The organism is Bilifractor sp. LCP21S3_F8, from assembly GCF_052117805.1.
In the GTDB taxonomy this organism is placed as follows: Bacteria; Bacillota; Clostridia; order Lachnospirales; family Lachnospiraceae; genus Bilifractor.
Genome location: NZ_JBQKIK010000002.1, coordinates 57,672 through 173,014, shown reverse-complemented (window position 1 = coordinate 173,014; position 115,343 = coordinate 57,672). Strand labels below are relative to the sequence as shown.

The window sequence follows — 115,343 nt, the reverse complement described above, 5'->3', positions numbered from 1 at the left end:
GTGCGATAGCTTTCCGGTTCTCTGTAAAGATTAAAGCCGGGACCTCCAAGCCTTGCCTCGGGGAGGATATTCTTCAGAAGCGCTGCGGTCTGCTGAAAACGGCGCGAGTATTTTGACGGTGGTTCCATGGAAGCAAGGCTCGCACTGTATCGCGCCCAGAGCTCAAACTGCCACAAGGAAACTTCTTCTATTCCATAGCGGTTCACACATGCCCGGATCAGAGCCGAAAAGAGCTCCGGGAATTCTCTGTCATAGGAAGTATAGTCTGCAAGATTCCGGTAATCGCTGTTCGGATCTTCCGGTTCCTGATAGATATGAAATGGTTTGCCGCTCAGCTCGATGAACGGTTTCAGATGAAGCTTCAGCATAAAATCTACGGCGTCAAAAAAACGGCTGAAATCATAGTAAGTTCGGATTGGTGGATCAGGATGCCGGATCAGCTTTGAGAATTCCAGAAAACGTGCGTATTGAAAATGAAGCGCGTCCTGAATGATTTTCAGAGAATAACGGTATCTGGGATTTTCAAAATCAGAGGCAGCGCCTGTATTGAAGAGCACATTCCAGGGGCATCTCAGGACTTCTGAAGGAGAAGGGGAGATGTCGGCTGTGACTGTTGTGCTCGCGGGAGCTTTTTCAGGTGCGTCAAAGCTTCCGGGAAGATAATTGTAGAGATAATCCATGATCAGTGGATAGTCTGTGATTCGCATAAACTCCGGCGGCATGGGAGGAATTGCCATAAGCCGATGCAGGTTCACATACTTTCCGGGAGTGGTATGAAACGATTCTTCGAATGCCTTCAGGAAAGACGCCTGGTTAGGAAATCCGGACAGGGAAGCGACGCGCGACAGAGGCTCGTCTGTCTTCTGGAGAAGAAGGAGTGCCAGTGCCAGACGGGGCTTCGTGACAAGTTCTATGAAACCGGTATGCATTTTTTTGCGGATGAAGGAAGAAAGATACTGCGGGGTGCATCCGAGCTCTTTCGAGGCATGCTCCAGAAGACAGCGGGAGCGGTAGTTCTCATTGATATAGTTCATTAAACGGTCTTCATAGCTGTCCGTGCAATTGCTTCTTTCCGCGGAAAAATGACGCAGGAAGTCGAAGGCCAGCAGAAGAATCTGCGTTCGTGGGCCAGAGGAACGGTGGGTGTGACAGGAAGCAACGAGAGAGGCGAGATCTGCGGCGTATTCTCTCTTTTCAGAGGAGGGGTGCTGTCCGGAAAAATAGGAGAGTTCTGAATATTCCGGGCCTAACACATCTGCCAGAAGCCAGGGGTGGAATTCAAGCAGGATGACGGTGGAGCTTTTCAGAGGGATTATGGAGCAGGTTTCATCCGGTTTTATATAAAGAATGTCGGAAGGAGCAAGCAGATAGGAATCCTTATTGGTCTGGATTTTCAGACTCCCCGACAGAAGACAAAAAAAGTCAGACGAAGGCCGCTGCATTGAAAAAGACTTGGAAATCTGTCCGAAAAAGGAGCAGACAGGCGGAATAACAGATGAAATTTCGTACACTGGGCACCTCCACGGTTTTGTGCAATGAGCTATGAACCTGAAATAGTGTGTGATTTTTAAAATGATTCAGATGCAATCACATCATATACTTCGGATTATACCAGGAATTATATAAAATCACGAAGAAAAATAAAAGAAAAGATTAAAAAAACATATTAAAAAATTAATGCGCGACTCGCATGAGTGAATTTTTATATCAAAGATCATAAAAATGAGCAAGTGCAGGGAGAAAAAAGCTTACCTGTGAAAGAGAAGATGAACCGTTATTTTGGGTATACTGTCATCACAAGCAAATCATACAGCGCATATGGTGCCAGTGCCATATGGAGAGTGCTGTAAAATTGAGTATTACGTATTTGGGAGGAGAAAAGCATGAAAAAGAAGCTGGTATCCATTATTCTTTCCGGAATCATGGCGGCATCGGTTCTTGCCGGTTGCGGAGGAACAGCAACAGAGGAGGGAGCAGAGACCTCGGAATCTGCAGCTTCTGCAGAATCAACGGAGGCTGTAGGTTCAGGCAGCAGTGTATCATCAACGTCAGGATCGGCAGCGGCAAAGAAGGTTTCCGATGGAGATGTTGTAGATATCGAGATGTACGGTCTGGGATTTTTTGGTGAAAACGGGCTGGATGAGGTCATGGATGAGATCAACAAGATCTCTGAGGCGAAGATCGGCGTCCATGTAAACTATCACATTCTTGATATTGCGACATATATGCAGCAGATGCCGCTGATGCTGACCGGAGGAAGTGATCAGGTAGACCTGATCATGGATACGGCAATGCCGACCACCAGCTTCTCCACCTTTACGGCACAGAATCAGCTGATGGACATTTCTGAGTATCTGGATGATTATGCGCCGGATGCCAAGAAACTGCTGAGCGAATATCTCCCGGCGACTACCATTGACGGAGCGGTTTACGCGCTTCCTGCATACAGAACTTACAATTCCAGTTATTACATTATCATGCGCAAGGATATCCTGGATGAACTGGGACTTACGGAAAAGGCACAGAACCTGTCCTCGTGGAGTGAGTTCAAGGAACTTCTCCAGACGGTTCATGATTCTCAGGATAAGCTTCCGGACAATATGAAGACGACTGCCATGCTGTGCAATGCAGATACGCAGGGAAATGTCATGATGGGAACTTATACAGATACCGCTGCGGACAGCTTTGCGGATGACTATGGATTTGACGTTCTCGGGGACGCAAACCGGATTATCCGGGCGAATGATGACGGTACCGTGGACAATTATTTTGCAAGCGATGATTACAAGGCGAGTGTTGAGAGAACCATCGACTTTTATAACAGCGATCTGATCTATAAGGATTCTGCCACCGCGCAGGACGGAGCAGATCAGCAGATGGCCAACGGCGTGACCTTCGCATATACTGTTCAGTCTGAAATCGGCGTAGAACAGGCGAAGAAATCTGCTACCGGATACGATGTGGTATGCGTGCCATACCTGGATGTTCCGGTACAGTCCTCGAATGTAAACACCTGGGGATGGTCTGTTCCCTCAACCTCTGAAGAGCCGGAAGCGGCTGTGGCTTTCATGAATTTGATGTACACCGATCCGGATATCGAGAACCTCTTTGTATACGGCATTGAGGGCAGGGATTATGAACTGAATGACCAGGGAGAAGCTAAGCTTCTGGATACCAAGGAGTACCAGAACAGTGACTTCTTCTTTGGAAACCAGTTTAATGCATATCCTGCGGAGGGCACAGGATCGGATTTCCGCACAAAAGCAAAGGAAGCTCTGGATAATGCCGAGATTTCTCCGTATTTTGGTTTAGTGGTCAACACCGAACCCATCGCAAACGAGCAGACGGCGCTTTCAGCGGTTCTGAAGAAATACGAAAATGCATTGGAATCCGGATCCGCCGATATCAGTACATTAGATGCGATGAACAGTGAGCTGGAGGGCGCGGGACTGCAAAAGTACCTCGACTATTATCAGGAACAGCTGGATAACTGGAAAGCAGAGCAAAAATAATACAGCTGAAAAGAATATCCGGCATTGCCCGGATATTCTTCTTATGAGGAAAAGAACGGATTATGAAGACACAGAGCACAAAAAATCGAAACACAACAATACAGCGTGCCAATAAAGCGGAGCCGGGAATTCCGGAAGCCCTTTTGCGGCTGGCGCCTGCGGTACTTGCCGTTGCGGCGGTGGCGCTGTTATACATCCTCCCCTATGCCACCTATCAGTATAAGCGGCGAACCTATGGCATTCTGGGCAGATCCCTGCTGTTTGGCACGAAAATTGCAGGAGGGAGACATGAAGTGGGACAGAGCACGGTTCTTTGGATTTTTGTGGCATCCATGGCTGTTGTTCTGATTTCATCCCTTATTAAGCTCAGAAAGCGGGTGGTTTCAGAAGAAATCATGACGATAGCGGGAATTGCCGGTCTTGTCTCCTCCGCCTTTATGGCATCCAATGTGGCCGGAATGCTGGAGGGAGTGAAGAAGACCGCGGCATCCACAGGGGCGGTGGCGTCGGTGGTTCTCAGTATCCTGGTGATCGCCTGCGGCCTGTATGCGCTGCGGGAGCATAAAGTTCTCTGTTCCCTGGACTTCATGATCCTCCCGGGTCTACTGTATTTTATCATCAATAACTATATTCCGATGTTTGGCATCTACATCGCGTTTAAGAAAATTGACTATTCCAGGGGACTCTGGGGAAGTGACTGGGTCGGGTTTGATAATTTCAAGTATCTTTTCTCTACAACAGATGCATGGGTAATTACAAGAAACACGCTGCTGTACAACGCGGCGTTCATCGTTCTGGGGATCGTGTCCGGACTGGTGGTCGGCATCTGTCTGTCAGAAGTCGCCCGGAAGGCGATGCAGAAGTTTTATCAGACTTCAATTCTTCTTCCGCAGCTGATTTCATTTGTCATTGTTTCTTATATTGTATATGCGTTTCTGAGCAATGAGACGGGACTGATTACCAAGGCGTTAGGATCTGCGGCACCGAACTTTTATGCGGACAAGACATGGTGGCCGTTTATACTGATCTTCATCAATGTCTGGAAGCAGCTGGGATACAACGGAATTATCTTCCTTTCGTCGATTGTTGGTATTGATTATGGTATATATGAGGCGGCAAGAGTAGACGGCGCCACCAGATGGCAGATGATCTGGAAAATTACAATTCCGCAGCTGAAGCCGACGATCATGACACTGTTCTTGCTGCAGGTGGGACGTATCTTCTATTCGGATTTTGGTCTGTTCTATCAGGTACCGCTGAATGCAGGAGCGCTGTATGATGTGACCAATACCATCGACACCTATGTGTACCGTGCGTTGATGGTCAACAATAATATTTCTCTTGCTTCCGCGGCAAGTACCTATCAGGCGATCGTAGGTTTTGCAATTGTACTTGTGGTGAATCTGATCGTCCGCAAGGTTGATAAAGAAAATGCGATGTTCTGATGAAAGGAGGAAAGTCTGAATGAACGATACAAGTGTAAAAGGAAAGGGAGAGAAGAGATTTCAGATCATCATTCACATCATTCTGATGATTTTTGCGCTATGTGCGATTCTTCCTTTTATTCTGCTTCTTTCTTCTTCGCTGACGGACGATTCTGTTCTGATGCAGTTCGGTTATAATTTCTGGCCGAGGAAATTTTCAGCTTATGCGTATCAGTATCTGTTTACCTCCAATGGAGGAGGAATTCTCCGTTCCTATGGGATTACGATACTGGTCACAGCCATTGGTACAGTGATACACCTTCTGGTGGGACCGCTGCTTGCATACCCGTTGTCAAGAAGGGATTATAAAAGGGCGGGACTGGTTACTTTCTTGATCTTTTTCACCATGCTGTTCAATGGCGGCATTGTGCCGTCCTACCTGATGTGGACGGGTGTCTTTCATGTGAAGAATACGATATGGGCACTGATCTTTCCCACGCTTCTCATGAATGGATTTTTTATCATTCTGTATAAAAATAATTTTGCCACCAACATTCATCCCGCGCTGATTGAAGCGGCAAAGATTGACGGTGCAGGAGAGTGGTACATCTACTTTAAGATCATTCTTCCGCTGTCGCTTCCGATTCTCGCGACCATCGGACTTATGGTGGGGCTTGGATACTGGAACGACTGGGCAAACGGACTGTATTATATCACGGACACAAATCTGTATTCCCTTCAGCTCCTGCTGAAGAGCATTATCGACAACATCCGGAATCTGGCAAATATGAGTGTCAATACGGGCAGCGCTGCGGCATCTCTCCCGTCCAACTCAATCCGGATGGCAATGGCAGTGGTTGGAATTATTCCTGTCATGGTTTTATATCCCTTCTTCCAGAAGGCATTCGTGGCGGGTATCTCGCTCGGCGGCGTTAAAGAATGATTTCTGCAGGATTGCGCGCTTACGCAGGCGGCGCAATTCGCAGCCGGGACAGTTTTGGGGCAAATATTTGCGCGTATTTACAGAAGTCTATTAAGAGAGACAGGCGGTAAAGTCGTATGGCAAGAATCTTTGATCTGGACAATCCTTTTTTTTCAGCGGTCAGCAAGATCTTATCGGTAATCGGACTGAATTTTCTGTGGCTTGCTCTTTGTGTTCCGGTGGTCACTGCAGGGGCATCCTGCACAGCATTCTATTATACGATCCAGAAGAACATCAAGAACAGCCGGGGCTATATGCTCTCGGACTTTATGAAAAGCTTTAAGGAAAATTTCAAACAGGCCACCGGGATCTGGATGATTCTTCTGGCGGTGCTGACAGTCATATCCTTGGATCTGGCAGCAGTGAAGACGCTGATTCACCAGGAGAGAATTCCGGAAGGCACTCAGTATTTCTTTTATATTCTGATGATCCTTATCGGGGTATATGCAATCTGGACCTTTGCGTGTCTTGCGCGGTTTGAGAATACGGTGCGGCAGACAATGAAAAATGCGGCTTTGCTGATGATTTCCAGTCTTCCGGTTTCTCTGGCGGTCTTTTTACTTGCGGCGGGAGCGGCTCTGATTATCTGGCTGATGCCGGTCGCCGTTCTGGTTATGCCGGCGACGGCTCTATGGCTTGCTTCTGTCTTGCTGGAAAAAGTATTCCGAAAAGGGATGTCGGATGAAGACAGGCGGGAGGAGGATGCGCGGAATCTGGTATACCATGACGATTATACAGAAGGGAAGAAGTCCGGATCGAGACAGCTCCAATATAGTGAAAAGGAACAGATTAATACTGGTGAAAGCGGAAAGCCTGTTCCAACCCGCCCGGTCTGGAGAAATGGAAAATATGAATAAGAACGCTGCAGTCATGGATCGGATTCTTGCTGCCGCGAGGCACACGTTTAAAAAGCGGACGGTGCTGATTCTGATTCTATGTATGCTTTCGGCAGGAGTTCTGGAAGGGTGCGGTCAGGAAGAAGGGAAGGCAGACTCTGTTCTGCAGGTGACGCTCGTCGGAGCGGATTCCCTGGAGGCAGAGAAAAGCAGTCTTGTGGAGGACTACCGGAAAGCAGCCGGATATGCAGATGACGAAACGCTGACGATGGATACAAGTCTCTATTACGATTCCGGGGCGCAGGATCAGAGATCCGCTTCCTCCCTGCAGATTCTTGCTGCACAGTTTCTCTCCGGAGAAATCGACGTCTTTGCCGGAGAAGAGGAGCTGTTTGAAAAGGAAGCTGAGAATCATGCGTTTCTCAACCTGGAGGAAGTGTTACCGGAATCGGTGCTAGAGGACTACAGGAATGATCTGATTTACAGTGAAGATGAATCGGATGGAGAATCCCGTCCTTCGGGGATTCTATTGAAAGATACACGGCTCACGAAGGATCGCTTCTACGGGAGGGGGCAGGCCATTGCCATCGGAGTAGGAAGCCGGTCTGATTCACCGGAGGAGGCAGGCAATTTTATCACTTATCTGCTGACCGGCCAGACAGACTGCCGGCCGGACAGAGCGGCTGTTGAGCAGGATAGTTCTCGATGAGGGCCTGCAAGTGGCCTTCTCCGCTTGAGATAGTAATATGCTGAATAGTCACAAATAGAACCTAAAAGAAAGGGAGGTAACAGGATGTTTGATGATTTTCTGATCCGAAAGGACAGCTTGAAGAATGTCGTCCGCGACGGCAAGACCGTCGGATTTTGTTTCGGTGTTCGAATTGCAGATTATCGGGGATGTTTTTTGTCTCTGCATAACGGATATTATATTTCGGTAGACGGTGTGGAATATCCGAGAGAGAAGCAGCGCTTTGCGATTAACGGAAAAGCACCGCGAACTTTCGAAGAAATCAAGAAATGCTGCTGGGAACACTGGGATTTTGACGATGAAGGAATGGTTTATGTAGATAAGGAAGGCGGACTTGCGCCGGGCGTCCACAGAGTAGGATTGCAGCAGTCAATTTTGTCACAGTATGGGTATATGCCCTGGGACGAGGAATGGGTGAAAAATCCTCCGGTGCCGGGAAGCGGTGCAGGAGCGGGAAAAACTGCAAACATCTGCTATTATGATCTGAAATTACAGGAAGGAGGGGACGAGAAATGATAAAACGAGGAGTATCCTTATACAGCTATCAGCAGGCGCAGTTCTTCAAAAAACTGGACCTGAAGGCACAGATCCGCGAGGTTCGTGAGGGATTGGGAACAGATGGAATTGAAATCATTGATGAAGCGGCAATTCCGCATTATCCCTTCCCTTCCGAGGAGTTCATATATGACTGGCACAGCTATATGGCGAGATACCGTATGAAAGCGGTCACAATGGATGTTTACATGGATGTGCATCAGTTCCGGGATCATGTCATGACCCATGAAGAAGCGGCGGAACATCTGAAACAGGATATCATGCTCGCTCACAAACTGGGATTCCGGAATGTAAGAACACTGGTGCTTGTTCCTACAGATGTTATTGAAATGTGTATTCCGACTGCGGAAAAATACGATATCCGCATCGGAAAAGAAATCCATGCTCCCTGGCCAATTAAGCCGGGCGGGCAGATCAAGGCCGAAAAAGGGATGGCGGCTGCTGTAAATTTCCGCATGGTGGATGAGCTTCTGGAATTAAAGGAACGCACGCATACAGAGCATATCGGACTGGTTCCGGACTTTGGTATTTTCCAGTATCGGCCTTCGGAGGTCGCGGTTGCCTATGTGAAGCGCCACGCAAAGAACCCTGAGGCGGTGGACTGGATTCTCGAAAATGCCGCAAATTATTCACACGATGAGATCCTCACACTAGTGGACGAGAAGTTTCCGGGACACGGGATTCCGGGAAGTGATGTAGAGCGAATGGCTACACATGAGTCCAGTGCAAAGCCGGAGGATATCATTGATATTATCCCGCATATTGTAAGCATTCACGGAAAATTCTACAATATGACTGAGATCCCCGGGCAGCCCGGCCATTATGAAGACAAATGCATCGACTATGAGACACCGATGAAATATCTGCGGGAATATGGATATGACGGCTATATTGATTCTGAATTTGAGGGACAGAGAGACCAGCAGGATCGGGGTATAGAATACCTGGTAGACGAGGTGGAACAGGTGAGAAGGCATCATGAGATGCTGAAAAGACTGTCAGGAGAGCGGGAAAAGACATCTTGAGGTGCAGAAGATACTGCCCGGAGAGCGGGAAGACTAAGAAAAATGAATATGTGTTTCTTATCGGATTATTTGTTGTAACCGATATTGGTCCGGAGTCATGTGATTATATTCTCTGAATTTTTTGCCGAAATAGCTTGGACTGGCAAAGCCGCAGTCTGAAGCAATTTCGGCTATTTTTTTGTTCGAGTTAGTGAGGAGTTCTGTTCTCGCATGAGCAATCCGAATTTCTGTAAGATGTGTGATAATCGTTTTCTTCATATCACGCCGGTATATACCGCAGATGTATTCCTTCGAATAGCCCAGAGAGTCTGACAGCTGTTCGAGGGAAATGTCTTCATTGTAGTGATCCTCCAGGTAGACAGAGATTTGCCGGGAAATCGGGTGGCTTCCGTCTGGAGCAGAAGCCTGCAGGAGAGAAAGATTTTCTGATAAATCTATCAGAAATGCATAAAGCAGCTTGGATGCAGTGCGTTTTTTATTCAGTTCTGCGTGGTGAGTACCGGAAGCGTCTGCGTCGAGGAGCTTTTCTAATTCTATTACCTGCTGCAAAAAGAAAGAGGGTTTTGCATAGTGGTAAGCACCCGGGGATGAAATACCAAGGTCCTGTGCGAGCGTGGCGAGGCAGTTTCCACCAAATCCGACAAAATTCAGTCGGAGCAGATCTCCCTGTGCATGATATTCATGGGGAATATGGGAGGGGATGATGAAACCGTCTCCCTTTTTAATGCGGTATTGTTTGTCGGAGATATTTAGTATAGCAGTACCTTCTGACACCTGAAAGCATTGCCAGATTGGCATACCGTAGGGGCGGCTTACGGGATCCTGCAGGTAGTCAATGCCGAGAATCAGAAGACGCAGAGGGATATGATCTGTTTCGTAACGGGTATAACCAATTGAAAAAAACATATTGTCTCCTTTATAGAATGGCAAGTACTTACAGAACATTAATATAATGATAGAAATATTATAATATTAATATTGAGTGAAGAAAAGGCAATTATTATAATTTTTTATAACGTATCTCAATAAGGTCGTATTTCATAATAAACAGCTGATCATTAGAGAGGCTGTATAAGGGCTGACCGTGCTGGCGGCGTCCGGAAGAGAAAGGAGAAGAGGTCATGAGCACACCGATAATCAGAAAAGATGAGAAGGGAATTCTCACACTGTACGTGAAGAACCAGCCGTTCTTTATTTATGGAGGAGAGATTCACAATTCTTCCGCAAGTGACAGTGAGTACATGGAACGGGAGGTATGGCCTGCTGTAGAAGGCATGCACATGAATACAATTCTGGCACCCGTTTACTGGGAGCTTATTGAGGAGAAGGAGGGCGTTTATGATTTTTCCTCGGTAGGCGCACTGATCAATCAGGCAAGATCTCATCACATGCATCTTGTGCTGCTCTGGTTCGGGCTCTGGAAAAATGCGGAGTCCATGTACGTACCCGGCTGGATGAAGAGCGACACGCAGAAGTATTTTCGCGTAGAAAAGAAATCCGGCGAGAAAATTCCCGTGGTGTCTCCTTTTTGCAGGGAAGCGATAGAAAAAGACCGCACTTGTTTTCGGTCTCTGATGGAGTATATCCGCAGCATAGATGAGGAAGAAAATACAGTTCTCATGATGCAGGTGGAAAATGAAGTGGGAATGCTTGGGGATGCCCGGGACTATTCTGCGGCAGCAAACGAGGCTTTTGAACAGCGGATACCTTCGGAGCTTACTGACCTAACAGGGAAAAAAGGAACGTGGAGAGATGTGTTCAAGGAAGAGGCGGAGGAGGCTTTTATGGCATGGAGCTTTGGAAGTGCCGTAGGTAAGATCACCGCTTCCGGAAAAGAAGTCTATCCGCTTCCCTGCTATGTGAATGCCTGGCTGAAACAGTATCCCTGGTATCCGGGATCTTATCCATCGGGAGGTCCGGTAGTTTCTATGCAGCAGATCTGGAGAACTGCTGCTCCAGGGTTGGATCTGTTCGCACCGGATATCTATGTTCCCTACTGCGCGAAGGTAATGGACGAGTATCAGACAGAGGAGAACCCGCTGTTTGTCCCGGAGATTCGAAAAGATGCTGTGACAGCTTCATACTGTATGTATGCTTTTGGATCCAAGTATGCCATTGGGTATTCTCCATTTGGGATCGAGGAACTGACGAAGGATCCGGATGCGGTGGATCGTCCGCCGATGGAAGTGATGCGTGCCTTAAATATTGATCCGACTGCCTTCGAAATTGAAGGAAGTGCAGAAATTCTCTCAGAAACGTACAGGATACTGAAGGAAATGGAACCGTTGCTTCTGCAGCTGCGCGGAACCGTTCATCTGAACAGCTTTGTAAGACACGGAGAAAATGATTTTGGAACCTTTGCGCGATTTTCACGCTACGATATGCAGGTGGCTTATGAACCAAGGTCCGGCGGAAACCCTCTCGGGGCAGGGATTATAATGGAGCTTTCTGAAAATGAATTTCTATTGACAGGTATCATGTGCAGAATCAACTTCTTATCGAAGCCTGAAGATGCAGATAAGACAGAAATACTCAGGCTGGAAGAGGGCAGCATAGTCGACGGTCAGTTCGTACGAGGAAGAGTACTTAATGGAGATGAAAAAATGTCTGTCCGGTTTGGCAGGATACCCCAGACGTATCGTGTGGTGCTTTACCGGTACTGATTTTTAAAAGGTTATTCAGAGAGAGTAAGACTTTACAAGGAGAGAACGATCGGCCCGAAAACAGCCTGAAGATAAAAACAGAGATTTATTTTTGACCTTTTCCGGTTGGACTGGATACCAGAAGTCAAAACATGTATAAAAGGAAGGTCAAAATCAAATAGTCGGTCAGGCCGGAAAGAAGTACAGTATAAGAAAACGTGCGAATGGAACGCCAATTATTTGGGTATTCAGGTATTTATGCATTTAACCGCAGACGTTCCGGTACTTCGGCATAAAGAAAACAAGGGAGGAAAACAAAATGAGCAACAGATTACCGGTTGGCATTCAGGTATATGGTTTACGCGATCTTCTTGAGAACACACCGGAAAGATTTCCGGAGGTGATGCAGTCTGTCAAGGATATGGGCTATGATGGCGTGGAGCTTGCAGGTCTATATGGATTGGAACCGGAATATATCAAGGAAACACTTGACAAAATCGGCTTGAATCCGATCAGTGCCCATGTGCCGCTGGTGGATATGATGGCGGATCCGCAGGGAATCGCTGACACCTATAAGAAGATCGGTGTGAAATATATCGCGGTTCCGTATCTGCCGGAGGAGTACAGACCGAATGTGAGCCCGGAAGGTTACAAGAAAGTCATCGAGGAGATGACCCGCATCGGCAGGATTTTCAAGGAGAACGGCATCAAGCTGGAATATCACAATCATGATTTCGAGTTCGTCAAGATGCCGGACGGAAGCTTCTGCTTTGATGATATCTATACGCAGATTCCCGAGGATCTTTTGAAAGTAGAGCCGGATCTGTGCTGGATCAAAGTCGCTGGTCAGAAACCGGTGGAATATCTGAAGAAATACGGCGCCCGCTGCGAAGTGGTTCATCTGAAGGACTTCATCAAAGAGGGAAATCCGAAGAACATGTATAAGCTGATCGGAACGACCGTGAAAGAAGAGGAAGGCGATGATGGCATCTTCGAATTCCGTCCGGTCGGATTTGGTATGCAGATCTGGGAGCCGATTCTGGATACATGCACGGAGATCGGCGCTAAATGGGTAGTGGTCGAGCAGGACGAGCATTACAGCCTGGATCCACTGGAGGCGGCGAGAAGAAGCCGTGAATATCTGAAGATCCTCGGATGGTAAACGGCTGCATTTCTGCACGACAAAGAGGCACAGTGTATTGTGAATACAGTGAAGATTCTTCTGCACGGCACTGGTTTCATAGAACATAACCGGAATTGCGCAGAACCTGTATCCGGAGATGGACTCAGAACCTGATCCGGATATAGCAGAAGGTTATGGTATTGATCAAAAGAAGATAAATCAGAGAGGAGTTCATGAAATGAGAGAACTGAGAATTGCCATTATCGGATGTGGAATGATTTCACACAGACATATGACGGTAATCCAGAACCTGAAAAACCGCGGATATGACCTTAAAGTTGTTGCCGCAGCTGAAATCGTACCGGAACGCCTGAAAGCATTCGGTGAAAAATATGGCATTGAGGAAAAAAATCTGTACGCGGATTTTCGTGAGATGCTGAAAAGAGATGATATTGATGAGGTAGAGGTTTGCGTACACAACAACCTGCATACTTCTGTAGCAACCGCGGTTATGGCAGCCGGATATCCCTGTTATTCGGAAAAACCGATGGCAGCCAGCTACGCGGATGCGAAGATCCTTTACGATGCGCAGAAGAAGTATGGTCAGAAGCTGGCAGTCCAGATTAGCTCCATCTATAATCCGCAGACAAGAATCGCAAAGAAGATGATTGCGGAAGGAAAGCTTGGAAAAGTTTACCACGCGAGAAGCGTCGGACACAGACGTCAGGGCCGCCCCGGATACGATATGCCGTTCTTCAGCCATGATTTCATTACCCCGGATGTGGGCGTTCACGGTCCTCTGTTTGATCTTGGAATCTATCATCTGGCACAGATGCTTTATGTGCTTGGCATGCCGGAGCTGGAGAGCGTATATGGAGTAACAACAAGTGATTACTGGACAGATCCCGCAATCGATAAGGCGGTTGGCCGCACGGCTCCGGTGGAGGATCTCAGTGTCGCCATCGCGCGCTTCAAGGGCGGACTTTCCATGGATATTTATGAAGACTGGGCAATCCATATGGATGAAATCGGAACATCCTTTATCGCCGGATCTAACGGCGGTCTGAAATTCACCGACGTAGATCAGACAGGCGGCCCGATGGCTGTACCGGAGGGCGGACAGATCGTTGGAGGCGGAAATCTGCAGAAACCCAGACTGGAGTGGTTCGGAGTCAACGACGAAGGACAGCTCTTTGACAATAAGCTGGACTGCGCAATCGGAGATATTACCGGCCAGCAGGAGCTTCTGATGCATCCGGAGATGGCGATGTACAATGACAATCAGCTGCAGTGGTATTCCTATCTGTGGGGAGACCTGACCGATGAGACACGCGTAGATTCTCCGTATATTGCCATGAAGACAGCGTTCCTTTCCGAGGGATGTGTTCTTTCCGGCAATCTCGGACGCAGTGTGACGGCAGATGAGATCAAGGCACTTTCGAAGTCTATCGCTCTTCGTGAGCAGGAGACTCCGTTCGGAACCATCAAGTACGATTTTGATGATTACAAGGCAGACTAATGTAACGTTTATCGGGTAGAAATGTGAGAAGTAAATATTGAGCAAGACAGTTCGGCGTTGCACACCTTTCGGGCGTGCAGCGCCGAATTTTGTATAGTTCCCAGATACAGCGTGCCACATACTGTATTAGTCCCGGCATGGCACTGGCTTCTATCTGCTATCGGATATGATGTGGTCATTTTCTTTGATAATCATTGACCTTTATACAGACTATCTTCCACGCGTGGTCAAAATAGAGTCGAAATATAGACGACGACATTATATTTCATCGGGAAGGAAATGGATATGATGGAAAAAATGGCCGAGGTTGCGTATTGAAGGAACGGATCATCAGACAATGACCGGGAAAGCAATCGTGAATATCAAGAATGCGAGGACAAAAAATGGATGTTGTTATGAACAAAACGACGATTCATCCGTACAGCAGAGGAGTATCCATCATTGGCGTTGGATGTACTCCGTTTATGTATACGGTGGACAATCCGGAAACGGATGGACTGACAGAAGGAGAAATGTATGGCTATGCGGCTTTGAAAGCGATGGAGGATGCCGGTGTAAATCCGCAGGACGTGGATTTCTATTTCCATGGTGAGGCAAGTCCTCTTGCATCTTCCAACTATCTGACACCGAACGTGCAGATCGCGAACTGGTTCGGCATGAAGGGCAAGGCATCCATTCATCATTCTGAGGCCTGCTGCACCGGATACTACGCGATTGAAGAGGCAGTTAATGCCGTGGCGTCCGGAAAATATAACTGTGTGCTTTCCGGGTGTGTAGAGTTTGGCGACAGCGCTGCGATTCCGGAGCATCCCTACAAGCGTGAAAAAATCACGATGGAGCGTTTCCTGAAGACGACGGCATGGCTGTATGACCGGAATTACACCAGAAGCCTGATGGGTGGTCTGAACCTGATTTATGACGACGCGGCGGAGTGGTACAAGAGAACACGCGGACTGACGGATCAGCAGATGGATGACACCTTGAACTGGATGTGCATCAACAATCGCAGAAATGCGTCGAAGAACCCGCTGGCGATTGCAAGAACTCCTTACGAGGAGATTGCTAAGGAGAAAGGATTCGACAATGTCCTGGATTATATGCGTTCTCCATATAATCCGAGAATGGGCGATTTTCTTCGCGCTTCCGGGCTGGAGCTGAAGTGTGACGGCGCGGCGGCGGTCATTGTCTGTGCGACGGATATGGTTGACAAGTACATGGGAAATAAGTCCCATAAACCGATTGAGGTGTTGGGTGTCGGCTGTGCTGCCTGTGAGGCGACAACTCCGCACTTCGAAGTCAATGCAACGATCGAAGCGGTCCGCCAGGTATATGAGCTTACCGGTGTGAAGCCGGAGGAGCTGGATCTCTTCTATGCGAATGACTTCATTATCACCTCACATCTGGTGGCAGCGGAGATCGCAGGGTATCTGCCCTATGGAGAGGGTTGGAAATATATCTGCGAAGGACGTACTGCCTATGACGGAGACAAGCCGATCAATACAAATGGCGGCCGGACATCCTTTGGCCATGCCCATGCGGCTTCCGGTCTTGCGGATCTCTATGAGGCGGTTCATCAGATGCGTGGCGAGGCTGGTGAAGGCCAGGTAAAGAAACTGCCGAAAACAGCCATGCTTCGCGGATATGGCGGCGCACAGAATATCTGTACATATATCATCCGCACAGCGGACTAAGGAGGAAACGAAATCATGAGTGAAAGTCCGATTAAACTGGAAAAGGTGGTTGCTACTTTCTACGAGAATCTGGAGAAGGGCAAAATCACCGCAAAGAGATGCAAAAAATGCGGAGCAGTAGAGTTTCCTCCGGTCTACGCCTGCAATACCTGTGGAAACTGGGATATGGAGTGGATTGAGATCAGCGGAAAAGCAAAGCTTCATTCCATGGTAATGCCGGCTCCGCTTTCGATGAAACCGGAATACAAGGCTCTCGGCAAGTTCTGTTACGGGGATGTGGAGATTGAAGAAGGCGCGCATCTGAATGCAGTAGTGCGCGGCGTCAGCAAGAAAAAAAGACGGGAGATTCTCGAAGGAAAGGGACTTCCGGTTAATGTACATGCGTCCATCTATCAGAGAGACGGCTATAAAACGGTAGTTTTTGATTTGGATGAAGATCAATAAACGATGACGCATGCTATAACACGGAATAACTATATGGATTGCCCTCGAAACTACAGCAGATCTCTCGTTCGAGTCTTGTATGCGTCGATGCTGCCTGCGTTTTCGAGGAGTTGATCGGGAAACAGAGATCATAGTTTTTAATACATACATAAGTTCAAGGAGAAAAAACATGGACAGAAAAGAACTGGAAAACAAGGTAATTGAGCTGGTAGCGGTTTCCTACAACAGAGATGCTTCCGAGCTTTCCACCGAGACGAATTTCAAGGAGGAGCTGAAGGGCGCCTCCGTGCAGATGGTTGCCCTGGTTGCTGAGATCGAGAACGAGTTGGACGCTACGATCACTCTTCAGGATGCGGCTGCATGCACGACAATCGGCGATCTGGTCAATCTGGTTGAGGAAGAAATGTAATCCTATTCATTTCATAACGGAGAGTTGAAAATGAGCGTATTAGATGAAATTTATGCCAAGGCAAAGGCAAACCCGCAGAAGGTTGCTTTTCCGGAGGCGACCAATGAGAAGATGATGCAGGCCGCATATGAGACCGGCAGAGACGGTTATATCATTCCGGTTCTGCTGGGCGATGACCAGCTTCCGAAGCTGGCAGTGGAGCGCGGCTACGATTCCTCTGTATTTACCTTTGTAGATATCAATAATGAAGCATATCGCAAGGAGATTATTGATAAGTATGTTGCAATGCCGGATACAAGACTGAAGGAAAAGGCGTTGAATCGGCGTATGGCGGACCCGCTTTATTACGCGATGGCAATGCAAAAGGCCGGAGAGGTCGGAGTTACCTTCGCGGGAATCGACAACACAACCGGAGACGTGCTTCTGGCGGCGCAGATGATGATCGGAATGAAGCCGGGCATCAGCACGATTTCCAGTATCGGCCTCTGTGATATTCCGGGATTCAAGGGAAGTGAAGGATCCCTGTTGGCTATCGGAGACAGCGCGGTCTGCACGAATCCGGATTCCGAACAGCTGGCGGACATCGCGATCTCTGCCTGTGAGACAGTCAGGGATCTTCTGGACTGGGAGCCCAGATGTGCCATGGTCTGCTATTCCACACTGGGAAGCGGGCAGGGCGAGCTGATCGACAAGGTGACAGCGGCTTTGAAGATCGCACAGGAAAAGAGACCGGATCTCGCCATCGACGGAGAGTTCCAGTTCGACGCGGCGATTTCTCCGGAGGTCGCGGCAAAGAAGGTCAAGAGAGAAAGTAAGGTTGCCGGTAAAGCCAACGTTATTATCTGGCCGGATCTGAATGTCGGTAACGTCGGCGTTAAGCTGATCCAGCAGTTTGGTCATGCGGATGCTTACGGTCCCATGCTGCAGGGCTTTAACAGCGTGGTCTGTGACTGCTCAAGGGGAGCGCCGGTTTCCGAGATCAAAGGAAATATCATCATTTCTGCGGTCCGCGCGGCAAAAATGAATCAGAACTGATCGGAGGAGACAAGGTGGGGTACAAAATATTTGCAATCAATCCGGGCTCTACATCCACGAAGATCGCGATGTTTGACGGGGAGACCTGTTTATTTTCAAAAAATGTAGCACATGACGCGGCGGAGCTTGGAAAATTCAAAACCATGTCAGACCAGCTGCCTTATCGCAGGGATATGATTCTGGACATTGTGCGCGAGAACGGACAGACGCTGGAAGACGTCGATGTATTTGTAGGCCGCGGAGGCGGCCTTCTGTCTGTGGAGGGCGGAACCTATAACCTGAGCGATCTGGTTCTGGAGCATGCCAGAACCTGCGCAAACGGTGTGGTACATCCGGCAACTCTTGGACCGCAGCTCGCACATGAGTTTGCCGTAAAGTACGGCGCAAAAGCCATGATTGTCAATCCGCCGGATACCGATGAGCTTCAGGATCTGGCAAGGATGACCGGAATCAAAGGGGTGTACCGAACCGTTCATCTGCATGCGCTGAATCTGAAGGAAACGGCGATTCGTCATAGCAAGAATGTGCTCGGGAAGAAATATGAAGAATGCAACTATGTAGTCTGTCATATTGGCGGCGGCATCTCCGTATCCGCACACCGTCAGGGGCGGATGGTGGATGGCTTTGATATTGTGGGCGGCGAGGGCCCGATGGCACCGACGCGCTGCGGCGGTATATCTGTCTATGATCTCCTGGACTATATGGAAAGAGAGAAGATGGATATCAAGTCAGTCCGTAAACTCTGCACAAGGCAGGGCGGTTTCGTGAGTCATCTGGGAATTTCCGACGCGCTCGAAGTCAGCAAAAGAGCTGCTGACGGGGACCGCTATGCGGCGATGCTCTGGAACACCATGATCTATCAGATTGAGAAGGCGATCGGTTCTATGGCGGCCGTGCTTAAGGGAAAGGTTGACGGAATTCTCCTGGGCGGCGGAATGGTCTACAATAAGGATCTGGTCAATCAGATTACGGAGTCGTGCAGCTTTATCGCACCGGTCTACGCATATCCGGGTGAATTTGAGATGGAGGCAATGGCCGCCGGCGCGATCCGTGTATTGAACGGAGAGGAAGAACTGAAGGAGTATACGGGCAAAAAGGTGTTTGAAAAATTCGATTTTGCCTGAGCGGCGTGAGCGTTTCACGCCTGTCGGAATGTATTCTTATATATATAAAAGGTAGGGGAAGCGATGAAAATATTAGGAATTTCCTTCGGCAGAAGGAACGAACGATGCGATATTTTGTGTAAGGAGGCGCTGTTCGCGGCGCATAAGGCAGGTGCGGATGTGAAATTTATCAATACCATGCGCATGGAAATCACGCATTGCCATGCCTGTGATTACTGCAGTCGCTGCAGAGATCGCGGCGACGTGGATATTCACTGTGCGTTCAAGGATGGCTATCAGGAGCTGGAAGCTGCTTTTGACGAGTGCGATGGCGTTATTATCGCTGCACCGGTGTATGCGGTTGGAATCGTCGGACAGTTCAAGAATTTCCTGGACCGCTACATGCCTTCCCATGACCGCGCCAATATCCTTGAGGAGAACAAGAAGCGCGCGGCAGAGGGAAAACCGCTTCTGAATCCGAATTATACAAAGGATCGTTACTGCGGTTACATCTCTGTGGGTGGCGCGCAGTCGCACCACTGGGTTTCCATGGGTCTTCCCATGCTTCATCTGTTTTCCTTCTCCCAGTGCATGAAGGCAGTCGGACACATTGACGCCTATGACCAGGGAAGGACCGGAAGCCCGCTGCTCGATGACAAGCTGATGCAGACCAGTGCGGACCTTGGTCGTGCGGTTGCTGAAGCAATCGGTAAACCATACGATGAGGTCAATACCTGGGTGGGACCGAAGGGAGTCTGCCCGGTTTGCCACAATGATCTTCTCATGATCGAAAATGACGGGAAGGATGTACTCTGTCCGGTCTGCGGAATCTACGGCAAGGCTTCTGTAGGAGCTGACGGTAAAATGAATGTCACGTTCTCTGAGGAAGAGCAGAAGCGTGCAAGAAATACGCTTCCGGGAATCTATGAGCATCATTATGAGATCAAAAATATGATCAAGGTGTGCGTTCCGAAGCTGATGGCGAATAAGGACATGCTGGATGAAAAGATGAAGAAGTATCGGAATGACTTCGACGCGGAAATCGCGAAGATGGATGCGGAAGCGAAGGCAGAGCAGTAAGCGGACATGCCGCTTTGTGTTTGACGTTACTGTAGAATTGCAGGAGTGCGCAGCACGGAGCAATCCGTAGCTTATACAGTTTGCGGTACAAAGTATCGTATGAGTGTTTGCTGTGTAATACGAAGTGTCATTACTGAGATTTTAAAAGGGACCGGAAGGAGAATTTTCCGCAAAGGCGGGGATCTCTTCCGGTCCCTTCTATAGAGGTCATTTGTCATGCTTCCTTATGATCGCGGGGATGTGTGTGCATGACTTCATCAAAACGCTCCGGGTCTTCTCTGTGTTTCAGGCTCATATAGAGAGCACCGACCCGCATGACATTGAGCAGATTGACGATATCATCAATGTCCATGATTTCCATGGAATCGTCGGAGTCAAGCCAGGTCTGCGCCGAAAGAAAATGAAGCTCGATAAAGATGTCGACAAAATGAGAGCGAAGCTCATCTCTGGGAACTCCATCGCGGTCCATCATATCCTGAATATAGCTGCTGATCAGCGGTTTCAGGCGCTTTACAAAATAGGTATCACCGTTCTTGCGATCCAGAAGGGCCATCATTGCCTGTTTATGATTCCGGCAGAATTCGAACCAGGTCAGAAATATTTCCGGAGGAGCAGGGTTGAAATTGGTGAAAAAGGTTTCCGTGCTGACAGGTAGCTGCGACTGTCGGCGGGAGCTGGCAAAGCGGTTTGACAGCTCCGTGAGGAGGGAGGTTTCAATCTGCTCCATCATGTCGTATATATCGCTGAAATACTGATAAAAGGTTCCCCTGGTGATATCAGACTGGCGGCAGATCTCAATGACAGAGATTTTATCCCATTTTTTTTCCCGGATCAGGGTCAGGTAGGATTCTATAATACGTTCTCTGGTCTGCTCGGATTTATTAGTTCGATGCGGTGCGGCGGATGCTTTTGCCATTATAATTCTTTCCTCTCCCATTCAATGCCTGCATAAGAGGCGGATTCTACCAATACTGCACAAGAGTCTTGCGGCTGCGTCAACTGCCGGTTGCCCTATGCCGTGCTCATGTATGACTATAGATATTGTACATGCAGAAGAAAAAATCTTCAAGCAACGGGAGGCGCAAGTATCTGTCAGTAATGTGAAAAAGGTTACTGTTCGCGTGCGGCTAAAATCCTTGCCGTACATAGTTGTGAGTGAACAATAGATGAAAGATAACCCAATTCGCTGAGAGAAGCAGATCTGTAAAATTTTTGCTTAATAAAACTTGAACAGGGTAACTGCGAGAGCAGTCGAAGACTACGTATACTGTACAGTTTGCGGAAAAGTGTGCAATTAACACAGAACGGCCGGATGTGTTCTGTTTTTTACAGGATCCTTTCGATAGACTGAAAATAACAGCTGAACTGATGAAGGGAGAGAAACTATGAGCTACAATTTTTTTATAAAGAGTAATATTGTGTTTGGCAGAGATTCCGCGGATAAGATTCCGGAGCTTCTGGCGTCACACGGATTGCATAAGGTAATGATTGTCTATGACGGCGGGGTGAAGGCGGCCGGAATAGCAGAGAAGATCATCGCGCAGGTGGAAAAGGCCGGCGTCGGGTATGTGATCTTTGACGGAGTCATTCCGAATCCGACCAATGAAGTCGTTGAGGAAGCGTCAAAAATTGCAAAGGACGAGAAGGTTGAGGGATTTGTAGCTGTCGGCGGAGGCAGCAGTATTGATCTGGCGAAGGCAGTGAACGTGCTGATGACAAATCCGGGAAACATCAGCGATTATGCGGGAATCGGCATGGTAAAAAATGATCTGCTTCCGCTGATCGCCGTACCGACAACCGCGGGTACCTCGAGCGAGATCACAAACGTCAGCGCCCTGATTGACACGAAGAAGGTTGTGAAATATGTCGTAATCGACAACAAGCTAACAGCGTCGGATGTGGTCTGCGATCCTGAGTTCACACGGACGATGCCCGTGTCTGTAACGGCGGCTACCGGTATGGACGCGATTACGCACGCGGTGGAGAGTTATATTTCCAATTGCGCAACGCCGCTGACGGAGTACAACTCGCTCAAGGGACTGTCGATTCTCTATGAGAATCTGCCGAAGGTGGTAGCGGACGGGAACAACATGGAGGCGAGAGAGCAGATGATGCTCGGCTGTATCATCACAGGCTTCGGATTCTCCAATGCAAACCTCGGTCTGAACCATGCGATCGCACATACCCTGAGCGCTCATTTCGGGCTGGCGCACGGAATGGCAAATGCCTGTGTGCTTCCTTATGTAATGGCCTTCAACGCGGAGAGCTGCCCGGAGAAAATGGTGGACATGGCCCGGACGATCGATTTGGAACCGACGGGTGATCCCGAGAAGGATCCGTATCTGCTGTCGGATGCTCTTCTGAAGATGATCCGGGATCTGAAGATCCGTACCCTTTCCGAGCAGAAGATCCGGAAAGAGGATTTCGATATGCTGGCCGGGGAAGTGCTGAAAGAGGCGCCTCTGATGTTTAATCCCCGTCAGGGTGTAACAAAAGAAGACGTCATCGGTATTCTGGAAAAGGCATACTGAGACAGAAAAATAGAAAGAGAGAGAACAATTGGAACAAGAAAAAATGAATCCCGCAAAAAAACTACGAATTATTTTTTCCATTGTCGGAATTTCATTTATACAGGGACTGCAGTTCAGCGTTTCGCCGGTGCTTGATAAAATCAGCGCGCATTTCCCTGAGGTTGACGTGAGTCTTGTGCAGATGCTCATCACGGCGCCTTCCTTTGTGGCAATGATTTTTGCCCTGTTATCCGGTGTACTGGTGCTCAAATTCAGCAAGAAGTCGCTTTTGATCGTGGCGGGTCTTCTGGCTGGGATCAGCGGATTTGTTCCGTTTCTAGCGGATTCCTTCTGGCTGCTGTTTGTGTGCAGAGCAGTGTATGGCATCTCCCTTGGAATTGCAACTGCATTGAATACAGCGGTTGTCGCCGAGTGGTTTACCGGTCCCGAGCGGACGCAGGTCATGGGAATTCAGGCGGCTTCGGTGGGAGCCGGGATGGTGGTAGTCACGACCGTAGGCGGCCTTTTGGGAGCGCATCATTTTACCACCTCGTATCTGATCAACATCATCGGATTTCTTTCCTTTGCTGTGATTGCGGCGATGCTTCCGGCATCGGAGCACGCGAAGGAGGAGAAGAAAACGGAGAAGATCCGGCTCAATGGAAGAGTTTTTGAGGTATCTCTGCTGGGATTCTTCGAATATCTGTTTTTGATCACATTCACGACGAATGTTTCCATGCATCTCGCGGGTGCGCTGAAAGGAAGCAGCAGCGCTTCCGGAACTCTGGCAGGTATTTTTTCCGGGGCGCAGATTGTAATCGGACTTCTTCTGGGAGTTGTCTCAAGAGTGGCAAAGAAATACACCCTGCCTGTGGCGATGTTCAGCTTTGCCGTAGGGGCGGGAATTCTGGTGGCTTTCCCCGGCAATTTTGCGATGCTGGCCGTCGGAGCGGTCTTCTGCGGCTTTTCACAGGGAATCTTCATCCCGACCGGAATGGTAGAGGTATCCAACGCGGTGCCGCCCATTGCCGCTGCTCTTGCCTCCGGATGTTTCACCTGCTTTACCAACTTCGGGCAGACGGTTTCTCCGTTTGTCCTGAACACGGCTTCAAGAGGAATTTTCGGAGAAGTGACAACTTCTCATGTCTACATGCTTTCTGCTGTCGGCGTTGCAATTGCCGGTCTGGCAGCGGTCATCCGCATCCGCTTTCGTAAATCAAAGAAGAAAAGCTGATCTGTACCCTGCGGCCCCAGCAACATATGTATCTATAAAATCAGGAGGATTTTTACTATGAAAAAAACAATGGCATTATGTACAAGACTTCCGGAGGAGGAGCTTGAAAAGCTGAAGGAAACCTGTGACATCACAGTCTGCGGCGAGCTGAAGCACGGAAAGGGAAACGCGCCGGAGGAGCAAACCCGTGAGGAGTGCATGGGAAAGGAAATGGTGGTTCTGGGCGACGAGTATGCCGGCACGGAAACTATCAAGGCATGGCTGGATTCCGGAATGAAGTTTATCGGCGTAGCTAAGGGTACTCCGGCAACGGTTGATTTTGACGCCATTCAGGCAGGAGGTCTGGATCTGCATTATACACCGGGCAGAAACCGCGTAGCCGTTGCGGAATTCGCGATGGGCATGATGATTGCAATGGCAAGACATCTTGCAATTTCCGCAGAAGGACTTCATAAGGGAGAGCACTGCGGACCGGCGAAAGAAAATATCTACGATGTACCGGACGTTAAAAATGTAACCTTCGGACCGCTGGATGAAAATCATCCGTTTATGGATTATGGAATTGGTTTTGAGCTTTATGGAAAGACGCTCGGCATCGCCGGATATGGGGCAATCGGACGTGAGGTGGCCGTACGCGCAAAAGCATTCGGCATGAAGATCCTGGCTTATGATCCCTATCTGGATCCCGCGAAAATCGAAGCGGACGGATGCGTTCCGGCGGATCTTGATACCATGCTTGCGAATTCAGACATCGTGAGCATCCACCTTCCGGTGCTTCCGTCCACAAGAGCATCCGTCAATAAGGACTGGTTCAAAAAAATGAAGAAATCCGCGTATCTGCTGAATACCGCAAGAGCAGCTGTCATCGATCAGAAGGATTTTGTGGAGGCGCTGCAGAACGGAGAGATTGCAGGCGCAGCTACAGATGTATATTGGGAGGAGCCGGTTCCGGTCAATCATCCTCTACTCAAGATGAGAAACGTTCTGTGTACGCCGCATATGGCCGGTCTGACGACAGATGTAGACGGATGGTCCGGGCGGATGATGGCAGAGGAAATTGATGCCTACCTTGCCGGTGAAAAAGGAAAATATCTGTGGAAGGTAAGAAAGTGAGGGACAAAAGATGAGTGCGCAGAGTTTTGAGGGAAAATGCAGATATCCGAATCTGCTTTCTCCGATCCGTATCGGAAATATCAAGCTGAAAAACAGAATCATTGCAGCACCGACCAGTCCCGGAATGATTGATACTCAGGGGCATATGACGTATGCGATGCAGGCGTATCTGGAGCGGAAGGCAAAGGGCGGTGCGGCAGTGGTTACGTATGGCGAATCCATCGTCCATTCTCTGACCGGCAAACAGCACAATATGCAGCTGCAGCTGGATTCCTACGGAAACCGTCAGGGGCTGAAGGAATGCGCGGAGGCAATTCACCGCGCAGGGGCTTATGCGAACATCCAGCTGTCTCACGGAGGGAAATATGCCGGCCTTGCCTCTGTCGGCGGGGATGAGGACAAGGAAGGAAAGATTGCATACGGACCGAGCCATGAAATAACGCCGGCCGGTGAGGTGCAGGAGATGCCGCGCGAGCTGATCTATGAGATCATCGAATCCTATGGAAAGGGCGCTGCTCTGGTTAAGGACTGCGGTTTTGATATGGTGCAGGTTCACGCAGCACACGGATGGCTATTCTCACAGTTCCTGTCGCCGGTTATGAACCGCAGAACAGATGAATTCGGCGGCTCTCTGGAGAATCGGGCCAGATTTCTCCTCATGAGCCTGGATGCGATTCGTAAAGCAGTCGGTCCTCATTTCCCGATTGAGATCCGTCTGTCCGGAGACGATATGATGGCAGACGGCCTGGATCAAAAGACATGTATCGAAGTGGCGAAGATGGTGGATGATAAGGTAGATCTGATCAACGTCTCCTGCGGAAATCACGAAGATCCGGAGATGTTCTGCCGCACGCATCCATCCGCTTTCTGGCCGCGCGGTGTAAATGTCTATCTGGCAGCAGGAATTAAAAAGTTTGTAAAAACACCGGTTGCGTGTGTGGGTTCTTTGAATGATCCGGCTCAGATGGAACACATCATTGCTTCCGGACAGGCGGATATCGTAGAAATCGGACGTGCGCTGCTCGCTGATCCATACATTCCCTATAAAGCGATGCATGATCAGGCGGATGATATCACACCCTGCCTTCGCTGCTATGAATGCTTTGGTGAAATTGTAAAGAGTGAAACCACAAAATGTACCGTAAATCCGATTACCGGACATGAGCTGGAGGAAAAATATGGCCATCCGGCGCCGGAGAAACAGAAAAAGGTGCTGATCGTCGGTGGAGGTCCCGGCGGAATGGAGGCTGCGATCGTTGCGGCAGAACGCGGTCACGAGGTAACACTTGCCGAGAAAAGCGGCATGCTCGGCGGTAACCTGCACCCGGCAGGAGCGGCGTATTTCAAAGAAGATATTGTGAAATTCTGTCACGTTCTTGAAAAACGGGTGGAGAGAGCAGGAGTTCAGGTTCTGTTAAATACGGAGGTTACACCTGATTTTGTAAAGAACTTTGATCCGGACGCGCTGATCGTTGCGGTGGGTGCAAAGGAGTGGAAGCCGGGGTTTATTAAAGGAATTGACCTGCCGAATGTGGTGATGGCAATTCAGGCGGAGCTCCATCCGGAACAGCTTGGACACCACATCGTGATCATGGGCGGAGGACTGGTAGGTGGGGAAGCCGCGATCTCCTTCCATCATGAAGGTCATGACGTAACTATCGTAGAAATGAAGGATAAAATTGCAGGCGAAGTAAACAGCTTCTACCGCGGCGGACTGATGCCGCAGATCGAGAAGGCGGCATCATGCTATGTAAATACAACGGTCAGGGAAATCCTTCCGGAAGGCGTGCGGGTTGAGCGTGACGGAAAAGAATTCATTATCAACGCGGATAGTGTGGTGTGTGCACTGGGATTCCGCGCGGACTATGAATTTGTAGATTCGCTTACCGCGCTTGTAGATGAAAATTATGTAATTGGTGACTGCAGGAATGTCGGCATGATCTATCATGCGGTGAGTGAGGCTTACAACGCCGCTATGCTGCTGTAACGCAGATCGGACAAGTAAAGAATCATTGCAGAGAAAGAGGCTGGCGCATCAGATGGTGCGGCAGCCTAAAAGTGAATTGTACTGGTTAACTTTGTCTCGAAAATAAATTTTGATGATATTCAAAAGTGGGACTGACACATCGCTCTTTAACGTGTCAGTCCCACACTTTGTTCAGAAAAAAGTCAATTCATCATAAATTTCTTGTTCGGGTGAACAATCCAGGTAAACAGAAACTATTTCAAAGTTCAGCGATGTAAGTTGAGTGCATTCACCGTGTCTTTGTAGTAGCGAAGATCCTCGTCCAGATCCTTATAGAGGCTGATGTAGTATGGATAAACCTGGTCGTAGATATCGGCCCACTGTTCATTGGGCTCAATGACTTCCTTTACCTTCAGAATCTCATCGACTGCGGCCGGGATATCCGGAAAGAGGCCGACTGCATGCCCGGCAATCAGAATATCGCCGAAGGGAACATCGCCGGATTTATCATCCAGCACATAGACGGGCATGCGCAGCATGGACGCCTTGATGCGGGACCATTCCCGGCTTTTTGCGCCTCCTCCGGTGATCCGGAGTGTCTTTGCGTGTCCGCCCGCGTGGCTGATTTCAGTCATGACATGCCGGAGCGCAAATGCGGTTCCTTCAAACATTGCCCGGGTGAAATCCGCATGCTCTGTGCTCAGGGACATTCCGATAAACATGCCCTTTGCATGGGAGTTCCAGAGAGGAGCCCGTTCCCCCATGAGGTAGGGAAAAAACAGCACACCGTTGGATCCGGCGGGAATTGCTTCGGCGACCTCATTCAATGCGGTATAAGGATCGATCCCCACTTGTTTTGCATAATCTTTTTCTTCCTGTCCCATGGCATCCAGGTACCATTTGACTGCAGCCCCGGATGTGCTGATCGGAGCGTCAAATACGTATGGAACGCCCGGAATGGCACAGGGCCTCGTTGTGACCGGAAGGGACAGGTCTCCGCGCACCGGACTGGCAACAAAAACCAGAGAGGAAGTGCCGGACGATTCCGCAGCGTCACCCTGTCTGCACAGACCGGTGGCAAAGACTGAAGCGGCGGCATCGCTGCAGCCTGCGACAACCGGAATCCCTTCCGTAAGGCCGGTTTCTTCAGCTGCGCAGCGCGTGACCTGTCCGATGATTTCGGTCGTAAGGGAAGGCTTTGGCAGAAGTTCATTAAAGTCCACACCCACGGCGTCTCCGATTTCTTTTGACCAGTTCAGGGTATGAACTTCCATGCACTGACTTCGATTTGCCTGGTCGATGTCCATGGAGTACACTCCGGTCAGCTTTAGATTAATATAAGAGCTGCACTGCAGAATTTTATAGGTTCGTGCAAAGAGCTGGGGCTCATTTCTGCGGAACCAGAGGATCTTGTTCGGCAGAAATCCGGCATCCGGCTGTCCTCCGGTAATCTCCGTGAAACGCGTATGCGTTACTTTGTCGGATATTTCATGCATTTCCTCAGAGGAGCGGACATCCATCCAGATCAGGGCGTTCCGCAGCGGACGTCCGCTCTGATCTACCGGGAGCATGGTCACAGTCTGGGAACTGATTGAGATGGCACGGACATGATCGATCACGTCCCGGCCTGCCTTTGCGGATATCTCACGAAAGACATCACGAGCATTCAGCCACCATTCGTCCGCGTTTTCCTCTGCCATATTGGGCCCCGGGACAATCAGGTGGTTTTTTCTGGATGCGGAAGCGATGATGTCGCCGTGCTGGCTCATAAGGATCGCCTTTGTATTCGTCGTTCCGATATCCATTCCGATGATATAGTTATCTGCTTTATTCATAAAAATCTCCCTTCACATATAGATTTGCCTGTTTTTATCATAGAAAAAGAAAAATGCCGGAAACAGAACACTTTTTTTGAAAGTGAGCGAATTTAACACTTTAACCAAATGTGTCATGTTCTTTCAGGAACGCAGTTGGTATTCTGAAGACACAGAAAAAAACAAACCTGAAAATTATTTCTTGGCATATTGGAGGAACGAAATGAAATACGAGAGAATCCGTAAAATTGTACTTGAGGCAATTCAGCAGGCAGTTGCACAGGGACTGGTGCATGGAACATCCGGGAACATTGCTCTTCGCGATGACGATGACGATGTTGTCGCAATTACGCCGAGCGGTATTTCCTACACGCATATGACAGCGGAAGATATTGCCATCGTTGACCTCAACGGTAAATGGCTGGATGGTCCGTACAAGCCATCTTCAGAGACACCGATGCACACCGCCGTTCTTCGCGCAAGACCGGATATCAAGGCGACTGTTCATACGCATGCAATGTTTGCTACCATTATGGCGATGGGAGAGGACAATGAGCTTCGTCCGATCACCCCTCCGCAGTGTGAGTTCACCCCGGTCCGCATCGTGCCGTTCACCATGCCCGGCTCCAATGATGTTGCTGCAAAGGTTGCAGAGGCAATCGGCAGTGACGGAAGATCGGTTCTCATCAAGAATCATGGAATGTTTTCCTGCGGCAGGGATATGAAGGCGGCACTGGCAGCTGCAACCTACACAGAAGAGATGGCAGTTACTACCTTCTATGCGAAGCTGCTTGGCAAGTATGAGCCGATGCCGAAGGAAGCAGAGGCAGCGATGAAGGCTCTGATTGCAGCGGATCAGGCAGTCTGACGGCACAGACACGACGGCTGGCATGTGGAAAAGTGAAGTAATAATGATAAATTGTGAATAGGGAAGAAATAAGAAGGAGAGAATACGATGACAAGAGAAGAAGTTCTGGCAAAAATGATTGAGTTTGCGGCAATGGCTTTTGGAAAGGATGCCTCGAAAATTAAAGAGGACACCGATATCGCCGCTGAGCTTGGCGTTAAATCTTCTCAGAGAGTAGCAATGGCAGCATCGATTGAGAATGATTTCGACGTAATGATTCCGGTGGCAAGATTCGGAAACTTCAAGACCATTGGGGATCTGGTTGATTACGTTATGGACGAAATGTAAGGAGAAGATCTATGCTGACTAACGTAAAGCTGAACAAAAATATGAGAAGCGTCTCTATCGTCGGTATCGGAGCAACTCCTTTCTTCAACGGCGTGGAGAATCCGACTTACAAGGGGCTGACCAATGGAGAACTGTTTGGCCACGCAGCGCTGGATGCCATGGCGGACGCCGGAGTAGAACCGAGGGATGTGCAGTACTTTTTCCACGGCTCTGCCAATCCGCATGTTTTGAATCACTGCATCACCCCGAATCTGCAGGTTGCGGACTGGTTCGGTATGAGAGGAAAGGGTTCTATCTCCCATTCAGAAGGATGCTGTACAGGCTATATTGCTCTGGAGGAAGCGGTCTTTGCGGTCGCATCCGGCGCTTACGATATCGTTCTGTCCGGCTGCAGTGAGCAGGGTACCGGTATGCCGGACGGGAATACGCCCGCATTCATGCGTGTGCCTCTGACATCTGAGGTGCTTTTTCCGGATCTGGACTCTATTTTTGATCGTGCCTACGGAAGATACCTTGGCGGCGGCCCGGGAATGAATCATGATGACTGGATCAACTATTATGCAAAGGAAAATCATCTGAGCAAAGAAACGATCGACGATGTTCTGGCGCATCAGGCCTATGATTTCCGTCGTGCGGCGGCGCTCTGCCCGCGCGCGATACGACGCAAGACGTTCGATGAGATGGCGAAGGAAGCTGGCTACGATGATGTCTGGGAGTACATGAGATCCTCAAACAATCCGAAGATGACACAGTATCTGCGGACCTCCAGTGATTCCTGTGTGGCAGACGGAGCAGCGGCATGCATTGTTGTTCCGACAGAAATGGCAAAGGAGTTCACGGACAAACCGGTAAAAGTTCTGGGAGTCGGTGCTTCCGTACTGGACGCGATTGTTCCACATCTGGAGAAAAAAGCGACCGCGGAGGCTGCCAGACAGGTATTCGAGCTGACCGGGCTGACGGCGGATGATATCGATCTGCTCTACGTCAACGACTTTATCGGATCTTCTGCCTTCCTCGCGGCAGAGGAGATCGGATATCTTCCGAAGGGCGAGGGCTGGAAATATGTTCTGGACGGAAGAATTGCCTATGATGGAGACAAGCCGATGAATACGAACGGTGGCAGAACCTCTTACGGACATGCTTTTGGGGCTTCCGGCATGGCGGATATCTTTGAGGCAGTGACGCAGATGCGCGGAGAGGCTGGAGAACGGCAGGTAAAGAAACTTCCGAAACGTACCTTCTTACGTGGATTCGGCGGAGCACAGAATGTGCGCGCAATCATCCTGGAATCTGATTTTTAAGTGAGAAAGGACAAGGAGAGTTAAGATGAGCAACGAAAGAATGAAGACAGAGGAATTCTGGAATCCGGAGCATATCGTAGAAAAATTCTGGAATGGTTTGAAGGATGGTGTGATCTATGCCAGAAAATGCAAGGAGTGCGGAGCCATCGAGTTCCCACCGCATCTTGCCTGCAACACATGTGGATATCATGAGACGGAGTGGACTACACTGACCGGTAAAGGCGTTCTGAAAAGCTTTGTATTTACCGGTGTTCTGAACGCAAGACTGGAGTTGGAAGACCGTGGACTGAAATATGTGTGCGGAGAAGTGCAGCTAGATGAGGGACCGTCCATCAATGCGGTAGTTCTCGGTATCAATAAAAAGAAAGCGCGCGAGATTGAAAACAAGCTCCCGGTGCGTGTGCGACCGGTCTTCTATGATATGGGCAGATATACGACATTATTCTTTGAACTGGATGAGTGAGAAATAATAGTCGGTGTGAAAAGGATACAGCCGCCATGCATGATGAATGCACGGCGGCTGTATCCTTTGTACGCATTGTACGCACGGCGGACGGCTGCCTGTTCCGGGAGGGAAAATCATGGAAGCTTTTACCGTACAGCACCGCGGAATGAGCTGTCTCATGTCTGTACAGATTGCAGAATGAATCCTTCGGAAGTCCTGTCGGCACAGCAGGATAGGATCTGCCCCTGTGGAAGGCAGGTCTGATAGCAGAGCACAGACGGATCTGAGCAGGGAATACGGAAGATAGTTTCTGGTGTCTTTCGGGAGAGTGTGGAAACTTTTGCGATAGCTTCCGGAGAGAAGGAGAAGGCTGTAAGGTCGGTATCGACACCAATGCCGGACTTTTTGACATAAGCCTCCTTCAGGGTCCAGAAACGGTAAAAGTATTCCTGTCGAAGACATTCTTCTGAATTGGCCGTTCTCAGGCAATGCTTTTCTCTGTCCGTAAGAGCGCGGTCAATCAGTATTTCTGGAAAATACCCGGGAGGTTCCGCGTCCAGGCCGATTTCATGATCGTCAAAGGCGCATGCGACGAGTCCGTCACAATGTGTTATATTAAAATGCACATTCGGAAAATCAGGCAGATATGGTTTGCCGGTGGAAGCCAGAGCAATTGTTGGAAACGCTGCAGGGGCAGATGGATAGACCTGCGAATCGGATGAAAGAGAGGAAAGAAGATCGTTCAGCCCCCGGAGGAGCAACTGCCGTCCGAGCAGATGCTCCTGCTGACTGATGTCGGCAATAGAGGCGGAAACGGGTGTATAACAGGTATAATAAATGTGTGGCATGGGCTGTCCTCCTTTACAGGCGGATCACCGTACATGGTTTGGATTTACGCGCCGACCGCCTGTCCGGATACCACTTTAACATGACGACGGGAGGAGAACAAGCGGCGGAAGAGAGAACGGCTCTTTCTGTCTTCCTCTTCCATAGCTTTATTTTCCTGCATCATGCGTTCAAATCCTTCATAATGAAGAACGTATCTATTCTCATAATCATTTTCAAACTTTTTAAAATTAGCTGTATAGTTGTCTTTCATAACTGTATTTTCCTTTCTTGAATAATAGTCTTGCTTTTGTTGATAGGAACATAAGATGATTGAGATATTTGAAATCGCATCCGGTCTCTTTCGGGACTTGTGTACGATAATTCTGTCTTCGCTTTCGAATGACTTATCGATCTTATGAGCATAGCTTAACATGGATTAAAGGCAAATTCGTTTCAAAAGAGGAAAGAAACCAATCAAATCTTGCGGAGGTATTAGAGTGAAGCTTTATATCATGAGACATGGGGAGACGGATGGCAACCGGGGAAACCGTCTTCAGGGAAGGGCGGACATCCCCCTCAATGAAAATGGGATACGGCAGGCAAAAGTGGCTGGAGAGAAGCTTTTGAAGAAAAATCTTATATTTGACGCGGTATACAGCAGCCCGCTTCAGCGGGCCATGGATACCGCGGTTCTGGTGTCCGGGAGAAGGAGAGAGGAGCTGCGGACAGATGAACGGCTGTTGGAGATTGATCTGGGGCCTTACGATGGAGCTGATCTGAAGCAATCATTTCCTGTTATCCGGCAGCTGATGGAAAACCGTCCCCCGGAGGGCGTCGAGAAGATCAGCAGTCTGGAGGCGCGGATTTCAGACTTTGTGCGGGACCTGACATCCTCCCCATGCGAGCAGAATGTGCTGATCGTGACGCATGGCGTAGCCATGCGCGGCATCATCCGGGAGCTGACCGGACGGGAGAATGTCTGGGGAATAAATATCGGAAATTGCGAAATCTATGAGGCAGATATCGGATCTCACGGGTGTCGGAGCTGTCGGTCCTTCCAGAGACTGGAGGACGTAGAATTCTGACTTCTTCCGACTATACCTGCTTTCGGATATCCCAGAAGCAGACGTCGTGCGACGCAAGATTCGTTTCCAACTGTATCCTGCCATCAGATTTTAGAAATACGCGGCGTACCTCCGGGCTGCTGGTCTGCATCCGATACTGCAGCTCCTCCGGGGACGGCGATTTTGTCTTCTTCAGAAAATCAATGCGGTCCAGGTTGCTGTGTTCAAATTCGCCGATCATGATATCCAGGTCGCTGCCGTGCTGTTCATTGATCAGAATGCGGTTGACCAGATATATTCCGGGATCCAGCCCTTGGATGGTGACCGATATCTGGAGAACCTCTTCTTTTGCGAAAAAGGTATAGACACGGTCAAAAGCGAATGCGTTGTTTTCCGGAAATTCGCCGGAGGGGGTAAAGTGAGTGTAATGGAAGGCAAGTATCTGGTAATGTGTTGGATTGCACCGGGTGATACAGTAATTATCTCCGCGGCCGAGGATGGTTCCGTTCAGGCGCTGGACCAGACGGTAGGCAAAATAAGCGGATGTCGGGAGCCCCTCGCGGTTGATCAGACCCTGTCCGAAGTAATAGAGCTCCGGGGGATTAAGGGCGGCGGATGCATGGGCGGTGTCGCTCAGGAGCCAGTAAGCAGCCAGATCTGTCTGACTGGGAAGCTTGAGCAGAGTTCTGGCTATGAAGGAAGCCTGAAAGCGAGAGTCCGCGACCGGCAGACCTGCGATCCAGGCAGAAGACCATTCACTGACAGCCAGAGGGGTATCGGGGAAATACTTTTTTAATCTGTGCCGGAGGGAAGCAGCCTCCTGTTCCGGGAAGGACGGGTCCGAGGCGATGGTGAGATCAGGGAGTATCTGTCGTTCAGAACCTTCCGTTGTATGTGCGGGTACATGGCAGCTCAGATGAATAGAAAAAAAGTCAGGCTTTAGTTTTTCCCGGACGAAAGATTCCAGGAGCTCTTCCGGCGAAACAGAGGCTGTGCAGACGTTATACCCCGGCCCGCCCAGACGCGCTCCCGGAAGCCAGGTCCGAAGCAGGCGTGATACTTCCTTAAAATCGTGTATATATTCGGAAACAGATTCCGCAGGTGACATCCACAGTTCAAAGCGCCAGCTTCCGGTCCATCCCTCCGGCCAGTGCCCTGCAATATGTTGAAGGAAATGCTCCAGGAGGTTCATGAAGCGGCGGTTTCTGTGAACGGTATAGAAACTGCTGTCTTCCCCGGTGAGGGGGCGGCGTTCGAGAGGAAGTCTCGAGAGTTCGATCCAGGGAGACAGGTGATTTTCAAACAGAAAATTTATTATCGTATCCACATTTTGAAAATAATAGCTGTAGTCCGGAAGAAGCATCGGAATAAAACTACTGCTCACGAGCTCCAGGATCCGCAGATGGGTAAAGTGCATTTCGCTGTTGAGCTGTGTTACCTGGCCGCGAAAACGGGATGACAGAAGATTGGCCGCGGATCCGATATTAATGACGGAGCTGATATGCCGGAAGGAACCCTGATCATCATCTGCCTGCGCAAGGACAGATTGGCGCATCAATCCCTGCAGGAGCCTCTGCCGGTCGTCTGCGCCAGAACCGGAGAATAACCGGGGAAGAGAAACCGTGTCCTGCACGGCAGCGGCATGTGTCGGCCTGCTGCGCATTTTTTTTCGATATTGAAGCGGGGACATGTGGTAGCGCAGGGAAAAATTCCGGCGGAAAACAGAGAGGCTGCCAAATCCGTTCCGCAGTGCGATTTCCATTATTGTCAGGTCTGTGTTAACGAGATCCCGACATGCGTAGTAGATTCTCCGATCCGTCAGATAGGATTTGAAGTTCTGGTGAAAGGCAGACTTCATAAAAGAGGAGAAATACTGGGGCGTAAGGTAAAAATCATGCGCAATTTTTGTGAGTGTCAGAGGCTCTGCCAGGTGGTGATCAATGTAGGTTTCAATGGTGCGGACTCTGTCCCGGTATTTATCTGGCGTTTCTGCATCATATGCGCCGGAGGGCTGCATTTTGCGGAGCTCTGAAAGTAGCAGATAGAGATTGCCCATGATCTGAAGCGGATCGTTGTGCATTGTATCAAGACAGGATTCTGCGATTTGGAGAATTAATTGTTTCATGGGAAGATAATCACATTCGGGACGGGCGACGGAATCACACAGAAAAACCCGGCGGCCATTCATATGTTCATAAATGAAATCAGAGTCAACGGATAGCATAAGAAGAACTGCGGGTTCTTCTGCGGAAAAACGGATACTTTCCTGCGAAGCGACCAGGAAGAGAGATCCTGCCGGATATTCGCAGGAAAAGGACTGTCGCCCGGCATGAACGGTTCCGTTCATGACACAGAAGAAGGTATGTGCGTTCAGATGCAGTGTTGTTTCGCCCTGCACGGTCAGATAGTTTGTTTTTTGTACCGGAAGATCTCCGGGTGCGGCAATGATTTTAGAACTCATGTTGAGGTTCTCCTTGTTTTTCAGAATCGGAAATGGGCAGATCCGTGCGGGAGGAATAGAGTTCCACCGAATAGAGACAGACCTGTATGTGGTCAAGACAGATGTGCAGCTCGAAGGGCTGTCCCGGCAGGATCGTGATCCGGCTTATTTCAGGAACCGGTTGCGAAAGGCTGCGAAAATCCTCCAGGAGACCCGGCTGGAGCTGAGGCAGAAAGCCGGACTTCTGCCACTCGTGAAAGAGATTGGCATGGCTGGAATCAATAGTGTATTTTCGCAGCAGGTAAGTCCCGGAAGGAACCGGTGGGAGCAAAAAGGTATACTTCTGGGGCGTCGCCGGCAGAAAGATCTGCTCAGGATCCAGGAGTGCGTGCGCCGGGACATTTTGACGGAGGTAGGCTGGTTTCATGTGGCGATAGTGTGTCAGAAGGATCTGAAAACTGCTCTCGGAATTTGCAGTGATCAGATAACCTGGGCCGTTCTGAACGAGATATCTTCCTGTCATACGGAGGAGCTGGTAGGTATTGCTGGACGCTTTGGGCAGACCGGTGTCCGTATAGAGCCCCCATCCTCCGAACAGAAATTCCAGGGAATCGGAGTAGCGGAGCGGGGCGTCCGAGAGAAGATAATAACCCATGGCGGAAACCGGAAGTGCTGCAACGGCAGTCAGGGTTCTGGACAGATAAACAGCCTGATACAGGGAATCGTTCAGATAATTCCTGGAAGACAAATTGGAATTGAATTCCGTGACCCAGATCTGCTTCTCCGGGAAGGCGAAGCGGGAGGCTTCCACAAAGCTTTGCAGCCGCCGGATCAGAACGTCAGGGTCATCCAGAATCGAAAGGATACCGTCGGATTCTTTTTTCATAGGATAGAGATAGAGGGTCATGAAGTCGGGGATGGACTGCTCGGCCTTCATCTGATCCAATGTCCGCTGAATCTGTCCTGGCTTATCCCAGCGATTAAAGCCGGGCCCTCCGATCCTTGCCTTTGCGGAATAACGGCGGATGATTTTCTGGATTCTGCGGAACACGCGAAGATATTGTATGAAGCTGAACGGATTTTTTTCATTTGCAGTATAGCTGTAGCTGACTTCAAATCGCCAGGTATCGAAATATTCCTGTCCGTAGCGGTTGATACAGGTACCGATAAAATCCGGAAGGACTTCAAGAAGTCCTTTATAATACGTTCTTGAATCAATGTTTCCCTCCGGGTAAAAGGAAGCAGAGCTGTTTTTCTGGATGGCAAACGCTTTGTTGCCTAATTCCAGAAAGGGCGTCATATGGTTTTTCATCAGGATATCCAGAATGGAAAAGACCTGCGAAAAGTCGAGAATCGAGCGGTCCGCAATCTGAAAGCGCTGCGCAACATCAAGAATCCTGCAGATTCGTCCATAACGAAAACCGATGGTGTTCTGCATAGCGGATAAGGTGTCTTCGATCCGTAAATTCCGAAGGTCGGAGGCATAGCCGAGATTGATCAGGCACTTCCAACTCTCGGTCATGGGACGGATGGATCGTGCCGGAACGCGGATCAAGGCTGATGCATGGGTGTCTCCCGGATCACAGGAAGGGGAAACAGCCGGAGAAATGAAAGGCTCCGAGACTGCTCTCCCAGGAAGCGGCAGGGATTCGGATTCGGACTGTAAATAGTCTGCGGAGGACCGGAAGCTGTCAGAACCGGTCAGCTGCAGGATCTGGCCGTCCGTCAGATTGGTATGTTTCCGGTAAAGGCGGAAGGCCTCTTCCTGAATCTGTTTCAGATAACCGCGGAAGGTCAGACCGGTGTGCTGACGGATCATACGGGCCAGATATTGCGGAGAAATATGAAAGCGGGCGGCAGTGTCTGCCTGGCCAGGCCCGGCATTATAGTATTTTTTCATGTAAGAAGAGATTTCATCGAACAGCCCGGTGGAGGAGAACACTGCAGGCGTCAGATCAGATGTTTCGCGCCTCCCGGGATCGGTCTGATCCGTTGGACCGGAGAGTAACCCGAGAAGCCGGAATAGATCTGAAGAGAGGAAAAATCTCCGGGAATGATCTTCCGGAGCGGCATCAGCAGAAATATCTGTCCGCAGCTGCCGGAGAGTCAGACAAAGTTCATCCCGCCGGTTATGCGGCAGGTTCCGTGATTTCATATGGAAGATACTTTCTGTCCCGGTACAGACAAGCATCATTTCCGGGCGGAGAACAAGAAAAAAAACAGAGGCACTGTTCTGCGGTTTCAGTATGACTCTTTGTCGGTCAGGAATAATGTAAAGATTGTCGGTTCCGCAGAGATCCGGATCTGCTGACTGCAGAGCAAGGACTCCATCCAGTACAAGCAGAAATACATAGCCGTCGGGTTTCCAGGAAATTGCGGTGTCCAGAAAACGGGTGCCGCAGACGCGGATCATGGTTTGGTTCAGTTCACTAGGGTGCATCATATATCTCCTTTCTGTACAGAATCATACCACAGATTCATTATAAATACATAAAATGAAACAAGATTCTTGGAAAATATAGCAATATTTGAAAAAAGATAATAATAAAGGAAAATAACCGTAATCACACAGTGCTTTATCATGCGTGTCATTGCTAGAATGAACACATCAGAAAGATACAGAACGGCACAGGGCTTCTGATCCGGCGCGGAGAACGCCGGGACAGGCTGCATAAGCCGGATTGTGCAAAGTGAGAAAAAATTCAGGAGGATATTATGGCAGGCAGACCAATTTATGATTCGGAAGGCTTCCGCAATATTGAGGAAGAAGGAAAGACAACCGGTTTTCAGTTCAGATTCAAGCTTCAGTACTATCGCGGAATTACCTTGTCTATTATTCGTGATATCAAGGTCAATATTGACGGTGAAGATGTTCCGCGCGAGGATGTGCTTCTCACAGTAAATGGAGAAACCTTTACGCTGGAAGAGTGCCGCACTGTCATCAGTCCGCTTTATCGCTGGGAGTTTGGCGAGTATGCGACGGTGACTGTTCGTAAGGAAGGCGGACTCTCCAAGGGTACACATCATCTGAATGTGCTTCAGCATATTGCACCTTCTTACATGCCTTTCCCGATTAAGGCAGTGTGTGAAACAGACTTTGAGATTGCATAAGGAGGAGAAAACAATGAGTGCAGATATCAAGAGAAGTGTATCTCTTTATAGTTATCAGGATTCATATTACGAGGGAAAATTAGATCTGGAAGGATGCCTGGCTGAGACATCAAAAACCGGAGCAACAGGTGTGGAACTTCTGGCTGAGGAAATGATTAAACAGTTCCCGAACCCGATTCTGACGGAGGAGTTTCAGGAGCAGTGGAAGGGCTGGCTTGCAAAGTACAACCTGACACCGACCTGCTATGACGCATTTCTGGAGAACCGTATTTTTGACAATCGTACACTGAGCCTTGGAGAGCAGATCGAAATGATGTGCCGTGATCTGAGGATGGCTTCCATTCTTGGATTCTCCTGTATCCGTACACTGGTATCCACTCCGATCGAGGTAATTGAAGGCTCGCTGGAATACGCAGAGCAGGTAGGGGTAAAGATCGGTCTTGAGGTGCACGCACCGTTCTCTCTGAATTCCAGCTGGGCACAGGGATACATGGATAAGCTGGACAAGCCGGGCTCAAAATACAAATATTTCGGCTGGATTCCGGATCTTGGTATCTTCTGTAAGAGAGTTCCGGATGTTCTCCGCGAGAAATGCAGACAGGCTGGAGCGAAGGAGGAGTGCATCAGGGTTGTTGATGATGCTTTCGAGGAGAGGGTCGCAAAGGGTTTCGTAAAGATTGAGTATTCTCACGATCTGGGACAGGCAAACATGAACTACCGCAATGCGAACGGACAGGCAGTTCTGCTGGACAAGCTCAAGGATATGGGAGCCGGCCCCGCGGATATTGAATATCTGATGAGCAGCTATACCTATTCCTGGAGTGATCCGCAGGATCTGATCGACAATATCGACCGGATCGTACATACACATGCAAAATTCTATAATATGCACGAGGACTTCACCGAGACGGCAGTTGCCATTCCGGAAGTTGTTGAGGCGTACAAGAAGGCCGGATACACCGGTTATCTGTCTTCTGAATACGAAGGCGGTGAGCATCTCCGCGCATTTCAGGAGGTGCCGGATGTACATCAGGTAGCTCTTCATCAGGAAGCACTCAGAAGAGCGATTGAAGGATAAAACTTAATAGCCCTAGTGAATGATTAAAGAGCACTTTCATGCTGTGAACCGGCATGGAAGTGCTCTGTTCTATTTTACGCGAACGGTGAGCCGCAGCCGAATGCGAAGTATTCGTGTGCGGCGAGCGTCGCGATAGCGAGATAAAACTCGCGCAGCGTGTTTTATCTCGCTTTTACCTTGCAGTGAGGCGGATGGAACGCAGCTCATTGACTTTTAAGGTCAGCTCGAGAAGAAGTTTTCCGTTTCGGACGGTTACTCTGTGAGACCTCATGTCCGGGATCGCGGTTTGCCGGATGTAATCGATGTCAACCCGGGAAAGATCGGTTTCAAATCCATAGTTCTTCCATTTGGACAGTACACTTCCAGCCTCGCTGTTCAGCGTGACATGATGCACCTGCCAGTTTGTGATTTCGGGATCCACCCGGATAGAGATACTGACCTGAAGTTCCTCCCGGTCGCGGAACAGAGTATCGACATCTGCCGGCCGCAGAGAGTTTTCCTCAGAAAAATAGTACTGGGAAGCCGGCATCTGCAGGTTATGACATAGAATGCGGAGGTCACGGCTGCCGTCGGAAGTGATCAGTACGTGACTGTCCTGATAGATACGGGAACGACCGAGATGCATCATCATTTCAAACGCGTAATATACCGGCTTGTGAATTCCGTTTCTGGAGAGGATGCCTCCGCTTCCGGAGAGAATAGCGGCATTGTCCGAGAAGATATTCAGCAGATCGGAGGCATAGAAGATGCCCATGGCAGAAACCTGTTCGTATTCGGCCAGAATGGTATGTATGGAATATGCCGCCCGAAAGCAGCTGTCCTGCAGGTAGTTCCGGTTCGCAACACTGTATCCCCAGTCAGTGATATAAATCTTTCCGCTGAAAGAATGATTTTTCAATACCTGAAGCATGATGTCAATCTGCCGTGTTATGGAGTCCGGGTCTGAGATCCGCTGAAACGTCTGTTGTGCAGAGACACGATGATCTCCATTGCTCAGGGGGGAATTATACGGGAAGGCCATTGCAGTAAAAATATCGGGATACCTGTCAGGAAGCAAATAGCTGTCCAACAGCATGTTGAGAAACTCAGTGTCTTCGGTTCCGATCATGCCCGGTCCGGCGATCCTGGCTCCGGGAACGATCCGGCGAATAGCGGAATATCCAAGCTCCCAGACTCTGGAACTGCTGTAGTGGGGGTCTATGTAATAAGGACTTTCATTCAGGAAGAAAGAGAATTCGAAAACCCACCGGCTGACTGTCTTCGGCCCGTAACGATCCCGAAGATGCTGAAGAAGGTCATTCAATGCTTCCAGCCAGAGTCTCTCGCTTTCAAAAATGATATTTTCCTCACGGTCATAGATGACAGATTGTTCGCTTGCCCTTGCCAGATTCCGTCTCGGACTGAGATCCAGAAAAAGACGCAGCTGATGATCCGTGCAGAAATCGAGGACTTCATCCAATCGGGCGAAGTTCAGTTCCGGGCGGCCTTCGGCCTGCATCAGAAGGCGCAGATCAAAGATATTCCACAGACGGATGTAAATCGGAGAAAGTTCTTCGGCGAGCTGTAGAACCTGAGCCTGCATGATCGCAGACGTAAGTGCGTAGACGGATCCGACGTTCAGCACGTGGTTCTGCCATTTCTTCATGGGCGAACCGGCGTGGATGTCCGCGTCTATGGTTAAAGTTTCCTGAGAAAGCTTACTCTTGCGCATATCCTGGCGGAGCGCCCTGCGAATCGACTCCTGATTGCTTTCCGGGCTTGGGATTTGTCGGTTCGGCAGCTCTCTTTTTTCTTTTCGGTATTGGGACGGAGTAACCCCGAAATAGTTCCGGAATTCCCGGTTCAGGGTGGATGGACTCGAAAATCCGTTATCGGTGGCAATGCGGAGAATGCTCTTGTCATTTTCAGTGAGTTCATCGGCAACAGCCTCGAGCCGGTGTCTGCGAATGAAGTCCTTAAGGTGAATGCCGGCCTCTTTATAAAAGATCCGGGAAACCGTGGAAGGCGACATAAAGAGACTGTCGGCAATGGCCTGCAGACTGACATCTCCGCTGAGATTCTGGTAGATATTTTCCAGAATAGAGGAAAATGTGTCTTTTCCTGGCAGGGAGACAGAAACCTGATAATGATCGATCAGATCGGACAGAATCTGACAGATGGACTGAATGTCCGGATAATAATTCCGGGGCGAATGCTCGATGGCATGAAGAAACAGATTCTGCAGACTTTTAATCAGTACCTGATCAGCGTCGCTGTCATTTACGGGGGCGTCAAGGTGAAAGAGAAGGCGCGACACACCGGCGGAAGCGCAGAGAGCATAGTAATCGATGGAAAGACAGCCCAGGATAGCGCGTGCCGGTATTACAATGTGAGCTGATTCTGCATGGTTTACAAGGAAAACAGCGGTCTGGGCGGCATCAACCTCTTCGGCATCATTACCCCGGCAATAGTGGCAGGTGCCTTTGATAACATAAAACAGGTGCAGATCGGGGCCATCTGTTGTCATCTCTCCGGACGGTAAAAATGAAATCTTGTAGCCGGGAAGCTGTTTTTGCATGAGATGTACCACTTCCTTTTTCATGGAATGATTCAATAAAATGGTTTTTCTTAGTACTTTCGATTACAAATATAGTATTTCAAAAGTGAGAAAAATGCAAATGAATTATTGCGTTATGAAGCAAAATGCATGGAATGCGCAAAAAATGCGCAATGATTTGATCCGTTTCTCCTCGCAGAGGGAGGGGGTTCTGCTCTATACTTCAATTACAATTTATGAGGGCCCTGAAGGATACAGGGCGAGGAGGAATACATGAGTAATTCAATATCTGCCGCGCCTGCGGCAAAGGAAAAAACGAACTGGCGGACCGGTGCGTTTTATGGCATGGGTGAAGTCGGGTGTCAGATGTCCTGGTACATGATCAGTACCTATCTGACGGTCTTTTACACAGACATCTTGGGACTGTCCGCTGCCGCAATCTCGATGATCTTTATCATTGCACGTGTCTGGGACGCTGTCAACGACCCGATGATGGGAGTCATTGCCGACAAGACGAAATCACGCTGGGGTAAATTCAGACCGTATTTGCTCTTTGCACCGATTGCCCTGTCTATTTTCAATCTGCTGACCTTTTCGACCTTTAATGTGTCGGGTACCATGAAGGTTGTACTTGCTCTCCTGACGTATATTGGTGCGGGGATGTCTTACACAGCAGTCTGCATTCCTTATCAGGGTCTGGTAAATCTGATCGCGAAAGATTCTCAGGTTCGTATGAACTATGCCTCCTGCCGCGCAGTCGGATCCGGCGCCATCGGTATTGTACTTTCTGCGGTATCCATGCCGCTCATCCTGTTCTTCGGAAAATCAGAGACACCGAACGCGCATGGCTATTTCATGACCGCCCTGATTGCATCCATCGCCCTGCTTCCCTGTTTCTGGACCTGCTTTGCCGGATGCAAGGAGAGACCGGACGAAGTCGCTATGACCGAAGCAAAACATACGCCGCTCAAGGAAGCGCTCCCGGCGGTATTCAAGAACAAGAATATTGTGATTACCATTCTGTCTACGTTCTCCGGAGCGATCGGAGCAATGGCCCGGATGTCCATGCTGACCTTTTATATCCTGTACGTGGTAGGCAATCCGATGATGATCGCACCGATCTTTACAACCATGACGGTCTGCCAGCTGATCGGCAATGCATCCCTTCCATGGGGTACAAAGACTTTCACAAAGAAGGGCTATATGCTGATCACGACGTTCATTCAGATTGCCGCTCTGATTGGAATCTTTTTCTTTGGAACAGATATTCGTCTGCTGTTTGTATTCTCCGCAATTATCGGACTGTGCATGTGCAACGGAGCAATTGCACCCGGCATGATGGCAGATTCCATCGAGTACGGCGACTGGAAATATGGGGTGCGTGAGGTCGGCCTGACATTCTCCTTTGTCGGATTTGCCGTAAAACTGGCTACCGCTGTCAGTGGTGTAGTAACCGTACAGCTTCTGAATGCCATCGGATATGTTCCGAATGTAGAGCAGACGGCTTCCGTCAAGTTGGGAATCAATGCGATTGTCAATCTGTTCCCTGCAGCAGTTATTCTTGTCTCGGCAATTGTTATTTTCTTCTATGATCTGTCTCCGAAGAAAATGGATCAGATTTATGCAGAACTTGAAGCCCGCAGAGGAGCAAAGGCGGAGAAAAATGCCAAAGCAGAGGCTGAGACAGATGCGGCTATTGAGGCAGATAATGAACATCTGTAAGTCACTGCTGTCAGAGAATTAGCGTTTGACACGCTGAAAAACGTAACGCAAAAGATATAAAAACAGTTGAAACAGAGATAAGTTGATCGTATCGATATTAATAGTATAATGAAAAAGGAGCTGCGGCGACGATTGGACTTTGTCACCGCAGCTTTTTGAAAATATCCGGTATAAAACGGGGAGGATTTATATGAGCAAAGTAGTAGCGATTTCCTTCGGACGAAAAATGTCCAACACCGATGTAATGCTGAAGGAAGTATTGATTAAATGTCAGGAGGCGGGACATGAGATTCAGTTTATCCGGCCGGACGATCTGAACATTGAGCCGTGCACGGGATGCTGTGCGTGTGTCGGAGGGATCATGAGCGGCAGATCCAACGGCACCTGCATTCACAAAGATGATTTCCACATTGTAGAGGATGCGTTCTACTCCGCGGATGCGGTGCTGATCGGATCTCCGGTTTACGAGACATCTCCCTCCGGTACCTTCAAAACCTTCTGCGACCGCATGGGACCGAGCCATGATCTTGCCTTCCTGACAGAGGCGAAAAAAGAGCGTATCGCAAGCGGAAACCCTCTGCTTCCTGATGAGAGAGTGTTCAAGCCGCGCGTCGGCTGTCTGCTTGCGGTCGGGGGCGCGAGAACCGAGAACTGGACCATCATGACGATTCCGGTGATGTATGAAGCAATGATGTCCACCGGCGTAGATGTGATTGACACACATGTGTATTACGGCGCCATGAATGTTGAACATGTGCTGGGTGTTCCGGAACAGATGGAGCGGATGGATGAGATGGCGCAGCATGTGATCGAAGCGCTCGCTGCATCAAATGATGAAGAACGGACAAAATGGAGAGGATCCGGCGATTATGTATGTCCGGTCTGCCATCAGAGCATGGTGCGCGTACATCAGGGCTCTGACCTTGTGGAGTGTGCAATCTGCGGTACCAACGGAAAAGTTCTCGTAAAAGACGGAAAAATTCGCTACGAGTGGCCGACTGCGGAACAGGCAAGATCCCGCATGACATACGCGGGGAAGCTGGAGCACAGAAATGAAATCGCAAACGGCGCTGTTACCCAGAAGAAGGTAACAGGGCTGAAGGAACTGAAGATAAAATATATGCATGTGGGGGAGTAACATGCACTGGCGCGGTAAGTCATATCCTCTTATATGATAATGACCTTTTGTCAGGCATGCAGAGAATGAACAGGTCAAAATAATCCCTTCAATCAGGTGATTTGAGAAGATGATAAGCCAGCTGCCGCATGATATCCTCTTGTATGAAAATGTTGATTTGTTTTTGAGACGGACGCCGTCCTATTCGGGAATACGGAAAAGCGTATGGCAGAAAGTAAAGAAACAAAAGATATCATACAGGAGGAAAAGATGAAAAAAATACTTGGGCTTAACTTTGGACGTGCACATGGAAACTGCAGAAAATTTCTGGATGCGGCCATGGAGGCAGCAAAAAAGGAAGCGGAAGGCAAGGATGTCGAATTTGAAATTATCGATTGCATGAAGCTGAAGATTACGCATTGTATCGGATGCGGAGCCTGCTCCAGAAAGCTCCAGAGCGGCGTTGAGCAGATCAGCTGTATTCAGAAGGATGATTTTGAAGCACTCTCGGACGCAGTTCTGGCAGCTGACGGAATCATTCTGGCGGCACCGGTGTATGTGCTTGCACAGACCGGTCAGCTCAAGAATTTCATCGATCGTTTCGGACCGGCACACGACAAGGCTTATATGCTTTTCGAAAACGCCCTTCGAGAGGATACGGAAGGCTTTGTTCCGCTTCCGGAAAACTGCCTGAAGAGACACCTGGTTTCTTATATCTCGGTCGGTGGTGCTACGACGCAGAACTGGGTATCTTATGGCCTTCCCAGCATGAACCTGTTCGGTATGAGTCTGAACATGAAGGTGGTAGACCAGCTGGATGCTTATGGCTCTTATGTTCCAGACCGCGCAAGGATGCTGACGGAGCAGTCAGAGCGTATGGGACGCCGGATGGTGGATGCCCTGGATATGAAGACCAGTGAAATCACATGGGAATCCGATCCGGGTACCTGTCCGGTATGCCATTGCAATGAGGTGACCATGATGGGACATAATAAGATCTCCTGCCCGATCTGCGGCATTTATGGTGAGCTGAAGATGGTAGACGGTGAGATCAAGGCTGTTTACTCTAAGGAGCAGCAGGACAGAAGCCGCCTGAAATTTACAGGCGTAATGGAGCATCAGGTAGAACTGAACCGCCGCGACCGTTATCCGAAGTTTGATGAATATGTAGCAAAATTCCGCGTAATGCAGGATGAGATGTAAGGATTATCACCCGGTCATATAGCGGTATTTGGGTCTAATTATTTTCCAGCTCCCCAAGTCACAGTAATCGGAAGAACTGTGGTCTGGGGAGCTGGTGCTGTATATACTGCAAGGAGGAAAAACAATGCATACAGAAACGATTGTACTGAATGAAGAAAGAAATGTAACTCTGACAGCAATGGTGCAGGATGTGGGCGGAGAATACCGTTCGGTTCTGAACCGGCCGGCAGTTTTGATTCTGCCGGGCGGAGGCTATCAGTTCTGCTCAGACCGTGAAGCGGATCCGGTCGCCTTTCCATATCTGGAAGCCGGATTTGATGCTTTTATCCTGCGGTACTCTGTGAAAGAGAACGCGGTATGGCCGAATCCGCTGAATGACTATGATCAGGCGATGGGACTTATTCGTGAAAGAGCGGAGGAGTGGCATGTCCTTCCGGATAAGATAGCGGTCATCGGTTTTTCTGCAGGCGGACATCTTGCGGGAGCGGCTGCGACGATGGCAAAAAACAGGCCGAATGCCGCGATTCTCGGATATGCGGTTCTTCGCGGGGATACTACGCACGAGATCATGCCGGATGGCCCCTCGATCGTAGAGGCCGTGGATGAGAAGACCTGCCCGTGCTTCCTCTTTGCGACCCGTACAGACAATGTCGTCCCGATTCAGAACACGCTGGATATGATGAACGCGCTGAATCAATACCAGACATCTTTTGAATGTCATATCTATGATTTCGGACCGCATGGTTTTTCTACTGCGGATCACAGCATCCAGTCGATTTCAACGCTGATTTCGGATCGGGCGAAGAACTGGGTCGGCGACAGCATCGGATGGCTGCGGGATGTGTTTGGGGAATTTACGGAGCAGGGACTTACGAAACCCAGATGTAAGAGCCATATCAGCGACGATCACGAGGCGTGGCTTTCTCTTGACTGCACGATCGGCCGCATTTTCGGCAATCCGGAGGCAAAAAAAGTGCTGACGGACACGATAGAGAAAATGCGGAAGGAGATTGTCCCGTTCAGTCCGGAACTCACCTTTGAAGATATGATGGGAATTTTGAGTTCAATGAAGCTCAGAGATCTGCTGGCGGAGCGTGGAATTGAAACGGATCGTTTTGACGAGCTCGATGAAAAGCTTGGAAAGGTGCCAAATATCTGAGTGAAACACGCAGATATGGCAGGAAACAGGACCAGCAATACAGATCATCAAAGAAATAAAACTAATCGTACAGATCTCAAAAGACAGGAGAAATTAGGAGGAGGATAGACATGGCTGCCAGACTCACAGAAGAACAGCGAGACCGGGTGGAAGAGCTGCTGGCCAGCATGACGCTGGAAGAAAAAATAGGCCAGATGAATCAGGAGTCAGTCTCGATTGTCGGAGGATTTGACGTGCCCTTCGAGCAGTTAATAGAGATGATGACAGACGGAAGACTGTCAAAGGAAGAATTCCAGAAAATCATGAGCACCGCAGAGACCGATTACCACGAGGATGCAATCCGGAAGGGACTGGTCGGGTCTCTGATGGTACAGGATCCTGAGAAATGCAACGAACTGCAGCGGATCGCGGTGGAGGAAACCCGTCTGGGAATCCCGCTGCTTTTTGGACTTGACGTCATTCATGGGTTCCGTTCCGTCTATCCGATCGCCATTGCCGAGGCGGGAAGTTTTGATCCGGAGCTGATGGAGGAGACCGCTTCCATGGCGGCGCGGGAATCCAGAGCCTGCGGCGTGGCCTGGCACTTTGCGCCGATGCTGGATATCGCGAGAGATGCGCGCTGGGGGCGCGTTTCCGAGGGACCGGGCGAAGATCCCTGCCTTGCTTCTGTCTTTGCCAGAGCAAAGGTCAGGGGACTGCAGAACGATCATTCCTCCCCGGGACAGTATGTAGCTGCCTGTCTGAAGCATTTTGTGGGTTACGGCGCGGTGGAATCCGGAAAAGATTACAACACCGTGAGCATGGCAAATCATGTTCTGTTCAACAATTACCTGGAGCCCTTCCGGGCTGCAGTTGAAGAAGGCGCGCAGACGGTCATGGCTTCTTTCAATGATCTGAATGGCGTTCCAAGCACCGTTAATCCGTGGCTGCTTCGTTCCATCATGAAAAAACATTACGGATTTCCCGGGTTCATCGTAAGCGATGCCAATGCCATCAGGGAATGCGTTGTCCACGGGATTGCGGAAGACGAAGCAGATGCCGGACGTCAAGCGGCGGATGCCGGGCTTGACATGGACATGGGAACGGAAATATATCTGAACAACCTGAAGAAGCTGATAGAAGAGGGAAAGCTTTCGATGTCCGTCATCGACGATGCCTGCCGGAGAATTCTGGAGGTCAAGATGTGGCTTGGGCTCTTCGAACATCCGTATACACCGGAGGAGGAAATCGGAAGGTTTGATACACTTCCCGAGAAACACGTGGAGCTGGCGCTCAGAGCTGCTGAGGAATCAGCAGTTCTGCTGAAAAATGAAGGTGATATTCTTCCTCTCGCCAGAGATACAAAGATCAGTCTGGTCGGAAATCTGGCGAATGATAAAGAACAGATCATCGGTGCATGGGCGATGAGCTGGAAAGAAAAGGACTGTGTTACGATTCTTGACGGGATGAAGAGAGAGTTTTCGAACGTCAGATATTTCCCATGCGGAGGTCCGGAGGGCGGGATCAACGAGTCGGAAGCAGAAGAGGCATGTTCCTATGGCGACGTAATCGTCGCAGTGCTCGGCGAGACAGTCGCTATGTCTGGTGAAGCCTCCTCTCGTGCGGATATTACGCTTCCGGGAGCCCAGAGACAGCTTGTGGAGAAGCTTCTGGCATCGGGAAAGCCGGTAGTGCTTGTACTGATGAACGGAAGGCCGCTGGCGCTCGGCTGGGAGGCGGAGCATGTTCCCGCAATATTGGAAGGATGGCATCTGGGAATTCAGATGGGAAATGCCATTGCGCATATTCTGTCGGGAAAAAAGAATCCGGAAGGGCGTTTATCGTCCTCTTTCCCTGCAGTCACCGGGCAGTGTCCGATCTATTACAATCATCCGAATACAGGCCGCCCCGCATCGAACTTCAAGTTCACCTCCCGTTACCTGGACGCACCCTTCCAGGCGTTGTATCCGTTCGGTTTCGGATTAAGTTACACAACCTTCGCTTTGCGTGATCTGAAGGTAGAAGATAATGGCAACGTTCTTGGGATTTCTGTAAAGGTGAAGAATACAGGGAAATGTTCCGGTCGGGCGACAGTCCAGTTCTATATGCAGGACGTCACAGCATCATTGGTGCGTCCCATCCGTGAACTCAAGGGGTTTGCGAAGGCGGAGCTTGCATCTGGAGAGGAGAAGACAGTGACATGCGTTCTGGAGAAAAAAAATATGGGGTTCTGGAATAACGAGGGAAAATACCGGCTGGAGGACGGTCTCTTCCGTATCTACGCAGGTCAGGATTCGACAACGGAGATGATGCAGGAGATCCGGCTTTCCTTTGAAGGAGTAGAAAGAGAGCAGGATTATCCGGTGATTTGATTTTAAAATTATGATGTGTTCTGGAGCCGAAGACTCCCGGACTCTCTGCATCTCGGGAACCGCTGGCTCCCGAGATCGGGCTGCTGAATGGTTATCATCATTTAGTGGCTTATCAGAATTTTAACAGAAAGAAAACACAGGAGGAATCCGTGATGGAAGAAAGAAAAATTAAGAATCCAATTATTCCGGGTTTTTATCCGGATCCGTCTATCTGCCGTGTGGGAGATGACTACTACCTGGTGAATTCCAGCTTTGAACTTTATCCGGGAATCCCGGTCTTCCACAGCAGAGATCTGGCGCACTGGGAACAGATCGGTTACGCAATGACGCGTGATAACGGCTTTCATGTGGGAGCGAATATCTTTGCCGGAGGAGTCATGGCACCGACAATTCGCTATCATGAAGGAACTTTTTATATTATCAACGCAAATTTCGGAGACAAGGGGAATTTTATTGTAACCGCCAAAGATCCGGCCGGTCCCTGGTCTGCACCGCACTGGATCACCGATGTGCCTGATATTGACTGTTCTCTGTTTTTTGATCATGATGGAAAATGTTATCTTGTAAGCCCCGGTGACGACCAGGAGCAGGATAACGGACGGGCAATTTATCTGACTCCTTATGATATTGCCGGATTTCATGTGGCCGGTCCAAGAACAAAAATCTGGAACAGCGCACTGCGGAATGCCTGGGCGCCGGAATCTCCGCACCTGTATCACGCAGGAGATTTTTACTATCTGATGATCGCGGAGGGAGGAACCGAGCACAATCATTCTGTGACGGTGGCCCGATGTAAGAGCGTTGACGGGTGGTATGAGGGAGATCCTGCCAATCCGGTTCTGACACATCGGAATCTGGGATGGAATTATCCGATTGAAAATATCGGCCACGCAGATCTTGTGGATACGCCGGATGGAAAATGGTATGCGGTTGAGTTGGGTGTCCGGTTGATCGAGGGGCAGCATATGAATCTGGGAAGAGAGACCTTTATCTGCCCGGTTGAATGGCAGAGAGGCTGGCCTGTCTTCAGTCCTGCGACAGGAAGAGTTGAGTCTGAGTATCTGGCAGATTCTTCTCTTCCGTGGACGGAGTACCCGGAGGAAAAAAAGAGGGATGACTTTGAAGAAGACAGGTTGGATCTGTGCTGGAATTTCTGGGGCACACCGTATATGGATTTTTGGAAACTGGAGAACAGTGCGCTGCACCTGAAATGTCTGGAGCGGCCGATGGCGTGTGCCTTAAAGCCACTAGATCCGCAGCATGTGGATATGAGCCGGGATGACAATGTGAGCTTTCTCGGAAGAAGACAGCGGAAACGTGATTTTCGCTTTACGATTTCAATGGATTTTACCGCACACGGGCAAGAGTCTGCAGGAATGGTCATCATGCAGGCCTCCAATCACCAGTACCGGCTGGAAAAACGCTGCAGGGACGGAAGGCAGATGCTCACGCTTGTACTGGTTACGACCTGGCAGAAAGGGCTCCCTTTTATGCCGGGATACGAGAGCAGGACGACGGAACAGATTCTGAAACAGGCGGAGATAAAGGAAACACCGTTGATTATGAGGCTGGAAGCGAAAGGACAGGATTACACATTTCTCACGGGTCCGGACGAAGACCACCTCGAAGTCTTCTTCGAGCATGCGGACGGGAGAAAAATCAATCCGGAAGAGGTTGGAGGAATGGTTGGTACCATGCTTGGAATGTTTGCTTCCGGAAATGGAACTGAGACCGATAACTGGGCAGTCTTTGACTGGGCTGAGCTGTTGTGAATAAAGGTTCCGCGGATGTCGCCGGTGCAAACCGTATCGCATGTTATCTCTATCAAGTTTCAAAAAACATGTGAAAAAAGAAACTAGACATAATAATAATGGCGTGGGATATCAAATGTTGATCTGTTTCCACTGATTTATCAAAATATTTATCAGATTTTTAGAAGAGAAGCAGTGTAAAATCAATACAGGTTGAAACAGAATACAGCCATTCAGTTTTATGAGAGGCTGCCGCACATATAGCACAGAGTGAATCATTTATCCGATTTCCAGGCATGACAGCTGCAGAAATGCGGTTACAGACGCCTTTGATTCACGGAATTGCCTGGTGCGGCGGCCTTTTCGCTTTTCCCTTTTGTTGTCAACTTGCGTTAATAGGATGTATGGTAGAATGAAGGTTAATGATTTTTTTGATAGTAACAAAAACCTGAACATGACAGAAGGAAAGCCCTTCGGACTGATCATGCGCTTTGCGCTGCCGCTGTTTATCGGGTCTGTCTTTCAGCAGGTCTACAATATGGTGGATTCGATTGTGGTGGGTCAGTTCGTAGGGAAAAATGCTCTGGCAGCGGTAGGGGGCTGCGGTGCCGCCTACAATCTGACCATAGCTTTGGTCACAGGATTTTCCGCAGCGGCATCGGTTCTGCTCGCGCAGGCATACGGAAGCGGAGACAATGAGCAGGTGCGGAAATCATTTGCCACTTCAATTGCAATGATTATGGTCACAGGGGGCGCTTTAATGGCGGTCGGGCTGGTTTCTTGTGGAGAACTTCTATATCTGCTCGGGACGCCTTCGGATGTGCTTCCGGATGCAACAATATATCTGCGGACAATCTGCGCAGGGGGTTTGGCGACCAGTCTGTATAATGCAATGTCATCGTGCCTTCGTGCGGTCGGAGACTCTGTAACTCCGCTGGTTGCTTTGATTGTGGCATCCCTGCTGAATGTGACACTGGATGTTCTCTTTGTCGTTTCTTTTGGTATGGGCGTATTCGGAGTTGCCATTGCCACGGTGATCTCCCAGTTAGTTTCCGGACTCTATTGTCTGGTTTATGCGCTTTGCAGAACAGAAGCCTTTCACTTTCGAAGGGAGGAACTGGGTGGAAACGTGTTTATTGACAGAGCAATTATCCGGGAGATTTTCCGAATCGGGATCCCATCGGCTTTGTCGTCGGCGATCGTTGTCATCTCCGCTATGTTCATGCAGAGAGCGGTCAATCAGTTCGGATCGGATGCGGCTGCGGCTTACGCGGCGGGAAACCGCACCGAACAGATCTTCATGTGTTTGAGCTTTTCTATCGGGATGGCAATCGGAACCTTCTGCGGCCAGAATATTGGTGCCAGAGAATATGAACGAGTGAAAGCGGGAATGCGCTGCGGCTATCTGATCAACCTGATTTACACCGTCGTTATGGGTGTGATTATGTTTTTCTTTGCTCCTCAGGTGATCGGAATTTTTACCGACAGCAGGCAGGTGGTCGAAATCGGTGTTCCGATGGTCAGGATTACGGCAATCTTTGCACCTGTCCTGGGATTTGTATTTATCTTTCAGAACTTTCTGAGAAGCGCTTCGGATATTGCGCCGACAATCTGGATGAGCGGGTGTGAAATCGGAGCCAGAAGTGTTCTTTCCTTTGTATTTGCGGCTATTGCCGGATATTTTGGTGTGTGGTGGGCAACACCGATCGGATGGACAGGATCGGCCCTGATTGGTTTGCTTCGTTATCGCGGCGGAAAATGGAAAATTAAATGTGAGGCAGCGCAGAATCGTTTGAAAGAGCAGAAAAGAAGCAGTGAGTAGGAGAAAACACGGTTAAGGGGGAGAATGAACATGAATAACTATATTTTACCATTTCTCTGGATGCGTGGAGAGAAGGAAGAGATCATCCGGGAGGAAATAAGTAAAATCGATTTCTGCGGGATCAAGGCAGTTTGCGTGGAAGCGCGCCCGCACAAAGATTTTTGCGGCCCCGGATGGTGGCATGACATGGATATTGTCATTGATGAAGCAAAGAAAAGAAACATGAGAATCTGGATTCTGGACGATAAGCATTTTCCGACCGGCTACGCCAACGGATTGATTGAATCCAGATATCCCGAAAGAAAAAAACAGTATCTTGCCTGCACGGTCTGTGATGTATTCGGATCGAGGCGGCCGCATGAATTGCAGGTCAGCCGCATGATGAAGCCGACGATCGGCTTCTGGCAGATCGGACAGCCGGTCAACGAGAAAGAACGGGCAAACAATCGTGTCGTTTCAATCGTTGCTGTGCCATTTGCAGAGGGCGGGAGCTTTCATGAGAAGGGGATCGATCTGACGGGACTCTATGACGGCGGTGACAGGATCCGATTTGAGCTTCCGGAGGGGCAGTGGAGAATCCATGTGATTTATACGACCCGGACGGATGGAGGAAATGAGAGCTACATCAATATGATCGATGCTGTGTCCGCACACACGCAGATTGAAGGCGTCTATGAGGCGCACTACCAGCATTACGGAGATCTGTTCGGAACGGTGATCGCCGGCTTTTTCTCGGACGAACCGCAGCTGGGTAACATTACGGACCAGAGCAATGATACCAGGCTCGGAAGACCGGGGATGCCGCTTCCGTGGAGCGTGGAGCTGGCAGATATGCTGAAGGAACGCTGGAGGGACAATTATCTTGTTTATCTGGCATTGCTCTTTGCGGACAGCGCGGATCACAGGCTGCAGCCGCAGATCCGGTATGACTATATGGACTGCGTCTCCAGACTTTATGAGAGGGATTTTTCCCGTCCGATCGGAGAATGGTGTCATGCGCACGGAGTCGAATACATCGGGCATGTGGTAGAAGACAACGGGCTGCACAGCAGGCTCGGACTTGGCGCGGGCCACTGGTTCCGCGCCATGAGCGGACAGGACATGGCGGGAATCGACAGCATCGGCGGCCAGATCGTGTACGGTGCGCCGGTACAGCAGCGGATGAGCATGGGACCGCTTACGGCGGACGGAGAATTCTTTCACTATACTCTCGGTAAACTGGGAGCCTCCGGCGGTCATCTGGACCCGAAAAAGAAAGGACGCACCATGTGTGAGCTTTTCGGTGCCTATGGATGGAACTTCGGAGTGCGGGATATGAAGCATCTTCTGGATCATCTTCTTGTAAGAGGTGTTAATTACCTGGTACCGCACGCATTTTCGATGGCGGAGTACCCGGATTTTGACTGCCCTCCTCATTTTTACGCGCGCGGCAACAACCCGGAATTTCCCTTCTTTGCGGAATTGATGAAATACGCAAACCGCATGTGCGGGGTACTTAATGGAGGGAAGCATCCGGCGCGGATCGCTCTTCTCTATGACGCAGAAGCGGACTGGACAGGAAAATCGATGCCGATGCAGAAGGTGTGCAGGGTACTTATGACGCACCAGATTGATTTTGATATCGTCAGCCTGGACATGCTGGCCGATCTTCCGGCATGGAATGGCAGCGTCGGGGGCGGAAAGCTGAACATTAACGGAGAAGAGTTTGATACCCTTCTTATCCCTTATGCACAGTACCTGCCGGAGCGTCTGCTTGCATTTTGCAGAAAGGATCCCGGATTTCCGGTGTTTTTCATCGGAGGGTATCCGGAAGCTATTTTGATGGACGAGGAAAGAATCGCTCCGGAGGATGAAACCTGGAAGCAGAGATTCGGACTTCTTGCACCAGAGGATCTTGCCGGGGAGCTTCAGGCAAGGGGATGGGCGGAACCGCTTCTTGATCAGGATTTTCCGGATCTGTCTGCATACTTCTATGAGAAGGATGGAAAACAGATCCTGATGCTCTTTAACGAATCGGCGGACCGGAACTTCAGGGGCCGTGTAAAGCTCCCGTTTTCGGGTGATGCCTTCTATGAGGATCTTTTTGAGGAGATCCGCCGGACAGTGAAAACCGACGAAGAGGGACGGGCGGTGGTAGAGCTGCCTGCAGGAGGCAGCTGTCTGCTTGTAGAGAAGAATGAGGAAGAAGAGGAACCGGAAATCTACCGGCCGCTGTCAGATATTCTGGCGGGGGTAAAAGAGGTTTTTGATCTGTCCGGTGAATGGATGGTTTCAGCAGTGAAAGCCATCGACTATCCGGCATTTGGAACAGAAAAGGAAGAGAAGAGCTTAAGACCTTACAGTGAAGATCATCCGGATTTTTCCGGCGTAATCCGTTACCGGAAATCCTTTCATCTGAAGGAAAATTGGCATCAGGGATATCTGTCAGCGGAGCAGGTATTTGATGTTTTCCGCGTGACGGTCAACGGAAAGACGGCCGGCATTTGCCTGACGCCGCCCTATACAGTGGATCTTCGGGGACTGCTGCAGGAGGGAGAGAACGAGATCGTCTGTGAGGTTGCGACTACCCCGGCGAGGGAGCAGAGAAAGTATCCCTCGGCACCATTTGATTTTTGCCATGAGGTTACAGATCCGACCGGCATGTCCGGTAAAATTCGTCTCTACCTCATGTAAAGGAGTAGTATTTCATTTGATTCAGGAGAACAGAGAACAATGATCGGAAAAGAAAAGTTCAGAACAGAAGTATATGATCAGGCCAACGGAGTGGAGAATTTCCGACAGGAGATGGTGCTGGTCTTTGTACTGGAGGGAAGTCTGGAGGTCAGTGTTGAAAATAAGATCTCACATATGAAAAAGGAAGATATTCTGATTGTGAACACCAATAAACGGCATGTGCTCCGTTCGGCAGGAGAGGTTCTCTTTATGATTCAGATGTTCGACACCTCGCTGATCTCCGAAACCATGCAAACCCGCGACGTGATTTTTTGGTGCGATTCCTCCGTGTCTGAGAATGGGCGCTATGAAGATCTCAGGATTCTTCTTCGCAGAATGCTGAATCACTACATTGAGACGGGAGAGAATTCTGCAAGTTTCAGTTATCTGAGCGATTGCTATGCGATTCTGAACAACCTGACTGCAAATTTTATGATAAAGCCCGGAAATGACATCGAGGCAGATGCAGAAGAAGGTGACCGCTACGAGGAGAGGCTGCAGCAGATTAACAACTATATTTATGCAAATTATGATCAGGCGATCAGCATGAAGGATCTTTCCGAGAAGCTCTTTCTGTCGAACGGGTACCTCTCCCGGTTTTTCAAGAAGAATTATGGGATGAGTTTCGCAAGTTATCTGACCAATGTCAGGGTGTACCATGCGGCGGATGATTTGCTTTATACTGACGCGCCGATCACGCGGATCGCATATAACAACGGTTTTACCTCGGCGGCACTTTTCAATAAAGACTTTAAGAAGGCGTATGGAGTGACACCTTCGGAGTTCCGGAAGAAGTCCACGTCTTCCGATAAGAAGAAGGAGAATGAGGTTCGCTGGAAGACACTGGAGAAGAAACTGGAAAAGGTACTGGTCGAAAAAACGGAGAAAGACACAGGGGATGCGCATGCGGCGATTTGTTCCGGCAATTTTTCAGCACAGCAAAGTGAGCCGCTGCAGATGTTCTGGGACAAAATCATCAATTTCGGATCTGCAGCTGCGATACTGAATTCCGCGGTTCGGGAACAGCTCCTGATTCTGCATCAGGCACTGGGATTTGAATATGTGCGGTTCTGGAATATTTTTTCCAGAGAGCTGTATATCGATCCTACGCAGGAGGCGGACTACCACTTCAGCCAGATTGATTCGATCCTCGATTTCATTCTGGAGCAGGGGATGAAGCCGTTTATCGAACTGGGGATGAAGCCGGATGTTCTCCACTATGAAATCGGAAGAATCAGTCCCGGAGCGGAGGAAAGCGGGTGGCCGAAGCAGGAAACCATGGAGATGTGGGAGAGACTGATGAGAGCCTTTCTCCGCCATTTGTCAAACCGTTATGGGCAGGACGCACTTGACGACTGGAAGATGGAGCTCTGGTATGACGAGGATCTGAGAAGAGAACCCGACAAGTACAACGAGCTGTATCTGGAGAAGTTCCGGGTCACAAAAAGACTGATTAAGGAATGCAATGAGAAGATCCAGTTCGGCGGATACAGCATTCGCATGGATGCCGGCGCGGAAAGAAGAGCAGATTTTCTGAAACGGTGGAACCTGGAGGGAAACAGGCCTGATTTTATATCGATCATGTATTATGGATATGAGAGAGGCGGGGATGGACTCGATGAATTCGCAAAGAGGACAACGGACAATGAGGCTCTGCTGCATATGCTGACCCGGGAGAAAAAACTGATCCGTGAAGCCGGTTTTTCTGATGTTCCGGTGTATGTGAATGAGTGGAATCTGACACCAAGTGTACGAAATTACATCAATGATACAACCTTCAAGGGCGCATATATTATAAAAAATATTATCGACGTTTATGGTCTGGTGGACGAGATGGGCTATGGGGCAGGCAGTGATCGTGTGTTCAGCTATTTCGATACTTCGGATATCCTGTTCGGAGGGACAGGGCTTCTGACTAATGACGGAATTCTGAAGCCGGCTGCCTTTGCCTTTGATTTTATGAATCACAGGCTTTTTCCGTATTATCTTGGGAAAACCAGGAATTATCTATTGACGACTGACCGGCATGACAACTATGCGGTAGTCTGTCACAATCAGCAGCGGTTGAATTACAACTACTACCTGACAAATGAAACCGAGCTGGACCGTTCAAACATGTGGAAATACTATGAGGAGCGTAAAAAAATCAATATCCGGATCCGGATATCAGATGCTGTCGACGGGGAGTACACCGTCAAGATGTATCGGATCAACGATGACTATGGGAGTGTGCTGAAGATCTGGGAGGATCTGGATTTTGAGAAGGAACCGTCGCGAAATGACATCAAGTATTTCCGCAGAGCCTGCGAGCCGAATATGACAATTTGCAGAACAGAGGCGATCGGTGGAGTGCTCATGATTGAAGAACAACTGCAGCCGAACGAGATCGCCGTTATCCGGATTCACAAAGTCAGATAGACAGAAGAAGGCACCAGTCAGATTTATTAAACTGGATGGCCGGTTGAAAACTCGGATCGCAGAGACCAGTCTGAGAAGCAGACAAAAACCACCACCTGACCTGTCATATTTTGACCTCCTTTCAGACAAATCTTCGCATGAAGTCATTTTCTGATGGAAAAGGAACAAATTGCGGAGAATATAAAAAACAGCACACCTGATACAATGATCACAGTTGGAGAAGGAACAACTGTCTTTCACGAATCATTAAAGGAGGAGAAGAATGAAACTCGGGAAAATGGCAATGATGGGACTCGCCGGGGTGATGGCGTTTTCCATGGCGGGGTGCGGGAGCAAAGCTTCCGATGCATCTTCAAACGGAGCTGCCTCAACCTCTAATGCGGTTGTAGCAACATCCGGTCAGGCTCAGGCGGACGCAAATGCACAGGCTGCGGGAGTCCTGACTGCAAACACTGACCCGGCCAATACAGAGGTGACAGACAAAAACATCACGATTGGCCTGGCTTCGGAGCCCTCCGCAATCTGGGGAGCCGGTAACGGCACAACGGAAAATGAGGAACAGATCGTCAGCGGTGCGATCCTGGATACTCTGGTTGCCAAGGATCAGAAGACAGGTGAGATTATTCCGGAGCTTGCAACGGAGTGGAACTGGACGGACGGAACGCATCTGCAGTTTACGCTTCGTGACGGAGTGACAATGACTGACGGATCTCCGCTGACGGCGGACGACGTTGTATATTCCGTAAACGTATGGAAGACTGCTTCGGCCACCTCGGATACCGGACGTTTCCTGGTCGGAGCCACGAAGGACGCGGACAACAAGGTTACGATTGAGTATAACATTGCCGCTCCAGCCATGCTGGAGATGATGACGATGACCAACTTCGGAATCGTCAGCGAGGATGAGGTAAACGCAGCCGGCGGACTGGACGCGGCATGCAAGAACCCGGTGATGGGATGCGGAAAGTACAAATTCAAATCCTGGAATCAGGGACAGAACATTGTCCTTGAAAGAAATGATAATTACTGGAACAAGGATTACAAGGGATACTATAAGACGATTACCTTTACATTCACCAATGATGCGGCAGCACGTGAGATGGCTGTTGAGTCCGGCGACGCGCAGGTGGCATATGACATGCCGGTATCACAGGCGGCGACCTTCAAGGATAACGACGCCGTACAGACTTGCGTATACACCTTCGGACAGGTGGCACACCTCTGGTACAACATGACAGATTCTCATCCGACAAAGGAGCTTGCGCTTCGCCAGGCGATCGACAAGGCACTTGATTTTGACGCGATTGCACAGGTCGGAACCGCAGGTTTCGGTAAACCGGCGCTGGGCTATTTTGAGGATGACAGTCCATATTACAACCAGACCTACACGACAGAAGAAAGGGCTGTCGATATCGATGGAGCAAAGAAGATTCTGGAGGATGCCGGCATCGCAACTGACGGATCGGTTGAGCTGACCGCCATCGGCCTTCAGGATGTAAACCCAATCTATACTGTTATGCAGGAGAACCTTTCCAAGATCGGCATCACCCTGAAGATCGATATTACCGATACCCCGACCTTTGTACAGAATGCATTCGGCGGAAATTATGATCTCATCATGGTTGGAGAGTACACCGCCGAGAGATATCCTACACTGATGTGTTTCATGCAGCAGGCGACCATTGATTCCGGATTTGTCATCGGCGGACCTAAGGTCACCACACCGGAGATCGACGCGGCAATCACACAGCTGATCGAGGAGACAGATAGTGCAAAGGCAAAGGAGGAAGCAGGAGCGCTCGAGAAGACAATGAAGGAGCAGTGCATTGTTTCCAATCTCTATCCGGAGATGAAAGCATCAATTCTGGCAAAGAATCTGAAGGGATACACGACCAGAGAGCGCGGATTCCTGGATGCCACCAACTTCTACGAGGCGGAGTAAGCGTCTGGCCCCGGACATCGATCAGATTCACTGAATAACAGAAAAATTCAGATCTGAATCTTCCATTGGAATCAATGTCAGAGCACCGTGGAGGAATCCTCTTCGCGGTGCCATTCTTTGAGAAAAACAGGATTCATCTTTATCAAACAGGGAGAAAAATTATGTTCAAATATATTATCAAACGTATTCTTCTTCTCATCCCGATCCTGATTGGCGTTTCGGCAATCATCTTTGCCCTGAAAACGGTCACCCCCGGTGATCCGGCCAGACAGATTCTGGGCAACAATGCCACGCAGGAGCAGATCGATGAGAAAAGAGAAGAGTTGGGACTGAATGATCCCGTGCTGGTACAATATGTGAGATATATCGGTGGTGTATGTCATGGGGATTTCGGCAACTCCTACAGAACGGGCGAACCGGTTCTCTCAGAGATTCTTCCGAGACTGAAAACCTCCGGAATTATAACGCTCGGAGCAGTTGCAATCGGCGCGTTTCTGGGAATCATTCTGGGCATCATATCTGCTCTGAAGAAATACACGTGGATAGACTCGCTTGTTCTGGTCATCTCGATGTTCTTTCAGTCAGTGCCGGAGTTCGTTGTCGGTCTCGTTCTGATCCTGGTATTCGCAGTAAAGCTGCATGTCCTTCCGACATCCGGCATAGAAAATCCGCTCGGCTATATCATGCCGATGCTCTGTATCGGACTTCCGTCCATTGCGGGTTATACCCGTATCACGCGGTCTTCCATGCTGGAGGTTCTCGGCGAGGACTATATTCGGACGGCAAGGGCCAAGGGCCAGACCGAACATAACATCACATATCATCATGCACTTCGCAACGCGATGATTCCGGTGGCGCAGTCAGTCGGAACTTCTCTGGGCAACTCGATCGGTGGCGGCATGGTTGTTGAGACCGTCTTCGGAGTTCCGGGAGTCGGTAAATATATTGTTGACTCTATCACACAGAGAAACTACCCATCCATTCTTGGAGGAGCGCTGATCATCGCTATTGTTCTGGTTGTGATCAATCTTCTGGTAGATATCGCGTTCGTACTGATTGATCCGAGACTGAAAACGACAATTATTGCCGGTGAGAAGAAACAGAAGAAAGCCAAACCGGCAGTTGCTTAAGGGAGGCAGATAAAAATGGCAAAAATGCATACTCCCGCGATGGAGAAAATTGAAAGAAAGAATGCAAGACGGAAAAGACCAAGGAGGATTACCCCATCCTATGAAGCATGGAAGCGTTTCCGGAGAAATCCGACCGCGCTTGTCGGACTGATCATTGTTGCGGCACTGATTGTGATCGCGATTCTTGCGCCGGTGATTGCTCCTTATGACTATCAGTCGCAGGACTATACGGCTATGATGCAGAAGCCGAGCTCCGTCCATCTGTTCGGTACCGACCAGTTCGGGCGCGATATCTTCAGCCGGTGTATTTATGGCACCAGATATTCCCTGCTGATCGCAGTCTTCTGTACGCTGGCGGCACTGTTCAGCGGCGGATTGCTTGGTATCATTGCCGGATATTTCGGCGGCAAAGTGGATACAGTCATCATGCGTATTATGGATATCTTCCAGGCTATACCGATGATCATGATGGCTATGTGCATTGTGGCTGTCCTTGGAAATGGCATTCCCCAGCTGGTCGCTGCAATTATGTTTGCTTCGATGCCCACCATGGCGCGTAACAACCGCGCTGCGATTCTCCGGGTGCGTGGAAACGACTACATCGAATCTTCTGAGGCGATCGGATGCAGCAAGTTCCAGCTGATCATGAAACATATGATTCCGAATGCTGCCGGTATTATGGTCATTTTCTTTGTCGGATTCCTTGCAGTTTCGATCATGATGATGTCTTCCATGAGCTACATTGGCGTCGGTCTTGCTGCTCCTACACCGGAATGGGGACTGATTCTGAACGACGGAAAATCTTATCTGACATCAGCACCCTATATGATGGTATTCCCGGCGTTGATGATCATGGTTACCTGCTTTGCATTTAATCTGATGGGCGATGGTCTCCGTGATGCATTTGACCCGAAGATGAATTAAGGAGACGGCGAAAATGGGTGAGAGAATATTAGATATCAGAGATCTTGTAATACATTATGAAACCGATGAAGAGGTTGTCGAAGCCGTAAATAAAATTAATCTCTCTCTGGAAAAAGGAGAAATCCTTGGTCTGGTCGGCGAGACCGGAGCCGGCAAGACGACGACGGCTCTTGGAATCATGCGGCTGTTGCCGCCTAAAGTAGGGCATGTTATTCAGGGCAGCATTAATTTTGAAGGAGAGGATCTGATGAAGTGCTCTGAAAAAGAGATGCGTGCTATCCGGGGCAAGAAGATCTCCATGATCTTCCAGGATCCTATGACGGCTCTGAACCCTGTGAAAACTGTCGGCGATCAGATCGCCGAGGTAGTGGAGCTTCATGACAACTGCTCGAAGGTAGAGGCGTTGAAGCGTGCGCAGGAAATGCTTGCCATGGTAGGAATCGTCCCGGAACGATATAAGGAGTATCCGCATCAGTTTTCCGGCGGCATGAAGCAGAGGATTGTGATTGCGATTGCCCTTGCCTGCGAGCCGGATCTTTTGATTGCTGATGAGCCGACCACAGCACTGGATGTAACGATTCAGGCACAGATCCTTGACATGATGCGAAAACTTCAGAAGGAGAAGGGAACTTCGATGATTCTGATTACCCACGATCTGGGTGTGGTGGCAGAGATGTGCGATCACTGCGCAGTAATGTATGCGGGGGAGATCGTGGAATACGGTACAACCGAGCAGGTGTTTGATAATCCGAAACACCCATATACCAGGGCATTGTATCAGTCTATTCCAAGTCTGGACAAGGAAGTGAAGCGTCTTCACGTGATTCCGGGAATGGTCTGCGATCCATCCGATCTGCCGACCGGATGCAGCTTCTGCGACAGATGCACGGAAAAGAAGGCGGCGTGCGCCGAACATGATCCGTGGATCGTCAATGTAGAGGCGGGACATTATGCGAAGTGTTTCCAGTACACACCGGAATGGGAGGCGGACAAGAATGAGTGAGAATCTTCTGGAAGTCAGAAATTTAAAAAAATATTTTTCCACTCCGCGCGGGGCACTCCATGCGGTTGATAACGTCACTTTTAATATTGAGAAGGGAAAGACGATCGGAATCGTCGGGGAATCCGGATGCGGAAAATCAACACTGGGGAAAACTCTGATGCGTCTGCATGAGCCGACCAGCGGTGAGGTTCTGTATAATGGCGTGGATATTGCGGGTATGCCTCTGAAAAAATTCAAAAAGGAGTATCGTTCTCATATCCAGATGATTTTTCAGGATCCGTATGCTTCTCTGGATCCGCGTATGGACGTATTGCAGCTGATCGAGGAACCGATCAGGGTAAATAATAAGAATCTGAGCAAGAAGGAGGTAGAGGACAAGGCGAAGGAGATGATGGAGCTGGTTGGTCTGGCAAAGCGTCTCGAAACAGCTTATCCGCATGAGCTGGACGGCGGTCGTCGTCAGCGAATCGGAATTGCCCGCGCGCTCTCACTGAACCCGAGTTTTATCGTCTGTGATGAGCCGGTTTCCGCGTTGGATGTGTCCATTCAGGCGCAGATTCTGAATCTGCTGATGGATTTGCAGGAGCAGAGAGGTCTGACTTATATGTTCATCACGCATGATATGTCGGTGGTAAAGCATATCTCAGACGATATTGCCGTGATGTATCTGGGGCAGATGATTGAAAAATGCCCGGCAGATGAAATTTTCCGTGACACGATTCATCCCTATTCGCAGGCGCTCCTGTCCGCGATTCCGATTCCGGATGTGCACGCGAAGCATGAACGGATGGTACTGAAGGGAGAACTTACCTCTCCAATCAACCCTAAGCCGTGCTGCCGGTTTGCCAAGAGATGCCCATATGCGACAGAAAAGTGTCGTCAGGAGGAGCCTAAGCTTCGCGAGATGCGCCCGAATCATCTGGTTGCGTGTCATTATGCGGAAAAGTTTGTGAAATAACAGAACAGGAGGCTTGCATGACCAATAAAGAAATTATTACAGCAATGTATAAAGAGTTCTTCAATGAGCATAATTTAGATGCAGCACGGAAATATGTCCGGGAGGATTATAAACAGCACAATCCCGGCGTTGCACAGGGAAGAAAGGGACTGATGGACGGCTTTCGTCAGAAATTCATTGATGAACCGACCTTCCGGTTGGAGATTCAGATGATTATCTCGGAAGGAGATATGGTGGCTGTTTATCTGAAAAATGTGGATCCGGAAGGCAATACCAAATGCAGAGTGGTCGATATCTACCGGATTCAGGGAGGACAGCTTGCGGAGCACTGGGACGTGCTTCAGCCCTGCTGAGGTCAAAATATGACATCTTTTCTGACCTGGCGAAAAAAACAGGCAGGAGGATGTCATTTTTTTTCGCGGGATGGGTTTGTAAAGGAAATGCATCCGGCATCAGACTGCAATACAATAATGCCAGAAATCAGGAAAGAAACCAGGCTGAGGGAAAGTGCATCGGCAAAATCAGAAGCACTGAAGCTGAAAATCAAAAAGTTCAGCAGGAAAAATAAGAAGTACAGTAATAAAGATGTGACAATTGAAAAGCTTTGACAGAACACATGGACGAACGGTCCGGAAATGAGGAGAGATATGGCAGATTTTGAAACCCAGATTGTAGTAATTGCGGGTGGCCCCGCAGGATTATGCGCAGCTGTTCAGGCTGCCGAGGATGGCGCGGATGTCATCCTGATCGAGAAAAATGCAGCAGTCGGCGGCGCGGCCAACATGGGAATGGGCCCGTTGGCAATCGGTTCCAAATACCAGAAGAGACAGATGTATGACATCACTGTTGAGAAGGCACTCAACATGTTTATGGAGTACACCCATTACAATGTAGACGCCCGTCTGATGAAGAGATATTTTGAACAGTCCGCGGAGACGATCGAGTGGCTTGAGGACATGGGCGTTGAATTCGAAGGCGCTTATAAGTACTTCACAAAGAGCGAGCCGACCTGGCACATCGTAAAGACAGATCAGGGAATCGGACCGCGCGCGGCTTCCTTTATGAACAAGGCCCTGTTTGCAAGGGCACAGGAGCTGGGTGTAAAGGTTATGCTTGAGACCCCGGGAAAGAAAATTCTGAAAGACGAGAATGGTCATGTATGTGGTGTCCTTGCCACAGATAAAGAGGGCAAAGAGATCACGATCGCCTGCAAGGCGGCAATCATTGCTACCGGAGGTGCCGGCGCAAACCCGAAGCTGATCAAGGAAGAGACCGGATATGAGTTCGGAAAAGACATGTTCAACTTCGCAATCCCGGGAAATGTCGGAGACGGAATTCGTATGGCATGGGAAGCCGGCGTAGACCATGTGCCGGTACGCATTGAGCAGGCGGCAAACTTTGAAGGAATCGATGAACTTCCGCAGAGCGTGCCCAATGTTCTGATGCAGCCGAATCTTCTTGTAAACCTGTTCGGCAAGCGTGTCATGGATGAGGAACAGATGCAGAACACGACATTCCTGAGCAACGCGGCATCTCATCAGAAGGAGCGCAAGCTGTTCAGTATTGTAGACAGTTCCATTGTGAAATACTATATGCGCAACGGCGTGGATGAGATTTCCATGGTTCGTACAAATCCTGATGTATCCGACTTTATCGAGGGAGTGAAACAGGCAGAGGAGAGCGGCAATAAGGGACTCTACGTGGCTGACAGTATTGAGGAGCTGGCGGAGAAGACAGGAATCGACGCTGACAATCTGGTAGAAACCGTCGAGGAATATAACGATTACTGCGACAGCACAGATGAAGAGTTCTTCAAGCGCAAAAAATATCTTCGCCCACTTGTAAAAGCACCGTACTATGCGGCAGCCATTCGTCCGGGCGGATATGGTACGGTCGGAGGCATCCGGATCAATGAAAACTGTGAGGCATGCGATAAGGACTTTGAGCCGATTCCGGGTCTGTATGCTGCCGGCGCAGATGCCTGCAACATTTACGATGATTCTTACATGTTCCTGCTTCCGGGCAACTCCATGGGATTTGCTGTCAACAGCGGCAGGATTGCAGGTATGGAAGCTGCGGAATTTGTAGAGGATGAAGACTGATTATAGAGGAGTCGGTCTGCGTCGTGCGGGGCATATAAATATATAGGTTTCCCGCGCGGCTTCCATGCTTCGGAAGAAGAACTTATACAGGTATAGGACAGCCATGGCTTTGAAGAACATAATATTCTCAGACCATGGCTTTTTTGAAGAGGAGAATGTAACGATGGCTGTCATCACAATTGATGGAGTAAAAATTGAAGTTCCGGAGGGGAAGAACGTCCTGGAATGTGCATTGGACGCGGGAATTTACATCCCGCACCTTTGCCATCACAAGGATCTGAATCCGCTCGGTTCCTGCCGGATGTGTATCGTGCAGGTAGAGGGACATGATCAGGTAGAGCCTTCCTGTATGCTGAAGGCAGAAGACGGGATGGTGATCGAGACACAGAATGAAGAGATCAAGAGACTTCGCATGCTTGCACTCGAACTGCTTCTGGCAGGACATCCGGAGGATTGTTCAACCTGTCCGAAATATGGGCACTGTGAGTTGCAGGTATTGATCCAGTATATCGGACCGAAGACCGGACGCATGAAAATGCGTTCCAAGGGATTCGCTGTCAATGATAAAAATCCCCTGCTCCTTCACGATATGAATCGCTGCATTCTCTGCGGACGATGTGTCCGCGCCTGCGATGACCTTCGCGGCGTCAACGTCCTGCATTATCAGAAGAGAGAGGATCTGGAGGTTTATACAGGAACCCTGAAGAACCGGCTTCTCAAGGACGCCGACTGCCGTTTCTGCCAGGCATGCGCAGAGGTATGCCCGACCGGAACGATCCGGGATATACTGGCATCGACGGAAAAGAGCAAGGAAGATTACGTAGTTCCCTGCAAGGCAGGATGTCCGGCCCATACCAACATTCCGGAATACCTTCGTTATATCAAGGAAGGTGACTATGATGCGGCAACGGCCGTAATTCGTGAGAAGCTCACCATGCCGAAAACTCTTGGATATATCTGTACCCATGCCTGCGAGCTGGAGTGCAAGCGCAGACTGGTCAATGAGCCGATGTCCATCCGGAATCTTAAGAGATACGCGACGGAGCACGAGACAGGCAGGTACTGGAGAGGAAAAGGCAAACAGCTTCCGGACACCGGCAAGAAGGTCTGTGTTGTCGGCGGAGGTCCTGCCGGACTTACCGCTGCGTATTATCTGAGAAAACAGGGCCATGACGTAACGGTGAAGGAAGCGCTTCCTACTGCAGGCGGCATGCTTTCGTATGGAATCCCCTCCTATCGTCTGCCACGAGAGATGGTACAGGAGGAGATTCAGGTCTTCACGGATCAGGGAGTAAAGATCGAGACCGGTGTGCGGGTAGACAAGCCGACAGAGCTGCTTAAAGAGTATGATGCGGTTCTGATGGCGATCGGCGGACACAATGGCGTACGCCTTCCGATGCCGGGAAAGGACCTGCCGGGAGTTCTGGTGAATATCGATTTTCTCCGCAAGGCGTCGATGGGCCTGGAAACAGGAATGGGACGCAAGGTCATCGTTCTCGGCGGCGGAAATGTTGCCTTTGACTGTGCAAGAACGGCAAAGAGACTTGGAGCGGAAGAGATCCATGTCGCCTGCCTTGAGGCAAGAGACAAGATGACCTCTGACGATGAAGAGATCGAGCAGGCACAGGAGGAAGGGATCTTTGTTCATCCGGCTCAGACCTTCGAGGCGATTACGGGTGAAGATCATGTGACCGGTGTCGACTTCATGAATGTAGAATCCTTTACGTTCGATGAGAACCATCGCGCAATTATTAAGAAGGAAGCAGGCTCCGAGCACCATATTGACGCGGATACTGTTATTTTTGCGACAGGACAGAGACCGGATATCACTGAGGATGCAGGCCTTACCCTTGGACGTGGGAACAGTATCACGGTTACAGATATTGTAAAGGATAAGAGAACTTCAGTGGAAGGAATCTTTGCTGCCGGTGACTGCATTTATGGTACAAAGTCAGTGGTTATGGCGATTGAGTCTGGCCGCGAGGCTGCCAGCCAGATTGACCGTTATCTGGGTGGCGATGGTGATATAGAGGAAGAACTCGCTCCGAAACAGGCAAAGAATCCATACATCGGAAAGATTGAAGGATTTGCATATCAGCAGAGACGTCAGCCGAAGATTGACCCGGCAGAGATGCGTCAGAACAACTTCAGCCTGTTCGATCATGGTCTGTGTGAAGAGGATGCTTGCGCTGAAGCCGGCAGATGTCTGCAGTGTGATCTGCGGCTGCAGATTTCAACACCGAAGACATGGGCAGACTTTGCAAAGGAGGCAAAATGATGGGAGCTCTTGCAAATGCGAAACAGGCAGGCCGCGAAGCGGTTCTTGCAAAGATCAAAGAAGCCGGACTGTGGGAGTACGGGGTAAAAAAGGAAGCACTTTCCGATAAATTCGAACGCGCAGCAGAGGGCGCGGCTGTGGAAGCCGGACTCAACAACGCCGACACAGACAAGGTTCTGCTTGGCCTTCTGAAGGACACACCGGAAAAAGTGCTGGAAGGAATTGCTGTAGCAGGATTCCTTACCGGGACAGAGTCTCTATCTCTTTATCTCCCGGAGAGTGAAACAGAGCTGACGGAAGCGTTGAAGGATAAGGCTGAGGCTTACGGCATTCAGCTCTTTAATGAGATCATCAATGTAAGAGCAGCTGGAGATGCGGTACTTCTTCATATTGTGACGGCTGCAGATCTTGCGGATCTTATGGACGGCTGTTATCAGAAAGGAGTCTATGTATCTGTTGACGGCGCACCGCTTCAGAAGAAGGCCGCCGATACCGGAATCGGTGAACTGGTATCCTTGGGATCGGCAAAGGCCGTAAAACTCGGATATCGCTATTATACTCCCACCGAGGCAGAAAGTCTGACGGCGGCGGATGCTACTACAGGCCTGATCCATGTTCTGACGGACAAGGACTGCATCGTAGCGGAGACGAGAGATCAGATGACCGAGTACCGCAAGGTCAGCTGCGGCAAATGCGTTTTCTGCCGCGAGGGACTGATTCAGCTGGAGTATGAGCAGAAAGAAATCACACAGGCACGCGGTAAGATGGAGTTCCTTGATCTCACGAAAGAAATCGGCGATGCCATGAAATTCTCGTGTCTGTGTTCCGTCGGACAGGAGGCGGCAAAAGCTGCTCTAGACGCGACAGAGAAATTTACGGGAGAGTACGAGGCACACATCAGGAAGAATAAGTGCCCGGCTGGTGTATGTACTGCTTTTGTACATATTTATATCGACCCACATACTTGTACGGGATGTGGAGAGTGCCTGGATGTGTGCCCGGCAGATTGTATCGAGGGCAAGGATAAATATATTCACATGATTGATGAATTTGACTGCACCAGATGCGGTAAGTGCATTGAGGCCTGCGAGGAAGGCGCTGTCATTCAGACGGCCGGAAAGCTTCCGAAACTTCCCAACCGTCTTACAAAGGTCGGAAAATTCCGCAGACATTAATTCGATGTGGACCGTTGTGTCCGTCTTTCTATATCAGGGGACAGAAACTGCGAAGAGGCGAAATGACAAGGGAACCTATACATTTTGTGGTGCTCCGGTTGCAGGAGATGAGTTGTTCGTGTATGAAAATCCTTTGTGTATATGGAGCGGAGGTGAACAGCAAGTGAAAAGTTTTCAGGAACGGCTTCTGAAGGACTTTGACATAAAACAGAAGATGGTCAATGGCAGGATGAAGAATGTTTATGTATATAAAGGAAAGTACGTCGCCTGGGATGTGAAACCGGATATACTGCAACGCTTTCGCAGAATCCATCTGGGAGGCGGGATTCTTGCACTGCTGCTTCTCCTGTGGGGAGCTTTCCAGAGCGTACCGGTTAATGCCTCCCACCTGACAGGATTTTTTACCCTGGTTTCCTGTGTGCTGATGGCGGTTCTGTTTTATGGAATTGTCTGGTTCTGCCGGTCGGGGGAACGAATGTACCTGAGAGACTGCAGGATGATCAGAGATATTATTCTGTGGAGTGGGATCACTTATGCTCTGGCTGCCGCGGCGAATGGAATTTGCGGCTTTATTTACCTGGTGTTGAATGGTGCGGGGGTCCGGTCAGTGCTTACAATTCTGGCTTATCTGGCTTCCGGTGTCATTGTACTTCTGGTCTACCTGGCTCAGCTGAAGCTGGCCTACCGGGAAGTATGATAAATAGGTTTGCAGTAATTGGAGTAAAAATGGAGGGAATCTCGAAGCGGGGCTTTGGGGTTCCTTTTTTACGCGAGCGTCGCGATAGCGAGATTAAAACTCGCGTAGCTTGTTTTATCTCGTTGAGTGAATGGAGAAGGGCTTTATCGGGTGAATCAGTGCTATGTGGATGGAAGATCATCTGATAAAATATAAGGTGAACTTAGAAACCACACTTCATAGCAGAAAGAAGAATTGTTGTGGAAAATTTCACGTTGAGCGCAAGGCAGAAGGTCATCCTTGAGCTTTTGAATCATTCGGGCGGAATCATGGCAGGTCCGCAGCTGGCCCGCAAGGTCGGTATTACGACGAGGACGCTTCGGACAGAAATCCGTCAGATGCAGGAGATACTTGACCGCAGAGGAATACGGATTCTGTCTCATTACGGAAAAGGGTATGAGCTGGAGATCATCAACAAGAAGACCTTTCAGCAGATTTTCTCAAACATGAATGAGGGACTGTCTAAAACCGACCGCATTCACTATATGATGATGAGACTGATGAATACCAGAGACCGGGTGGATATGTATGATATGGAGGATGAGATGTTCGTAAGCCGGTCTACGCTGGAAAGCGATCTGAAGGAGTTGCAGCGCATGATCAGCTGGAATGAACCTTTCATCGGCCTTATGGTGGGGAAAAATCAGATTCTTCTGGAAGATGATGAATTAAAAAAGCGGGACATTATGATCCGTATCCTGATGGAGTCATGGGATTTCAATTCCGAACAGGGGATTCAGGAAAACCGCTGGCTGGAAGGACTTGAGTATATTTCGCACGTTCAGAAAACCTTATACGCTGTATTTCAAAAGAGAAATATTCATCTGGACGAGTTTCAGTTCGTCTATCTGACCATCATGGTGCTTGTCATTTATACGCGAAATCTGAATGGATATCTCCTATACAGCGGAAATATCACGAACAACACCGCAAGATTTCTTTCTGTTGCGCATGAGATCCTCGATAATCTTGGTGTTCTGCAGGACACAGATATGGAAGAAGGCGACTATGAATGGCTGGCTGAGAGTCTTTCGGCATATTGCATCTGCAACGGAGAGGTTGAGGATGTGACTGTCGAAGATGATCATGAGCTTGTCGCGGAGCTGATCGACGGGCTGCGGGATGAATACGGAACGGATTTTTCGGGAGATACGGTGTTTCGTGCGGCATTGCAGGAAAACATCCGGAGGTACCGGTACCGCAGAGTGGCACTCACAAGCCGGATGCAGTATCTGTATCAGGACATTGAAAGAAACAATCCCATACTCGGGGACATGGATCGTTATCTGGAATGGAAGCTGGAGACAAAGTTTTCCTATCACGCGCACAGAGAGGAGCGCGGGCATCTGCTTCCGGTTCTTGCTGCCGCGTGGATCCGATACCAGAGGAGCCATCAGATGGAACTGACGGCTGTGATTGTCAGTGGTTTTGATTCTCAGATGCGAATGTATACGAAGGAAACCATCTGCAGAATGTTTGGGGGACGAATGCATGTGATCGCCTGTATTGCTCCGTTCGAGACGGAAGAGCTGAAAAAACTGCGTCCATCTCTGATCATATCGACGCAGAAACCTTCGGCGGAGAGGGAAAGCGGCGTGCCCATTGTCTCGGTCTCACCGGTTCTACAAGATGAAGATGTCCGGAAAATTCACTTTATCCTGGAAGAGCTTGAAAACGACATGCTTTTCCCTCGGATGAAGTATCCGATTGAAAGCTGTTTTCCGAACGATCTGCGTAACGTATGTCCGTCCGGCAGAGATCTGCGGGAGGTCCTCTCCGGATTTTCCGGTGCAATGAAGGAGATGGGCTATATTAAAGAGCTTCCGGATTTGTCCGAACTACGGTTCGGATTTCCCATGGAGCGGACGTTATTCTGTTACTGCAGTCGGGAAAGCATCTCGCAGACGGTTTTTGCAGAGCTGACCCTGAATCGCGAAATGATGTGGAACAAACAATATCCGGTCAACCATATCATCTTCGGAGCAGTCAGTAAAGGAGATCTTATCTACATCGGGCGTTTTTACCGGCATTTCGGGAACAGGATTTCCGATAAAATTTAAAAAAGCCTGAAAGAACATAAAAAACTATGGCGACGATTCAAGGGAACGGATGGTGCGGCAGTGCACGGTCCGTTTTTTATATGTGTGAATAGATGTCGTCAGCTCTGTGACATTTCTGCATGGAAGAGAAGCAGACATTCCGATATTTCCGCCATATAGGGGAAATAATCCGTTTGCCGCTGACGATACAAAACCGTATTCTGTAATTATCAGTTCTACATGATTTGGTGATGTAAAACGTATGAATTCCGCATGGTGCTCCGCGAGAAGCGCGAATGCATGAAGCGGCTGCGAGAGTTGGGAGGTAAGATATGAAACTGAGCTTCAGTACAGAGGTCGTAGACCTGGACCATCAGGCTCCGAACCGAAATAAACGGGAGAGCAAGTATTTCTGGGATGAAATGTATCAACTGATTTCCGCGGGTGGATTCCGTAAAATTGATATTCCTTATGAGCCGAAGTGGGATTTCGGCGGCAGATCAGGAATTCCGAGAACCAGGAGATCGATCGACATCAAATTCGGGAACACAGAAGGATATCTGAAATTTCTATCGGAAAATGGAATAGAAGGAATCAGCTCGGTGCATCTGGACCCGACGCTTTTCTGCCAGGGGGCGCTTCCAATATTTTTTGGAGCGGCAGAGCATTTTGGAAGGGATGCGATTCAGTTTGCTTCCGAGGCAGGTGCCGATTCTTTTATCCTTACCGCGACACCGACCTGTTATGCCGTGCGTCGGACTCTCGGGGAAGCATCTGAAGAGGATTTTTTGAAGCAGATGAAGGAACTGACAGAGAGACTGGCGGATTTTGCGGAGGAAAAGGGCGTCAGGCTTTGTCTGAAAAACGAATACTGGGGACTGCTTCGGGGAGACGGGATCACAAATTTTGTGAGAGATATGAAAGAGAATGTGTATCTTGATGTGGATACCGCGCACCTCTCCATTGCCGGAGCAGATGTTCGGGAATTTATCAGGGAGAATAAGCGGCGGATCGGGTCCGTTACCCTTACAGATACTTCTTTTAAGGATCAGAAAGAAGCCTACAGGCAGGTTATGCCGGAATTTCCGGCGAAAGCGGCAACATGGGTATTCCGGGATCCGGGATTTGGAACGGTTGATCTGAAGGCATGTGTCGAGGCTGCGGGCGAGGCCGGGTATGATGGAACATTCCATTTGAACTGCAGAAATTCTGCTGCTATCTGCCGGTCTATTCTGCGGGCACGCTATTATGCGGACCATGTCCTGCATGCATGAGAAGGGGGTCAGACGATCATGGAGAACAATATCAGATTATCACATATGAGTCATTGGAAGACGGTTCCTTACAAACAGATCGACAATTTCCGGGACTACTATTATGAAGACAAGTCAAATGTCTGCTACTACCAGGACTGGGACAGAATTCTCCGGTATCACAAGCAGACCGGTTACGAGGGGATCGAGCTGGCACCGTGGGATCTGAATGAAATCCTCGGTCTTTTCGGAACACCTCAGAATTTTACAGACTTTGCCGCGGATCATGGAATCAAGGTGAGTGGAATGTTCCACGGATGTGACGACTCTCACCTTGCGCAGAAGCATGACGAGGTGGTACAGGCGGGAAAGGACGCGGTGGATATCTGTGCGTCCTTTGGCGGAAAGCATCTGAACACCTGTCCGGGAAATAACTATTACGGCAATGGGCCTCTGGATGAGCAGGGCCTGAAAAATATTGCCTCCTGTCTGAACGAAATCGGCGCCTACGCGGAATCGAAGGGGGTTCAGATCGGCATTCACAATGAATTTTTCTGCGTTTCCAATAAATATAATCATCGGCAGCTGATTGAGCTGACGGATCCTAGATATGTGCATTACTGTCTGGACACCGCGCAGATCGCACTGATGGGGGATGATCTGATCGACTTTTATGACACGTACAAGGAGAGAATCTGTACCTTCCATCTGAAGGACACCGCGGATATCGGCGTTCCGGATGAAATCCGTTTTGCGCAGGATGTCGAGATTCAGGATGACGGTCACCGCTGGTTCTGGGAGCCCGGAGAGGGCGTGCTTCCTCTGCGTGAGCTGTGGAAGCATGTGGCTGACTATGGATTCAAGGGATGGGTTACCGTCGAGGATGACGGCGCCCCCGATTATCTGGCGGCGATGACGCTATCGGCGTACTATGTACAGCAGGTGCTCGGCAGCATCTACAGATAAGAAGGGCTGTAAGAATCGGTGATGGCAGGAAATCTGTGAAAAACAGGAGAAAAGAAATGCAAGGGGACAAATATATGGAGAAGAAAGACAGGGTGAAAGTGGGAATCATCGGTTGCGGTACGATTTCCGACGTCTACATGACAAATATCACCAAACATTATCATAATCTGGAGCTCGTCCGAGTCGCGGATTTATACGTGGAAAAGGCGAAGAAGGCGCAGGAAAAGTATGGGATTTTGCACGCGGGCAGCGTAGAAGAACTTCTGTCGGATCCGGAGATTGAACTTGTGCTGGACCTGACGATTCCGGCGGCTCATTACAGCGTCAATCGGCAATGCCTGGAAGCGGGAAAGCATGTATATTGCGAGAAGCCTCTGGCGCTGAAATTCTCAGAGGCAAAAGAGCTGAATGATCTCGCGGCCGCAAAGGGACTTTTCTGTGTGGCCGCACCGGACACTTTTCTGGGAGCCGGCATACAGACGGCACGGTCCGTGCTCGACGGCGGAAAAATCGGAAAGCCGGTCGGATTTACCGCGAACATGACCTGCGCCGGACATGAGCTCTGGCATCCGAACCCCGGATTTTACTATCAGAATGGCGGAGGACCGATGTTTGACATGGGGCCCTATTATCTCACTGCTCTGGTATATCTTCTGGGATCGATTCATTCGATTTCCTGTTTCGCCGTGAAGGGGCGGCCTGTCAGAAATATACTGGGAAATCAGGTGGAATCAGAGGTTCCAACGACATATACCGCGATTTTATCCTTTGTCTGCGGCGCTGTGGGAACCATGACCATGAGCTTCGACACCTGGAAAACAAGGCTGCCGCTGCTGGAGATCTATGGAACAGAGGGCAGCATGGAGGTGCCGGACCCGAACGGATTCGGCGGGAAGGTGGAAATTTTTGACGGGAATAAGCTTCGGAGTATTGTGGATTCGGTTAAGGATCCGTTCCCGGCAAAGCTGATCGCCATGATGCAGAATCAGGCCAACTGCACGGACGAGATACGCTCGGAATTTGCAGAGGATCCGGATCCGCAGGGCAATATGCGGGGCCTCGGCGTCAGCGATCTGGCGCAGGCAATCCGCTTCCACAGGCAGCCAAGGGTATCCGAGGCAGTCTCTCTGCATGTCGTTGAGGCGCTGAATGCCTTTGAGATTTCTGCGAGAAGCGGCGTGGTTTATGAGATGACGACTAAGGCTGAGAGAACGGAGCCGATGGGAAAAGACTGGAAACTTTGGGAAGTAAGATAAGTATCAAGAAGAAAAGAGGTACAGATATGGGAAGACTTGTGACCATTATGACTTCGCAGTGGGCGGATCTTGATTTGGATACCATGTGTAAAATTGCGAAAGAAATGGGATATGACGGAATTGAGCTTGCCTGCCAGGGACAGCATCTGGATGTAAAGCGCGCGGCGACAGAGCCGGACTATGCGAAAGAGGTCAGGGACACCCTGAAGAAATATGATCTCAAGTGTGAAGCGATTGCGGCGCACGTCATCGGACAGTGTGTCGGAGATTATAATGATCCGCGGCTGGACAATTTTGCGCCGCCGGAGCTGGCCGGCCAGCCGGATAAGATCCGGGCATGGGGAATCGAGTATATGAAATACTCTGCGATTGCCGCGAAAAACATTGGCGCACATATTGTGACAGGTTTCACGGGATCTCCTATCTGGAAATGGTTTTACTCGTTCCCGCAGACGACAGAGGAGATGATTCGAGACGGCTATCAGCAGATTTATGACCTTTGGTGTCCGATTCTCGATGTGTTTCGTGAGAATGGAATCCGGTTTGCACTTGAGGTTCATCCTGGAGAAATCGCATTTGACTACTATTCGACACAGAGAATTCTTCAGGTATTTGCTGACCGCCCAGAGTTCGGTATTAATTTTGACCCAAGCCATCTGATCTGGCAGGGGGTGACGCCGCATGTATTTTTGAATGATTTTATTGACAGGGTTTATCACGTACATATGAAGGATGCCGCTGTGACGCTAGACGGAAGAGCGGGACTTCTCTGCTCGCATATTGACTTCGGCGATCTCAGAAGAGGCTGGAATTTCCGCTCTTTGGGACATGGAAATGTGAATTTTGAGGAGATAATCCGTGTCCTGAACGCACATGACTATGAGGGACCGCTTTCCGTAGAATGGGAGGATTCCGGCATGGATCGTATCGCGGGAGCGACTGAAGCTTGTGCGTTTGTCAGAAAAGCAGATTTCAAAAAATCGGCAATTAAATTCGATTCGGCGATCGCAAACTAAACAGGAAGGGGATGCATAGGATGAAAAAATATGTTTCTTACGGAATGGTTGGCGCGGGTCTGGACTCGTTCATCGGGAATGTGCATCGTGTCGCAGCCGGTTTTGACGGCCTGGCATTTCTGACGGCCGGCTGTTTCAGCAGGCATAAGGAGAAAAACCAGGCGGCCGGAGAATTCTACCGCCTGGATGCGGACAGGGTGTATGAGGATTACAGGGAAATGGCGGAAAAAGAAGGGGCGCGCCCTGACGGCATCGACTTCGTGGTGATTTCTGCGCCTAACAACGCCCATTACGCGACGGCAAAGGCGTTCCTGGAAAACGGCATCCATGTACTCTGTGAGAAACCGCTCTGCTTTGAGGTGAGTGAAGCGGAAGAACTGAAGCAGCTGGCGCAGGAGCGGAATCTGATGTTCTGCGTCAATTACTCCTATTCCGGCAATAACATGGTCAAAGAGGCCCGGGAATTGATCCGGAGCGGATATATCGGGCAGATCATAGACGTGAATGCGGAATATCTGCAGGAATATCTGGTGGATGATATTGGAAAAGGAGACCAGACGATGAATAAGCTCTCTTCCTGGAGAAAAGATCCGAAAATCGCCGGGATCTCCAACTGCGTCGGAGACATCGGAACACACATCGAAAACACGGTGGCCTATATGACCGGGCTTCGGGTGAAACGAGTGGCTGCAAAGCTGGACTATTTCGGACAGCCGTTGGATTTGAACGCGAACATGCTCGTGGAGTTCGAGAACGGCGCGCACGGTGTATTCTGTTCCTCACAGGTTTGCGTCGGGCATATGAATGGTCTTGTCACGCGAATATTCGGTACAGAAGGGGCGATTGAATGGCACGAGGAGGAACCGAATATTCTGTATGTTACAAAGAAGGGACAGCCTACAGAAATCCGGCACAGAGGGATGGCTTATGTCAGTCAGAGGTCTGCAGAGATGAACAGACTTCCGGCTGGTCATCCGGAGGGACTTTATGAGGCGTTTGCGAACATCTATAAGGTCTGGATCGGAGCAATTCTGAAGCTGAGCAGCGGGGAGACGCTGACGGAAAAAGATTGTGATTTTCCGACTGTAGATGACGGGATCGAGGGCGTAAAATTCTTGCACGCCGCGGTGGAAAGCAGCCGGAGAGATGCTGCCTGGGTAGAAGTCTGAAGCAGTTGTCCGGAGACGGACATGGTATGATTTACGCGAACAGTGAGCCGCAGCCGAATGCGCAGTATTCGTGTGCGGCGAGCGTCGCGATAGCGAGATAAAACTCGCGCAGTATGTTTTATCTCGTTTGAGAATTGTTGTTACGTGATGTGGGTCGGGCCGATAGAACCGCTGGAGTGCTTTGCACTCTCGAGCGGTGCTGTCGGCCTGACTTTTCTATTCAATAAAATATTTCCTCTACATAGCGGAAATCGTCGCTTTGCGTATACATTTTCCGGGTGATAGGATGGAACCATCGAAAGAGCCCGGGATCAAAGCGCTGGATCAAATAGCGCAGAAGATATTTTTACATAAAGTGAAAATACAAAAATCTTATACAAATGAATTTGAAAACGATGAAAGCGTCAGGAGGATAAAGAAAATGACACCTAAATTTCCTATGTTGTTTCAGATCGGAATTATTGTTCGGAATGTAGAGGAAGCAGTTAAGAACTGGGAAGCAATCGGCATGGGCCCGTGGGCGATCAATGAGATGAGCGGCGAGAATCCGCCAACCACAGATCTCACGATCGACGGAGTCGCAAGACACGGAAAGGTCGCCAGACAGGCGTTTCTCTCTGCGTATGGAATGGAAATTGAATTGATCGAGCCTGTAGAGGATTCTCCTTACAAGCAGTGGCTGGATGAGCATGGACCGGGAATCCATCATATCGCGGCAGCGATTGATCAGCCATATGAAGAGGTTCTCAAGGAGTACAAGGAAGAGACCGGAAAGGATCCGTGGATCCGCGGCCAGGGAATCGGCGGGCTCATGGATTTCTCTTATCTGGATCTGAGAGAAAAGCTTGGAATCATCGTTGAGATCTATAAGAATATAGATCCGGCCAAGGTGGGACACAGCTACGATGCAAAGGGAGAACCAGCACTTAAATAATAAACACGCATACTATATGTTGTGCCACAAACTGTATAAGTTGCGGATTGCTCCGTGCTGCGCACTTCCGCAATCTACAGGTATCATCAGAAACAGAATGTAATATTGTCGATTGTTAGAGAAGGAAAAGGAGAGTACAGATATGGAATACAGTACATTTGAAGAAGGCGGAAAAAAAGTCAGCCGTTTTATCGTCGGAACCATGAATATCATCAACAAGGATGATAATGAAGAGGATTTCAAGCGCCTGGATGACGCGCTGGAACTGGGAATCAATGTAATTGATACCGCAATGGGATATGGAAGAGGAACAACCGAGATTGCGCTCGGAAAATATTTTGAGAGCCGGAAGAACAGAGACGAAGTTTTTCTGATCAGTAAATGCTGTCATCCTTCACCATGGCGTACCAGAGTCACAACCTTCGATATGGAGGCAGATCTGAATGATGCTCTCGTCAAGATGAAAACGGATCATATTGATCTGTACATGCTCCACAGAGACGATCCAACAAAGCCGGTCGGACCACTGGTAGAGACATTGGATAAATATTACCGTGCCGGCAAAATCGGCGCATACGGGGCTTCCAACTGGAGTATTGAAAGAATTCAGGAGGCGAATGATTATTGCCGTGAGCATGGTCTGAAAGGATTCTCCGTATCCAGTCCGAACTACTCGCTGGCACAGCAGTACAGCAATCCTTTCGCACCCGGATGTGTATCAATTTCCGGACCGGAAAACGTAGAGGCGCGACAGTGGTATGAGAAGACACAGATGCCGGTGCTGGCATGGTCTTCCATGGCCGGAGGAATGATGAGCGGAAGATTCACCAGGGAAATGTGGAAGAACCATCCGGAGGAGCTTCCGGGAAGCGTTCAGGCATACCTGGGAGAGGAGAATTTTACAAGGCTCGAAAGATGTGCGCAGCTCGCAGAGAAACATGACTGCGAAATCCCGCAGATTGCTCTGGCATTCGAGATTGACGGACCGATGAATGTATTTCCGATTTTGGGAGCGGCAAATAAGGAAGAGCTGGAGTCCTCCCTGCGTGCTCTCGATGTGAAGCTGACGAAAGAAGAGTGCGAGTACCTGGATTTAAAGAAAGAGGAACTTTAATCCATATCTAGGCTCGTCTGATAAATAGTATGGTAATTTTCAAGGCAGGAGCTGTACCGATTGGTACAGTCCCTGCCTTCTGCATTATTAAGAATATGAAACCATACTTAGGTACGTCATCGCCTTTGATATTGACATGCGGAGGGTGATCTGCTGCGTCAGTTTACCCAGTTATGTTTTTCCTCTAGAAAGCGGAAAAATAAAAATTGAATAAAAATTAGACAAAATGTATCTTGGTTTTATGAAAAGTTCGCGGACGGTACCGAGAATTAAATACAATTTAGAACGTAAATGCTAATAAAGGGAGGAAAACAGGATGAAGTACAGAAGAATGATTAGTTTTGGACTGGCAGTTCTGATGGCTGTTTCTATGTCCGCATGCGGAAGTACAGGGAAGACGGATAAGGCATCCTCTAGTACCGGAGCCGCTGTCTCGGCATCAAAAGCTGCGTCCGGGGAATCTGCAGAGGCATCATCTGTGGCATCCGGAAGCAGTGATGCACTTTCAGATATTTCAGCAATCGCCATGGATCCGGCAAATACAAAAAAGACAGATGAGACGCTTGTTGTATCGTGTCAGTCAGAACCATCCGGTCTTTGGGCAGGAACGGGAAAAATGGAAAATGAGATTCAGATTATTGATAACACCATCATGGATCGCCTGGTAAAACTGAGCGACGATAAGAAAGAAGTACTTCCAAGCCTGGCAACGGACTGGGATTGGACAGACAGTAATCATATCCGCTTCACTCTACGGGATGATGTAACGATGACGGACGGTTCTCCTCTCACACCAGAGGATTGTGTATATACTTTCCAGACACTTGCCGCAAACAGTGCCAATACAGATACCGGGCGCTATATTGATCCAGATACGACTTCCGTCAATGACGAGCATTCCTTCACCCTAGGGCTCAAGGAAGCCGATCCTGATATACTGTATATGCTGGCGTGGTCGAACTTCGGGATTATCAGTGAAGATGAGGTTAATGCAGCCGGCGGTATTGATGCCGTGGTGAATACACCGGTTATGGGATGCGGCCGATATAAATTTTCCGATTGGGTTCGTGGAGAATCTGTTACTGTAGAGAGAAACGAAAACTACTGGGATCCGGATTATGTGGGATACTACAAGACGATTAAATTCGTCTTCACACAGGATCCTGCGGCGCGTGAAATGGCAGTAGAAGCAGGAAATGCCCAGGTTGCCATGCAGATGCCGGTATCTCAGGCTGCTACCTATGCGGGCAATCCGGCTGTTCAGGTTAAGATCTATGGATTTGGACAGGTGCACCATCTGTACTATAATCTGCGCGATGGCGCATGCAAGGACCAGAAGGTTCGTGAGGCAATTCAGGCCGCACTTGACTTCAATGCGATCGCACAGATCGGAACTGCCGGCCATTCCGGTGTAGCGACCGGGTGGTTTGCAAACAGCAGTAAATACCATACCGATACCTATAAAGAAGGGGAACGCACAAGAGATATCGAAAAAGCAAAGCAGCTCCTCGCAGAAGCCGGTTATCCTGACGGACTTGAGATTTCAACCGTTACGACTGCAGATGGCACAACACTTGCAACGGCTGTTCAGGATCAGCTCAGAGAGGCTGGTATCACGCTGACGGTTAATACGGCAGATACACCGCAGTTTGTACAGGATGCTTTTAACGGTAATTATAATATTATCTTTGTTGGATCGGATGAATTCGTTCGTACACCGACTGCTTTTACAGCATTCCGCAAGGCGAATCTTGATTATAGTATCGGTGGACCGAAATGGACTACAGATGAGATTGATGAGTCAATCGCGAAAGCTTTATCCGAGACGAATGAGGACAAAGCAAAAGAAGAACTTGCACAGATTGAACAGACCTTTAAAGAGAATCATTACGTGGAAGATCTATTCGAAGAACAGTATAGCGTTATCCTGGCCCCGAATCTGAAAGGAATTACAACGATGGAGAGAGGGTGGCCGGATATGACAACCTTCTACGCAGAATAATCGGTTCCTTAGCGATCCTTTAGCATCCGGTCAGTTCCATTGCAGAACATCCGGATGCCGGATAAAATATTATATTCGGTATAAAAAAAGAGACTGTCGCGATAGCCCATGGTACGAGAACGGCTTACGCGAAGGTCTCTTTATGTTTGCAATTACGTATAGCAGAGGGATAATAGAGTAATGGAGTATTTTATCCTTGGATTCGTCAGTTCTCGGAACCTGTCTCGACAGAGCGGGAGGTAGAATAGAACCACTTCTCCATGATCGGGTTAAGAAGTCTGCAGAACTGACGGGCAATATAACCGACAATGATGGCAGAAATCACAGTACCTTCACGAACGCCGTTGACACGGTGGAAGAGGACAAGGGAAAGAACAACTGCGGAAGCCATCATGCTTACATCGACAATAATTTTTACACTGCCAGCTTCTTTCCCGGTAATCTGATGCAGAGCGGTCGCAACGCCTTCGCCAGGCAGCATGATCACATTGGCTGTGAATTCCATGGATACGCCGAAGGCGAGGATCAGACAGCCGACCAGGAGACTGATAATTTTCATCAGATACTGCTGCGGATTCAGCCAGTAGATCAGGTATTTCATGGAAAAATCAATAAAATATCCGAAAAGGATGGAGACCGGAATTTGAAGGAGCTGGATCGGCTGATAGTTCTTCCGGAGCAGGATGAGCTGAAGCGCAACCAGAAGAAGGCTGAACAGAATGGTAAATCCGCCGAGCGTCACGGGGTACTTCAGACTCAGAACATAAGGGATGCTGGAGATGGGAGAAGTACCGAGGCGGGCATTGGTGATGAAAGCCACTCCAAGAGAATTGACGAAGAGACCGATGATGAAGTACAGATATTTTTTGAGAAGCGGCATATGACGCATAGAAACCTCCTCTAAAATGAAAACAATTTCTTTCATGACAGACTTCCTTATCATAAAAAGATCAGAGCAGAATATCAAACAGAAAAATCCATGAGAATCATAAGAAAAAGTTATGAGGAGTGATGGATGTTGTGTTATTCTGTTTATATAGCGCCGTTAAAGATCATTCATGGGTTCCGGCTGTCGGACAGTCTGCTGCCGGAGAAGGAAATCAGAGGAGGTATGTGACTTGACAATTCGTCAATTGGAATATTTTCTGACAGCAGCGCAGACGTTGAGTTTTACGAAGACAGCGCGACAGTTCTTTATTTCACAGTCGGCGGTGACGCAGCAGATCCATGCGTTAGAAGAGGAGTTCGATGCGGAATTGTTTCTGCGCAGAAATAATAGAATCCGCCTGACCCCGGCAGGAGAAACGCTGGTGCAGGATGCGGAAATGATGGTAGCCAGATACTATGACGCGCTCGAAAAGGTGCATGCCACACGGGACGGCATGAGCGGAGAATTGCGGATCGGTTATCTGCAGGGAATGGAGATGTCCCGCTTCCCCAGGACAGTACAGGAATTCCGCGCGGATTATCCGGGAATTCAGATTTCCTTGAACCGTGACAATGCCGTAAATCTGCACGATGATTATCTGAATGGCAGATACGATATTATTTTTAATGTAAAAAATCCCCTTCTTCGGTATTCAAACAGCATTTCATGGACGATTGGAGAATATCCGTATTACGTGGTGGTTCCGACGGATCATTATCTGTCTGGCATGCGAAAGGTGGAATTGTCTCAACTCCAGTATGAGAAGCTGATTCTTCATGATTTTAAGATTGAAGTACCGGCAAATTCGGAGATCCATCCGCATCCGTTTCTGAATAAGGAGATCATGAAGAATGTCGCACAGGTCACGGATGATATCGAGAATATTCTCATCTTTGTAGCGGCGGGGATCGGCATTGCGATTGTGCCGGAATTCGATGTCTTTAAGCCGCAGATCAATATCAATCTTTCGTATATACCGCTCGATACGGGAGACTTTCGGGAGAAGCTGGAGATCGTATACCCGGAAAAAGATGCAAATCCTCTGCTGCGTTATTTTATGGATAAGATCTAACAATTCTGCCGTATATAAAATCAGGATTATTGAGCTGGAATGATAGGCCAAGCCTGAAAAAACCTTATTTTATACGGGTTTCAGGCAAATTCATGTTGCTGCATCTCCGTGGTTTTGAATGTATCCAGCCTCCCAGAATAGATCGTCAAGCGTTTTATCCAGCGCTTTGCAGATGGCGATGCAGAGGCGGATTGTGGGATTATAGTCCCCTTTTTCAATCGCGTTGATTGTTTGCCGTGACACGCCGACCAAATCGGCAAGCTGCTGTTGGGAGAGGTCTTTGGCGGCTCTTGCGGACTTCATCTTCAGATTCTTCATCAGTCCTCACTCCGTTTCTCTCTCGCTTTTTGGATCAAGACAGCAGCCACGATGACCATAAACATAACGCCCATTATGACCGTGATGTTGGTAGCAGTTAGCTTCCCTTCCGGCAGCCCATCCTCGGCGATACGAAGTATGCCAGTGATGAGATTGCAGAGACCGATGATAAAGATCAGGAGAGTCCATTTCTTCCATTTTCCCGAAACGCCAAAGTAAACGCCCTTCATGACCATATAGACAACGTAGACTGTAATCATCAGAAAGCTGACAGCCATTATTGCAAGGCTTCCGTCCATAGGGAATGCATCCCAGTCCAGAAGGAACGAAGTTATGATCCCGGAAAGAACACCGGTGACAGTCGCATACTGATACGCACGTCCCCTGACTGCTGCCTGCATCTCATCATACATAACCTGCTTGGTCTTTTTCTTCTCATTGAGTACGAGCACAAGAAGCACAAAAACTGCAAATGCCAATCCAATACCGATACCTATTTCGTAATACATGATTCGTCCTCCTTACTTTGTGTCAAGTTTATTTGACATCAAGAGCATAGCATAATGAATAGCAAAATGTCAACTATATATTACATGTTTTTGGGAATAATAAAACAATAGAAATATCAACGATTTCGTGATGTGATAAACAAGACTTTTGAAGCAGAATCTATCGGAGGAAAACATAATGGCTGTGCAGTATAACAGGCTTTTTAACTTTAAGCTTGACAGGATCGAGTTCGAATAATCAGATCAGTGAATTAGATCAGTCAAGTAAAAACACTTGACACGGATTGCGATATCGTGTAGGATAAGCGGGTACGTTAGAAAAGCGTACCCGTTTTGTGCGCAAACAGGGACACACATGTGACTGAGAAGCAGTCATTCGCGGCGGGTATCGCAATAGCGGGATATCATCAGCGAGGAGCAATCCGTAGCTTATACAGTTTGTGGCACGACTTATCGTATGGACGTTTGCTGTCGCTGCAGGATGGGAGATCGGGAATTGCTATGGAAGAGTTTGTGGAGAAATCTTACCTGTTTGATTTTTACGGCGAACTCTTGACAGAGCATCAGAGACGGATCTACTCCGAGATTAACTTTGAGGATTATACTGCTGCGGAGGTGGCCAGAGATGAAGGAATCAGCCGCCAGGGCGTGCACGACCTGATGAAGCGCTGTGACAGGATACTGGAGGATTATGAGAAGAGACTTCACCTTGTCGAGAAGTTTCTGAAGATCAGGAACAGCGTCAGGGAGATTCAGAAACTGACGGATTTCGGAGATCCGGCAACCCGGGCAGATGCTGCGGAGGCAGATCATCGTATGGAGAAGATTTACGGTATTTCTTCTTCAATTCTGAAGGAACTGTAAACCCGGGCAGAACGCCGCATGATATGAGGAACAGAGAGTATGGCATTTGAAAGCTTAACCGATAAACTTCAGAATGTGTTCAGGAATCTTCGAAGCAAGGGTAAGCTGACGGAGGATGATGTTCACGCCGCGCTGAAGGAAGTCAAGATGGCGCTTCTTGAGGCAGATGTCAATTTCAAGGTTGTCCGCAAATTCACGAAAACCGTGGAAGAGAAGGCAATCGGACAGGATGTCATGAACGGACTGAATCCGGGTCAGATGGTGGTCAAGATCGTAAATGACGAGCTGATCAATCTGATGGGCTCCGAGACGACCGAGCTTCCGCTGAAGCCGGCCTCGCAGATTACGGTTCTCATGATGATTGGTCTTCAGGGATCTGGTAAGACAACGACCGCCGCAAAGCTTGCAGGCAAGCTGAAACAAAAGGGCAGGAAACCGCTTCTGGTTGCCTGCGATGTATATCGTCCGGGCGCGATTGAACAGCTGCAGACCAACGGCGGAAAGGTCGGAGTCGATGTCTTTTCCATGGGAAACAAGGCAAAGCCGGTGAACATATCGAAGGCCGCATATGAGCATGCCAGAAGCAACGGCTACAATGTGGTCATCCTTGATACGGCAGGCCGTCTGCAGATCGATGAATCGATGATGGAAGAGCTTGTGGCCATCCGGGAAGCGGTGACCGTTGACTGTTCGATCCTTGTGGTAGACGCTATGACAGGACAGGAAGCTGTCAATGTGGCGAAGACCTTTGAGGATAAGGTCGGCATCGACGGCGTGGTACTGACGAAGCTCGATGGAGATACAAGAGGCGGTGCGGCACTCTCGATCCGTTCCATCTGCGGCAAGCCGATCCTGTACGTGGGTATGGGAGAGAAGATGGAGGATCTTCAGCAGTTTTATCCTGACCGTATGGCGTCCAGAATCCTCGGCATGGGTGATGTGCTCAGCCTGATCGAAAAGGCACAGGCAAATGTCGATGAAGAGAAAGCCAGGGAGATGGAACAGCGTGTCCGGAAGGCGCAGTTCACCTACGATGACTACATGACCAGCATGGAGCAGATGAAGAATATGGGCGGCATTTCAAGTGTCCTTTCCATGATGCCGGGAATGACCGGAAGCAAGATGAAGGAAGTGGAGGGGATGATCGATGAGAAGGATCTCGCCAGAAAAGAGGCCATTGTCCGCTCGATGACGCCGAAGGAACGCGCAAATCCTGATCTGATGAACATTTCCCGAAAACGGAGGATTGCCGCAGGAGCAGGAGTGGACATTTCCGAGGTCAACCGCTTTATCAAACAGTTTGACCAGACCCGTAAGATGATGAAGCAGATGCCCGGCATGATGAAGCAGCGCGGCAGGAAAGGCATGTTCGGTAAGGGAGGTTTCAATTTTCCTTTTTAACCGGATGGAGATATCCGGAACGAAAGAGGGAAGATTGTTCTCATAGAAGTAATCAGAGGAGAGATACCTTACAGATTACAAATCACATTATATACAATTATTTTTATTATGGAGGAAAAGAACAATGGCAGTTAAAATTCGTCTGAAGAGAATGGGACAGAAGAAGGCACCTTTCTATAGAATCGTGGTAGCAGATGCGAAGTCTCCGAGAGATGGCAGATTCATTGAGGAAATCGGCACCTACGATCCGACCAAGGATCCGAGCGTTTACAAGGTGGATGAGGAAGCTGCTCAGAAGTGGCTGAAGAACGGCGCTCAGCCGACTGCAGTTGTCGAGAAGATCTTTAAGCTCGCCGGTATCCAGAAGTAATCATATTCAAGCCGGAGGTGGATTTTTGTGAAAGAGCTGGTTGAAGTAATCGCCAAAGCTCTTGTAGATAATCCCGATGAAGTGGTTGTCACGGAGATTGAAGACGGCAGCGACCTTCGAATTGAACTCAAGGTCGCAGCGGCGGACATGGGCAAGGTCATCGGACGGCAGGGAAGAATTGCGAAGGCAATCCGATCCGTTGTGAAGACCGCCTCTACCCGGATTGACAAAAAGGTGACAGTCGAGATCATCGAGTAAATCGCATGAGCAGCTTGCGGTGACGGATAAATGATTCATAAGAGCAGTCGTTTAAGGAGCATCTCTCTAGGGCTGATGCTGCTTGATCGGCGGCTCTTTTTATATAAAGATAGTAGAACGTTCAAAAATAAACAAACCAATTATTGGTACAAGATGGCACTCTGTAAAGCCGTACTCAATATATCGATTGGTCTGGACGAATAAAGAACGCTCTGATAGTTCACAAAATATCAAGGTGGAAATGCTGACAGATGGTCTGCGTGCGGCGCTGACCGGAACAGATGTACAGGAGATAAGGGGCAAACAATATGGAAAAATTTCTGAAAATCGGTGCGGTGACGACGACGCACGGTGTCCGCGGGGAGATGAAGGTATTTCCGACGACGGACGACCCTGAGCGGTTCCTTGATCTGGATGAGGTGATTCTGACAAACGGAAGACAGTCGGAGACCCATCAGATCCTTGGCGTCAGATTTTTCAAGAATCTTGTCATACTGAAACTGGAAGGGATCGGATCCATGGATGACGCGGTGAAATACCGCTCGTGGGATGTGATGATTCCCCGGGAAAAGGGAGTGCCGCTGAAGGAAAATGAGTACTACGTTGCGGATGTGATTGGAATGACAGTCCGGACGGAGGACGGGCAGATCTTTGGAACGCTCAAGGACGTTATAGAGACCGGGGCCAACGATGTCTATGCGGTTGAGACGCAGGAGCACGGCGAAGTGTTGATTCCCGCAATTAAAGCGTGTATTATGAATGTTAACGTCGAAAAGGGCGAGATGACGGTCCATCTGCTTCCCGGTCTGATCGACGGGTAAGAGTGGTAATCGAGATGCAACCCGCGCAGAGCGTGTTATCTCGATTGAGAAGAGAGGTATACACGAATTGAAAAAATGCATACATTGTGGCGCGGAACTGCCGGATGACGCAAAGGCGTGCAATAACTGCGGCTGGCCGGTCGGTAAACCGGATACGATTTCCGGGAGTTCACCTGAAATACCACGGGGATCATCGGAGACGCCTTCCGAAGAGCGCAGCGCCGGAACGGACGCGGAAGTAAATAAATCCGGGGACACAAAGACACCCGCGGCTCTGGATACACCGGAAGAGCAGGAGAAAACGGCAGAGCAGGAGAAAACAGCAGGAGCTTTGGGAGCCGCGGATTTTCCGGAAGCGGAAGATATTGACCATAAAGAACAGAATGCGGCATCGACCGCGACTGACGCGGAGACAGCGAAAACAGAATCCGAAGTGCGGGAAGAACAGAATGCGGCATCGGCTGCGACTGATTCGGAGACGGCGAAAACAGAATCCGACGTGCGGGAAGAACAGAATGCGGCATCGGCTGCGACTGACGCGGAGACGGCGAAAACGGAAGCCGGCGTGCGGGAAGAACAGAATGCGACACCGGCTGCGACTGACGCGGAGACGGCGAAAGCGGAAGCCGGCACACAGGAAGAGCAGAAGATCGCCATGGCTGCGGCGGGTCACGGCGTTATATGGGATAAGGCTGATTCCGAGGACAAGATCGACATTCCTTGGGATCCGGAAGAGGCTGACCGGAAGAAGGCAGAGGCCAGAAACGGCGGCGGAGACGGCGGATTTGGGAATGCGGAAAGTTCCGGGAATCACACGGATGTGTTCCGGAACAGAAGCGGTGAAGAACATTCTGAGCAGCCCGGAGGCTACTGGTTCCAGGGAAAATGGCATCCCATCTCGGATCTGAATTCCGGTGAGAGCAGTAATCGGGAAAGGACGGGATCCGGTAACGGCAGGTACTGGGAAAATGGTGCCTGGCATGATGGTCCGTCTGCCGGAAATTGGAAAAATAACCGTGACAGTTCTGAGAACAGCGAAAATGCGGGCGGCTGGAACGGAAGTGGTTCAAACGGAGGAAATTCCGGAAACGGCTGGAACAGTGGGAAAGCAGATAGTGGCTGGAACAACGGCAGTTCGAACGGCGGGTGGAATAGCAGCAGTTCGAACAGCGGCTGGAATAATGAACAGAATACCAGCTGGAACAGCAGCAATTCAAATGGAGGCTGGTCCGGAAACCAGGGAAATGGTTCTTACGGACAGGGTTATGGTCCCGGATATCCGATCAGGAACAACAGCTTTGCGGTTGCGGCAATGGTACTCGCGGTCATTTCGATCTTTCTGAACAGCCTGTACTGTATCCCATCGGTGCTCGGCATTTTCTTTGCAATTGTCGCACTGAACCAGATCCGGAAAAATCCGAGGGCATACAGGGGAAGGGGGATGGCAATAGCGGCGCTGATTATGTGTATCGTGCTGTTTATCGTCTATCTGATTGCCTTTATCGAGGTCTTCAGGCTGATGCGGGATCCTGCGTTCATGAAACAGATTGAGGATTATCTGAAGCAGCTGCAGGGAGCTGCTTCCTCATCCGCCGGTCAGGCGGCAGCGATGTTCCGTATGTGAGACTGGAGAAGACACTGAGAAGAATCCCTTCACGAGGTATGCAGCTTGAATTTTTATGTATTGACTTTGTTTCCGGAAATGATACAGAATGCCGTGGGAACGAGCATCACCGGACGCGCCATCAAGAACGGCAGCATCCGTGTAGACACTGTGAATATCCGTGATTTTTCTACGAGAAAGACCATGCGCGTGGACGATTATCCCTATGGGGGAGGCGCGGGGATGGTGATGGAGCCGGAACCGGTATTCCGCGCGGTGAAATCCGTTGAGGCAAGGATCGGACGGAAGCCGAGGGTGGTCTATATGACCCCGCAGGCGCGGGTGCTGGACCAGACAAAAGTGGAATCGCTTGCGCAGGAAAAAGATCTGGTCATCCTTTGCGGTCATTATGAGGGGATCGATGAGCGTGTTCTCCAGGAAACGGTGACCGATTATATTTCGATCGGCGACTATGTGCTGACAGGAGGAGAACTGGGAGCCCTGGTTCTGATTGACGCGGTGTCCCGATTTGTGCCCGGTGTACTTTCAAATGAGGAATCCTCGCAGTTCGAATCTCTGCAGGACAATCTGCTTGAATATCCTCAGTACACGAGACCGGAGGTGTGGCATCAGCAGAGTGTTCCTCCGATTCTGCTGTCCGGCGATCATCTGAAGATCGAGGAGTGGAGACATGAGGAATCTCTGAAACGTACAAAGGAGCGCCGTCCGGATCTTTTGAAGAACAGCTATCGCGTGATCTGCGTGAGCTATGGAGAACCGGGGGCGGCGGAAAATGGACGTCTTCTGACGGAATCTGTATCCCGTTACGGGGAATACATGGATTATAACCGACGGAAGCTGCAGAAAACGCTTCTTCGCATGAAACCGTGGAACCTGCTGCTTCTGGTAATGCCGGGGGCTGCGGGAGAGGACAGCGCATTTCCTGCGGAGATGCCCGGAGCGGCAGGGGTGGAGAAGGCGAAGCCTGCGGCGATTCCGGGAGCTGCGGGAGAGGAGAAGACAGCCTCTGCGGAGGGGAAGACCGCCGTCCGTTATGACCCGTCCGTTCCGTTTGCGGAGCGGTTCCGCGGCCTGTACGGTTCAGAGACACCGGCGGTTCTCGTTGGCAGCGATGACGAGATCGAGAAGGCTTCGGCCTTCCTCGAAAACCGCAAATTCCGTGTAATTGCCCGGGTCAGCCCTGCGGTGTTCGGCGGGGATTCGCTTCTTCGTAATGCCGCGCTGGATATCAGGGAAAAAGTCTTGCATTTCCACTGAGCATAAGGTATAATGTCAAAGTCTGTGGACAGGTGAGCAAGTCCCGGATGATGGTCCGCTGTCACGTTTATCGGTGGTATGAACATCCATTTTATATAGTATCAAGGAGAGATAGAAATGAACGAGATTATCAAGAAGATCGAAGAAGAGCAGCTGAAGAAGGACGTTCCGCAGTTCCGCGTTGGCGATACCGTTAAGGTTTACGGCAAGATCAAAGAGGGAAACCGTGAGAGAATTCAGGTATTCGAGGGTGTCGTACTGAAGAAGCAGGGTGGAAGCAACCGCGCTACATTCACGGTTCGCAAGACTTCCAACGGCATTGGCGTTGAGAAGACATGGCCGCTTCATTCTCCGCTTGTAGAGAAGGTGGAGGTTGTTCGCCAGGGTAAGGTTAGACGTGCAAAGCTGAACTACCTCAGAGGTCGTTCCGGTAAAGCCGCAAAGGTTAAAGCGCTGGTTAAATAATTCATTTCAGACGGACAAGGAGGCCCCGAAAGGGAGCCTTCTTTTTGTTTTATCGGATGTGAATAATTCCGGGAAAGGTGGCAAAATGTACAATTTCAGATTCAGTATTCCCACAACAATTTATTTTGGAAAGGGACAGATCTCTCATCTGTCAGAGCTTTCCGATTATGGATCAAAGGTTCTGCTCGTCTATGGCGGCGGGAGTATCAAGCGGAACGGAATCTATGACACGGCGATGAAGATCATGAACGATGCGGGGCTTACGGTGATGGAGCTTTCGGGGGTTGAGCCAAATCCCAGAATTGAGACGGTGCGTAAGGGCGTTGATCTCTGCAAAAAAGAGCAGATCGACATGGTTCTTGCGATCGGCGGCGGAAGTACGATTGATTGTGCGAAGGCTGTGGCCGCTGGAGCTGCGTACGACGGCGATGCCTGGGATCTGGTACTTGATCCGTCGAAGATTACCGGGGCTCTTCCGATTTTCTCCGTTCTGACGATCGCCGCGACCGGTTCTGAGATGGATAAGTTTGCGGTTATCTCGGATATGACAAAGAATGAGAAGTGGGGAACATGCGCTGAAGCGATGAAACCGACGATGCCCATTCTTGATCCGGAATATACCTATTCCGTCTCCCGCAGGCAGACCGCGGCAGGAACCGCTGACATGATGAGCCACACTTTCGAGAACTATTTTACAAAGGAACCCGGATGCGACGTCCAGCAGAGATTCGCGGAGGGCCTTCTGAAGACCATGATCAAATATGGCCCGGTTGCTTTGAAGGAGCCGGATAACTACGATGCGCGTGCAAATCTGATGTGGGCGGCAAGTCACGCGATCAACGGACTGATCTCAGACGGCAGCAAGCCGACATGGTGTGTTCATCCGATGGAGCATGAGCTGTCAGCTTTTTATGACATCACACATGGAGAGGGACTTGCCATTCTCACTCCGGTCTGGATGGAATTCGTTCTCGGAAAGGATCCGTCTGTTGTCCGGAATTTTGCGGAATATGGCAGAAATGTATGGGGGCTTTCCGGTGAGGATGAGGCGAAAATCGCAAAGGACGCGATCGCGAAGACGCGGACATTTCTTTTCGAGACCATGGGACTTCCCTCCAATCTCCGCGCGGTCGGAATCGACAGCACGGAGAATTTCGAGACGATGGCGGCGAAGGCGGCCAGGAAGAGCGTGGGAAGCTTCGTACCGCTTACCAGAAGGGATATTGTAGAGATTTACCAGGCTGCCTTTTGATGGAACTGCCTTCAGATCGGTCAGCTTTCGGACAGGTTAGCTTTCGGATAGCCGTTGTACAGTGAAACAGGTGCGAATTCCCCTTGCCGACTCCTGTTTTCTTGCCAGATCAAGGGGTTTGCGGAGAATACGGCAAACACCCATACGATACATCATGCCACACACTGTATAAGCTACGGATTGCTCCGTGCTTCGCACTTGCGCAATCCTACAGGCATTTGCACTTTCGTGCCGCTTGCGCGTCACTTCGTGCTCATACCTGTTGCCTTCGAAATCGCATCCAGTCTCTTACACACGCTTCGCGCGTGACGATCCTGTCTGCGTTTTCGAAGAGCTTATACAGTAAAGAGATTTTTCTTCTGCGGGACCATCGGTCTTTGCTGTGGACAGTTCCCACGGCGGCGGAAGGAGGATCTCTTTTTTGCGTGAATCGGTCGTGGCGATTTTACGGCTTATGTGGTATGATTTAGCAATACAGTTTACAATGGACGGGGAGCGGAAGTTATGGGGAGAATGAAAAGAAAACGGCAGGAGACGCCGGCCGGTGTGAAAACGGTGGAACAGCAGGCACTGGAACGCCGACAGGCAGAGGCGGCGCTCCGGCGCGATGCGGAACGGGAGACCGATAAACCGGAGGATCCGGGTGTTCAGGAGAGCCGGAAAGGGGTGAAGAAGGCGTACCAGCATTCCCGTGGATTCCGGATCGGAGGATGGTGCGCTGCGGCAGGCTGTGCGCTGATTCTGGCGTTTCTGTTTGCACAGGCATTCTGCCATGCGATTGTGATCAACGAGGGATCGATGGAACCGACGTTGTCAGCGGGACAGACCTGTCTGATTAATGAGGCGGCATACCGGCTGAGCCGGCCGAAGCGCGGAGATATTATTGTTTTTCGTTCGGGGAACGGAAGGTATGGGGAGGGGCTGCGGATCAAGAGGATCGTGGGACTGCCCGGAGAGACGGTTCAGATCAGCGATGGAAGGATACTGATTAACGGGACGGCGATGAAAGATGACTTTGCCTCAATCGTTGATCCGGGTGTGGCATCAGAACCAGTCACTCTTGATGCGGATGAGTATTTCGTGCTCGGAGACAACCGCAACGGGAGCGAAGACAGCCGTTATGACGCGGTCGGGAATATTGCGGAATCGGAGATCGTGGGGAAGCTGTGGCTCCGTGTGCTGCCGTTTCGAAAGCTTTCGGTTCTGAAGTGAGAGAGCCTCACACATCTGCCGCCTCGTGAAGGCGGCAGGAAGAATCATTTGCAGGAGGAGTTGAATGGAAATACAGTGGTATCCGGGACATATGACGAAGGCAAAACGTCAGATGCAGGAGGATCTGAAACTGATTGATATCATCATTGAGCTGATCGATGCGAGAATTCCTTATTCCGGCCGGAACCCGGATATTCGCAGCATGGGCGCACAGAAATCGAGGCTGATTGTACTCAACAAGGCGGACCTTGCGGATGAGAAAAGGAACAGGCTGTGGATGGAATATTATCAGCAGCAGGGAGCCCAGGTCCTGCTGGCGGATTCGAGAAACAGAGGAACCTTGAAGCAGATCCAGCCGCTGATCCGTGAGGCGTGCAGAGAGAAAATAGAAAGAGACCGGCGCCGGGGGATCCGGAACCGCACGATCAAAGCGATGGTTGTGGGCATACCGAATGTCGGGAAATCGACCTTTATCAATTCCATGGCCGGAAGAGCTTCGGCAAAGACAGGCAATAAACCCGGTGTCACCAAGGGAAAGCAGTGGATTCATCTGAGTAAGGAGCTTGATCTGCTTGATACCCCGGGCATTCTGTGGCCGCGGTTTGACGATCCGAAGGCCGGGGTGCGCCTGGCATTTATCGGCTCCGTCAGTGATGATGTGGTGCAGACCGAGGAACTTTCACTGGAACTGATCCGCTATCTGACAGCGGAATATCCGGGCATGCTGGAGGCAAGGTATGGCGTCTCCGAATCGGAAGAACCGGTAAAGATTCTGGAGAATATCGCGGTAAACAGGAAATGCCTGTCGGTCGGAAATCAGGTATCATACGAAAAGGCGGCGGCTATCCTGCTGGATGAATTCCGCAGAGGCGCTCTCGGGAGAGTAACGCTGGAGATCCCCGAAGCTTGATGCTTTTATTAAATTTCTCTTTAAAGCCTTTGCTGTGGCGATGGGGAGGTCAGGCGGCAATAATGCAATCAGGTATGCTGAGGCCGTAAGAAGAAAGGACCGTATATCAGATATGACGAAGAAAGAGGAAGCGGAATTAAAGCGGGAGGCAAAGCTTCGGAAGGAAATGGAGCGGGTAGAGGCTCTCTGTGAGTTTGAAAAAAAATATCCGGACTGTGAACTGATCTGCGGGATCGACGAGGTGGGAAGAGGACCTCTTGCCGGGCCGGTGATGGCAGGAGCCGTGATTCTTCCGAAGGAGATCCGGATCCGCTATATCAATGATTCCAAGAAGCTCTCCGAGAAAAGGCGTGAGGAGCTGTTTGAGGTGATTTCGCGGGAAGCCATTGCGATCGGGATCGGAACGGCTTCTCCGGAGAGGATCGATGAGATCAACATCCTTCAGGCAACATATGAGGCGATGCGGATGGCAGTCGGAAAGCTCGGGGTAAGTCCGGATCTGCTCCTGGTGGATGCGGTTCATATTCCGGATCTGGCGTTCAGACAGGTCTCCATTGTAAAGGGAGACGCGAAGAGCCAGAGCATTGCTGCGGCCAGCATCATGGCGAAAGTTACCAGAGACCATCTCATGGAGGAGTATGACCGGAGATTTCCGGAATACCGGTTCGCAAAGAACAAGGGGTACGGAACGGCGGAGCATATTGCGGCGCTGAAGGAATACGGGCCCTGTCCGATTCACCGGAGAACATTTATCGGCCATTTTGTTGACGTCTGATAAGGCGCGTTTTCGCATTTCCCGTTTTTTACATGTGAATTCAGTTTTTCTTTCTGGCGACGTGTGAAAAATCCATCCGTCTTTTACATGCTGCATTGCATTCCCAAAATCGTCGCCCTTCACAAAACTGTCGGGCGGAGAAAAACAAGAATTATCTAAAATCGCCGCTCTTCACAAAATGGCCGGTTGGAGAAAAGCAAGAATCTAATACGTTTGTCTGTCGGTTCTTGTACCGTCAGTTTTGCACATCTGGGGCAGGAAAAGCCCTGATTATTCTGATCCCCGATTCCGGGGGCAATTTCCCTTGTTTCTGATAATAAAACGAAAATACATGTAACGACCCAGCGCACCATTAATAAAACGAAAATACATGTAACGACCCAGCGCTATATATATAAAACGAAAATACATGTAACGACCCGGCGCACCATATAATAAAACGAAAATATAAGTAACGACCCGACGCACCATATTATCAAACGAAAATATTAACGACCGGGCACATTGTAATTTCAAGCGGAAAAGACTGCTTGTTTGGTTTCGAGCGGATGGATTGGAGGAAAAAAGTGAATAAGAGGAAAACAGGATCCAGGTATGAAACGCTGGCGGCGAGGTATCTGGAGGATAAGGGCTATCTGATTCTCCGCCAGAATTTCCGGTGCCGCACGGGGGAGATTGACCTGATCGCGAGGGATGAAACGAAGGAACAGAGAACTCTTGTTTTCGTAGAGGTGAAATACAGAAGAAACGGCGCCGTCGGACTGCCCGAGGAGGCAGTCAATGAAAATAAAAGAAGAAGAATCAGCCGGGCGGCAGATTACTTCCGGATGCAGTACCGGATTTCTCCGGATATGCCGTGCCGGTTTGATGTGATAGCGATCGAGGGTGACAGGCTGAGGCACCATGTCAGTGCATTTGAGTATGAGGCGCAGAGGCGTTATTGAAAGGGGCATGAAGATGGCTCGGAGATGCAATGATGAAAGCCTGGATTGCTGCCGGCAAAGGTTCTTAAAATAGCCGCATGAAGATGGCCTGGAGATGCAATAATGAGAGCCGGCATAGATAGGTGGTATTGAGATGCGGCTCAACGAGATAAAACACGCTGCGCGAGTTTTATCTCGCTATCGCGACGCTCGCCGCACACGAATACTTCACATTCGGCTGCGGCTCACTGTTCGCGTAAAAAAATACTGCCGTACAAAATGAATTGTACGGCAGTATCAGACGAAATCTGAATCAGCATCCATGCTGCTTGAGAAGCTTATTGATCTTCAGGGTGTTGTCACGCACCTTATTGATGGATACGTCGTGGTTCAGCGTATCAATGATGCTGGCCATGTACTTGCCCATCTTCGCGGTGGAATACCACGGGCGGGAGAGCAGTTCCGGTGTCTGGTAGATCAGGTTAGTGGTGATGACCTTCTTGATCATTCCCTTTTCGTAGTATTCATCAAATTTGGCCAGTCCGTCTGTGAACAGGCCGAAGGTGCAGCAGACATATACGTTGCGGGCACCGCGGTTTTTCAGCTGTGTCGCGACATCGAGCATGCTGCCGCCGGAGGAAATCATATCGTCGATGACGATGCAGTCCTTGCCCTCTACCGAGTCGCCGAGGAATTCGTGGGCGACGATGGGGTTCTTGCCATTGACGATTCGGGAATAATCACGGCGCTTGTAGAACATGCCCATGTCAACTCCGAGCACATTGGAGAAATAGATGGCACGGGACATGGCTCCCTCATCCGGGGAGATAATCATCAGGTGGTCATTTGAAATCTGGATATCCGATTCTGTCTTCAGCAGTGCCTTCAGGAACTGATAGGTCGGGAAGAAATTATCAAAGCCGTGAAGCGGAATGGAGTTCATAACGCGCGGGTCGTGGGCGTCAAAGGTCAGAATATTGGTTACGCCGTAATCCACGAGCTCCTGCAGAGCAAGCGCGCAGTCGAGGGATTCCCTTCCGGTTCTCTTGTGCTGGCGGCCTTCGTACAGGAACGGCATCATGACGCTGATTCTGTGTGCCTTTCCGTTTGCCGCGGCGATGACGCGCTTGAGGTTCTGGAAATGGTCATCGGGGCTCATGTGGTTGATGTTTCCGAACTCGCTGTAGGTGACGCTGTAATTGCATACATCAACGAGGATGAAAAGGTCAACGCCCCGTACGGACTCATTGATGACACCCTTGCCCTCGCCGCTTCCGAAACGGGGAAGGTTCACGTCGATGATGTAATTGTCTGTGGCATATCCATAGGTGTCCTTCTTTGCGGTGTTCTGGGCAGAGATCTCCTGCCGGAACTGGATCAGATACTTGTTGATGGTCTTAGCCATTTCTTCGCATCCGGGCAGAGCGATCAGCTTGAGAGGAGCGACTGCAGATGCATTCACCAGATATTTTGTATTAGCCATGAAAGCCTCCGGTATAATGTTTTTTCACAACGGGATGCCCGGAAATTCGCGTAAAAAACGGCTCCGCTATAGCAGATAATGAATTCGCACGGGCGTACACGACACATATTAGCATTGAAAAAAAGGGGTGTCAATGCCTGCTTCCGCGGTCAAGTTGCTTTTTCAGAGCGGATTTGTTATGATTTGTAGGATGATCGGAGGATGGAAAATGGGAAAGACTGCACATATTATAAGAAAAATCGAACCCGGAAGCATTGCCGAGGAAATGGAAATGGAGCCCGGCGATGAGATTCTGAAGATCAATGGAAACGATATTGAGGATATTTTTGACTACCGGTTTTTGGTGAATGACAGTTATATTGTGGTCCTGCTGAAAAAGAAGAAATCCGGCGAAGAATGGGAACTGGAAATCGAGAAGGATCCGGATGAGGACCTTGGTGTGGAGTTTGAAAACGGGCTGATGGATGACTACAAATCCTGCAGCAACCACTGCGTTTTCTGCTTCATTGACCAGATGCCGAAGGGAATGCGAGATACGCTCTATTTCAAGGATGACGATTCCAGATTGTCCTTCCTTCAGGGCAACTATGTCACGCTGACAAACATGAGCGACAGCGATATAGACCGGATTATCCGCTACCGGATGGAACCCATCAATATTTCGTTTCAGACCACGAATCCGGAACTCCGCAGGAAGATGCTTCACAACCGGTTTGCGGGAGATGTTTTTCCGAAGGTGAAGAGGCTGGCGGACGCCGGGATCGAGATTAACGGGCAGATCGTTCTCTGTAAAGGCCTGAATGACGGGGAGGAGCTGGAACGGACCATCCGGGATCTCACCGGATACCTGCCTGCGCTCCGGAGCCTTTCGGTTGTGCCGGTAGGACTTTCCAGGTTCCGGGACGGTCTGTACCCCCTCGAGCCGTTCAATGGAGATGATGCGGCGAAGGTAATTGACCATATCGAAAGCTGGCAGAAAAAGCTGTACCCTAAGTACGGAGTGCATTTTGTGCATGCGTCGGACGAGTGGTATCTTCTGGCGGGCAGGGACATTCCGGAGGAGGAGCGGTATGACGGCTATCTTCAGCTGGAAAATGGTGTCGGCATGCTGAGGCTTCTGGAGACAGAGGTGAGAGAGGAGCTGCGGGAACGCAGCGGAGATGACAGGACACGGAACCTGACGATTGCGACGGGACAGCTTCCTGCCGATACCATTCGAAAGCTGTGCGGACTGATCCGGGAGAAATATCCGCAGGTCTGCGTCCGGATCGTACCAATCCGGAATGACTTTTTCGGCGAGAGAATCACTGTGTCCGGACTTGTCACAGGGACGGATCTGATTCGTCAGCTGAAGGGAAAAGAACTCGGGGAGGAGCTTTTGATTCCCTGCAATATGCTTCGTTCCGGGGAAAATGTTTTTCTGGATGACATCACGGTTGAACAGGTTATAATGGAACTAAAGGTTCCCGTCACTGTGGTGGATCCGGAGGGAAAGGATTTCTGCCTTGCGGTTCTCGGAGAGACGAAGGGCAGTACACATAGAAGGAGACAGATGTATGAGCAAACCGATCGTAGCAGTTGTGGGACGCCCGAACGTGGGTAAGTCTACATTATTTAATGCTCTTGCAGGAGAGAGAATCTCCATTGTGAAGGATACGCCCGGAGTGACCAGGGACCGGATCTATACCGATGTCAGCTGGCTCTCTCATGAGTTTACGATGATTGATACCGGTGGAATCGAGCCGGACAGCAGCGACGTGATCCTCTCGCAGATGAGAGAACAGGCGATGATCGCCATCGACACCGCTGATGTGATCATTTTTATGACCGACGTCCGTCAGGGACTGACAGACGCGGATTATCAGGTTGCCACCATGCTGCGCAAGAGCCGGAAGCCGATTGTGCTTGCCGTGAATAAGGTGGACAGCTTCAAGGCACAGCAGATGGATGTATATGAGTTCTATAACCTTGGTATAGGAGAACCTTATGCGATTTCTGCGGAAGGAAAGCAGGGACTTGGGGATCTTCTCGATGCGGTGATTTCGAAGTTCCCAGAGGGAGCAGAGGCGCCGGAGGAGGACGAGAATCCCAGAATTGCCGTTGTCGGGAAGCCGAATGTCGGAAAGTCCTCTATAATCAATAAACTACTCGGCGGTAACCGGGTCATTGTATCGGATATCGCAGGCACCACAAGAGATGCGATCGACACGGTTATTTCCCGGAACGGGAAGAATTATACCTTCATTGATACCGCGGGTCTTCGGAGAAAGAGCAAGATAAAGGAGGACCTGGAGCGGTACAGCATCATCCGGACTGTATCTGCGGTGGAGCGCTGTGATATCGCGGTTGTCGTGATCGACGCGACGGAGGGAATCACCGAGCAGGACGCGAAGATTGCCGGAATCGCCCACGAGAGAGGGAAAGGGCTGATTGTCGCGGTGAATAAGTGGGATGCGGTCGAGAAGGATGATAAATCCGTGAAGGAGTTTACGAACAAGGTTAGAAATACCCTCTCCTTTGCCTATTACGCGGAGATTATCTTCATATCCGCCAAAACCGGACAGAGACTTCCGAAGCTCTTTGACACCATCGATGAGATTTTGGATTCGCAGACGCTTCGTGTGCAGACCGGTGTTCTGAATGACATCCTGACCGAAGCTCTTGCCATGCAGCAGCCGCCGTCAGATAAGGGAAGGAGGCTGAAAGTTTTTTATATGACACAGGTAGCGGTGAAGCCGCCGACCTTTGTAATCTTTGTGAATGAGAAGAAACTGATGCATTTCTCTTATCAGAGATATCTGGAGAACCGGGTGCGTGATGCCTTCGGTTTTAAGGGAACCGCGATCCGTTTCATTATCAGGGAGAGACAGGACAAGGAGGAGAACTGAGAGATGCTTGCACGGGCTTGCAGTCTGCTGATCGGATACGGATTTGGTCTGTTTCAGACCTCTTATTTCATCGGAAAAGCAAAGGGCGTGGACATCCGGAAGATGGGGAGCGGCAACGCGGGAACGACTAACGCGCTTCGCACGCTCGGAACGAAAGCCGGTCTCATGACGATGGCCGGGGACGTAATGAAGTGTATTCTTGCTGTTATTCTTACCTGGCTGATTTTCCGCAATTCATACCCGGAGCTCTTCCCGCTTCTCAAGATCTGGACAGCTGCCGGAGTCATCCTCGGACATGACTATCCGTTCTATATGGATTTTCGAGGGGGCAAGGGAATCGCTGCGACGGCGGGAATGGTCATCGCTTTTGGCGACTGGCCGATGATACTGGTGGGTACGGTGCTGTTCTTTTCGATTTTTTTCGCGACTCACTATGTGTCTCTGAGCTCGCTGTCACTGTCTACGGAGTTTCTGGTATTTCTCTGCGTTTTTTGTGCAATGGGAAGATATTCGATGACAACAGCCCGGCTCACGGAGATGTGTGTGCTTACGGCGATCCTCACCGCACTCGCGTATTTCCAGCATCGTGGCAATATCAAGAGGCTTGCGGCCGGGTGCGAAAGGAAGACTTATCTGAGTCATCGCCATCCGTCGGATAAATAATAACGGTGACTCGCGCATTGCAGCGGGGCCGTGGCGGCACGGCAGATATTAGGGAGGTGAATCGATGGCAAAAATCAGTGTGATTGGTTCGGGAAGCTGGGGGACCGCGCTTACCTGGCTTTTATGCAATAATGGTCACGAGCTGACCCTTTGGTCCTACCGCGCGGAAGAAACGGAAATGTATCAAAAGAATCATCAGAACACGGATAAACTTCCGGGTGTGATTCTTCCGGATTCCGTGGAGTATACGACAGATCTCGGGGAGGCCTGTGCCGGAAGGAATCTCATTGTGCTGGCAGTTCCTTCTCCTGCCCTGAGGAATACGGCACACAAGATGAGTGGACTGGTCCGGCCCGGACTGCTGATCGTCAGTGTGGCAAAGGGGATCGAGGAAAATTCTCTGATGACAATGAGCGAGATCATTGAGCAGGAGATTCCGCAGGCGGATGTGGCTGTTCTTTCCGGCCCCAGTCACGCGGAGGAGGTCGGAAGAGGCCTTCCGACGGCTATTGTCGCCGGGGCGCACAGCAGAGAGACCGCGAACCGGGTGCAGTCCGTCTTTATGTCGCCGGTATTCCGGGTGTACACAAGCTCGGACATGAAGGGAATTCAGCTCGGGGCGGCATTGAAGAACGTGATGGCTCTTGCGGCGGGAATTGCGGACGGGCTCGGATACGGGGACAACACAAAGGCGGCGCTGATCACCAGAGGAAGCGCAGAACTTGCAAGGCTTGGAGGCGCGATGGGCATTCACATGAGAACGCTCTACGGTCTGTCCGGAATTGGTGATCTGATCGTAACCTGCGCGAGTCTGCACAGCCGCAATCGGAAGGCGGGCTATCTGATGGGGCAGGGATATACCATGGAAGCCGCGATGAAGGAAGTGCACCAGGTGGTCGAGGGCGTATATTCTGCCAGGGCGGGAAAAATGCTCGCGGAGAAATATCACGTGGATATGCCGATCGTGAATGAGGTGAATGAAGTGCTCTTTCACGGAAAGCCCGCCCGTGACGCCGTAAATGAGCTGATGCAGCGGGACGGAAAAGATGAGATCGAAGAGTGGGACGAATAAGTTATCCTTTAATCAATCCGTCTGTCAGTCAGTCAGAACCGCCCATTCCGTATCAACAAGATCCTGAGGGATGTGAGCGGTGCGAAGCCCTTCATCCATCGCGTCGATTGCGGTCATCTCCGGTTCTGTGAGGGCAAAATCAAAGATGTCCGCGTTTTCCACGATGCGGGAAGGGTGTACGGATTTCGGAATCACTGAGATGCCCCTCTGTATCAGCCACCGGAGACCGGTCTGGGCGGCCGTTTTTCCGTATTTTTCGCCGATCTTGATGAGAATCTCGCGGTCCTTGTATGCGCCGCGCGCGAGCGGCGCATAAGCCTGAACCTGAATACCGTGGCTCTGGCAGTAATTTACGGTTTCGCGCTGACGCCAGAGGGGATGGCATTCTATTTGATTGAGTACCGGAACAACGCCGGTTTCCTGCTCAAGACATTCGAGCTGAGCCGGGGAAAAATTGCTCACGCCGATGGATCGGGCAAGTCCTGATTCCTTCAGGCGGATCAGTTCCCTCCAGGTCTGCCGGGTACATCCCGGAACCGGCCAGTGAATCAGGTATAGATCGATATAAGCGGTTCCGAGCCTGTCCAGCGTCCGCTGGAAGGCACCCGACACGTCTCCGAGCCGCTGGGCGTTGTTCCAGACCTTCGACGTGAGAAAAATCTTCTCTCTCGGAATATCAAGGTCCCGGATGGCATTTCCTAAAAGCTCTTCGTTGCCGTAGACAGAAGCCGTGTCAAACAGACGATAGCCGCAGCGGTAAGCAGCGTCCACGGCGGTGTGCATATCTTTTTCATCCGTTGTCTTGTAAACCCCGAGTCCGAGCAGCGGGATGGAATTCCCGTCGTTCAAGGGGTGAGACGGGATATTTATCTTCTTAAATTCTTTGGTCATAGTCTGATACCTCGCATTAAAACATCTGAAATATTCTGATTTAAAGTCAACTAAAATCTTCCGACTATCTTTTGATACCCGATTTAAGGTCATCTGAAATATCCAGCCTATCGTTTGATATCCCAGGTAAAGCGATTTCGATTGCTCCGGTTATTTTTAAACATCCGGTTCAAAAACCGAAAATGATGATATGACATTGATCACAGCCGCTTGACGAAGCAATGAATGTTATAATAAGCAGAATGCATGAAAAAGTATGGAAATTACGGCCGAAATCATTTAAAATAGAGATGTTACCGGAAACCTGAGATCCGAAAGCGGGGAAAATGCACAGGATCATCGGTTTAATCCCCCGTACAGATGGAAAATATTGCTATTATCATAATACACATTATGGAAAAGTGCAATCATCACCGCGGCGTAAGGACAGGTATGCGCTGTGTTTGCAAAAAAATACAATTTTTTGATACCCTGCGGAAGAATTGTGCAGATTACATTAAAAAGACGTGCCAAAAATGTGCAAGTTTTCGAACTGGAGAACCCCCTGGGGAGGATGGTGGCGGCAACAGACAAAAGCTCCTCCTGTCGGCCGGGACGACTTGTGCATACCTGTACAAAAAAATCCGGATTCAGGAGAAGGTTAATTTTGTGAAAACGTTTTTTTACGTTCACTTTGTACAAAAAACGAGCCCTTTGCCAAATGACTTCTATTGATATTTTCCATGGGTGAGTATATAATCAAGGTGCTTGTGAAAAGAATATCATGCTTGTTTTTTCAGCGATTGATCATTTCAGCGGAGGTCTCTCATGCATATTTTAAGAGATGAAAATGGAAATCTGATTCCTCACGGCGCACATGATCACGATCACCATGATCACGACCATGCGGAAGCCTGCAATGCCGGATGCGGCAGCTGCGAACCGGAAAGCGGGAAGTGCAAGGATCAGACATTTGCTTTATTGAACTATATGGTTCAGCACAACACACAGCACGCCGCGGAAGCGGAGAAGATGGCCGGCGAACTGGAGAAACAGGGACTGGCAGACGTCGCGGCACAGATCAAAGAGGGTGTCACCGAATACCAGAAGGGCAACATGTATCTGAATATCGCTCTGACGCTTTATAAGGAGCACCTGAAGGAAAAGGCCGGAGAGGAGCATTGACGCAGAAGACACAGCAAAGGAGTTGATAGAAATGTGTCTCGCAACCGTATATAAGGAAAGCGACAATACCGTAATCATGGAAAACACCGCACGAATCGATGTGGACGGTGATTTCGTGATTGTAGAAGATATTGTTGGAGAACAGACAAGAATTCAGGGCAGAATCAAGTGGGTGGATCTTGCGGCGAGCAAGGTTATGCTGGTCTGCGACTGATGACAGTTCCCCTGACCGGATGAGCAGGGAACAGGACAGCAGAGCTTTTTTACTGCAGATGCAGATAAGGAAACAGGAGGTGTAATCGCCAATGGCGCATGTGATTGCCGTTGCAGGCAAGGGCGGTGTCGGAAAGACGACACTGACTGCATTATTAATACAGTATCTCTGTAAGAGCGGGAAGGGTCCCGTGCTTGCGGTGGATGCGGATGCAAATTCAAATCTTAACGAAGTTCTCGGAGTCGAGGCACCGCCGACACTCGGAGAGATTCGTGAAGAGATCAATCATGCGGAGGATTTTGGAAGCAAGCTTCCCTCCGGAATGAGCAAGGCGGAGTACGCGCAGTTCCGTTTACAGGGCGCGCTCACAGAGGAGGATGATTTTGACCTCCTGGTCATGGGGCGTACTCAGGGGAAGGGATGCTACTGCTACGTCAACGGACTGCTTCAGACACAGCTTCAGAAGCTTCAGTCGAACTATCCCTACATTGTAGTGGACAATGAGGCGGGACTTGAACATATCAGCAGGGGCATTCTTCCAAGTATGGAGACGGCAATTCTTGTCAGTGACTGCTCCAGAAGAGGCGTTCAGGCTGCCGGAAGGATCAAGGATCTGATTGCAGAGTGTCATCTGAATCCGGAGAGAATCGGACTGATTGTCAACCGTGCTCCGAACGGAAAGCTCAATGAGGGCACAAAAGAGGAAATCGAGAAGCAGGGCCTGGAGCTGCTCGCGGTGGTTCCGGCAGATGATACCGTGTATGAGTTCGATTGCGATGGAAAACCATCTGTTGATCTCCCGGAGGATTCACCGGTAAGAGCTGCTCTGATGGAGGCAGTCAAAAAGCTGGGACTCTGAGATCCGGATGCGGGTAACGTACCGGAGGGGCGTAAGCCGGGTACGTATTTCATTTCGAATGCTGGCACAGGCGATGCAGTGGTTCTGCTGCCTGCGGCAGAGCGGTTCTGTGATGAGGGACCGCAGATAGATTATATTTTTGTTTAATTAACTTAATAAACCATTATACTTTTGAGGAGGACAAAAGCATGGCATTCAGACCGTATACGATCGAAGAACTCGAGGCGGCCACCAACAGATTATTGGAAACTGGCGCAAAAGTAGGAGCGGATTCCTATCAGGCCAGACTGAAGAATCAGACCCCGCACTGCGGATTCGGTGAGAAGGGAATCTGCTGCCGGATCTGCCGCATGGGACCGTGCCGTATCACACCGAAGGCACCTCGCGGAATCTGCGGCTGCGACGCGCATGGAATTGTTGGAAGAAACTTCCTGCGTTTTGTAGCGGGAGGCGCTGCCACCCATTCAGATCACGGACGTTCCATCTGCTACACCCTTTACAATACAAAGCCGGAAGGCCCGTACACCGTGAAGGATCCTGAGAAACTGACCCGTATCGCGAAGGAGTGGGGCGTTGAGACTGAGGGAAAGGATATCTATGACCTCGCTCACGAGGTTGCGTACATGGCAATGGAGGAGTACGGAAAGGTATTCGGCACGCAGAGATGGCTGTCGAGAGCTCCGGAGCACACCAGAGAGCTCTGGCACAAGGCGGAGATTGAGCCGAGAGCAATCGACCGTGAGATTTCCTGCTCCATGCATATGACACATATGGGCAACTCCTCTCTGCCGGAGGCACTGATCCGTCAGTCTCTGAGAGCCGGAATGTCCGACGGATGGGGCGGTTCCATGGCCGGAACCGAGTTCTCCGATGTTCTGTTCGGAACACCGAAGCCGGTTGACACAAGCGCGAACCTTGGCGTAATGGTCGAGGAGAACGTAAATATCGTTGTACACGGACACGATCCGGCACTTTCCGAGCTTGTCTGTGACTATGCGGAAGATCCCGAGATGATCGAGCTCGCCAAGAGCGTCGGCGCAAAGGGAATCACCGTATCCGGCGTGTGCTGCACATCCAATGAGGTTGCGATGCGCCGCGGAATCCCGATGGCAGGAAACTTCCTGCAGCAGGAAAATGTAGTTCTGACCGGAGCCTGCGAGGCGATTGTCGTTGATGTTCAGTGTATCTTCCCGGCACTTGGACCCCTGTCCAAATGCTTCCACACAAAGTTCATCACAACTTCTCCGATTGCCAGAATGCCAGATTCCGATTTCATCGAGTTTGATGTAGACGATGCGGATAAGCAGGCAAAGCTTATCGTTGAGACGGCTGTGAAGAACTTCAAGAACAGAAAACCGGAGCTTGTACATATCCCGCAGCTGAAGACAAAGGCAACCGTCGGATATTCTGTTGAAGCAATCAAGAAACAGCTCAACGTGGTTACAAACTCTCAGGTGGACGAGCTGGATACGCTTCAGCCGCTGGTTGACTGCATCACATCCGGTGTTATCCGCGGATGCGTTGCGATGGTCGGCTGCAATAACCCGCGGGTTCGTCCGGATACCGCTCACATCGGTCTGATGAAGAAGCTGATCGAGAACGATATTCTGATTGTCGCATCCGGATGTTCGGCACAGGCAGCTGCAAGAGTCGGACTCATGGATAAGGAGGCAAAGGAGATCTGCGGAACCGGTCTGAAAACCGTTTGTGAACTCGCAGATATCCCGCCGGTTCTTCATATGGGATCCTGCGTAGATATCAGCCGTATGTGCGTATTGGTATCGGATCTGGCAAAACAGGCTGGCTGCAATATTTCTCAGCTTCCTGTTGTCGGCTGCGCTCCGGAATGGATGTCCGAAAAGGCGGTATCCATCGGAAACTATGTGGTTGCTACCGGAATTGATACCTTCCTTGGAGTTGAACCTGGAGTATCCGGATCGGATCAGATCACCGACCTTCTTACCGGTGGAATCCGCGACTGGGTTGAGGCTGCATATACCTTCGAGCCGGATATCGATAAGCTCGGTGACGAGATGATCGAGAGAATCGAGGAGAAGAGAAAAGCACTCGGAATCTGATCAAAAGCCGCACAGACAGATTTACAAATGCAGGCCGGCGCACCCGGATGCGGGACGCCATAGAAAAGTATCAGCTGCGGATCGCTTCGTGACCTGCACCTTCGCAGGTTCCGGGGCTGTCCGCCGCTGTTTCCGGCTGCCTTTGCGCAGATTATCCGTGTGATAAGAACGGGAGCGGCCGGAATTATTCAGCAGAGTTGGAGGCTTTATTAATGAAGATAGCGATCACCGGAAAAGGCGGCGTCGGCAAGACCACGTTTGCGGCAACACTGGCCAGGATGTATGCGGATCAGGGCAATGGGGTGCTTGCGGTGGATGTGGATCCGGACGCAAACCTTGGACTGGCGCTCGGTTTTTCAGAAGACGAACTCGACCAGATCGTTCCGATCACAAAGATGCGTGAGCTGATTAATGAGAGGACTGATCTGGACGAGATTACGAATATGTACAAGCTGAATCCGAAGGTTGATGATCTTCCGGATAAGTTTGCAAGAGAGAAGAACGGCGTGAAGCTTCTTCTTCTCGGAACCGTAGATACAGCGGGCCGCGGATGCGTCTGCCCGGAGCACGTGCTGCTCCGAAGACTGATTCATCATCTGATGCTTCGCAGCAACGATGTGGTGATCATGGATATGGAGGCAGGACTGGAGCATCTCGCAAGAGGAACCACAAAGGGAATGGACCAGTTCATTGTCGTGATCGAACCGGGGGCGAGGAGCATTCAGACATACAAAAATGTAAAACGGCTTGCCGCTCAGCTTGGCATCAACGATGTCAATGTGGTGGCAAATAAGATCCGTGACGAGAAGGATGAAGAATTTATCCGATCCCGGATACCGGAGGAAAATATCCTCGGATTCATACACTATAATACGGATATCATGGATGCCGACAGGCAGGGCTGTTCACCGTATGATTACAGCAGGCAGCTCCTTGAAGAAGTTAGTTCTATTAAAGCAAAAATAGATCAAATAAAAAACGCGGAGGTAGAAAAATGACTTTATTTGATGTGATTTTTCAGGGAAATGATGCAGTTTACGGACTGACAGAAAAGGCCGTAGACGATGCCATCGCAAAGTATGGCGCAGACAAAAAGGTAGGCTTTCCGGGGACTGCATACAGCATTCCGTGCTATTATGCTGTTACAGGAACCAAGGTCAGCACACTTGGCGAGCTGAAAGATGCGCTTGCGGTTGTCAAGACACTTATGACAAGAGAGGCAAAGCTGAATGACGCTCTGATGTCCGGTGTAGCAACGGCTCTTCTTGCGGAGTTCATCGAGGTTCTCAAGTATATTGATAACGATACGCCGTATGAGGCTCCTTACACAGGTCATCTGCCGGATCCGGTTATCCGTGAGCTCGGTGTTCCGCTTGTTACCGGAGATATTCCGGGCGTTCCGGTTATCATCGGTGAGGCTCCGACAGCAGAAGAGGGCGCAGCCCTTGTTAAATCCTATCAGGAGCAGGGACAGCTCGTTACACTGGTCGGCGGCATCATTGATCAGTGCGCGCAGCAGAAGGTTAAGATGGGCGCTAATGTCCGTGTAATCCCGCTTGGCAAGGATATCACAGCTGTTGCACATGTCGTTTCTGTCGCGATCCGTGCGGCACTGATCTTTGGCAACATCAAACCGGGTGACGCCGCAGGACTCATGGCATATACCAAGGAGCGTGTTCCGGCATTTGTCAATGCTTTTGCTCCTCTGAACGAAGTTATCGTGGCAGCCGGAGCCGGCGCGATCGCGCTTGGATTCCCGGTTATCACGAACGAGGATACCTTCGCGGTTCCGGAATGCCTGATTCCGAAGGTTCCGGTAGAAAAGATGAATGCTGCTTCCCTGGAAGCGAGAAACATCAAGATCAAGATCACAAAGGTAGATATTCCGGTTTCCTTCGGCTCCGCGTTCGAAGGTGAAATCGTACGCCGCGGTGACATGCAGGTTGAGTTTGACGGTTCCCGTGTGGATTGCTGCGAGCTCGTACATATGAAGGACCCGTCAGAGGTTGAGGATCACTCCTTCGAGCTGATCGGACCGGACTTCGATGAATTCCCGGTCGGCAGCAAGCAGTCTATCGCCTATGTGGTTGAGGTTGCCGGAAAGAACATGCAGGCAGACTTCGAGCCGGTATTCGAGCGTAAGTTCCATTCTTACCTCAACTGCATCGAGGGTCTGATGCACACCGGTCAGCGTGATATGATCCGTATCCGTATCAGTAAGGATACCTTCAATGCCGGCTTCCGCGCAAAGGATCTTGCAGAGGTTCTGTACACCCAGATCAAGAACGAATTTGCCGCTGTTGTAGACAAATGTCAGGTAAAGATTTACACCAAGCCGGAGGACTGCACAAGAATCCGTCATGAGATTGCCATTCCGATGTTTGACAAGCGTGACGAGAGACTGTCGAGCATGACCGATGAGGCAGTTGATGTATATTACAGCTGCATCATGTGTCAGGCATTCTCTCCGAGCCATGTATGTATCGTAACTCCGGAGCGTCTCGGACTGTGCGGAGCCGTATCCTGGTTCGATGCAAAGGCAACGCATGAGCTGGATCCGAACGGACCCTGCCAGGTTGTTACAAAGGAGCGCCCGATCGATGAGAGAATCGGTGAGTATGAGGATGTAAACGAGGCAGTCAAGAAGTTCTCCCAGGGTGCGCTTGATGATGTATCTCTGTATTCCATCATGGAGAAGCCGATGACATCCTGCGGATGCTTCGAGTGTATCTGCGGTATTGAGCCGTTCTCCAACGGTGTCTGCATCGCAAACCGTGAGTATGCAGGTCAGACTCCTCTCGGAATGACATTCTCAGAGCTCGCTTCCATGACAGGCGGCGGTGTTCAGACACCGGGCTTCATGGGACATGGCAAGCATTTCATCGCATCCAAGAAGTTCATGAAGGCAGAAGGCGGAATTGCCAGAATCGTATGGATGCCGAAGGATCTGAAGGATCAGGTTGCGGATGCTGTCAATAAGACCGCGAAGGAACTGTACGGAATCGACAACTTCTGTGATATGATTGCGGATGAAACCGTTACGACCGATCCTGAGGAGCTGGTTGCATGGCTGACCGAGAAGGGACATCCGGCACTCAGCATGGATCCGATGATGTAATTCGTTGATCAGGCTGGTCGGAAAAGGCGTTTATGGGGACGCCTTTTCCGGCAGGCTTTTTTACGCGAACAGTGAGCCGCAGCCGAATGCGAAGTATTCGTGTGCGGCGAGCGTCGCGATAGCGAGATAAAACTCGCGCAGCGTGTTTTATCTCGTTGTGGTATTTCACCTGTCAGGATGGAATATTGATGTATTTTTTGGTATGATAGAAGGGTAACAATTCCGGCATCGCAGAAGCTGCCTGTGTATTTTTGCGGACAGATAACCTGGCGGAGCCGGCAGAAGTTTAAGATTGTTATACTATTTTTACTCGCTTAGGAGGAACAAGAGAAATGCCGTTTAACCGTAAAGCACACAAATTCAATGCCTCTATTAATGAGGTTGAAATCGGAACAGGCGACAAGGCGATCAAGCTCGGAGGGGAGAATACATTTCCTTTCTACAGCTTTGACGGGTCGCTCGGCTCCGGCCCGAAGATCGGCGTTGAGATCACAGATCTTGGCCTTGACGGAGAGCCGGATGGCGTAAAGGCTTATTACGCGGGATGCAATACCATCGGCGAAATCGCCAAGAAGGCAGCACAGATGCCCGGCGGAGATTTTGTCGTACTTCGTTTGGCTGGCGGAGATCCGAACGGAGCAAACAAATCAGTGGATGATCTGGTAGCGGTTGCAAAGGAAGTCGCCGATGCCATCGACACTCCGCTGGTTGTGGAAGGCTGCAAGAACGTTGAGAAGGATGCGGATCTTCTCGCGAAGGTTGCGGGAGCCCTTCAGGGAAAGAATATTCTGGTAATGTCAGCGAAGGAAGAGAACTACAAGGCAATCGGCGCAGCTGCGGGCCTTGCTTACGGTCAGAAGGTCGGAGCAGAATCCGCGGTTGATATCAACCTTGCAAAACAGCTGAACGTAGTAATGACGCAGCTCGGCGTTCCGGCATCCAGTATCGTGATGAATACCGGTTCCGCAGCGGTCGGATACGGCTTTGATTACACGATTTCCACATTTGACCGTGTACGTGCGGCGGCACTCGGACAGGATGACAAGATGCTTCAGATGCCGATCATCACACCGGTTGCTTCCGAGACATGGGCAGTGAAGGAATCTACGGCTGCAGAGGAAGATGCTGATGAAGGATGGGGACCGGTTGAGGCCCGCGGAATTTCCATGGAGGTTCAGACCGCGACAGCCTGCCTTGTTTCCGGTTCTGATGCTGTAATTTTGAAACATCCGGAATCTGTTAAAACAATTTCCAGGTTAATCAAGGAATTAGTCTAAGAGAGCAGAGGAGGATAAAGAATTATGGCATTAAGTGGTATTCAGATTTTCAAACTGACCCCGAAGAAAAACTGTAAGGAATGCGGATGCCCGACATGTATGGCATTCTCCATGAAGGTAGCGCAGGGCGCAAAGCAGATCAGTGAGTGCCCGCATATGTCTGCAGAGGCTCTGGAGCAGCTCTCTGAGGCAACTGCTCCGCCGATGAAGACGATTAAGGTAGGAGCGGGAGACAGCGAGCATACGCTCGGCGGAGAGACGGTTCTGTACAGACATGAGAAGACCTTCGTAAATAAGACTGTTTACGCGGCAAACATCTGCACCTGCATGGATGACGCGGAGATCGATGCAAAGCTCGCACAGGTTCCTTCTGTAGACTACGACCGTATCAACGAGCGTATGTATACAGAGATGATCAATGTAAACTTCGGTAAGGATACGACACCGGAAAGATTCGCTGAGGTGGCAAAGAAGGCTGCAGCGGTTCGCCCGGTTATCCTTTCCGTAAAGGATGAGGCAGCGGCAAAGGCTGCACTGGATGCGGTTAAGGATACCAAGCCTGTGCTTGACGGAGCGGACGCTTCCAACTACGAGGCATTCAACAAGCTTGCGACCGATGCCGGTGTTGTGCTTGGCGTCAGCGGTACAAGCATCGACGAGCTCTATGATACCGTTCAGAAGCTCGAGAAGCTTGGCAATAAGAACCTGATTCTCGATGTGACAATGGATTCGATCAAGGCTACCTTTGAGGCGGCTGTTATTATCAGACGTGCGGCACTGGCAGACGGAGACCGCAGCTTCGGATATCCGTCCATTGTAAAGGTCAACAAGCTGACCGATGACAGAGAGCTTCAGCAGTCCCTCGTTGCTCTGTTCACACTGAAATACGGCTCCATCGTCGTTGTGGACACCATGGATTATGCTATGGCCCTTCCGCTTTACGGACTGCGCCAGAACCTGTTCACTGATCCGCAGAAGCCGATGAAGGTCGCACCGGGAATCTATCCGATCAACGGAGCAGATGAGAACTCTGTATGCCTGACGACCGTTGACTTCGCTCTTACGTACTTCCTTGTATCCGGTGAGCTGGAGAGATCCGGAGTACCCTGCAATCTGATTATTTCCGATGCCGGCGGACTTTCCGTACTGACATCCTGGGCTGCAGGAAAGCTCTCCGCAACCTCCATCTCCAAGTACGTTCAGGAGAACGTCGAGGGCAAGATCAAGAACCGTACCCTTATCATTCCTGGTAAGGTAGCTGTTCTGAAGGGAGATCTTGAGAACAAGCTTCCGGGCTGGAAGATTGTAGTGGCTCCTCTTGAGGCAGTTCAGCTTGTGAAGTTCCTGAAGGATATGAAAGCAAACGGAGAGATCTGATCTCTTCGGGCAGGACGGACAGCAGTGATGCTGCCCGTCCCGCGGCAAAATCTATATAAAAGTATAAAGGAGACAAAAACATGGCAAAATTCGTTACAATCGGTGAACGTATCCATTGCATTTCCCCGGCAATCCGCAGAGCTATGGACAACAAGGAGCCGGAGGCTATTCTGAAGCGTGCAAAGGAGCAGATTGACGCAGGCGCTACGTATCTTGACGTTAACATCGGACCTGCTGAGAGCAACGGACCGGAGCTTATGAAATGGGCGGTTGAGCTTATTCAGA

97 protein-coding genes (2 of these 97 cut by a window edge) are annotated in these 115,343 nt (G+C 49.9%); 83 read left to right on the top strand and 14 right to left on the bottom strand.

Features of this window, described 5'->3' with window-relative positions:
• Nucleotides 1-1,511: the 5' portion of a GH39 family glycosyl hydrolase gene (locus ACTQ3A_RS01960; RefSeq protein WP_441099280.1), read on the bottom strand. It extends 880 nt beyond the left edge of the window; 1,511 of the gene's 2,391 nt are visible here — the first part of the coding sequence; its start codon is at nucleotides 1,509-1,511; its stop codon lies off the left edge, out of view.
• A 372-nt stretch (nucleotides 1,512-1,883) separates the two neighbouring features.
• Between ACTQ3A_RS01960 and ACTQ3A_RS01955 the strand changes: the two genes are divergently transcribed.
• From ACTQ3A_RS01955 to ACTQ3A_RS01925, 7 genes are all read left to right on the top strand, one after another.
• Complete coding sequence (locus tag ACTQ3A_RS01955) at nucleotides 1,884-3,512, top strand: ABC transporter substrate-binding protein (protein WP_441099279.1); 1,629 nt, start codon at nucleotides 1,884-1,886, stop codon at nucleotides 3,510-3,512.
• 62 nt (nucleotides 3,513-3,574) lie between these two features.
• Nucleotides 3,575-4,957, top strand: a complete 1,383-nt coding sequence (locus tag ACTQ3A_RS01950) for an ABC transporter permease (protein ID WP_441099278.1) — start codon at nucleotides 3,575-3,577, stop codon at nucleotides 4,955-4,957.
• A gap of 19 nt (nucleotides 4,958-4,976) precedes the next feature.
• On the top strand, nucleotides 4,977-5,879 hold the full coding sequence (locus tag ACTQ3A_RS01945) for a carbohydrate ABC transporter permease (protein WP_441099277.1): 903 nt from the start codon (nucleotides 4,977-4,979) through the stop codon (nucleotides 5,877-5,879).
• Between the two features lie 116 nt (nucleotides 5,880-5,995).
• Nucleotides 5,996-6,775 (top strand): YesL family protein, encoded by a 780-nt coding sequence (locus ACTQ3A_RS01940; RefSeq protein WP_441099276.1) that lies wholly within the window; start codon nucleotides 5,996-5,998, stop codon nucleotides 6,773-6,775.
• Nucleotides 6,768-7,463 (top strand): hypothetical protein, encoded by a 696-nt coding sequence (locus ACTQ3A_RS01935; RefSeq protein ID WP_441099275.1) that lies wholly within the window; start codon nucleotides 6,768-6,770, stop codon nucleotides 7,461-7,463. Before ACTQ3A_RS01940 ends, ACTQ3A_RS01935 begins: the two co-directional genes overlap by 8 nt.
• An 84-nt stretch (nucleotides 7,464-7,547) precedes the next feature.
• Nucleotides 7,548-8,018, top strand: a complete 471-nt coding sequence (locus tag ACTQ3A_RS01930; RefSeq protein WP_441099274.1) for a C-glycoside deglycosidase beta subunit domain-containing protein — start codon at nucleotides 7,548-7,550, stop codon at nucleotides 8,016-8,018.
• Complete coding sequence (locus ACTQ3A_RS01925) at nucleotides 8,015-9,082, top strand: hypothetical protein (protein ID WP_441099273.1); 1,068 nt, start codon at nucleotides 8,015-8,017, stop codon at nucleotides 9,080-9,082. The genes ACTQ3A_RS01930 and ACTQ3A_RS01925 overlap by 4 nt, the downstream gene beginning before the upstream one ends.
• 57 nt (nucleotides 9,083-9,139) lie before the next feature.
• On the opposite strand, the gene ACTQ3A_RS01920 is transcribed toward ACTQ3A_RS01925, so the two are convergent.
• Nucleotides 9,140-10,027, bottom strand: coding sequence for an AraC family transcriptional regulator (locus ACTQ3A_RS01920; RefSeq protein WP_441495227.1), 888 nt, complete (start codon nucleotides 10,025-10,027; stop codon nucleotides 9,140-9,142).
• A gap of 176 nt (nucleotides 10,028-10,203) precedes the next feature.
• Between ACTQ3A_RS01920 and ACTQ3A_RS01915 the strand changes: the two genes are divergently transcribed.
• The 9 genes from ACTQ3A_RS01915 (at nucleotide 10,204) to ACTQ3A_RS01875 (ending at nucleotide 20,128) form a co-directional block, all read left to right on the top strand.
• Nucleotides 10,204-11,745 carry a DUF5597 domain-containing protein gene (locus ACTQ3A_RS01915; RefSeq protein ID WP_441099271.1) on the top strand — a complete coding sequence of 514 codons (1,542 nt, stop codon included), beginning with the start codon at nucleotides 10,204-10,206 and terminating at the stop codon, nucleotides 11,743-11,745.
• A gap of 298 nt (nucleotides 11,746-12,043) precedes the next feature.
• Nucleotides 12,044-12,886 (top strand): sugar phosphate isomerase/epimerase family protein, encoded by an 843-nt coding sequence (locus tag ACTQ3A_RS01910; protein WP_441099270.1) that lies wholly within the window; start codon nucleotides 12,044-12,046, stop codon nucleotides 12,884-12,886.
• Between the two features lie 199 nt (nucleotides 12,887-13,085).
• Nucleotides 13,086-14,366: a Gfo/Idh/MocA family protein gene (locus ACTQ3A_RS01905; RefSeq protein ID WP_441099269.1), complete on the top strand. Its 1,281-nt coding sequence runs from the start codon at nucleotides 13,086-13,088 to the stop codon at nucleotides 14,364-14,366.
• Nucleotides 14,367-14,749: 383 nt separating this feature from the next.
• Nucleotides 14,750-16,057: a thiolase family protein gene (locus ACTQ3A_RS01900; protein WP_441099268.1), complete on the top strand. Its 1,308-nt coding sequence runs from the start codon at nucleotides 14,750-14,752 to the stop codon at nucleotides 16,055-16,057.
• A gap of 15 nt (nucleotides 16,058-16,072) precedes the next feature.
• Nucleotides 16,073-16,501: a Zn-ribbon domain-containing OB-fold protein gene (locus tag ACTQ3A_RS01895; protein WP_441099267.1), complete on the top strand. Its 429-nt coding sequence runs from the start codon at nucleotides 16,073-16,075 to the stop codon at nucleotides 16,499-16,501.
• 169 nt (nucleotides 16,502-16,670) lie between these two features.
• On the top strand, nucleotides 16,671-16,910 hold the full coding sequence (locus ACTQ3A_RS01890; protein ID WP_441099266.1) for an acyl carrier protein: 240 nt from the start codon (nucleotides 16,671-16,673) through the stop codon (nucleotides 16,908-16,910).
• 30 nt (nucleotides 16,911-16,940) lie between these two features.
• Nucleotides 16,941-17,945, top strand: coding sequence for a phosphate acyltransferase (locus ACTQ3A_RS01885; RefSeq protein ID WP_441099265.1), 1,005 nt, complete (start codon nucleotides 16,941-16,943; stop codon nucleotides 17,943-17,945).
• 14 nt (nucleotides 17,946-17,959) lie between these two features.
• Complete coding sequence (buk, locus tag ACTQ3A_RS01880) at nucleotides 17,960-19,069, top strand: butyrate kinase (protein WP_441099264.1); 1,110 nt, start codon at nucleotides 17,960-17,962, stop codon at nucleotides 19,067-19,069.
• 63 nt (nucleotides 19,070-19,132) lie between these two features.
• On the top strand, nucleotides 19,133-20,128 hold the full coding sequence (locus ACTQ3A_RS01875) for a flavodoxin family protein (protein WP_441099263.1): 996 nt from the start codon (nucleotides 19,133-19,135) through the stop codon (nucleotides 20,126-20,128).
• 214 nt (nucleotides 20,129-20,342) lie between these two features.
• Here the strand turns inward: ACTQ3A_RS01875 and ACTQ3A_RS01870 are convergent, their stop codons facing one another.
• Nucleotides 20,343-21,065 carry a TetR/AcrR family transcriptional regulator gene (locus ACTQ3A_RS01870; protein WP_441493955.1) on the bottom strand — a complete coding sequence of 241 codons (723 nt, stop codon included), beginning with the start codon at nucleotides 21,063-21,065 and terminating at the stop codon, nucleotides 20,343-20,345.
• A 448-nt stretch (nucleotides 21,066-21,513) separates the two neighbouring features.
• Between ACTQ3A_RS01870 and ACTQ3A_RS01865 the strand changes: the two genes are divergently transcribed.
• From ACTQ3A_RS01865 to ACTQ3A_RS01850, 4 genes are read left to right on the top strand one after another with little or no spacing between them, the layout of a single operon-like run.
• The gene (locus ACTQ3A_RS01865) at nucleotides 21,514-22,659 is read left to right on the top strand and encodes an iron-containing alcohol dehydrogenase family protein (protein ID WP_441099261.1); all 1,146 of its coding nucleotides are present in this window, start codon (nucleotides 21,514-21,516) and stop codon (nucleotides 22,657-22,659) included.
• 28 nt (nucleotides 22,660-22,687) lie between these two features.
• A complete protein-coding gene (locus ACTQ3A_RS01860; RefSeq protein WP_441099260.1) occupies nucleotides 22,688-23,872 on the top strand; it encodes an MFS transporter in 1,185 nt (394 codons plus the stop codon).
• A 57-nt stretch (nucleotides 23,873-23,929) separates the two neighbouring features.
• Nucleotides 23,930-24,985 (top strand): NAD(P)-dependent oxidoreductase, encoded by a 1,056-nt coding sequence (locus ACTQ3A_RS01855; protein ID WP_441493954.1) that lies wholly within the window; start codon nucleotides 23,930-23,932, stop codon nucleotides 24,983-24,985.
• 10 nt (nucleotides 24,986-24,995) lie between these two features.
• On the top strand, nucleotides 24,996-26,972 hold the full coding sequence (locus ACTQ3A_RS01850; protein WP_441099258.1) for an oxidoreductase: 1,977 nt from the start codon (nucleotides 24,996-24,998) through the stop codon (nucleotides 26,970-26,972).
• Between the two features lie 245 nt (nucleotides 26,973-27,217).
• Here the strand turns inward: ACTQ3A_RS01850 and ACTQ3A_RS01845 are convergent, their stop codons facing one another.
• Nucleotides 27,218-28,786: a xylulokinase gene (locus ACTQ3A_RS01845; RefSeq protein ID WP_441099257.1), complete on the bottom strand. Its 1,569-nt coding sequence runs from the start codon at nucleotides 28,784-28,786 to the stop codon at nucleotides 27,218-27,220.
• A 202-nt stretch (nucleotides 28,787-28,988) separates the two neighbouring features.
• On the opposite strand from ACTQ3A_RS01845, the gene ACTQ3A_RS01840 reads away from it, so the two are divergent.
• The 4 genes from ACTQ3A_RS01840 to ACTQ3A_RS01825 all read left to right on the top strand — a co-directional run bounded on the left by ACTQ3A_RS01840 (nucleotide 28,989) and on the right by ACTQ3A_RS01825 (nucleotide 31,724).
• The gene (locus ACTQ3A_RS01840; RefSeq protein WP_441099256.1) at nucleotides 28,989-29,633 is read left to right on the top strand and encodes a class II aldolase/adducin family protein; all 645 of its coding nucleotides are present in this window, start codon (nucleotides 28,989-28,991) and stop codon (nucleotides 29,631-29,633) included.
• A gap of 87 nt (nucleotides 29,634-29,720) precedes the next feature.
• A complete protein-coding gene (locus ACTQ3A_RS01835; RefSeq protein WP_441099255.1) occupies nucleotides 29,721-29,960 on the top strand; it encodes an acyl carrier protein in 240 nt (79 codons plus the stop codon).
• Nucleotides 29,961-29,971: 11 nt separating this feature from the next.
• Nucleotides 29,972-31,261 (top strand): thiolase family protein, encoded by a 1,290-nt coding sequence (locus ACTQ3A_RS01830; protein ID WP_441099254.1) that lies wholly within the window; start codon nucleotides 29,972-29,974, stop codon nucleotides 31,259-31,261.
• 25 nt (nucleotides 31,262-31,286) lie between these two features.
• Nucleotides 31,287-31,724, top strand: a complete 438-nt coding sequence (locus ACTQ3A_RS01825) for a Zn-ribbon domain-containing OB-fold protein (RefSeq protein ID WP_441099253.1) — start codon at nucleotides 31,287-31,289, stop codon at nucleotides 31,722-31,724.
• A 158-nt stretch (nucleotides 31,725-31,882) separates the two neighbouring features.
• On the opposite strand, the gene ACTQ3A_RS01820 is transcribed toward ACTQ3A_RS01825, so the two are convergent.
• Both ACTQ3A_RS01820 and ACTQ3A_RS01815 read right to left on the bottom strand, forming a co-directional pair.
• On the bottom strand, nucleotides 31,883-32,554 hold the full coding sequence (locus ACTQ3A_RS01820) for a 4'-phosphopantetheinyl transferase family protein (RefSeq protein ID WP_441099252.1): 672 nt from the start codon (nucleotides 32,552-32,554) through the stop codon (nucleotides 31,883-31,885).
• Nucleotides 32,555-32,598: 44 nt separating this feature from the next.
• Entirely contained in the window at nucleotides 32,599-32,805 is a 207-nt protein-coding gene (locus ACTQ3A_RS01815; protein ID WP_441099251.1) for a hypothetical protein, read from the bottom strand.
• Between the two features lie 226 nt (nucleotides 32,806-33,031).
• On the opposite strand from ACTQ3A_RS01815, the gene ACTQ3A_RS01810 reads away from it, so the two are divergent.
• Nucleotides 33,032-33,619 carry a histidine phosphatase family protein gene (locus ACTQ3A_RS01810; protein ID WP_441099250.1) on the top strand — a complete coding sequence of 196 codons (588 nt, stop codon included), beginning with the start codon at nucleotides 33,032-33,034 and terminating at the stop codon, nucleotides 33,617-33,619.
• A 10-nt stretch (nucleotides 33,620-33,629) separates the two neighbouring features.
• On the opposite strand, the gene ACTQ3A_RS01805 is transcribed toward ACTQ3A_RS01810, so the two are convergent.
• The gene (locus ACTQ3A_RS01805) at nucleotides 33,630-36,059 is read right to left on the bottom strand and encodes a GH39 family glycosyl hydrolase (protein ID WP_441099249.1); all 2,430 of its coding nucleotides are present in this window, start codon (nucleotides 36,057-36,059) and stop codon (nucleotides 33,630-33,632) included.
• Nucleotides 36,049-38,481 (bottom strand): GH39 family glycosyl hydrolase, encoded by a 2,433-nt coding sequence (locus ACTQ3A_RS01800; RefSeq protein WP_441099248.1) that lies wholly within the window; start codon nucleotides 38,479-38,481, stop codon nucleotides 36,049-36,051. Before ACTQ3A_RS01800 ends, ACTQ3A_RS01805 begins: the two co-directional genes overlap by 11 nt.
• A 272-nt stretch (nucleotides 38,482-38,753) precedes the next feature.
• Here ACTQ3A_RS01800 and ACTQ3A_RS01795 point away from each other — a divergent pair, with 272 nt between their 5' ends.
• Entirely contained in the window at nucleotides 38,754-39,149 is a 396-nt protein-coding gene (locus ACTQ3A_RS01795) for a C-glycoside deglycosidase beta subunit domain-containing protein (protein WP_441099247.1), read from the top strand.
• 13 nt (nucleotides 39,150-39,162) lie between these two features.
• On the top strand, nucleotides 39,163-40,227 hold the full coding sequence (locus tag ACTQ3A_RS01790) for a sugar phosphate isomerase/epimerase family protein (protein ID WP_441099246.1): 1,065 nt from the start codon (nucleotides 39,163-39,165) through the stop codon (nucleotides 40,225-40,227).
• A 172-nt stretch (nucleotides 40,228-40,399) separates the two neighbouring features.
• Here the strand turns inward: ACTQ3A_RS01790 and ACTQ3A_RS01785 are convergent, their stop codons facing one another.
• Complete coding sequence (locus tag ACTQ3A_RS01785) at nucleotides 40,400-42,808, bottom strand: helix-turn-helix domain-containing protein (protein ID WP_441495226.1); 2,409 nt, start codon at nucleotides 42,806-42,808, stop codon at nucleotides 40,400-40,402.
• Between the two features lie 228 nt (nucleotides 42,809-43,036).
• Between ACTQ3A_RS01785 and ACTQ3A_RS01780 the strand changes: the two genes are divergently transcribed.
• From ACTQ3A_RS01780 to ACTQ3A_RS01640, 29 genes are all read left to right on the top strand, one after another.
• Nucleotides 43,037-44,485, top strand: coding sequence for an MFS transporter (locus ACTQ3A_RS01780; RefSeq protein ID WP_441099244.1), 1,449 nt, complete (start codon nucleotides 43,037-43,039; stop codon nucleotides 44,483-44,485).
• A 190-nt stretch (nucleotides 44,486-44,675) separates the two neighbouring features.
• The gene (locus tag ACTQ3A_RS01775; protein ID WP_441099243.1) at nucleotides 44,676-45,623 is read left to right on the top strand and encodes a flavodoxin family protein; all 948 of its coding nucleotides are present in this window, start codon (nucleotides 44,676-44,678) and stop codon (nucleotides 45,621-45,623) included.
• 249 nt (nucleotides 45,624-45,872) lie between these two features.
• Entirely contained in the window at nucleotides 45,873-46,805 is a 933-nt protein-coding gene (locus ACTQ3A_RS01770) for a flavodoxin family protein (protein WP_441099242.1), read from the top strand.
• 124 nt (nucleotides 46,806-46,929) lie between these two features.
• Entirely contained in the window at nucleotides 46,930-47,964 is a 1,035-nt protein-coding gene (locus tag ACTQ3A_RS01765; protein WP_441099241.1) for an alpha/beta hydrolase, read from the top strand.
• 110 nt (nucleotides 47,965-48,074) lie between these two features.
• Nucleotides 48,075-50,315 carry a glycoside hydrolase family 3 N-terminal domain-containing protein gene (locus ACTQ3A_RS01760; RefSeq protein ID WP_441099240.1) on the top strand — a complete coding sequence of 747 codons (2,241 nt, stop codon included), beginning with the start codon at nucleotides 48,075-48,077 and terminating at the stop codon, nucleotides 50,313-50,315.
• 152 nt (nucleotides 50,316-50,467) lie between these two features.
• Nucleotides 50,468-52,087: a glycoside hydrolase family 43 protein gene (locus ACTQ3A_RS01755; RefSeq protein ID WP_441099239.1), complete on the top strand. Its 1,620-nt coding sequence runs from the start codon at nucleotides 50,468-50,470 to the stop codon at nucleotides 52,085-52,087.
• Nucleotides 52,088-52,478: 391 nt separating this feature from the next.
• Nucleotides 52,479-53,888: an MATE family efflux transporter gene (locus tag ACTQ3A_RS01750; RefSeq protein ID WP_441099238.1), complete on the top strand. Its 1,410-nt coding sequence runs from the start codon at nucleotides 52,479-52,481 to the stop codon at nucleotides 53,886-53,888.
• A gap of 30 nt (nucleotides 53,889-53,918) precedes the next feature.
• Nucleotides 53,919-56,561 (top strand): glycoside hydrolase family 2, encoded by a 2,643-nt coding sequence (locus ACTQ3A_RS01745; protein ID WP_441099237.1) that lies wholly within the window; start codon nucleotides 53,919-53,921, stop codon nucleotides 56,559-56,561.
• Nucleotides 56,562-56,600: 39 nt separating this feature from the next.
• Nucleotides 56,601-59,018 carry a GH39 family glycosyl hydrolase gene (locus ACTQ3A_RS01740; RefSeq protein ID WP_441099236.1) on the top strand — a complete coding sequence of 806 codons (2,418 nt, stop codon included), beginning with the start codon at nucleotides 56,601-56,603 and terminating at the stop codon, nucleotides 59,016-59,018.
• A 262-nt stretch (nucleotides 59,019-59,280) separates the two neighbouring features.
• Nucleotides 59,281-60,960: an ABC transporter substrate-binding protein gene (locus ACTQ3A_RS01735; RefSeq protein ID WP_441099235.1), complete on the top strand. Its 1,680-nt coding sequence runs from the start codon at nucleotides 59,281-59,283 to the stop codon at nucleotides 60,958-60,960.
• A gap of 161 nt (nucleotides 60,961-61,121) precedes the next feature.
• Nucleotides 61,122-62,090, top strand: coding sequence for an ABC transporter permease (locus tag ACTQ3A_RS01730; RefSeq protein WP_441099234.1), 969 nt, complete (start codon nucleotides 61,122-61,124; stop codon nucleotides 62,088-62,090).
• 15 nt (nucleotides 62,091-62,105) lie between these two features.
• Nucleotides 62,106-63,014, top strand: coding sequence for an ABC transporter permease (locus ACTQ3A_RS01725; protein ID WP_441099233.1), 909 nt, complete (start codon nucleotides 62,106-62,108; stop codon nucleotides 63,012-63,014).
• Between the two features lie 13 nt (nucleotides 63,015-63,027).
• Entirely contained in the window at nucleotides 63,028-64,017 is a 990-nt protein-coding gene (locus ACTQ3A_RS01720) for an ABC transporter ATP-binding protein (protein WP_441099232.1), read from the top strand.
• Entirely contained in the window at nucleotides 64,010-64,975 is a 966-nt protein-coding gene (locus ACTQ3A_RS01715) for an ABC transporter ATP-binding protein (RefSeq protein ID WP_441099231.1), read from the top strand. Before ACTQ3A_RS01720 ends, ACTQ3A_RS01715 begins: the two co-directional genes overlap by 8 nt.
• Before the next feature lie 17 nt (nucleotides 64,976-64,992).
• Nucleotides 64,993-65,328, top strand: a complete 336-nt coding sequence (locus tag ACTQ3A_RS01710) for a nuclear transport factor 2 family protein (protein ID WP_441099230.1) — start codon at nucleotides 64,993-64,995, stop codon at nucleotides 65,326-65,328.
• A gap of 87 nt (nucleotides 65,329-65,415) precedes the next feature.
• Nucleotides 65,416-65,583, top strand: coding sequence for a hypothetical protein (locus tag ACTQ3A_RS01705; protein ID WP_441099229.1), 168 nt, complete (start codon nucleotides 65,416-65,418; stop codon nucleotides 65,581-65,583).
• A 39-nt stretch (nucleotides 65,584-65,622) separates the two neighbouring features.
• Complete coding sequence (locus ACTQ3A_RS01700; protein WP_441099228.1) at nucleotides 65,623-67,077, top strand: FAD-dependent oxidoreductase; 1,455 nt, start codon at nucleotides 65,623-65,625, stop codon at nucleotides 67,075-67,077.
• Between the two features lie 109 nt (nucleotides 67,078-67,186).
• Nucleotides 67,187-69,355, top strand: coding sequence for an FAD-dependent oxidoreductase (locus tag ACTQ3A_RS01695; RefSeq protein WP_441493953.1), 2,169 nt, complete (start codon nucleotides 67,187-67,189; stop codon nucleotides 69,353-69,355).
• Nucleotides 69,355-70,530 (top strand): NADH-ubiquinone oxidoreductase-F iron-sulfur binding region domain-containing protein, encoded by a 1,176-nt coding sequence (locus ACTQ3A_RS01690; protein WP_441099226.1) that lies wholly within the window; start codon nucleotides 69,355-69,357, stop codon nucleotides 70,528-70,530. Before ACTQ3A_RS01695 ends, ACTQ3A_RS01690 begins: the two co-directional genes overlap by 1 nt.
• Nucleotides 70,531-70,693: 163 nt before the next feature.
• Nucleotides 70,694-71,227, top strand: a complete 534-nt coding sequence (locus ACTQ3A_RS01685) for a hypothetical protein (protein ID WP_441099225.1) — start codon at nucleotides 70,694-70,696, stop codon at nucleotides 71,225-71,227.
• Between the two features lie 239 nt (nucleotides 71,228-71,466).
• Complete coding sequence (locus ACTQ3A_RS01680) at nucleotides 71,467-73,326, top strand: BglG family transcription antiterminator (RefSeq protein ID WP_441099224.1); 1,860 nt, start codon at nucleotides 71,467-71,469, stop codon at nucleotides 73,324-73,326.
• 311 nt (nucleotides 73,327-73,637) lie between these two features.
• Nucleotides 73,638-74,579, top strand: coding sequence for a sugar phosphate isomerase/epimerase family protein (locus ACTQ3A_RS01675; protein ID WP_441099223.1), 942 nt, complete (start codon nucleotides 73,638-73,640; stop codon nucleotides 74,577-74,579).
• Nucleotides 74,580-74,624: 45 nt separating this feature from the next.
• Complete coding sequence (locus ACTQ3A_RS01670; RefSeq protein ID WP_441495225.1) at nucleotides 74,625-75,524, top strand: sugar phosphate isomerase/epimerase family protein; 900 nt, start codon at nucleotides 74,625-74,627, stop codon at nucleotides 75,522-75,524.
• A 74-nt stretch (nucleotides 75,525-75,598) separates the two neighbouring features.
• Entirely contained in the window at nucleotides 75,599-76,780 is a 1,182-nt protein-coding gene (locus ACTQ3A_RS01665; protein WP_441099221.1) for a Gfo/Idh/MocA family protein, read from the top strand.
• Complete coding sequence (locus ACTQ3A_RS01660; protein ID WP_441495224.1) at nucleotides 76,765-77,796, top strand: sugar phosphate isomerase/epimerase family protein; 1,032 nt, start codon at nucleotides 76,765-76,767, stop codon at nucleotides 77,794-77,796. The genes ACTQ3A_RS01665 and ACTQ3A_RS01660 overlap by 16 nt, the downstream gene beginning before the upstream one ends.
• Nucleotides 77,797-77,816: 20 nt before the next feature.
• Nucleotides 77,817-78,965, top strand: a complete 1,149-nt coding sequence (locus ACTQ3A_RS01655) for a Gfo/Idh/MocA family protein (RefSeq protein ID WP_441099219.1) — start codon at nucleotides 77,817-77,819, stop codon at nucleotides 78,963-78,965.
• A 421-nt stretch (nucleotides 78,966-79,386) separates the two neighbouring features.
• The gene (locus ACTQ3A_RS01650; RefSeq protein ID WP_441099218.1) at nucleotides 79,387-79,899 is read left to right on the top strand and encodes a VOC family protein; all 513 of its coding nucleotides are present in this window, start codon (nucleotides 79,387-79,389) and stop codon (nucleotides 79,897-79,899) included.
• 142 nt (nucleotides 79,900-80,041) lie between these two features.
• Nucleotides 80,042-81,013, top strand: a complete 972-nt coding sequence (locus tag ACTQ3A_RS01645) for an aldo/keto reductase (protein ID WP_441099217.1) — start codon at nucleotides 80,042-80,044, stop codon at nucleotides 81,011-81,013.
• Nucleotides 81,014-81,329: 316 nt separating this feature from the next.
• Nucleotides 81,330-83,015, top strand: coding sequence for an ABC transporter substrate-binding protein (locus ACTQ3A_RS01640; protein WP_441099216.1), 1,686 nt, complete (start codon nucleotides 81,330-81,332; stop codon nucleotides 83,013-83,015).
• A gap of 205 nt (nucleotides 83,016-83,220) precedes the next feature.
• On the opposite strand, the gene ACTQ3A_RS01635 is transcribed toward ACTQ3A_RS01640, so the two are convergent.
• The gene (locus tag ACTQ3A_RS01635) at nucleotides 83,221-83,940 is read right to left on the bottom strand and encodes a YczE/YyaS/YitT family protein (protein WP_441099215.1); all 720 of its coding nucleotides are present in this window, start codon (nucleotides 83,938-83,940) and stop codon (nucleotides 83,221-83,223) included.
• A gap of 193 nt (nucleotides 83,941-84,133) precedes the next feature.
• On the opposite strand from ACTQ3A_RS01635, the gene ACTQ3A_RS01630 reads away from it, so the two are divergent.
• Entirely contained in the window at nucleotides 84,134-85,015 is an 882-nt protein-coding gene (locus ACTQ3A_RS01630; protein WP_441099214.1) for a LysR family transcriptional regulator, read from the top strand.
• A 90-nt stretch (nucleotides 85,016-85,105) separates the two neighbouring features.
• On the opposite strand, the gene ACTQ3A_RS01625 is transcribed toward ACTQ3A_RS01630, so the two are convergent.
• Nucleotides 85,106-85,333, bottom strand: a complete 228-nt coding sequence (locus ACTQ3A_RS01625; protein WP_441099213.1) for a helix-turn-helix transcriptional regulator — start codon at nucleotides 85,331-85,333, stop codon at nucleotides 85,106-85,108.
• Nucleotides 85,333-85,842 carry a hypothetical protein gene (locus ACTQ3A_RS01620; RefSeq protein WP_441099212.1) on the bottom strand — a complete coding sequence of 170 codons (510 nt, stop codon included), beginning with the start codon at nucleotides 85,840-85,842 and terminating at the stop codon, nucleotides 85,333-85,335. Before ACTQ3A_RS01620 ends, ACTQ3A_RS01625 begins: the two co-directional genes overlap by 1 nt.
• A gap of 501 nt (nucleotides 85,843-86,343) precedes the next feature.
• On the opposite strand from ACTQ3A_RS01620, the gene ylxM reads away from it, so the two are divergent.
• The 13 genes from ylxM (at nucleotide 86,344) to ACTQ3A_RS01555 (ending at nucleotide 97,995) form a co-directional block, all read left to right on the top strand.
• The gene (gene ylxM, locus ACTQ3A_RS01615) at nucleotides 86,344-86,706 is read left to right on the top strand and encodes a YlxM family DNA-binding protein (RefSeq protein WP_441099211.1); all 363 of its coding nucleotides are present in this window, start codon (nucleotides 86,344-86,346) and stop codon (nucleotides 86,704-86,706) included.
• A 39-nt stretch (nucleotides 86,707-86,745) separates the two neighbouring features.
• Nucleotides 86,746-88,107, top strand: coding sequence for a signal recognition particle protein (gene ffh, locus ACTQ3A_RS01610; RefSeq protein ID WP_441099210.1), 1,362 nt, complete (start codon nucleotides 86,746-86,748; stop codon nucleotides 88,105-88,107).
• A 124-nt stretch (nucleotides 88,108-88,231) separates the two neighbouring features.
• The gene (rpsP, locus tag ACTQ3A_RS01605; protein ID WP_441099209.1) at nucleotides 88,232-88,477 is read left to right on the top strand and encodes a 30S ribosomal protein S16; all 246 of its coding nucleotides are present in this window, start codon (nucleotides 88,232-88,234) and stop codon (nucleotides 88,475-88,477) included.
• 27 nt (nucleotides 88,478-88,504) lie between these two features.
• Nucleotides 88,505-88,735: a KH domain-containing protein gene (locus tag ACTQ3A_RS01600; protein ID WP_441099208.1), complete on the top strand. Its 231-nt coding sequence runs from the start codon at nucleotides 88,505-88,507 to the stop codon at nucleotides 88,733-88,735.
• Nucleotides 88,736-89,043: 308 nt separating this feature from the next.
• The gene (gene rimM / locus ACTQ3A_RS01595) at nucleotides 89,044-89,556 is read left to right on the top strand and encodes a ribosome maturation factor RimM (RefSeq protein WP_441099207.1); all 513 of its coding nucleotides are present in this window, start codon (nucleotides 89,044-89,046) and stop codon (nucleotides 89,554-89,556) included.
• Nucleotides 89,557-89,623: 67 nt separating this feature from the next.
• On the top strand, nucleotides 89,624-91,180 hold the full coding sequence (locus tag ACTQ3A_RS01590) for a DUF4190 domain-containing protein (RefSeq protein ID WP_441099206.1): 1,557 nt from the start codon (nucleotides 89,624-89,626) through the stop codon (nucleotides 91,178-91,180).
• Between the two features lie 93 nt (nucleotides 91,181-91,273).
• On the top strand, nucleotides 91,274-92,437 hold the full coding sequence (trmD, locus tag ACTQ3A_RS01585) for a tRNA (guanosine(37)-N1)-methyltransferase TrmD (RefSeq protein ID WP_441495223.1): 1,164 nt from the start codon (nucleotides 91,274-91,276) through the stop codon (nucleotides 92,435-92,437).
• A 117-nt stretch (nucleotides 92,438-92,554) separates the two neighbouring features.
• Nucleotides 92,555-92,902, top strand: coding sequence for a 50S ribosomal protein L19 (gene rplS / locus ACTQ3A_RS01580; protein WP_441099204.1), 348 nt, complete (start codon nucleotides 92,555-92,557; stop codon nucleotides 92,900-92,902).
• 85 nt (nucleotides 92,903-92,987) lie between these two features.
• The gene (locus tag ACTQ3A_RS01575) at nucleotides 92,988-94,154 is read left to right on the top strand and encodes an iron-containing alcohol dehydrogenase (protein WP_441099203.1); all 1,167 of its coding nucleotides are present in this window, start codon (nucleotides 92,988-92,990) and stop codon (nucleotides 94,152-94,154) included.
• A 504-nt stretch (nucleotides 94,155-94,658) separates the two neighbouring features.
• The gene (gene lepB, locus ACTQ3A_RS01570) at nucleotides 94,659-95,366 is read left to right on the top strand and encodes a signal peptidase I (protein ID WP_441485902.1); all 708 of its coding nucleotides are present in this window, start codon (nucleotides 94,659-94,661) and stop codon (nucleotides 95,364-95,366) included.
• 64 nt (nucleotides 95,367-95,430) lie between these two features.
• Nucleotides 95,431-96,276 (top strand): ribosome biogenesis GTPase YlqF, encoded by an 846-nt coding sequence (ylqF, locus tag ACTQ3A_RS01565; RefSeq protein ID WP_441485901.1) that lies wholly within the window; start codon nucleotides 95,431-95,433, stop codon nucleotides 96,274-96,276.
• 40 nt (nucleotides 96,277-96,316) lie between these two features.
• Complete coding sequence (locus tag ACTQ3A_RS01560) at nucleotides 96,317-97,051, top strand: ribonuclease HII (RefSeq protein ID WP_441486074.1); 735 nt, start codon at nucleotides 96,317-96,319, stop codon at nucleotides 97,049-97,051.
• A 566-nt stretch (nucleotides 97,052-97,617) separates the two neighbouring features.
• The gene (locus ACTQ3A_RS01555; RefSeq protein WP_441485900.1) at nucleotides 97,618-97,995 is read left to right on the top strand and encodes a YraN family protein; all 378 of its coding nucleotides are present in this window, start codon (nucleotides 97,618-97,620) and stop codon (nucleotides 97,993-97,995) included.
• Nucleotides 97,996-98,287: 292 nt separating this feature from the next.
• Here ACTQ3A_RS01555 and ACTQ3A_RS01550 read toward each other — a convergent pair whose 3' ends face one another.
• Nucleotides 98,288-99,457, bottom strand: coding sequence for a ribose-phosphate pyrophosphokinase (locus ACTQ3A_RS01550; protein WP_441474790.1), 1,170 nt, complete (start codon nucleotides 99,455-99,457; stop codon nucleotides 98,288-98,290).
• A 208-nt stretch (nucleotides 99,458-99,665) separates the two neighbouring features.
• On the opposite strand from ACTQ3A_RS01550, the gene ACTQ3A_RS01545 reads away from it, so the two are divergent.
• From ACTQ3A_RS01545 to ACTQ3A_RS01530, 4 genes are all read left to right on the top strand, one after another.
• Nucleotides 99,666-101,060 (top strand): DUF512 domain-containing protein, encoded by a 1,395-nt coding sequence (locus ACTQ3A_RS01545; RefSeq protein WP_441493951.1) that lies wholly within the window; start codon nucleotides 99,666-99,668, stop codon nucleotides 101,058-101,060.
• Nucleotides 101,014-102,345 carry a ribosome biogenesis GTPase Der gene (gene der, locus ACTQ3A_RS01540; RefSeq protein WP_441474788.1) on the top strand — a complete coding sequence of 444 codons (1,332 nt, stop codon included), beginning with the start codon at nucleotides 101,014-101,016 and terminating at the stop codon, nucleotides 102,343-102,345. Before ACTQ3A_RS01545 ends, der begins: the two co-directional genes overlap by 47 nt.
• A gap of 3 nt (nucleotides 102,346-102,348) precedes the next feature.
• Nucleotides 102,349-103,008 (top strand): glycerol-3-phosphate acyltransferase, encoded by a 660-nt coding sequence (locus tag ACTQ3A_RS01535; protein ID WP_441099195.1) that lies wholly within the window; start codon nucleotides 102,349-102,351, stop codon nucleotides 103,006-103,008.
• Nucleotides 103,009-103,072: 64 nt separating this feature from the next.
• Nucleotides 103,073-104,080 carry an NAD(P)H-dependent glycerol-3-phosphate dehydrogenase gene (locus ACTQ3A_RS01530; protein WP_441099194.1) on the top strand — a complete coding sequence of 336 codons (1,008 nt, stop codon included), beginning with the start codon at nucleotides 103,073-103,075 and terminating at the stop codon, nucleotides 104,078-104,080.
• Nucleotides 104,081-104,104: 24 nt separating this feature from the next.
• Here ACTQ3A_RS01530 and ACTQ3A_RS01525 read toward each other — a convergent pair whose 3' ends face one another.
• On the bottom strand, nucleotides 104,105-104,971 hold the full coding sequence (locus tag ACTQ3A_RS01525) for an aldo/keto reductase (RefSeq protein ID WP_441493950.1): 867 nt from the start codon (nucleotides 104,969-104,971) through the stop codon (nucleotides 104,105-104,107).
• A gap of 807 nt (nucleotides 104,972-105,778) precedes the next feature.
• On the opposite strand from ACTQ3A_RS01525, the gene ACTQ3A_RS01520 reads away from it, so the two are divergent.
• The 9 genes from ACTQ3A_RS01520 to acsE all read left to right on the top strand — a co-directional run.
• Entirely contained in the window at nucleotides 105,779-106,135 is a 357-nt protein-coding gene (locus tag ACTQ3A_RS01520) for a cobalt transporter (RefSeq protein WP_441474784.1), read from the top strand.
• Nucleotides 106,136-106,166: 31 nt separating this feature from the next.
• Complete coding sequence (locus tag ACTQ3A_RS01515) at nucleotides 106,167-106,349, top strand: CooT family nickel-binding protein (RefSeq protein ID WP_441099191.1); 183 nt, start codon at nucleotides 106,167-106,169, stop codon at nucleotides 106,347-106,349.
• 91 nt (nucleotides 106,350-106,440) lie between these two features.
• Nucleotides 106,441-107,208 (top strand): nucleotide-binding protein, encoded by a 768-nt coding sequence (locus ACTQ3A_RS01510; protein WP_441099190.1) that lies wholly within the window; start codon nucleotides 106,441-106,443, stop codon nucleotides 107,206-107,208.
• Nucleotides 107,209-107,396: 188 nt separating this feature from the next.
• Nucleotides 107,397-109,286: an anaerobic carbon-monoxide dehydrogenase catalytic subunit gene (gene cooS, locus ACTQ3A_RS01505; protein WP_441099189.1), complete on the top strand. Its 1,890-nt coding sequence runs from the start codon at nucleotides 107,397-107,399 to the stop codon at nucleotides 109,284-109,286.
• A gap of 212 nt (nucleotides 109,287-109,498) precedes the next feature.
• Nucleotides 109,499-110,284, top strand: a complete 786-nt coding sequence (locus ACTQ3A_RS01500) for a nucleotide-binding protein (protein ID WP_441493949.1) — start codon at nucleotides 109,499-109,501, stop codon at nucleotides 110,282-110,284.
• Nucleotides 110,281-112,404, top strand: coding sequence for an acetyl-CoA decarbonylase/synthase complex subunit alpha/beta (gene acsB, locus ACTQ3A_RS01495; RefSeq protein ID WP_441485894.1), 2,124 nt, complete (start codon nucleotides 110,281-110,283; stop codon nucleotides 112,402-112,404). Before ACTQ3A_RS01500 ends, acsB begins: the two co-directional genes overlap by 4 nt.
• A gap of 332 nt (nucleotides 112,405-112,736) precedes the next feature.
• Nucleotides 112,737-113,681 carry an acetyl-CoA decarbonylase/synthase complex subunit delta gene (gene acsD, locus ACTQ3A_RS01490; protein WP_441099186.1) on the top strand — a complete coding sequence of 315 codons (945 nt, stop codon included), beginning with the start codon at nucleotides 112,737-112,739 and terminating at the stop codon, nucleotides 113,679-113,681.
• A gap of 24 nt (nucleotides 113,682-113,705) precedes the next feature.
• Nucleotides 113,706-115,058, top strand: coding sequence for an acetyl-CoA decarbonylase/synthase complex subunit gamma (acsC, locus tag ACTQ3A_RS01485; protein WP_441493948.1), 1,353 nt, complete (start codon nucleotides 113,706-113,708; stop codon nucleotides 115,056-115,058).
• Between the two features lie 80 nt (nucleotides 115,059-115,138).
• Nucleotides 115,139-115,343, top strand: partial view of a carbon monoxide dehydrogenase/acetyl-CoA synthase methytransferase subunit gene (acsE, locus tag ACTQ3A_RS01480; protein ID WP_441099184.1) — the 5' portion only. 581 nt of this gene lie beyond the right edge of the window; only the first 205 of its 786 coding nucleotides appear in the window; the start codon lies at nucleotides 115,139-115,141; its stop codon lies off the right edge, out of view.

Bases quoted from the DNA above. Each gene is read 5' to 3' on its own strand.
- ACTQ3A_RS01955 (WP_441099279.1), top strand. From the start codon at position 1,884: ATGAAAAAGAAGCTGGTATCCATTATTCTTTCCGGAATCATGGCGGCA.
- ACTQ3A_RS01950 (WP_441099278.1), top strand. From the start codon at position 3,575: ATGAAGACACAGAGCACAAAAAATCGAAACACAACAATACAGCGTGCC.
- ACTQ3A_RS01945 (WP_441099277.1), top strand. From the start codon at position 4,977: ATGAACGATACAAGTGTAAAAGGAAAGGGAGAGAAGAGATTTCAGATC.
- ACTQ3A_RS01940 (WP_441099276.1), top strand. From the start codon at position 5,996: ATGGCAAGAATCTTTGATCTGGACAATCCTTTTTTTTCAGCGGTCAGC.
- ACTQ3A_RS01935 (WP_441099275.1), top strand. From the start codon at position 6,768: ATGAATAAGAACGCTGCAGTCATGGATCGGATTCTTGCTGCCGCGAGG.
- ACTQ3A_RS01930 (WP_441099274.1), top strand. From the start codon at position 7,548: ATGTTTGATGATTTTCTGATCCGAAAGGACAGCTTGAAGAATGTCGTC.
- ACTQ3A_RS01925 (WP_441099273.1), top strand. From the start codon at position 8,015: ATGATAAAACGAGGAGTATCCTTATACAGCTATCAGCAGGCGCAGTTC.
- ACTQ3A_RS01920 (WP_441495227.1), bottom strand. From the start codon at position 10,027: ATGTTCTGTAAGTACTTGCCATTCTATAAAGGAGACAATATGTTTTTT.
- ACTQ3A_RS01915 (WP_441099271.1), top strand. From the start codon at position 10,204: ATGAGCACACCGATAATCAGAAAAGATGAGAAGGGAATTCTCACACTG.
- ACTQ3A_RS01910 (WP_441099270.1), top strand. From the start codon at position 12,044: ATGAGCAACAGATTACCGGTTGGCATTCAGGTATATGGTTTACGCGAT.
- ACTQ3A_RS01905 (WP_441099269.1), top strand. From the start codon at position 13,086: ATGAGAGAACTGAGAATTGCCATTATCGGATGTGGAATGATTTCACAC.
- ACTQ3A_RS01900 (WP_441099268.1), top strand. From the start codon at position 14,750: ATGGATGTTGTTATGAACAAAACGACGATTCATCCGTACAGCAGAGGA.
- ACTQ3A_RS01895 (WP_441099267.1), top strand. From the start codon at position 16,073: ATGAGTGAAAGTCCGATTAAACTGGAAAAGGTGGTTGCTACTTTCTAC.
- ACTQ3A_RS01890 (WP_441099266.1), top strand. From the start codon at position 16,671: ATGGACAGAAAAGAACTGGAAAACAAGGTAATTGAGCTGGTAGCGGTT.
- ACTQ3A_RS01885 (WP_441099265.1), top strand. From the start codon at position 16,941: ATGAGCGTATTAGATGAAATTTATGCCAAGGCAAAGGCAAACCCGCAG.
- ACTQ3A_RS01875 (WP_441099263.1), top strand. From the start codon at position 19,133: ATGAAAATATTAGGAATTTCCTTCGGCAGAAGGAACGAACGATGCGAT.
- ACTQ3A_RS01870 (WP_441493955.1), bottom strand. From the start codon at position 21,065: ATGGGAGAGGAAAGAATTATAATGGCAAAAGCATCCGCCGCACCGCAT.
- ACTQ3A_RS01865 (WP_441099261.1), top strand. From the start codon at position 21,514: ATGAGCTACAATTTTTTTATAAAGAGTAATATTGTGTTTGGCAGAGAT.
- ACTQ3A_RS01855 (WP_441493954.1), top strand. From the start codon at position 23,930: ATGAAAAAAACAATGGCATTATGTACAAGACTTCCGGAGGAGGAGCTT.
- ACTQ3A_RS01850 (WP_441099258.1), top strand. From the start codon at position 24,996: ATGAGTGCGCAGAGTTTTGAGGGAAAATGCAGATATCCGAATCTGCTT.
- ACTQ3A_RS01845 (WP_441099257.1), bottom strand. From the start codon at position 28,786: ATGAATAAAGCAGATAACTATATCATCGGAATGGATATCGGAACGACG.
- ACTQ3A_RS01840 (WP_441099256.1), top strand. From the start codon at position 28,989: ATGAAATACGAGAGAATCCGTAAAATTGTACTTGAGGCAATTCAGCAG.
- ACTQ3A_RS01835 (WP_441099255.1), top strand. From the start codon at position 29,721: ATGACAAGAGAAGAAGTTCTGGCAAAAATGATTGAGTTTGCGGCAATG.
- ACTQ3A_RS01830 (WP_441099254.1), top strand. From the start codon at position 29,972: ATGCTGACTAACGTAAAGCTGAACAAAAATATGAGAAGCGTCTCTATC.
- ACTQ3A_RS01825 (WP_441099253.1), top strand. From the start codon at position 31,287: ATGAGCAACGAAAGAATGAAGACAGAGGAATTCTGGAATCCGGAGCAT.
- ACTQ3A_RS01820 (WP_441099252.1), bottom strand. From the start codon at position 32,554: ATGCCACACATTTATTATACCTGTTATACACCCGTTTCCGCCTCTATT.
- ACTQ3A_RS01815 (WP_441099251.1), bottom strand. From the start codon at position 32,805: ATGAAAGACAACTATACAGCTAATTTTAAAAAGTTTGAAAATGATTAT.
- ACTQ3A_RS01805 (WP_441099249.1), bottom strand. From the start codon at position 36,059: ATGAGTTCTAAAATCATTGCCGCACCCGGAGATCTTCCGGTACAAAAA.
- ACTQ3A_RS01800 (WP_441099248.1), bottom strand. From the start codon at position 38,481: ATGATGCACCCTAGTGAACTGAACCAAACCATGATCCGCGTCTGCGGC.
- ACTQ3A_RS01795 (WP_441099247.1), top strand. From the start codon at position 38,754: ATGGCAGGCAGACCAATTTATGATTCGGAAGGCTTCCGCAATATTGAG.
- ACTQ3A_RS01790 (WP_441099246.1), top strand. From the start codon at position 39,163: ATGAGTGCAGATATCAAGAGAAGTGTATCTCTTTATAGTTATCAGGAT.
- ACTQ3A_RS01785 (WP_441495226.1), bottom strand. From the start codon at position 42,808: ATGAAAAAGGAAGTGGTACATCTCATGCAAAAACAGCTTCCCGGCTAC.
- ACTQ3A_RS01780 (WP_441099244.1), top strand. From the start codon at position 43,037: ATGAGTAATTCAATATCTGCCGCGCCTGCGGCAAAGGAAAAAACGAAC.
- ACTQ3A_RS01775 (WP_441099243.1), top strand. From the start codon at position 44,676: ATGAGCAAAGTAGTAGCGATTTCCTTCGGACGAAAAATGTCCAACACC.
- ACTQ3A_RS01770 (WP_441099242.1), top strand. From the start codon at position 45,873: ATGAAAAAAATACTTGGGCTTAACTTTGGACGTGCACATGGAAACTGC.
- ACTQ3A_RS01765 (WP_441099241.1), top strand. From the start codon at position 46,930: ATGCATACAGAAACGATTGTACTGAATGAAGAAAGAAATGTAACTCTG.
- ACTQ3A_RS01760 (WP_441099240.1), top strand. From the start codon at position 48,075: ATGGCTGCCAGACTCACAGAAGAACAGCGAGACCGGGTGGAAGAGCTG.
- ACTQ3A_RS01755 (WP_441099239.1), top strand. From the start codon at position 50,468: ATGGAAGAAAGAAAAATTAAGAATCCAATTATTCCGGGTTTTTATCCG.
- ACTQ3A_RS01750 (WP_441099238.1), top strand. From the start codon at position 52,479: ATGAAGGTTAATGATTTTTTTGATAGTAACAAAAACCTGAACATGACA.
- ACTQ3A_RS01745 (WP_441099237.1), top strand. From the start codon at position 53,919: ATGAATAACTATATTTTACCATTTCTCTGGATGCGTGGAGAGAAGGAA.
- ACTQ3A_RS01740 (WP_441099236.1), top strand. From the start codon at position 56,601: ATGATCGGAAAAGAAAAGTTCAGAACAGAAGTATATGATCAGGCCAAC.
- ACTQ3A_RS01735 (WP_441099235.1), top strand. From the start codon at position 59,281: ATGAAACTCGGGAAAATGGCAATGATGGGACTCGCCGGGGTGATGGCG.
- ACTQ3A_RS01730 (WP_441099234.1), top strand. From the start codon at position 61,122: ATGTTCAAATATATTATCAAACGTATTCTTCTTCTCATCCCGATCCTG.
- ACTQ3A_RS01725 (WP_441099233.1), top strand. From the start codon at position 62,106: ATGGCAAAAATGCATACTCCCGCGATGGAGAAAATTGAAAGAAAGAAT.
- ACTQ3A_RS01720 (WP_441099232.1), top strand. From the start codon at position 63,028: ATGGGTGAGAGAATATTAGATATCAGAGATCTTGTAATACATTATGAA.
- ACTQ3A_RS01715 (WP_441099231.1), top strand. From the start codon at position 64,010: ATGAGTGAGAATCTTCTGGAAGTCAGAAATTTAAAAAAATATTTTTCC.
- ACTQ3A_RS01710 (WP_441099230.1), top strand. From the start codon at position 64,993: ATGACCAATAAAGAAATTATTACAGCAATGTATAAAGAGTTCTTCAAT.
- ACTQ3A_RS01705 (WP_441099229.1), top strand. From the start codon at position 65,416: ATGCATCCGGCATCAGACTGCAATACAATAATGCCAGAAATCAGGAAA.
- ACTQ3A_RS01700 (WP_441099228.1), top strand. From the start codon at position 65,623: ATGGCAGATTTTGAAACCCAGATTGTAGTAATTGCGGGTGGCCCCGCA.
- ACTQ3A_RS01690 (WP_441099226.1), top strand. From the start codon at position 69,355: ATGGGAGCTCTTGCAAATGCGAAACAGGCAGGCCGCGAAGCGGTTCTT.
- ACTQ3A_RS01675 (WP_441099223.1), top strand. From the start codon at position 73,638: ATGAAACTGAGCTTCAGTACAGAGGTCGTAGACCTGGACCATCAGGCT.
- ACTQ3A_RS01670 (WP_441495225.1), top strand. From the start codon at position 74,625: ATGAGTCATTGGAAGACGGTTCCTTACAAACAGATCGACAATTTCCGG.
- ACTQ3A_RS01665 (WP_441099221.1), top strand. From the start codon at position 75,599: ATGGAGAAGAAAGACAGGGTGAAAGTGGGAATCATCGGTTGCGGTACG.
- ACTQ3A_RS01655 (WP_441099219.1), top strand. From the start codon at position 77,817: ATGAAAAAATATGTTTCTTACGGAATGGTTGGCGCGGGTCTGGACTCG.
- ACTQ3A_RS01650 (WP_441099218.1), top strand. From the start codon at position 79,387: ATGACACCTAAATTTCCTATGTTGTTTCAGATCGGAATTATTGTTCGG.
- ACTQ3A_RS01645 (WP_441099217.1), top strand. From the start codon at position 80,042: ATGGAATACAGTACATTTGAAGAAGGCGGAAAAAAAGTCAGCCGTTTT.
- ACTQ3A_RS01640 (WP_441099216.1), top strand. From the start codon at position 81,330: ATGAAGTACAGAAGAATGATTAGTTTTGGACTGGCAGTTCTGATGGCT.
- ACTQ3A_RS01635 (WP_441099215.1), bottom strand. From the start codon at position 83,940: ATGAAAGAAATTGTTTTCATTTTAGAGGAGGTTTCTATGCGTCATATG.
- ACTQ3A_RS01625 (WP_441099213.1), bottom strand. From the start codon at position 85,333: ATGAAGAATCTGAAGATGAAGTCCGCAAGAGCCGCCAAAGACCTCTCC.
- ACTQ3A_RS01620 (WP_441099212.1), bottom strand. From the start codon at position 85,842: ATGTATTACGAAATAGGTATCGGTATTGGATTGGCATTTGCAGTTTTT.
- ylxM (WP_441099211.1), top strand. From the start codon at position 86,344: ATGGAAGAGTTTGTGGAGAAATCTTACCTGTTTGATTTTTACGGCGAA.
- ffh (WP_441099210.1), top strand. From the start codon at position 86,746: ATGGCATTTGAAAGCTTAACCGATAAACTTCAGAATGTGTTCAGGAAT.
- rpsP (WP_441099209.1), top strand. From the start codon at position 88,232: ATGGCAGTTAAAATTCGTCTGAAGAGAATGGGACAGAAGAAGGCACCT.
- rimM (WP_441099207.1), top strand. From the start codon at position 89,044: ATGGAAAAATTTCTGAAAATCGGTGCGGTGACGACGACGCACGGTGTC.
- rplS (WP_441099204.1), top strand. From the start codon at position 92,555: ATGAACGAGATTATCAAGAAGATCGAAGAAGAGCAGCTGAAGAAGGAC.
- ACTQ3A_RS01575 (WP_441099203.1), top strand. From the start codon at position 92,988: ATGTACAATTTCAGATTCAGTATTCCCACAACAATTTATTTTGGAAAG.
- lepB (WP_441485902.1), top strand. From the start codon at position 94,659: ATGGGGAGAATGAAAAGAAAACGGCAGGAGACGCCGGCCGGTGTGAAA.
- ylqF (WP_441485901.1), top strand. From the start codon at position 95,431: ATGGAAATACAGTGGTATCCGGGACATATGACGAAGGCAAAACGTCAG.
- ACTQ3A_RS01560 (WP_441486074.1), top strand. From the start codon at position 96,317: ATGGGGAGGTCAGGCGGCAATAATGCAATCAGGTATGCTGAGGCCGTA.
- ACTQ3A_RS01550 (WP_441474790.1), bottom strand. From the start codon at position 99,457: ATGGCTAATACAAAATATCTGGTGAATGCATCTGCAGTCGCTCCTCTC.
- ACTQ3A_RS01545 (WP_441493951.1), top strand. From the start codon at position 99,666: ATGGGAAAGACTGCACATATTATAAGAAAAATCGAACCCGGAAGCATT.
- der (WP_441474788.1), top strand. From the start codon at position 101,014: ATGAGCAAACCGATCGTAGCAGTTGTGGGACGCCCGAACGTGGGTAAG.
- ACTQ3A_RS01535 (WP_441099195.1), top strand. From the start codon at position 102,349: ATGCTTGCACGGGCTTGCAGTCTGCTGATCGGATACGGATTTGGTCTG.
- ACTQ3A_RS01530 (WP_441099194.1), top strand. From the start codon at position 103,073: ATGGCAAAAATCAGTGTGATTGGTTCGGGAAGCTGGGGGACCGCGCTT.
- ACTQ3A_RS01525 (WP_441493950.1), bottom strand. From the start codon at position 104,971: ATGACCAAAGAATTTAAGAAGATAAATATCCCGTCTCACCCCTTGAAC.
- ACTQ3A_RS01520 (WP_441474784.1), top strand. From the start codon at position 105,779: ATGCATATTTTAAGAGATGAAAATGGAAATCTGATTCCTCACGGCGCA.
- ACTQ3A_RS01515 (WP_441099191.1), top strand. From the start codon at position 106,167: ATGTGTCTCGCAACCGTATATAAGGAAAGCGACAATACCGTAATCATG.
- ACTQ3A_RS01510 (WP_441099190.1), top strand. From the start codon at position 106,441: ATGGCGCATGTGATTGCCGTTGCAGGCAAGGGCGGTGTCGGAAAGACG.
- cooS (WP_441099189.1), top strand. From the start codon at position 107,397: ATGGCATTCAGACCGTATACGATCGAAGAACTCGAGGCGGCCACCAAC.
- ACTQ3A_RS01500 (WP_441493949.1), top strand. From the start codon at position 109,499: ATGAAGATAGCGATCACCGGAAAAGGCGGCGTCGGCAAGACCACGTTT.
- acsB (WP_441485894.1), top strand. From the start codon at position 110,281: ATGACTTTATTTGATGTGATTTTTCAGGGAAATGATGCAGTTTACGGA.
- acsD (WP_441099186.1), top strand. From the start codon at position 112,737: ATGCCGTTTAACCGTAAAGCACACAAATTCAATGCCTCTATTAATGAG.
- acsC (WP_441493948.1), top strand. From the start codon at position 113,706: ATGGCATTAAGTGGTATTCAGATTTTCAAACTGACCCCGAAGAAAAAC.